This window comes from Streptomyces sp. NPDC028907 (assembly GCF_055564995.1).
On sequence record NZ_JBVHVE010000004.1, the window covers coordinates 460,366 to 573,898 of the forward strand.

100 protein-coding genes, 4 tRNA genes and 2 pseudogenes (1 of these 106 cut by a window edge) are annotated in these 113,533 nt (G+C 69.8%); 60 read left to right on the forward strand and 46 right to left on the reverse strand.

Going from position 1 to position 113,533, the window contains the following annotated elements; genetic code table 11:
• Positions 1-158 precede the first annotated feature (158 nt).
• Positions 159-761, forward strand: a complete 603-nt coding sequence (gene orn, locus ACZ4UU_RS14670) for an oligoribonuclease (protein ID WP_468039841.1) — start codon at positions 159-161, stop codon at positions 759-761.
• 107 nt (positions 762-868) lie between these two features.
• Positions 869-941 (forward strand) — tRNA-His (locus ACZ4UU_RS14675).
• A 51-nt stretch (positions 942-992) separates the two neighbouring features.
• Here the strand turns inward: ACZ4UU_RS14675 and ACZ4UU_RS14680 are convergent.
• On the reverse strand, positions 993-2,048 hold the full coding sequence (locus ACZ4UU_RS14680) for a LacI family DNA-binding transcriptional regulator (RefSeq protein ID WP_468039843.1): 1,056 nt from the start codon (positions 2,046-2,048) through the stop codon (positions 993-995).
• Positions 2,049-2,420: 372 nt separating this feature from the next.
• On the opposite strand from ACZ4UU_RS14680, the gene ACZ4UU_RS14685 reads away from it, so the two are divergent.
• The 4 genes from ACZ4UU_RS14685 to ACZ4UU_RS14700 all read left to right on the forward strand — a co-directional run bounded on the left by ACZ4UU_RS14685 (position 2,421) and on the right by ACZ4UU_RS14700 (position 7,235).
• Entirely contained in the window at positions 2,421-3,746 is a 1,326-nt protein-coding gene (locus tag ACZ4UU_RS14685; RefSeq protein ID WP_468039845.1) for an ABC transporter substrate-binding protein, read from the forward strand.
• On the forward strand, positions 3,743-4,771 hold the full coding sequence (locus ACZ4UU_RS14690) for a carbohydrate ABC transporter permease (RefSeq protein ID WP_468039847.1): 1,029 nt from the start codon (positions 3,743-3,745) through the stop codon (positions 4,769-4,771). The genes ACZ4UU_RS14685 and ACZ4UU_RS14690 overlap by 4 nt, the downstream gene beginning before the upstream one ends.
• A complete protein-coding gene (locus ACZ4UU_RS14695) occupies positions 4,768-5,679 on the forward strand; it encodes a carbohydrate ABC transporter permease (protein ID WP_468039848.1) in 912 nt (303 codons plus the stop codon). The genes ACZ4UU_RS14690 and ACZ4UU_RS14695 overlap by 4 nt, the downstream gene beginning before the upstream one ends.
• A gap of 137 nt (positions 5,680-5,816) precedes the next feature.
• Positions 5,817-7,235, forward strand: a complete 1,419-nt coding sequence (locus ACZ4UU_RS14700; RefSeq protein ID WP_468040211.1) for a GH1 family beta-glucosidase — start codon at positions 5,817-5,819, stop codon at positions 7,233-7,235.
• A gap of 81 nt (positions 7,236-7,316) precedes the next feature.
• Here ACZ4UU_RS14700 and ACZ4UU_RS14705 read toward each other — a convergent pair whose 3' ends face one another.
• From ACZ4UU_RS14705 to ACZ4UU_RS14725, 5 genes are all read right to left on the reverse strand, one after another.
• Positions 7,317-11,522 (reverse strand): trypsin-like peptidase domain-containing protein, encoded by a 4,206-nt coding sequence (locus tag ACZ4UU_RS14705; RefSeq protein WP_468039850.1) that lies wholly within the window; start codon positions 11,520-11,522, stop codon positions 7,317-7,319.
• A complete protein-coding gene (locus ACZ4UU_RS14710; protein WP_468039852.1) occupies positions 11,506-11,817 on the reverse strand; it encodes a trypco2 family protein in 312 nt (103 codons plus the stop codon). The genes ACZ4UU_RS14705 and ACZ4UU_RS14710 overlap by 17 nt, the downstream gene beginning before the upstream one ends.
• Positions 11,818-11,969: 152 nt before the next feature.
• Complete coding sequence (locus ACZ4UU_RS14715) at positions 11,970-13,433, reverse strand: glycoside hydrolase family 18 protein (protein WP_468039854.1); 1,464 nt, start codon at positions 13,431-13,433, stop codon at positions 11,970-11,972.
• Between the two features lie 119 nt (positions 13,434-13,552).
• Positions 13,553-14,956 (reverse strand): sensor histidine kinase, encoded by a 1,404-nt coding sequence (locus ACZ4UU_RS14720; protein ID WP_468039856.1) that lies wholly within the window; start codon positions 14,954-14,956, stop codon positions 13,553-13,555.
• Positions 14,953-15,657 (reverse strand): response regulator transcription factor, encoded by a 705-nt coding sequence (locus tag ACZ4UU_RS14725; protein ID WP_468039858.1) that lies wholly within the window; start codon positions 15,655-15,657, stop codon positions 14,953-14,955. Before ACZ4UU_RS14725 ends, ACZ4UU_RS14720 begins: the two co-directional genes overlap by 4 nt.
• Positions 15,658-15,803: 146 nt before the next feature.
• Here ACZ4UU_RS14725 and ACZ4UU_RS14730 point away from each other — a divergent pair, with 146 nt between their 5' ends.
• A complete protein-coding gene (locus ACZ4UU_RS14730) occupies positions 15,804-16,334 on the forward strand; it encodes a hypothetical protein (protein WP_468039860.1) in 531 nt (176 codons plus the stop codon).
• A 15-nt stretch (positions 16,335-16,349) separates the two neighbouring features.
• Here ACZ4UU_RS14730 and ACZ4UU_RS14735 read toward each other — a convergent pair whose 3' ends face one another.
• Together ACZ4UU_RS14735 and ACZ4UU_RS14740 are read right to left on the reverse strand one after the other, a co-directional pair.
• On the reverse strand, positions 16,350-17,219 hold the full coding sequence (locus ACZ4UU_RS14735) for a spermidine synthase (RefSeq protein ID WP_468039862.1): 870 nt from the start codon (positions 17,217-17,219) through the stop codon (positions 16,350-16,352).
• Positions 17,220-17,265: 46 nt separating this feature from the next.
• Positions 17,266-17,706: a hypothetical protein gene (locus ACZ4UU_RS14740; protein ID WP_468039864.1), complete on the reverse strand. Its 441-nt coding sequence runs from the start codon at positions 17,704-17,706 to the stop codon at positions 17,266-17,268.
• Positions 17,707-18,011: 305 nt separating this feature from the next.
• On the opposite strand from ACZ4UU_RS14740, the gene ACZ4UU_RS14745 reads away from it, so the two are divergent.
• Entirely contained in the window at positions 18,012-19,508 is a 1,497-nt protein-coding gene (locus ACZ4UU_RS14745; RefSeq protein WP_468039866.1) for a hypothetical protein, read from the forward strand.
• Between the two features lie 24 nt (positions 19,509-19,532).
• Here ACZ4UU_RS14745 and ACZ4UU_RS14750 read toward each other — a convergent pair whose 3' ends face one another.
• Positions 19,533-20,129, reverse strand: a complete 597-nt coding sequence (locus ACZ4UU_RS14750) for a histidine phosphatase family protein (protein ID WP_468039868.1) — start codon at positions 20,127-20,129, stop codon at positions 19,533-19,535.
• A gap of 188 nt (positions 20,130-20,317) precedes the next feature.
• On the opposite strand from ACZ4UU_RS14750, the gene ACZ4UU_RS14755 reads away from it, so the two are divergent.
• The 7 genes from ACZ4UU_RS14755 (at position 20,318) to ACZ4UU_RS14785 (ending at position 26,911) form a co-directional block, all read left to right on the forward strand.
• Positions 20,318-21,328, forward strand: a complete 1,011-nt coding sequence (locus ACZ4UU_RS14755; protein ID WP_468039870.1) for a phosphatase PAP2 family protein — start codon at positions 20,318-20,320, stop codon at positions 21,326-21,328.
• The gene (locus tag ACZ4UU_RS14760; RefSeq protein ID WP_468039871.1) at positions 21,279-22,412 is read left to right on the forward strand and encodes a hypothetical protein; all 1,134 of its coding nucleotides are present in this window, start codon (positions 21,279-21,281) and stop codon (positions 22,410-22,412) included. The genes ACZ4UU_RS14755 and ACZ4UU_RS14760 overlap by 50 nt, the downstream gene beginning before the upstream one ends.
• The gene (locus tag ACZ4UU_RS14765; protein ID WP_468039873.1) at positions 22,403-24,007 is read left to right on the forward strand and encodes a hypothetical protein; all 1,605 of its coding nucleotides are present in this window, start codon (positions 22,403-22,405) and stop codon (positions 24,005-24,007) included. Before ACZ4UU_RS14760 ends, ACZ4UU_RS14765 begins: the two co-directional genes overlap by 10 nt.
• Positions 24,004-25,338, forward strand: a complete 1,335-nt coding sequence (locus ACZ4UU_RS14770; RefSeq protein WP_468039874.1) for an AAA domain-containing protein — start codon at positions 24,004-24,006, stop codon at positions 25,336-25,338. The genes ACZ4UU_RS14765 and ACZ4UU_RS14770 overlap by 4 nt, the downstream gene beginning before the upstream one ends.
• A gap of 434 nt (positions 25,339-25,772) precedes the next feature.
• Complete coding sequence (locus ACZ4UU_RS14775) at positions 25,773-26,138, forward strand: hypothetical protein (RefSeq protein ID WP_062720849.1); 366 nt, start codon at positions 25,773-25,775, stop codon at positions 26,136-26,138.
• A gap of 133 nt (positions 26,139-26,271) precedes the next feature.
• The gene (locus ACZ4UU_RS14780; RefSeq protein WP_468039876.1) at positions 26,272-26,847 is read left to right on the forward strand and encodes a bifunctional DNA primase/polymerase; all 576 of its coding nucleotides are present in this window, start codon (positions 26,272-26,274) and stop codon (positions 26,845-26,847) included.
• Positions 26,838-26,911 (forward strand) — tRNA-Lys (locus tag ACZ4UU_RS14785). The genes ACZ4UU_RS14780 and ACZ4UU_RS14785 overlap by 10 nt, the downstream gene beginning before the upstream one ends.
• A 197-nt stretch (positions 26,912-27,108) precedes the next feature.
• Here the strand turns inward: ACZ4UU_RS14785 and ACZ4UU_RS14790 are convergent.
• On the reverse strand, positions 27,109-28,515 hold the full coding sequence (locus tag ACZ4UU_RS14790; protein ID WP_468039877.1) for a M6 family metalloprotease domain-containing protein: 1,407 nt from the start codon (positions 28,513-28,515) through the stop codon (positions 27,109-27,111).
• A 345-nt stretch (positions 28,516-28,860) separates the two neighbouring features.
• On the opposite strand from ACZ4UU_RS14790, the gene ACZ4UU_RS14795 reads away from it, so the two are divergent.
• Entirely contained in the window at positions 28,861-30,759 is a 1,899-nt protein-coding gene (locus tag ACZ4UU_RS14795; protein WP_468039878.1) for a putative bifunctional diguanylate cyclase/phosphodiesterase, read from the forward strand.
• Between the two features lie 20 nt (positions 30,760-30,779).
• Here the strand turns inward: ACZ4UU_RS14795 and ACZ4UU_RS14800 are convergent, their stop codons facing one another.
• The 3 genes from ACZ4UU_RS14800 to ACZ4UU_RS14810 all read right to left on the reverse strand — a co-directional run bounded on the left by ACZ4UU_RS14800 (position 30,780) and on the right by ACZ4UU_RS14810 (position 33,925).
• Complete coding sequence (locus tag ACZ4UU_RS14800; RefSeq protein ID WP_468039879.1) at positions 30,780-31,868, reverse strand: LLM class flavin-dependent oxidoreductase; 1,089 nt, start codon at positions 31,866-31,868, stop codon at positions 30,780-30,782.
• Positions 31,869-32,297: 429 nt separating this feature from the next.
• The gene (locus ACZ4UU_RS14805; RefSeq protein WP_468039881.1) at positions 32,298-33,029 is read right to left on the reverse strand and encodes a maleate cis-trans isomerase family protein; all 732 of its coding nucleotides are present in this window, start codon (positions 33,027-33,029) and stop codon (positions 32,298-32,300) included.
• 86 nt (positions 33,030-33,115) lie between these two features.
• A complete protein-coding gene (locus ACZ4UU_RS14810; RefSeq protein WP_468040213.1) occupies positions 33,116-33,925 on the reverse strand; it encodes a maleate cis-trans isomerase family protein in 810 nt (269 codons plus the stop codon).
• Positions 33,926-34,174: 249 nt separating this feature from the next.
• Between ACZ4UU_RS14810 and ACZ4UU_RS14815 the strand changes: the two genes are divergently transcribed.
• Both ACZ4UU_RS14815 and ACZ4UU_RS14820 read left to right on the forward strand, forming a co-directional pair.
• On the forward strand, positions 34,175-35,158 hold the full coding sequence (locus ACZ4UU_RS14815) for a D-2-hydroxyacid dehydrogenase (RefSeq protein ID WP_468039882.1): 984 nt from the start codon (positions 34,175-34,177) through the stop codon (positions 35,156-35,158).
• Between the two features lie 32 nt (positions 35,159-35,190).
• The gene (locus tag ACZ4UU_RS14820) at positions 35,191-36,591 is read left to right on the forward strand and encodes an amidase (protein ID WP_468040215.1); all 1,401 of its coding nucleotides are present in this window, start codon (positions 35,191-35,193) and stop codon (positions 36,589-36,591) included.
• Here the strand turns inward: ACZ4UU_RS14820 and ACZ4UU_RS14825 are convergent.
• On the reverse strand, positions 36,572-37,066 hold the full coding sequence (locus ACZ4UU_RS14825) for a DUF3830 family protein (protein ID WP_468039884.1): 495 nt from the start codon (positions 37,064-37,066) through the stop codon (positions 36,572-36,574). The two genes, ACZ4UU_RS14820 and ACZ4UU_RS14825, sit on opposite strands and share 20 nt — an antisense overlap.
• 47 nt (positions 37,067-37,113) lie before the next feature.
• Here ACZ4UU_RS14825 and ehuB point away from each other — a divergent pair, with 47 nt between their 5' ends.
• From ehuB to ACZ4UU_RS14855, 6 genes are all read left to right on the forward strand, one after another.
• The gene (gene ehuB, locus ACZ4UU_RS14830; RefSeq protein ID WP_468039885.1) at positions 37,114-38,043 is read left to right on the forward strand and encodes an ectoine/hydroxyectoine ABC transporter substrate-binding protein EhuB; all 930 of its coding nucleotides are present in this window, start codon (positions 37,114-37,116) and stop codon (positions 38,041-38,043) included.
• Positions 38,043-38,765 (forward strand): ectoine/hydroxyectoine ABC transporter permease subunit EhuC, encoded by a 723-nt coding sequence (gene ehuC / locus ACZ4UU_RS14835; protein WP_468039887.1) that lies wholly within the window; start codon positions 38,043-38,045, stop codon positions 38,763-38,765. Before ehuB ends, ehuC begins: the two co-directional genes overlap by 1 nt.
• Positions 38,762-39,412, forward strand: a complete 651-nt coding sequence (gene ehuD / locus ACZ4UU_RS14840) for an ectoine/hydroxyectoine ABC transporter permease subunit EhuD (RefSeq protein ID WP_468039888.1) — start codon at positions 38,762-38,764, stop codon at positions 39,410-39,412. Before ehuC ends, ehuD begins: the two co-directional genes overlap by 4 nt.
• Before the next feature lie 10 nt (positions 39,413-39,422).
• The gene (gene ehuA / locus ACZ4UU_RS14845; protein ID WP_468040217.1) at positions 39,423-40,199 is read left to right on the forward strand and encodes an ectoine/hydroxyectoine ABC transporter ATP-binding protein EhuA; all 777 of its coding nucleotides are present in this window, start codon (positions 39,423-39,425) and stop codon (positions 40,197-40,199) included.
• A 190-nt stretch (positions 40,200-40,389) separates the two neighbouring features.
• A complete protein-coding gene (locus ACZ4UU_RS14850; RefSeq protein WP_468039890.1) occupies positions 40,390-41,148 on the forward strand; it encodes an IclR family transcriptional regulator in 759 nt (252 codons plus the stop codon).
• A gap of 127 nt (positions 41,149-41,275) precedes the next feature.
• Positions 41,276-41,349 (forward strand) — tRNA-Lys (locus tag ACZ4UU_RS14855).
• Between the two features lie 232 nt (positions 41,350-41,581).
• On the opposite strand, the gene ACZ4UU_RS14860 is transcribed toward ACZ4UU_RS14855, so the two are convergent.
• From ACZ4UU_RS14860 to ACZ4UU_RS14880, 5 genes are all read right to left on the reverse strand, one after another.
• Positions 41,582-43,234 carry a long-chain-fatty-acid--CoA ligase gene (locus ACZ4UU_RS14860; protein WP_468039891.1) on the reverse strand — a complete coding sequence of 551 codons (1,653 nt, stop codon included), beginning with the start codon at positions 43,232-43,234 and terminating at the stop codon, positions 41,582-41,584.
• Positions 43,235-43,306: 72 nt separating this feature from the next.
• On the reverse strand, positions 43,307-43,798 hold the full coding sequence (locus tag ACZ4UU_RS14865; protein WP_468039893.1) for a hypothetical protein: 492 nt from the start codon (positions 43,796-43,798) through the stop codon (positions 43,307-43,309).
• A 92-nt stretch (positions 43,799-43,890) separates the two neighbouring features.
• The gene (locus tag ACZ4UU_RS14870) at positions 43,891-44,496 is read right to left on the reverse strand and encodes a lytic polysaccharide monooxygenase auxiliary activity family 9 protein (RefSeq protein ID WP_468039895.1); all 606 of its coding nucleotides are present in this window, start codon (positions 44,494-44,496) and stop codon (positions 43,891-43,893) included.
• 163 nt (positions 44,497-44,659) lie between these two features.
• Positions 44,660-45,769 carry an SPFH domain-containing protein gene (locus tag ACZ4UU_RS14875; RefSeq protein WP_468039896.1) on the reverse strand — a complete coding sequence of 370 codons (1,110 nt, stop codon included), beginning with the start codon at positions 45,767-45,769 and terminating at the stop codon, positions 44,660-44,662.
• Between the two features lie 57 nt (positions 45,770-45,826).
• The gene (locus ACZ4UU_RS14880) at positions 45,827-47,371 is read right to left on the reverse strand and encodes a peptidoglycan-binding protein (protein WP_468039897.1); all 1,545 of its coding nucleotides are present in this window, start codon (positions 47,369-47,371) and stop codon (positions 45,827-45,829) included.
• A 198-nt stretch (positions 47,372-47,569) separates the two neighbouring features.
• Between ACZ4UU_RS14880 and ACZ4UU_RS14885 the strand changes: the two genes are divergently transcribed.
• The 4 genes from ACZ4UU_RS14885 to glxA all read left to right on the forward strand — a co-directional run bounded on the left by ACZ4UU_RS14885 (position 47,570) and on the right by glxA (position 52,706).
• Positions 47,570-47,643 (forward strand) — tRNA-Lys (locus ACZ4UU_RS14885).
• Between the two features lie 67 nt (positions 47,644-47,710).
• Entirely contained in the window at positions 47,711-48,427 is a 717-nt protein-coding gene (locus ACZ4UU_RS14890) for a FadR/GntR family transcriptional regulator (RefSeq protein ID WP_468039899.1), read from the forward strand.
• Positions 48,428-48,753: 326 nt separating this feature from the next.
• Complete coding sequence (locus ACZ4UU_RS14895) at positions 48,754-50,772, forward strand: glycosyltransferase family 2 protein (protein WP_468039900.1); 2,019 nt, start codon at positions 48,754-48,756, stop codon at positions 50,770-50,772.
• Positions 50,769-52,706, forward strand: coding sequence for a radical copper oxidase GlxA (gene glxA / locus ACZ4UU_RS14900; protein ID WP_468039901.1), 1,938 nt, complete (start codon positions 50,769-50,771; stop codon positions 52,704-52,706). The genes ACZ4UU_RS14895 and glxA overlap by 4 nt, the downstream gene beginning before the upstream one ends.
• A 73-nt stretch (positions 52,707-52,779) precedes the next feature.
• On the opposite strand, the gene ACZ4UU_RS14905 is transcribed toward glxA, so the two are convergent.
• Positions 52,780-53,811, reverse strand: a complete 1,032-nt coding sequence (locus ACZ4UU_RS14905) for a glycoside hydrolase family 6 protein (RefSeq protein WP_468039903.1) — start codon at positions 53,809-53,811, stop codon at positions 52,780-52,782.
• 143 nt (positions 53,812-53,954) lie between these two features.
• Between ACZ4UU_RS14905 and ACZ4UU_RS14910 the strand changes: the two genes are divergently transcribed.
• On the forward strand, positions 53,955-54,650 hold the full coding sequence (locus tag ACZ4UU_RS14910) for an ANTAR domain-containing protein (protein ID WP_468039904.1): 696 nt from the start codon (positions 53,955-53,957) through the stop codon (positions 54,648-54,650).
• A 236-nt stretch (positions 54,651-54,886) separates the two neighbouring features.
• Here the strand turns inward: ACZ4UU_RS14910 and ACZ4UU_RS14915 are convergent, their stop codons facing one another.
• The 5 genes from ACZ4UU_RS14915 to ACZ4UU_RS14935 all read right to left on the reverse strand — a co-directional run bounded on the left by ACZ4UU_RS14915 (position 54,887) and on the right by ACZ4UU_RS14935 (position 59,817).
• Positions 54,887-55,552, reverse strand: coding sequence for a class F sortase (locus tag ACZ4UU_RS14915; RefSeq protein WP_468039905.1), 666 nt, complete (start codon positions 55,550-55,552; stop codon positions 54,887-54,889).
• A 2-nt stretch (positions 55,553-55,554) separates the two neighbouring features.
• Entirely contained in the window at positions 55,555-56,097 is a 543-nt protein-coding gene (locus ACZ4UU_RS14920) for a hypothetical protein (RefSeq protein WP_468039906.1), read from the reverse strand.
• A 121-nt stretch (positions 56,098-56,218) separates the two neighbouring features.
• Positions 56,219-56,998 carry an HAD-IIA family hydrolase gene (locus tag ACZ4UU_RS14925; RefSeq protein ID WP_468039907.1) on the reverse strand — a complete coding sequence of 260 codons (780 nt, stop codon included), beginning with the start codon at positions 56,996-56,998 and terminating at the stop codon, positions 56,219-56,221.
• A 554-nt stretch (positions 56,999-57,552) separates the two neighbouring features.
• On the reverse strand, positions 57,553-58,449 hold the full coding sequence (locus ACZ4UU_RS14930) for a hypothetical protein (protein WP_468039909.1): 897 nt from the start codon (positions 58,447-58,449) through the stop codon (positions 57,553-57,555).
• A gap of 132 nt (positions 58,450-58,581) precedes the next feature.
• A complete protein-coding gene (locus tag ACZ4UU_RS14935; protein WP_468039910.1) occupies positions 58,582-59,817 on the reverse strand; it encodes an ROK family transcriptional regulator in 1,236 nt (411 codons plus the stop codon).
• Positions 59,818-59,865: 48 nt separating this feature from the next.
• On the opposite strand from ACZ4UU_RS14935, the gene ACZ4UU_RS14940 reads away from it, so the two are divergent.
• The 3 genes from ACZ4UU_RS14940 to ACZ4UU_RS14950 all read left to right on the forward strand — a co-directional run bounded on the left by ACZ4UU_RS14940 (position 59,866) and on the right by ACZ4UU_RS14950 (position 62,454).
• Entirely contained in the window at positions 59,866-60,939 is a 1,074-nt protein-coding gene (locus ACZ4UU_RS14940) for a Gfo/Idh/MocA family protein (RefSeq protein WP_468039911.1), read from the forward strand.
• Positions 60,936-61,460, forward strand: coding sequence for a heme-degrading domain-containing protein (locus ACZ4UU_RS14945; protein ID WP_468039913.1), 525 nt, complete (start codon positions 60,936-60,938; stop codon positions 61,458-61,460). Before ACZ4UU_RS14940 ends, ACZ4UU_RS14945 begins: the two co-directional genes overlap by 4 nt.
• Before the next feature lie 112 nt (positions 61,461-61,572).
• Positions 61,573-62,454 carry an LLM class F420-dependent oxidoreductase gene (locus tag ACZ4UU_RS14950; RefSeq protein ID WP_468040219.1) on the forward strand — a complete coding sequence of 294 codons (882 nt, stop codon included), beginning with the start codon at positions 61,573-61,575 and terminating at the stop codon, positions 62,452-62,454.
• A 132-nt stretch (positions 62,455-62,586) separates the two neighbouring features.
• Here ACZ4UU_RS14950 and ACZ4UU_RS14955 read toward each other — a convergent pair whose 3' ends face one another.
• The 4 genes from ACZ4UU_RS14955 to ACZ4UU_RS14970 form a co-directional block, all read right to left on the reverse strand.
• Positions 62,587-63,444: a fumarylacetoacetate hydrolase family protein gene (locus ACZ4UU_RS14955; protein ID WP_468039914.1), complete on the reverse strand. Its 858-nt coding sequence runs from the start codon at positions 63,442-63,444 to the stop codon at positions 62,587-62,589.
• A 140-nt stretch (positions 63,445-63,584) separates the two neighbouring features.
• A complete protein-coding gene (locus ACZ4UU_RS14960; protein WP_468039916.1) occupies positions 63,585-64,298 on the reverse strand; it encodes a YidC/Oxa1 family membrane protein insertase in 714 nt (237 codons plus the stop codon).
• A gap of 163 nt (positions 64,299-64,461) precedes the next feature.
• Positions 64,462-64,773, reverse strand: a complete 312-nt coding sequence (locus tag ACZ4UU_RS14965; RefSeq protein WP_468039918.1) for a DUF6412 domain-containing protein — start codon at positions 64,771-64,773, stop codon at positions 64,462-64,464.
• A 63-nt stretch (positions 64,774-64,836) separates the two neighbouring features.
• Positions 64,837-65,649: a class E sortase gene (locus tag ACZ4UU_RS14970; RefSeq protein WP_468039920.1), complete on the reverse strand. Its 813-nt coding sequence runs from the start codon at positions 65,647-65,649 to the stop codon at positions 64,837-64,839.
• A gap of 293 nt (positions 65,650-65,942) precedes the next feature.
• On the opposite strand from ACZ4UU_RS14970, the gene ACZ4UU_RS14975 reads away from it, so the two are divergent.
• The 9 genes from ACZ4UU_RS14975 to ACZ4UU_RS15015 all read left to right on the forward strand — a co-directional run bounded on the left by ACZ4UU_RS14975 (position 65,943) and on the right by ACZ4UU_RS15015 (position 77,829).
• Positions 65,943-67,415, forward strand: a complete 1,473-nt coding sequence (locus tag ACZ4UU_RS14975) for a glycoside hydrolase (protein ID WP_468039921.1) — start codon at positions 65,943-65,945, stop codon at positions 67,413-67,415.
• 50 nt (positions 67,416-67,465) lie between these two features.
• Entirely contained in the window at positions 67,466-67,873 is a 408-nt protein-coding gene (locus tag ACZ4UU_RS14980) for a hypothetical protein (RefSeq protein WP_468039923.1), read from the forward strand.
• A gap of 94 nt (positions 67,874-67,967) precedes the next feature.
• Positions 67,968-68,978 carry an SEC-C domain-containing protein gene (locus ACZ4UU_RS14985; protein WP_468039925.1) on the forward strand — a complete coding sequence of 337 codons (1,011 nt, stop codon included), beginning with the start codon at positions 67,968-67,970 and terminating at the stop codon, positions 68,976-68,978.
• 402 nt (positions 68,979-69,380) lie between these two features.
• Entirely contained in the window at positions 69,381-69,785 is a 405-nt protein-coding gene (locus tag ACZ4UU_RS14990; protein WP_468040221.1) for a very short patch repair endonuclease, read from the forward strand.
• A gap of 102 nt (positions 69,786-69,887) precedes the next feature.
• Positions 69,888-71,420, forward strand: a complete 1,533-nt coding sequence (locus tag ACZ4UU_RS14995; protein ID WP_468039927.1) for an ATP-binding protein — start codon at positions 69,888-69,890, stop codon at positions 71,418-71,420.
• Entirely contained in the window at positions 71,413-72,384 is a 972-nt protein-coding gene (locus ACZ4UU_RS15000; RefSeq protein ID WP_468039928.1) for a PD-(D/E)XK motif protein, read from the forward strand. The genes ACZ4UU_RS14995 and ACZ4UU_RS15000 overlap by 8 nt, the downstream gene beginning before the upstream one ends.
• A 22-nt stretch (positions 72,385-72,406) precedes the next feature.
• A complete protein-coding gene (locus ACZ4UU_RS15005; RefSeq protein WP_468039929.1) occupies positions 72,407-75,355 on the forward strand; it encodes a Z1 domain-containing protein in 2,949 nt (982 codons plus the stop codon).
• Between the two features lie 139 nt (positions 75,356-75,494).
• Positions 75,495-76,487 carry a DNA cytosine methyltransferase gene (locus ACZ4UU_RS15010; protein WP_468039931.1) on the forward strand — a complete coding sequence of 331 codons (993 nt, stop codon included), beginning with the start codon at positions 75,495-75,497 and terminating at the stop codon, positions 76,485-76,487.
• Positions 76,488-76,587: 100 nt separating this feature from the next.
• Positions 76,588-77,829, forward strand: a complete 1,242-nt coding sequence (locus tag ACZ4UU_RS15015; RefSeq protein WP_468039932.1) for a DNA cytosine methyltransferase — start codon at positions 76,588-76,590, stop codon at positions 77,827-77,829.
• Here the strand turns inward: ACZ4UU_RS15015 and ACZ4UU_RS15020 are convergent.
• The 6 genes from ACZ4UU_RS15020 to ACZ4UU_RS15045 form a co-directional block, all read right to left on the reverse strand.
• Positions 77,818-78,720 (reverse strand): DUF6339 family protein, encoded by a 903-nt coding sequence (locus tag ACZ4UU_RS15020; protein WP_468039934.1) that lies wholly within the window; start codon positions 78,718-78,720, stop codon positions 77,818-77,820. The two genes, ACZ4UU_RS15015 and ACZ4UU_RS15020, sit on opposite strands and share 12 nt — an antisense overlap.
• Before the next feature lie 17 nt (positions 78,721-78,737).
• Positions 78,738-79,703 (reverse strand): hypothetical protein, encoded by a 966-nt coding sequence (locus ACZ4UU_RS15025; protein WP_468039935.1) that lies wholly within the window; start codon positions 79,701-79,703, stop codon positions 78,738-78,740.
• Positions 79,700-81,796, reverse strand: a complete 2,097-nt coding sequence (locus ACZ4UU_RS15030) for a helix-turn-helix domain-containing protein (protein ID WP_468039936.1) — start codon at positions 81,794-81,796, stop codon at positions 79,700-79,702. The genes ACZ4UU_RS15025 and ACZ4UU_RS15030 overlap by 4 nt, the downstream gene beginning before the upstream one ends.
• 174 nt (positions 81,797-81,970) lie before the next feature.
• Positions 81,971-82,294, reverse strand: a complete 324-nt coding sequence (locus tag ACZ4UU_RS15035; RefSeq protein WP_468039937.1) for a hypothetical protein — start codon at positions 82,292-82,294, stop codon at positions 81,971-81,973.
• A 13-nt stretch (positions 82,295-82,307) separates the two neighbouring features.
• A complete protein-coding gene (locus ACZ4UU_RS15040; RefSeq protein ID WP_468039939.1) occupies positions 82,308-83,567 on the reverse strand; it encodes an IS256 family transposase in 1,260 nt (419 codons plus the stop codon).
• Positions 83,568-83,801: 234 nt separating this feature from the next.
• Positions 83,802-84,461, reverse strand: coding sequence for an ATP-binding protein (locus ACZ4UU_RS15045; RefSeq protein WP_468040223.1), 660 nt, complete (start codon positions 84,459-84,461; stop codon positions 83,802-83,804).
• Positions 84,462-84,676: 215 nt separating this feature from the next.
• On the opposite strand from ACZ4UU_RS15045, the gene ACZ4UU_RS15050 reads away from it, so the two are divergent.
• The 14 genes and pseudogenes from ACZ4UU_RS15050 to ACZ4UU_RS15115 all read left to right on the forward strand — a co-directional run bounded on the left by ACZ4UU_RS15050 (position 84,677) and on the right by ACZ4UU_RS15115 (position 93,230).
• Entirely contained in the window at positions 84,677-85,525 is an 849-nt protein-coding gene (locus tag ACZ4UU_RS15050; RefSeq protein ID WP_468039941.1) for a helix-turn-helix domain-containing protein, read from the forward strand.
• Positions 85,526-85,557: 32 nt separating this feature from the next.
• On the forward strand, positions 85,558-85,740 hold the full coding sequence (locus tag ACZ4UU_RS15055; protein WP_468040225.1) for a DUF397 domain-containing protein: 183 nt from the start codon (positions 85,558-85,560) through the stop codon (positions 85,738-85,740).
• 80 nt (positions 85,741-85,820) lie between these two features.
• A complete protein-coding gene (locus tag ACZ4UU_RS15060) occupies positions 85,821-86,117 on the forward strand; it encodes a DUF6247 family protein (protein ID WP_468039943.1) in 297 nt (98 codons plus the stop codon).
• A gap of 915 nt (positions 86,118-87,032) precedes the next feature.
• Entirely contained in the window at positions 87,033-87,260 is a 228-nt protein-coding gene (locus ACZ4UU_RS15065; protein WP_468039944.1) for a hypothetical protein, read from the forward strand.
• Entirely contained in the window at positions 87,238-87,750 is a 513-nt protein-coding gene (locus ACZ4UU_RS15070; protein WP_468039946.1) for a DUF6879 family protein, read from the forward strand. Before ACZ4UU_RS15065 ends, ACZ4UU_RS15070 begins: the two co-directional genes overlap by 23 nt.
• 29 nt (positions 87,751-87,779) lie before the next feature.
• On the forward strand, positions 87,780-88,628 hold the full coding sequence (locus ACZ4UU_RS15075; protein ID WP_468039948.1) for a DUF5753 domain-containing protein: 849 nt from the start codon (positions 87,780-87,782) through the stop codon (positions 88,626-88,628).
• Positions 88,629-89,236: 608 nt separating this feature from the next.
• Positions 89,237-89,674: a glycine-rich domain-containing protein gene (locus ACZ4UU_RS15080; protein WP_468039950.1), complete on the forward strand. Its 438-nt coding sequence runs from the start codon at positions 89,237-89,239 to the stop codon at positions 89,672-89,674.
• 82 nt (positions 89,675-89,756) lie between these two features.
• Positions 89,757-90,140 carry a hypothetical protein gene (locus ACZ4UU_RS15085; protein WP_468039952.1) on the forward strand — a complete coding sequence of 128 codons (384 nt, stop codon included), beginning with the start codon at positions 89,757-89,759 and terminating at the stop codon, positions 90,138-90,140.
• Positions 90,141-90,172: 32 nt separating this feature from the next.
• Complete coding sequence (locus ACZ4UU_RS15090; RefSeq protein WP_468039954.1) at positions 90,173-90,775, forward strand: DUF5753 domain-containing protein; 603 nt, start codon at positions 90,173-90,175, stop codon at positions 90,773-90,775.
• Positions 90,776-90,782: 7 nt separating this feature from the next.
• Positions 90,783-91,046 (forward strand): annotated as a pseudogene (locus tag ACZ4UU_RS15095) (Scr1 family TA system antitoxin-like transcriptional regulator); the annotation flags it as partial.
• A gap of 55 nt (positions 91,047-91,101) precedes the next feature.
• The gene (locus tag ACZ4UU_RS15100; RefSeq protein ID WP_468040248.1) at positions 91,102-91,293 is read left to right on the forward strand and encodes a hypothetical protein; all 192 of its coding nucleotides are present in this window, start codon (positions 91,102-91,104) and stop codon (positions 91,291-91,293) included.
• Between the two features lie 256 nt (positions 91,294-91,549).
• Complete coding sequence (locus ACZ4UU_RS15105; RefSeq protein ID WP_468039956.1) at positions 91,550-91,798, forward strand: hypothetical protein; 249 nt, start codon at positions 91,550-91,552, stop codon at positions 91,796-91,798.
• Positions 91,799-92,210: 412 nt separating this feature from the next.
• Positions 92,211-92,891, forward strand: a complete 681-nt coding sequence (locus ACZ4UU_RS15110) for a YqeB family protein (protein WP_468039958.1) — start codon at positions 92,211-92,213, stop codon at positions 92,889-92,891.
• 108 nt (positions 92,892-92,999) lie between these two features.
• Positions 93,000-93,230, forward strand: coding sequence for a hypothetical protein (locus tag ACZ4UU_RS15115; RefSeq protein WP_468040227.1), 231 nt, complete (start codon positions 93,000-93,002; stop codon positions 93,228-93,230).
• A gap of 121 nt (positions 93,231-93,351) precedes the next feature.
• Here the strand turns inward: ACZ4UU_RS15115 and ACZ4UU_RS15120 are convergent, their stop codons facing one another.
• Positions 93,352-95,091, reverse strand: coding sequence for a sigma-70 family RNA polymerase sigma factor (locus ACZ4UU_RS15120; RefSeq protein ID WP_468039959.1), 1,740 nt, complete (start codon positions 95,089-95,091; stop codon positions 93,352-93,354).
• 244 nt (positions 95,092-95,335) lie between these two features.
• Here ACZ4UU_RS15120 and ACZ4UU_RS15125 point away from each other — a divergent pair, with 244 nt between their 5' ends.
• Positions 95,336-95,749, forward strand: coding sequence for an SsgA family sporulation/cell division regulator (locus tag ACZ4UU_RS15125; RefSeq protein ID WP_468039961.1), 414 nt, complete (start codon positions 95,336-95,338; stop codon positions 95,747-95,749).
• Positions 95,750-95,881: 132 nt separating this feature from the next.
• Here the strand turns inward: ACZ4UU_RS15125 and ACZ4UU_RS15130 are convergent, their stop codons facing one another.
• The 4 genes from ACZ4UU_RS15130 to ACZ4UU_RS15145 form a co-directional block, all read right to left on the reverse strand.
• On the reverse strand, positions 95,882-98,080 hold the full coding sequence (locus ACZ4UU_RS15130) for a trypsin-like serine protease (protein ID WP_468039963.1): 2,199 nt from the start codon (positions 98,078-98,080) through the stop codon (positions 95,882-95,884).
• Positions 98,081-98,114: 34 nt separating this feature from the next.
• Positions 98,115-98,612, reverse strand: coding sequence for a hypothetical protein (locus ACZ4UU_RS15135; RefSeq protein WP_468039965.1), 498 nt, complete (start codon positions 98,610-98,612; stop codon positions 98,115-98,117).
• Between the two features lie 334 nt (positions 98,613-98,946).
• Positions 98,947-99,342, reverse strand: coding sequence for a hypothetical protein (locus tag ACZ4UU_RS15140; RefSeq protein WP_468039967.1), 396 nt, complete (start codon positions 99,340-99,342; stop codon positions 98,947-98,949).
• Entirely contained in the window at positions 99,342-102,833 is a 3,492-nt protein-coding gene (locus ACZ4UU_RS15145) for an ALF repeat-containing protein (RefSeq protein ID WP_468039969.1), read from the reverse strand. Before ACZ4UU_RS15145 ends, ACZ4UU_RS15140 begins: the two co-directional genes overlap by 1 nt.
• A gap of 713 nt (positions 102,834-103,546) precedes the next feature.
• Here ACZ4UU_RS15145 and ACZ4UU_RS15150 point away from each other — a divergent pair.
• On the forward strand, positions 103,547-104,404 hold the full coding sequence (locus tag ACZ4UU_RS15150) for an LLM class flavin-dependent oxidoreductase (protein ID WP_468039971.1): 858 nt from the start codon (positions 103,547-103,549) through the stop codon (positions 104,402-104,404).
• A 121-nt stretch (positions 104,405-104,525) separates the two neighbouring features.
• A complete protein-coding gene (locus ACZ4UU_RS15155) occupies positions 104,526-105,023 on the forward strand; it encodes a hypothetical protein (protein ID WP_468039973.1) in 498 nt (165 codons plus the stop codon).
• Between the two features lie 39 nt (positions 105,024-105,062).
• Here ACZ4UU_RS15155 and ACZ4UU_RS15160 read toward each other — a convergent pair.
• Positions 105,063-105,306 (reverse strand): annotated as a pseudogene (locus ACZ4UU_RS15160) (VOC family protein); the annotation flags it as partial.
• Positions 105,307-105,491: 185 nt separating this feature from the next.
• Between ACZ4UU_RS15160 and ACZ4UU_RS15165 the strand changes: the two are divergent.
• A complete protein-coding gene (locus ACZ4UU_RS15165; protein WP_468040229.1) occupies positions 105,492-106,970 on the forward strand; it encodes an alginate lyase family protein in 1,479 nt (492 codons plus the stop codon).
• A gap of 291 nt (positions 106,971-107,261) precedes the next feature.
• Here ACZ4UU_RS15165 and ACZ4UU_RS15170 read toward each other — a convergent pair whose 3' ends face one another.
• A complete protein-coding gene (locus ACZ4UU_RS15170) occupies positions 107,262-108,584 on the reverse strand; it encodes a DUF445 domain-containing protein (protein WP_468039975.1) in 1,323 nt (440 codons plus the stop codon).
• Positions 108,585-108,859: 275 nt separating this feature from the next.
• Between ACZ4UU_RS15170 and ACZ4UU_RS15175 the strand changes: the two genes are divergently transcribed.
• Positions 108,860-110,197, forward strand: coding sequence for an SGNH/GDSL hydrolase family protein (locus tag ACZ4UU_RS15175; protein ID WP_468039977.1), 1,338 nt, complete (start codon positions 108,860-108,862; stop codon positions 110,195-110,197).
• A gap of 36 nt (positions 110,198-110,233) precedes the next feature.
• Here the strand turns inward: ACZ4UU_RS15175 and ACZ4UU_RS15180 are convergent, their stop codons facing one another.
• From ACZ4UU_RS15180 to ACZ4UU_RS15195, 4 genes are all read right to left on the reverse strand, one after another.
• Positions 110,234-111,028: a DUF1707 SHOCT-like domain-containing protein gene (locus ACZ4UU_RS15180; protein ID WP_468039979.1), complete on the reverse strand. Its 795-nt coding sequence runs from the start codon at positions 111,026-111,028 to the stop codon at positions 110,234-110,236.
• A 33-nt stretch (positions 111,029-111,061) separates the two neighbouring features.
• Positions 111,062-112,048 (reverse strand): ABC transporter ATP-binding protein, encoded by a 987-nt coding sequence (locus tag ACZ4UU_RS15185; RefSeq protein ID WP_468039981.1) that lies wholly within the window; start codon positions 112,046-112,048, stop codon positions 111,062-111,064.
• A 9-nt stretch (positions 112,049-112,057) separates the two neighbouring features.
• Positions 112,058-112,822, reverse strand: a complete 765-nt coding sequence (locus ACZ4UU_RS15190) for an ABC transporter permease (RefSeq protein ID WP_468040230.1) — start codon at positions 112,820-112,822, stop codon at positions 112,058-112,060.
• Between the two features lie 106 nt (positions 112,823-112,928).
• Positions 112,929-113,533: the 3' portion of an ABC transporter permease gene (locus ACZ4UU_RS15195; RefSeq protein ID WP_468040232.1), read on the reverse strand. It continues 196 nt past the right edge of the window; the window shows 605 of its 801 coding nt (coding positions 197-801); the start codon falls outside the window, past its right edge; its stop codon occupies positions 112,929-112,931.

Below are 113,533 nucleotides of genomic sequence, written 5' to 3' on the forward strand. Positions count from 1 at the left end.
CCGCGCCGCCCAGCTGGACAAGCGGGTGGCGGTCGTGGGGAGAAGCACCCCCCCCCCCCCCCCCTCCCCCTCCCCTCCCCCCCCCCCCCCCCCCCCCCCCCACCCCCGCCTGGACACCGGGCACCCCGAAAAGCGGACCTCAGCCGTAGGGTGTTCGCATGAACGATCGCATGGTGTGGATCGACTGCGAGATGACCGGCCTCTCGCTGTCCGACGACGCGCTCATCGAGGTTGCCGCCCTCGTCACCGACTCCGAGCTGAACATCCTCGGCGAGGGAGTGGACATCGTCATCCGCCCGCCGGACTCGGCGCTGGAGACGATGCCGGAAGTGGTGCGTCAGATGCACACCGCGTCCGGCCTCCTCGACGAACTCGCCGGCGGCACGACGCTGGCCGACGCCGAGGCGCAGGTCCTGGCGTACGTACGCGAGCACGTGAAGGAACCCGGCAAGGCCCCGCTGTGCGGCAACTCCGTGGGCACCGACCGCGGATTCCTGCTGCGCGACATGCCGACGCTGGAGGACTACCTCCACTACCGGATCGTCGATGTCTCCTCGATCAAGGAGCTCGCCCGGCGCTGGTATCCGCGTGCCTACTTCAACAGCCCGGAGAAGAACGGCAACCACCGCGCCCTCGCCGACATCCGCGAGTCCATCGCCGAACTCCGCTACTACCGCGAGGCCGTCTTCGTGCCGCAGCCCGGCCCGGATTCCGACACCGCGAAGTCGATCGCCGCGAAGCACGTTCTGCCTGCTCAGTAGGGATGTGAGGGGTGCTGCGGGGGGCGCCGCGGAATCTGTGCGCGAGCACCCCTTCGGACCCTGTACACTTTTTCTCGGCCGGTCGGGGAAACCCAAAGCCGGTCATGGTGGGTGTAGCTCAGCTGGTAGAGCACCTGGTTGTGGTCCAGGATGCCGCGGGTTCGAGTCCCGTCACTCACCCTCGGTCTTCAGCCGGTGACTTCGGAAACGAAGTCACCGGCTGAAGCTTTTCTACGAGGACGCCCGCGTCACCAACTCCGTGGCCAGCACCATCTGCGTCCGCTCCAGGCCCCGCGACATCGCCGGCCGGCGGTCCGCGACCTCGGCGAGGAGCAGGTCGATCATCCTTCGGCCCATCTCCTCGATGGGCTGGCGGACGCTGGTGAGGGGCGGGTCCATGTGACGGGCGATGGCGGAGTCGTCGTAGCCGACCAACGCCACGTCGTCGGGGATACGGCGGCCCGCCTCACGCAGGACCTGGCGGGCGCCGGCCGCCGTCACGTCCGAGGCCGCGAACACCGCGTCGAGGTCGGGGCAGCGGGAGAGCAGGGACTGCATCGCCGCGTGGCCGCCCTCCTCCGTGAAGTCGCCCGGCTCGATCAGCAGGTCGTCCACGGGGTGGCCCGCGTCGCGCAGGGCGTCGCGGTAGCCGTCGACGCGGCGCTGGGCGCCGTAGACGTCGAGGCGGCCGGTGATGTGGGCGATCCTCGTGCGGCCGCGGGACATCAGGTGCTCGACGGCCGAGCGGGCGCCGCCGTAGTTGTCCGAGTCGACCGAGGTCAGGCTCTCCGCGGCGGAGCGCGGGCCGCTGATCACCGCCGGGATCTCCAACTGTGACAGCAGGTCGGGCAGCGGGTCGTCGGCGTGGACCGAGACCAGCAGGACGCCGTCGACGCGGTGGGCCGCCAGGTACTGGGCGAGGCGCCGGCGTTCCTTGTCGCTGCCCGCGAAGATCAGCAGCAGTTGCATCTCGGTGTCCGCGAGTTCGGCACCCACACCCTTGAGAATGTCTGAGAAGTACGGTTCCGCGAAGAACCGTGTCTCCGGTTCGGGTACCACCAGCGCGATGGCGTCCGTGCGGTTCGCCGCCAGGGCGCGGGCCGCCGTGTTGGGGACGTAACCGAGTTCCGCGACGGCCGCCTCCACCGCGGCGCGGGTCGCGTCGCTGACCCGGGGCGAGCCGTTGATCACGCGGGAGACGGTGCCCCGGCCCACGCCGGCACGGGCCGCCACCTCTTCGAGGGTGGGCCGACCGCCGCTACGGCCCCGCGTTCCGTGGGTTGCCATGGGCCCCGCCTTTCCCGCCGTTGTCCTTACGCTGGCCTGGAATTTAACAGTCCCGCCAATAAAGTGACCGTCCCCGGGGGCCGCCGCCCCCCACCCGCGCTCCGGCCCGAACGACCTCGTCCTCCGTCGCCGGACGGACTCAGGCGGTCCAGTTAACGGCCCGATAACTGAACACAGAACTCCGCTCCCCCACCCTTGACACCCCCGCCCGGACCGACGAACCTTCAACACATCACCTGTGGGAGCGCTCCCACAGTACCTGACACATACACATCCCGCACGTTCCCCGCCCGAGCCGCAGCGTGAACAATGAACGGGCCCAGCAAGTGCAGTTGGCCGGGGGGTCGGCAGGTCAGGCAACAGGAGGAACCAATGCGCACGAGTACCCGCGGGTCCCGCCGGCTGATGGCCCTCGCGGCCGCTACCGCGCTGACGACAGGGCTGCTCGCCGGCTGCGCCGAGGACTCGGACGACGGCTCTTCGAACGAGGGCGGTGGCAACGGCGGCGGTGGCAAGACCACCCTCACCATCGGCACCTTCGGCACCTTCGGCTACAAGCAGGCCGGCCTCTACGACGAGTACATGAAGCTCAACCCCGACATCACCATCAAGGAGAACGTCACCACCCGTACCGACGTCTACTGGCCGAAGGTCCTCACCCGCCTCCAGGCCGGCTCCGGTGCCGACGACATCCAGGCCATCGAGGTCATGAACATCACCGAGGCCGTGGAGACGCAGGCCGACAAGTTCGTGGACCTCGGCAAGGAGGTCGACAAGTCGCAGTGGCTGGACTGGAAGAACGCCCAGGCCACCACCAAGGACGGCAAGCTGATCGGGCTCGGCACCGATGTCGGTCCGATGGCGATCTGCTACCGCAAGGACCTCTTCGACAAGGCCGGCCTGGAGACGGACCGCACCAAGCTCGCCGAGCAGTGGAAGGGCGACTGGGGCAAGTACGTCGACCTGGGCAAGCAGTACATGAAGAAGGCGCCGAGCGGCACCAAGTTCGTGGACTCGGCGTCCTCGGTCTACAACGCGGCCCTCGGCGGCGCGGACCAGCGCTACTACAAGGACGACGGCACCGTCGACTGGGACAACTCGCAGGGCGTCAAGAACGCCTGGGACGTGGCCATGGACGTGGCGACCAGCGACATGTCGGCGAAGCTGAAGCAGTTCGACAAGCCGTGGGACCAGGGCTACGCGAACGGCACCTTCGCCACGGTGGCCTGCCCGGCCTGGATGATCGGCTACATCCTGGAGAAGTCCGGTGACTCCGGCAAGGGCAAGTGGGACGTGGCGGCGGCGCCGACCGCGGCCAACTGGGGCGGTTCGTTCATCGGTGTGCCGACGGCGAGCAAGCACCAGAAGGAGGCCATCGCGCTGGCGAAGTGGCTGACCGCGCCCGAGCAGCAGGCGAAGGTCTTCGCCAAGCAGGCCAGCTTCCCGTCGACCCCGTCGGCGTACTCGACGCTGAAGCCGGCGGCCGCCACCACGGAGTACTTCTCGAACGCGCCGATCACGCAGATCTTCTCCGACTCGGCGAAGACCATCCCGTCGCAGTACTTCGGGATCAAGGACCAGGCGATCAACACGGCCCTGACCGACATCGGCATCCTCCAGGTCGAGCAGAAGGGCAAGAGCCCTGACGAGGGCTGGGACGCGGCGTCCGAGGAGATCAAGGACGTGCTCGGCCAGTGACCAGCCCCAAGCAGGCTCTCGCGCATCCCGCGTCGAGCGCCGACGCCGCGCCCGGTGACCAGCCGGGCGCGGCCCGCCGCGCTCAGGGTCGCGGTACACCCCCGCCGGGGAAGGACTCCTGGCGCAGCAGGCTGTACCGCTGGGACATGAAGGCGTCGCCGTACGCGTTCATCGCCCCCTTCTTCATCGTCTTCGGGGCGTTCTCGCTCGTCCCGCTGCTGTACACGGCCTGGTACTCGCTGCACAACGTGCAGCTGTCCAACCTGGACGGCCAGACCTGGACCGGCCTGGACAACTACCAGAACCTGCTGACCTCGGACTTCTTCTGGAACGCGCTGGGGAACACGTTCACCATCGGTGTGATCTCCACGGTGCCGCAGCTGCTGATGGCGATCGGCCTGGCGCATCTGCTCAACTACAAGCTGCGCGGCTCGACCGTGTGGCGGGTCGTGATGCTCACCCCGTACGCCACCTCGGTGGCGGCGGCGACGCTGGTGTTCGTGCTGCTGTACTCGTGGGACGGCGGCATGATCAACTGGCTGCTGGAGTTCGTCGGGATCGACCCGGTGAACTGGCGCGAGTCCGACTGGGGTTCGCAGTTCGCGGTCTCGTCGATCGTGATCTGGCGCTGGACCGGCTACAACGCGCTGATCTACCTGGCGGCGATGCAGGCCATCCCGGCCGACCTCTACGAGTCGGCGGCGATCGACGGTGCCAACCGCTGGCAGCAGTTCCTGCATGTGACGATTCCGCAGCTGCGGCCGACGATCCTGTTCACGGTGGTCGTCTCCACGATCGGCGCGACCCAGCTCTTCGGTGAGCCCCTGCTGTTCGGCGGGGTGAGCGGCTCGAAGGGCGGCTCCGGGCACCAGTACCAGACGCTCGGTCTGTACATGTACGACCAGGGCTGGATCATCGGCAACCTCGGCAAGGCCTCCGCCATCGCCTGGTCGATGTTCCTGATCCTGCTGATCGTCGCCGTGATCCAACTGCTGGTCTCCCGACGGCTGAGGAAGTCCCAATGAGCACAAGCGAACTGACGTCTCCTCAGACATCGAAGGCCGCGAAGACGTCGAAGCCGCGGCGCGAACGGCCCCGGGTGATGGGCGCCGGCAAGCAGCTGCACGCCGGTCCGCTGACGTACGTCGTCCTGACCGTGTTCGCGCTGGTGTCGCTGGCCCCGCTGGTGTGGACGGCGATCGCGGCCTCGCGCACCGACCGGCGGCTCGCGGAGACCCCGCCGCCGCTGTGGTTCGGCGGGAACCTGTTCAAGAACATGGAGCGGGCGTGGGAGGAGGGCGGGCTCGGCACCGCGATGTTCAACACCACGTTCGTCGCGGCCACGATCACCATCAGCACCGTGGTGTTCGCCACCCTCGCCGGCTTCGCCTTCGCCAAGCTGCGGTTCCGGTTCTCCGGTCTGCTGCTGATGCTGACGATCGGCACGATGATGATCCCGCCGCAGCTGGCGGTCGTACCGCTGTATCTGTGGATGGCGGACCTCGGCTGGTCGAACCAGCTCCAGACGGTCATCCTGCCGACGCTGTGCACGGCCTTCGGTACGTTCTTCATGCGGCAGTACCTGCTCCAGGCGCTGCCGACCGAGCTGATCGAGGCGGCGCGGGTGGACGGCGCGAGCAGTCTGCGGGTCGTCTGGCACGTGGTGTTCCCGGCGGCGCGGCCGGCGATGGCCGTCCTCGGCCTGCTGACCTTCGTGTTCGCCTGGAACGACTTCCTGTGGCCGATCATCGCCCTGAACCAGGAGAACCCGACCGTCCAGGTCGCCCTCAACTCCCTCGGCACCGGCTATGTCCCCGACCAGGCGGTGATCATGGCGGGTGCCCTGCTCGGCACGTTGCCGCTGCTGATCGCCTTCCTGCTGTTCGGCAAGCAGATCGTCGGCGGCATCATGCAGGGCGCGGTCAAGGGCTGACGCGCGCCCGCCCCGCCTTCCTGCCTACGACTCCCCGGGGGCCGGGTCACCGCCGCCTCGGCCCCCGCACCACCTTCCCCCCTCCTACCCCGTCGGTCTCCACGACCCCTAATGGGAGCGCTTCCATGCCTGAACCCATGTCCTCCGTGTCCTTTCCCCCCGCCTTCCTCTGGGGCGCGGCGACGTCCGCCTACCAGATCGAGGGGGCGGTGCGGGAGGACGGCCGCACCCCGTCGATCTGGGACACCTTCAGCCACACGCCGGGCAAGACGGCGGGCGGCGAGCACGGTGACATCGCTGTCGACCACTACCACCGCTACCGCGACGACGTGGCGTTGATGGCCGAGCTCGGCCTGAGCGCGTACCGTTTCTCGGTCTCCTGGTCGCGCGTCCAGCCGACGGGCCGTGGTCCGGCCGTGCAGCGGGGCCTGGACTTCTACCGCCGGCTGGTGGACGAGCTGCTGGCGAAGGGCATCAAGCCCGCCGTCACCCTCTACCACTGGGATCTGCCGCAGGAGCTGGAGGACGCGGGCGGCTGGCCGGAGCGCGAGACGGCGTACCGGTTCGCCGAGTACGCGCAGATCGTCGGTGAGGCGCTCGGCGACCGCGTGGAGCAGTGGATCACGCTCAACGAGCCGTGGTGCAGCGCGTTCTTGGGCTACGGCTCGGGGGTGCACGCGCCCGGCCGTACGGAACCGGCGGCCTCGCTGCGGGCGGCCCACCACCTCAACCTGGCGCACGGCCTGGGCACCACGGCCCTGCGCTCGGTGATGCCGGCCCGCAACTCGGTGGCGCTCAGCCTCAACTCCTCCGTGGTGCGGCCGTTCTCGCAGGACCCGGCGGACCTGGCGGCGGCCCGGAAGATCGACGACCTGGCCAACGGCGTCTTCCACGGCCCGATCCTGCACGGCGTGTACCCGGAGTCGCTGTACGCGGCGACGGAGCTGGTGACGGACTGGTCGTACGTCCTGGACGGCGACCTGGCGGCGATCAACCAGCCGCTGGACGCCCTGGGGCTGAACTACTACACCCCGGCGCTGGTGTCGGCGGCGGAGACCGAGGTCGGCGGGCCACGAGCGGACGGGCACGGGGCGAGCGAACACTCGCCGTGGCCGTGCGCGGACGACGTGACGTTCCACCAGACCCCGGGTGAGCGCACGGAGATGGGCTGGACGATCGACCCGACCGGCCTGCACGAGCTGATCATGCGTTACTCCCGGGAGGCGCCCGGACTGCCGCTCTACGTCACCGAGAACGGCGCGGCCTACGACGACAAGCCGGACCCCGACGGCCGCGTCCACGACCCGGAGCGCATCTCCTATCTGCACGGCCATCTCGCCGCCGTCCGCCGCGCCATCACCGACGGCGCCGATGTCCGCGGCTACTACCTGTGGTCCCTGATGGACAACTTCGAGTGGGCGTACGGCTACGGGAAGCGGTTCGGGGCGGTGTACGTCGACTACTCGACGCTGGAGCGGACGCCCAAGTCGAGTGCGTACTGGTACGGGAAGGCGGCTCGGACGGGGGTGTTGCCGGCGGTGGAGACGGAGCTCTGACCGCGGGTACCGGATCGGGGGGCGGGGCGCGGCGCGGGGAGGGGGCGTGCCGCGCCCCGGCCGACCCGCTGGACGGAACCCTCAGTCGCCGAGCCCCAGATGGGCGAAGACGACGTCCCGTACTCGCAGTACCGCGGCGGGATCGATCGCGGCGAGCACCGGTACCGCGTGATGCCAGCTCTGCGGGGTGAGGAGTTCCGCGAGGAGGGCCCGTGCGCGCGGGAGGTCGGGGCGGGATGGGGGTGGGAGGAGGAGAGTGGCTAGGCGGCGGGCGAGCAGGGTGATGTCGTACGGGTCGCGGAACGGAACCGGTGTCCGGTCCGCGGGCAGCGCGGCGGTGTACGCGGCGAGCTGGGCGAGGGCGTCCGCGCGCAGCTCCGCGTCCTCTTCGCGCCGGGCCGTGGTCCGGGCCGCTTCGTGGTCGCCGAGCGCGGCATAGGCGAGGGCCGCTCCGCCTCCTGCGCGCGGGCCGCGCGAGGACCGTCGCTCGTCCCCCGACACCACGGCGTCGAGCCGGCCGCGGGCGGCGACCGGGTCCGTCGCGGCGGTCAGCAGGCTGAGCAACACCTCCCCGCTGGACTGCTGGTTCCCGTCGTGGTCCAGGTCCGCGGCTTCCAGCAGTTTCCTGAGCCGCTCACCGCGTTCGCGATCGTGGCGCCCGACGGCGACGAGAAGGTGTGCGACCGGCACGGGGTCACCGAGCACACCGCGCAGTGCTTCGTCCACCAGGCGGCCCGCCAGTGCGGGGGCGTGCGACCACAGGCCCGCGGCGGCCTCCGCACGGATGTCACCACGGCCATGGGCGGTCAGCGATGCGCGCCTGCGCACGAGGTCCTCGAGTTCCTCCGTGACGCGTTCGGCCGCGCCGGACCACCCCAGCGCCTGGAGGGCAGGGGGCAGCGAGGAGGGCAGCGCCCAGCCGCCCGCGGAGAGCGACATGTCGACGGCTCTCTCGGCGAGCGCCCGCGCCCGGCCGGGATCGCTTTCCACGACGGCCAGTGATACGGCGGCCAGGCCCCAGGCGCGTTCATCGGGCTCGTCGAGCACCGCCAGGAGTCGCTCCGCGTCGTCGGTCCTTCCTGCGGTGGCGAGGGCACCAGCCAGGGCGGCGAGGCGCTCCTGAGCGACCCCGCGAATCGGCGCTGCCGTCGACCGGTGTCCGTGCTCCGCCGTGTGGAGGAGCTCCAGCGACCGCTGCGGGTCGTCGGCGGCGCGGTGACAGGCGAGCGCGGTGAGCGCTTCGGCGGCCTCCCACCATGAAGGGCCGTCCTGCGGTGCGGAGTAGTCCTCGGTGAGCAGTACGGCCACCAACTGCTCGGCGGCACCGGCTTTCGCAAGGAGTGCGACGACTCGCTGCATGGAGTCGTCGACATCCCCGTCGCGGAAGCGGTCGTACCGGGACCGTTCGAGGGCCGCCCAGGCCTCGACCGCCGCCCCCTTGCGGGCCCAGCCTTCGGCCATCACCGCCCAGGTGACCGCTTGCGCCCGCAGCGTGCCGGGGTTGTTGACGGCCTGGGCCTGCGCGAGCCGGTGGGCTTCCGTCATCCGCTCCAGGGCCACGAGGGTGCAGACGTCACCACATGTCGCCTCGTCCTCGTCCTCGTCCTGGTCCTGGTCCTGGTCCTGGTCCTGGTCCTGGTCCTGGTGCAGCGTCGCCATGGCCAGCGCGGCCAGTCGCTCGGCCTCGCGGGGGCGCGTGTCCCGCAGGGCCTCGGCCGCGACCGCGTACAGGTTCTCGAAATCGCTCGAGTCACGACGCCCGGCGAGCGCGACCACCGAGTCGTAGATCCTCGTCGCGTCCTCGGGGAAGCCGCACGCCGAGCACGACTCGGCGACGCTCGCCAGAGCGCGAACGCGATCCGGAAGGAACTCGATCAGCCCGGCTGACTCCGCCGCCAGCCGGAGCAGGCCGGCCGCGCCCGCCGGGTCGCGGAGCACAGCGGCGGTCATGACCAGGGCTTTGACATAGGTCTTGGCGCTCGGGTCATCGTGGGGTCGGGGCGTTTCCCGGAACGCCTGCGGCACCTCTTCCTCGCGCCCCGCCAGCGCCAGAGCAGTCGCTCGCATTCCACGCGCCACCATGTCAGGCGTGTCGAGGCGGGCGGGCACCGTCCCGGCCACCATCTCCTCCGCCAGCCGCAACCCCTCCGTCGCCAGCCGCACCGCCCGGCTGTCGTCCGCCTCCGCCAGCACGCGGGCCACTCCGAGGACCGCCCGGGCGCGGTCCTCGGGCCGGAAGACGCTGCGGGCCAGGCCGATGGCCTGCCGAACCCGGCCGAGTCGCGCGTGCACGGCCGGGATGTCCGGATGCAGCGACGCGTTGCGCCGGGCCACCAGATCCCCGGCCGCCGCGAGTGCCGCCGGTGACCCGAGGTCGTCGGGGGCGGCCCGCCGAACCGTCTCCCCGGCCGCCGCGATCTCCGCGAGGCACGCCGCATCGCTCCCCGTCGCCTCCCGCAGCCGATCCCGGCGCTTGGGGTCCGTGGCGAGGCCGGTGGCCCGCCCTGTGTCGAGAAGGAACGCGACCAGGCGGCCGTACGGCTGGAGCAGATACAGCGGGGTGCTCTCCGGCCAGCCCCGACGCTCGTACGTCCGCGCCCACGCGTGCAACCGGTCCTGGTACGCGTCCACGTCAGGCCCGAGTTCGTCCTGGGCGGCGACGAGGAGTGTCTCGTGGGCGAAGAGGTAGCCGCGGCTGGTCGTGTACAGCGTCACGTCGGACTCACCGGAGCCTTCGAAGCCGCCGCCCCGCAGCCGCAGGATGCGTCCGAACACACTCCCGAGCCTCTGCCGCACCAGATAACCGGGCTCACCGGTCAGTTCACGCAGGTCCTCGACCGTGAGCGTGCCGCGCGCCGCGGTGAGCAGGCCGACCACGTCGCGCTCCAACTGGTCTCCGGCCAGCGCCTGTTGGAGGTCGTACCTGGCCTCGTGCTCGGTGTGGCGGGCCGCTTCCGAAGTCGCGAGCTCCACGACCGGGCAGTGCCGCAGCGGGTGTCCCCCACCGACGTCCGACGGAATTCCGGGGCTCGGCCTGCTGGTCACCAGGACGCGTACGTTCGCCGGAGGCCGTTCCGGTAGCAGTGAGGCGATGCTGCTCCCGCTGCCACCGGGCACCCGGGACTGGTCCTCGTCCAGGCCGTCGACGACCAGCAGCAGGGTGCCGCCGTCCTCGGCGACCCGTTCCGCCGCCTGGCGCAGCAGCAGCCGGCGTTCGCCGTCACGCGCTGCGGGAGAGCCCGTCGCCGACGGTTCGCGGCCCGCGATCAACGCGAGTTGGTCGATGACCGACGCCGTGTACGCGTCGCCGTCGGACTGGCCGGCGTACCGCGCCGTGATGAAGAACCACACCGGCACGACCCCGCGTGGCGGATGCAGTGCGAACCATGCCGCCAGCGCCGTCTTGCCCGCCCACGGTCGGCCCTGGATCCAGCGGTACGGCTCGGGCCCGCCGCAGAAGGAGACCAGTTCCGCCAGCTCCGTCTGCCGCTCGTCCAGCATCTCGGGTGCGATGTCGGCGAGTTGGGCGCGGTAGATCTCCTGGACGAGGTCGAGGCCGCTCCGGGGCACGGCGGACGGCAGCCCCATGACGTGCCGGCCCAGCAGGGCTCCCAGAGCGGCCCGCTCATTCGCGTTCAGTTGGTCCGTCCACCGGTCCACCCGGCCCGCCGCGATCCGCCCCGTTCCCTCCCTGCGGTGATGCCGGCTGACGACCCCGACCAGGTACCCGCCGCTGAAGACGGCCGCCCCCGACATCCCCTCCCAGGCATCCCGCTCGGGATCCGGGTCCTCGGCGGGCGGCGCGGTGATCCGCAGGTCCAGGGTGCCCTCGCGCCGGTTGGCCAGCACGGCGCACTTCGCGTCCATGTGCTCGGCGTCCCGGAAGGGCCGGCCGGTGGCGTCCGCGCGGAGCTTGAAGCGGGGAAACCCCATCGCGGTACAGCTGAGCACCGCGTCGTGGTCGCTGACCTCGCCGAGGGAGACGGGCCGGAAACCGATCACGGCGCGCTCCGGCAGAGCGCTCTCCGGCAGAGCCAGTACGGCGACGTCGATGCCGTCGTGCCTCCACGCCACCGTCGCGTCGACCGCCCACTCTCCAGGCCGGCCCGCCTCGAATCGGACCCGCACGCCGACGGCACCCTCGACCACATGCGCGGCCGTGAGAACTCTGCCCGCCGCGACGAGATACCCGGAGCCGCGCCGCCCCCTGCCCTTCGGCTCCGGCAGGCTGACGATGATCTCCGCGACCTGCTCCGCCCGCAGCCCTCGCTCAGATCTCGCCGTCAACCGCGTCACCCGCGATCAACGCCGTCTGTGCGGCACCGCCGCCCGGCGGTACCACCTTGGGAGTGAGCGTGAGCGTGACCCGCTGTGTCTCGGCGTGCCCGTACTTGCCGCTCGCCCCGGCGTCCACGACCCACAGCCGCACCTTGGCGTCCCCGCCGCCCTCCCGTGTGACGGCGACCGACGCCTCGACCTCGACGGGACCCAGTTCGAAGCGCAGCATCCTGCCGTCGCCGTCCGCCAGCGCGCTGGTCAGCTGCTCCCGCAACTCACGGATCATGTCGGCCAGTTCGATCACGCGTCCCCCTTGTACAGCGGTGCTCAAATGCTACAAGGCGCCCCGTCACCAGCCACCGGTCACGCCGCGACGAAGCGCCCCGGCCGGATGGGGGGGAAGACCGGCCGGGGCGCGCGACCCCCGTGTCGTGGTTGCCCGTGGACGGCTCGGGGCTACTCGCCGTACGCCGCGAACGCCTTCGAGAAGGCGAACTTCTCCTGGAGGACCGAGCTGCACGTCGCGTCCGCCGCCGGCTTCTCGCCGCCCGCGCACTGCTGGTCGCGGGTCGCCGACCACATCGACAGCCAACCGAGGCCCTTGGACCGGGCGAACTTCACCAGCTGGGCGGCGTCGTCGACCTTGAAGATCTCGGTGGTGACGTCGTTGACACCGATCATCGGGGTGACGGCGACCGTCTTCCAGGCCGCGCTGTCGGAGAGGCCGAGCACGCTCTTGACCTGGGCCTGGGTGGCGGTGGCCGCCTGTTCGGCGTAGGTGCCCATGTCGCCGCTGTACGCGGGCCCGTAGTCCATCGCCATGATGTTGACGGCGTCGATCCTCACGCCGTTCCGCTCGGCGTCGGCGAGGAGGTCGACGCCGGGCTGGGTCAGACCCTCCGGCATGACGGGGAGGGTGTAGGAGACGTCCAGGTCCGGGTGCTGCCGCTGGAGCTTCGCTATCGCCTGGGCACGGCGGGTGTTGGCCGCCTTGTCCGGCAGGGCGCCGCCCTCGACGTCGAAGTCGACCTTGGTCAGCTTGTACGCGTCCACGACCTTGCCGTACGCCGCCGCCAGCGCGTCCGCCGAGGAGCAGGTCGTCGCCAGCTCGCTGCCGGCGGCGCCGCCGAAGGAGACACGGACGTCGCCGCCCCTGGCGCGCAGGTCGCCGATCTGCGCGGCCACCGCGTCGGTGCCGAGGTCGGTGACGCCGCCCCACTTCGGGGTGCAGCCGCCGCCGTCGGTGATGAAGGCGAGGTTGTAGTTCTTCACGCCGGTGGCCTCGGCGCTCGCCGCCATGTCGAACGCCGGGTAGAGGGAGGTGTCGATGTACGGGGCGAAGCCGGCTGCGGCTCCGGTGCCGGGGGTCTCCGAGGGCTTGGCGGTGGGGGTCGTGGTCGGGGGCTTGCTCTGGGTGGGCGTGGCCGTCGGCTTCGGTGTCGGCGTGGCGGACCCGGTGGACGTGGGGCGCCCGCTCGGCTCGGGTGTCGCGCTGTCGTCCGTTGAGCACTTGGCATCGTCGATCAGACAACTGGCCGGGGCGCCCGTACCGTTGACCACGAAGCCCACCGTCACCGACTCACCGGCCGCGAGCCCGTCCCGGTCCCACTTCGGCGGCGTGACGGTGACGTGCTGCCCGCTCACCTTCGACTCGGCGTTCCACAGGGAGCTCAACTTCGAGCCCGCCGGGAGGTCGAACTCCAGCGTCCAGTCCTTCTTGGTCCCGCCGCTGTTGTTGGTGACGACGTACTGCGCCGTGTACCCCGTCGACCAGTCACTGGTCTTCGTGTACGCCGCCCCGATACCGGCCGCCTGGGCGGTACCCGTGAACAGGATCGCGCCGCCGCCGACCACGGCCGCGGCGACGAGACCGCCGATCGCCTTGTTCCTGCCGCTGACCTTGCGCCGGTGCGTACTCATCACGTGCCTGCCTTCGCTCATCACGGGGGTTCCCGGGGGTGGGGTGCGGCAGCACGCTAGCGATCCGGAATCGGGCAAAAGCCCTGATCCAGACCGGTGTTGCGGACCTTAGGGTGCGCTTAAGGAAGGGATCGGGGACGGTTAAAGGTAGAGACCAATCTGCCGGGGCGGCGTCTTCGGACAGCCCCTCGATGCCCCCTGCGCACGGGCGCCCGGCCGTCCAGCTGGATCCAGATCCGCACCTCGGTCCCGCCCAGCACCGACGACCCGATCCGCACGTCCCCGCCGGTCGACTCCGCGAGCCGCCGCACGATGTCCAGGCCGAGCCCGGTCGAGCCGGCGCTGCCCGAGCCCCGCCCGCGCGCCATCGCCGCCTCGGGGTCGGAGATGCCGGGCCCCGCGTCCGAGACGAGCACGATCACCGCGTCCTCGCCGTTGTGCACGTCGACCGCGAACGCCGTGCCCTCGGACGTGTGCCGGAAGACGTTGCCGAGCAGGGCGTCCAGCGCGGCCGCCAGATCCGCCCGGGCCACGGGTATCCGCACCGGCCGCTCCACGCCGGCCACCCGCACCTTGCGGCCCTCGTCCTCCGCCAGCGCCGACCAGAACGCCATGCGCTCACGCACCACCTCGGCCGCGTCGCACCCGGCCCCCGGACCGGCCGCCACCGTCTGCGGCTTGGCCTCCCGCGCCGTACGGATGATCTTGTCGACCTCACCCTCCAGCTGGGCGACGGCGGCCCGGGTCTGCTCGGCGGCCGGGCCGTCCCCGAGCGAGGCCGCGTTCAGCCGCAGCACCGTCAGCGGGGTGCGCAGGCGATGGGACAGGTCGGCCGCCAACTCCCGCTCGTTCGCAAGCAGTTGCACCACCTGGTCGGCCATCGAGTTGAACGCCACCGCCGCCAGCCGCAGTTCGTTCGGCCCTTCCTCGGGCACCCGGGCGCCCAGCTTGCCCTCCCCCAGCTCGTGCGCTCCCTCGACCAGGCGCTGCGCGGGCCGCACCATCCGTACCCCCAGCCGGTCCGCGACCGCGACCGATCCGACGATCAGCGCGAGGCCGACCCCGGCGAGCACCGCCCAGGCCGTGGCGAGGCCGTTGGTGACCTCCGCGTCGGGGACGTACACCTCGACGACGGCGATCTCGCCGGAGCTCAGCGCGACCGGCTGGAGCAGCGTGGAGCCGCCGGGGACCTCGCTGGTCGAGGCGCGGCCAAGGCGTCGTACGGTCGCGATGTCGTCGGCGGCGGCGCGCTGCCGGCCGAGGTCGACGGCGGCCGCGTCACCGGAGGCCGGTATGTGCACGGCCATGCCCGCGTCCGATCCGGCCGAGGCGACGACCCGCTCCAGCTGGTCCCGGTCGGTGGTGATGGACAGCGCCGGGGCGACGGCGGCGGCCTCCCGCTCGGCGTTGGAGAAAGCGCGGTCGCGGGCCATCTCCCGGATGACGAGTCCGAGCGGGACGGCGAAGGCGACCACGACCATGGTGGTGACCGCCAGACAGACCTTGACCAGTGCCCACCTCATCGCGGCGGCTCCCCCACGGGTGGTTCCAGCTTCACGCCGACACCCCGCAGGGTGTGCAGATAGCGCGGATTTGCGGCGGTCTCGCCCAGTTTGCGGCGCAGCCAGGACAGATGGACGTCGATGGTCTGGTCGTCGCCGTACGACTGCTGCCACACCTCGGCGAGCAGCTCCTTGCGGGGCACGACGACCCCTGGCCGGCCGGCCAGGAAGGCGAGCAGGTCGAACTCGCGGCGGGTCAGGTCCAGGCCGGCTCCGTCCAACTCGGCCTGGCGGCGCAGCGGATCGACGGTCAGGCCGCCGACGCGCAGCACGCTGGACGGCGCGGCCTCGGCGCTGCCCGACCGGGCCCGGCGCAGGACGGCGGCCATCCGGGCCGACAGGTGTTCCACCGAGAACGGCTTGGTCAGATAGTCGTCCGCCCCGGCGTTCAGCAGCCGGACGATCTCCGCCTCGTCGTCCCGCGCCGTGGCGATGATCACCGGTACGTCCGTGATCCCGCGCAGCATCTTCAGGGCCTCAGAGCCGTCCAGATCGGGCAGACCGAGGTCCAGGATCACGACGTCGAAACGGAAATGGGCGACCTCGCGCAGCGCCTCCAGTGCCGTACCGACGCTGCGTACCGTGTGGGTGGCGTCGGTCAGGTGCCGGATGAGCGCCGAGCGTACGAACTGGTCGTCCTCGACCACGAGCACACTTGCCATGCGCCGCACCGTACGCCATGCGCCCGAGCCCGGTCCGGACCTGTGGACAACTCACCACCTGTGGACAACCGCACCCGTGTGGGCGACTTCACGCCCGCGCACAACGGCGCGACACGCTCGGGACGGGTGAGGCAGTATGGCCCGCGATGCGCAGAGGACTCGTACACGTACTGGCTTGGTCGCTCGCCACCGGCGCGGCGGTCACGCTGTCGTGGTGGGGTGTCCACACGGTGATGGCGGGCACCGTGTACGACCGCCCTCGTGCCCTGCCCATCACGGCCGCCGACGCGACGACGCAGGAGTCGAAGCCGCTGGCGTCGTCCACGAACCGGCCGACCCCGTCGAAGGGTCCGTCGAGCCCCGCGAGCCCTTCGCCGAAGCCGACCGCGAAGCCCCGCACCCCCACCCCCTCGACGGCACCGTCGAAGAACCCCAGCCCCTCCCCCGCCACGTCCGGCCAGGTCAAGAGCTACGACACCGACGGCGGCCGGGTGGTCTTCGACATCGGCGCGAGCGACGCGTCCCTCGTCTCGGCCACGCCGGGTGCGGGCTGGTCGATGCAGGTGTGGAAGACGGAGACGTGGATCCGGGTGGAGTTCAGCGTCGGCGCGGACCGGGTGTCGGTGTTCTGCACCTGGCACGACGGCCCGCCGCGGGTGGAGATCGGGGACTACTGAGTCACCGGCACCCCGTCACCGGAACACCGACGGGGGCGGGGCCGGAGAGGCCACCGCCGCGAGGTCGGTCACGGGCACGGCGCCACCGGTGAAGTCGGTGAGCGCCTTGCCGTGCTCCACGCGCGCGGGGTGCGGGTCGGAGGCGGCGCCGCGGGTCAGTTCGGCGACCGGCAGCGGGCGGTCGGAGGCGACGAGGACGGCGTTGCCGAAGCGCTTGCCGCGCAGTACGGCCGGGTCGGCGACCAGGGCGAGCTCCGCGAACCGGTCGGCGGCGGTGGCGATCTGGCCGCGCAGATGCGCGAGCGGCGGGCCGTCGGCGAGGTTGGCGGCGTACACACCGCCCGGCGCGAGTGCCCTGCGGACGTCGTCGAGGAACTCCGTCGAGGTCAGGTGGGCGGGGGTCCGGGTCCCGCTGAAGACGTCGGCGATGACGAGGTCGGCCCACCCGTCGGGCACCTTGGCGAGCCCGTCCCGCGCGTCCGTCGACCGCACCCTGATCCGGGCACCCGGATCCAACGGCAGTTCCCTGCGTACCAGTTGGACAAGGGCGGCGTCCCGCTCGACGACCTGCTGGGTGGACCGGGGCCGGGTGGCGGCGACATAGCGGGCGAGCGTGAAGGCGCCACCGCCGAGGTGCACGGCCCGTACGGGCCTGCCCGGTGGGGCGACGAGGTCGATGACGTGCCCGAGGCGACGCTGGTACTCGAAGGAGAGGTGGGCCGGGTCGTCCAGGTCGACGTGCGACTGAGGGGCCCCGTCGATGAGGAGGGTCCAGGCCCGGGCGCGGTCCGGGTCGGGTATCAGTTCGGCGAGGCCGCCGTCGACGCGCTCGACGACCGGCTCGGCCGCGGCCGACCGGCGCCTGGCGTTCCTGGACTTTCCCATGCGGTCATTGTCGCAAGCGGCTCGCGGCGCCGCCCGGGCAGCGCCGTCACCGGCAGTTGTCGGCCGCCTCCAGCAGCCGCGCGGCCTCGCCCAGTGCCGCCCGCAGCACCGCGGGATCCGTCGCCAGGTCGGCCTCGCCGGGCGGCAGGAGCCAGTCCGAGCCCTCGACGGGCGGCTCGGGGTTGAGGTTCAGGCTCAGTCCGCGGCCGTCGGTCTCCGTGCAGGTGCTGCCGGGCACGTCCCAGGCGGCCGCGGTGCCCGACGGGACCACGAAGCCGAGGGTGTCGCCGCCGCCGTCGTGCAGTACGGGCCCCACCGCGTCCCCGCCCGTCCCGCGTCGCAGGATGTCGACCGCCTCCAGTCCCTGCCGCGCCGGAACCGTGACCACGTCGCAGCCCGCCTCCGGTGGCTCGCCGCACTCCGCGGCCGGCGCGTGCCCCGCCGTCGTCGACGGCGTATGCGGAGCGATGCTCTGGCTGGTCTCCATCCCGACCTCCACCACGGAACCCCTTGTGCAGTCCGAGGAGTTCAACGCGCCGCGAAGTCAACGGCTACGGCGGAAGTCCGCCGCAAAGGATGGCAGTTCATGGCAGATCACGTATGAGATATCCGTTTTGTAGCCAAACACTGCGTGGCGGGTCCGCTACAGCAGGTACGTTCATGCCCGCCGACAGCAAGGGCACCACACGGATATTCGGTACGGACATTCGACACGGGTGTTCGGTACGGACACCGGGCTCAACTCGCCCCCGCTCCGGCATGGTTCGACGGTTCGCATGAGAGGACCCGGCCATGGCGTCGTCAGAGCTGACCTCGTCCCAGCCCACCCGGCCACCGAGGCCGAATCTCGCATTCCGGCAGTTGCGCGGCCAGCGCTCGCCGGCCGAGTTCGCCGCGGTGGTACGACGGGCCGCTCGCGAGATCGGTGAGCGGGTCAGCTGTGACGCGCGTTACGTCGGGCGGGTCGAGGCCGGCGAGATCCGCTGCCCCAACTACGCGTACGAACGGGTGTTCCTGCACATGTTCCCCGGCCGCACGCTCACCGACCTGGGCTTCGCGCCCCGCTCGTCCGTACGCGGACGCCGGGCGCTCAACGCCGAGGACGCGCCCCTCGTGCACACCACGAGCCCGGCGTGCGCCACCAGTGAGACATGGGGTGGCCACGAGCCGTATGACCCGCAGAACCCGTACGCATCGCACGACCCGTGCGGGCCGGAACAGAACCACCAGAACCACGAGAACCACCAGAATCACGAGATCCACGAGGAGAGCGACGTGCTGCGTCGCGCATTCATGACCGGCGGGGGCGCCACAGTGGCCGCCGCCTCGCTGAGCCCGCTGGGGCTCGCCTTCGACGCCGCGGCCGTCGAGCGTCCCGTCCGGCGTGTCGGAGGACACGAGGCGGACGCGCTCGAAGAAGCGGTACGCCGTATCCGGCTGCTCGACGACCGGCACGGCGCCGACGGCCTCTACCGGCGCGCGGCGGCCCCGCTGCGGGCCGCGTACGAGCTGCTCGACGCCGGTACGACCCGGCAGGCGATCGGCGACCGGCTGCACTCCGGCGCGGGCGAACTGGCCATCTCGGTGGGGTGGCTGGCGCACGACTCGGGCCGCTTCGACGACGCCCGCTCGCACTACGCGGAGGCGCTGGCGACGGCCCGGATGGCGGGCGACCCGGCGCTGGAGGCACACGCCTTCTGCAACATGTCGTTCCTGGCCCGGGACGCGGGCCGGCCGCGTGAGGCGGTACGGGCGGCACAGGCCGCGCAGCGCGCCGCGCGCCCCCTCGGCTCCCCCCGCCTGATGTCGCTGCTGTCGCTGCGCGAGGCGGGCGGCTGGGCCGGGCTCGCCGACCGCACCGGCTGCGAACAGGCCCTCGTCCGCGCGCAGGCCCTCTATGGGCGGGGCGACTGTGAAGCCGACCCCGAGTGGATGAGCTTCTACGGGGAGGCCGAGCTGGAGGTGCTGGAGGCGCAGTGCTGGTCGATACTGGGCAACTGGCAGCGGGCGGCGCGGCACGCCGGGCGGGCGGCCCAGCTCCAGGATCCGCACTTCACGCGCAACATCGCGCTGTACACGGCGGAGCTGGCGGACGACCTGGCCCGGGGCGGGTGCCCGGACGAGGCGGCGGCGGCCGGGATGCGGGTGCTGGACCTGCTCGACCAGGTGCAGTCGTCGCGGGTCCAGACGATGCTGGCGGGCACGGCGCGGGTGCTGCTGCCGCACCGGCGGGCGAGTGGTGTGTCGGCTTTTCTGGAGCGGCACGCGAGCGCGCCCCGCATGGCGTGACCGGCAGGGCCCGCGCTCGACGGGCTACAACGCCAGGTGCCCCAGGTCGTTCCAGCTCTCGATCGCCGGTTCCCCGTACGCCCATCCCAGCACCGACAGCGACGTCGGGTTCAGCCGGATCCGTGCCGCGAAGTCGAGCGGCAGGCCCAGCCAGCGCGCGCCTATGGACCGCAGGATGTGCCCGTGCGCGAAGACCAGCACGTCGCGGTCGGCCTCGCGTGCCCATGCCACCGCCTCGTCGGCCCGGGCCGTCACCTCGGACAGGCTCTCGCCCTCCGGTACGCCGTCGCGCCAGATGAGCCAGCCGGGACGCACGGCCTGGATCTCCGTGGGCGTCATGCCCTCGTATGCGCCGTAGTCCCACTCCATGAGCGTGTCCCAGGTACGCGCTCGTTCCCCGAAGCCGGCGAGCTCGCACGTCTCACGCGCGCGTGAGAGCGGGCTGGTGCGGATCTCGACCTCCGCGAGGCCGTCGTACGGCGGCCGGTGCAGGCGCTCGCCCAGCAGCTTCGCGCCCCGGCGGCCCTCCTCCAGGAGCGGCACATCGGTCCTGCCCGTGTGCTTGCCGGACAGCGACCAGGCCGTCTGTCCGTGCCGGGCCAGCAGGATGCGCGGTGCCATGAAGGTGTGCCCTTCCGAGAGAAATGAGAGGCGAGACCCGTCCATCATCCCGCACGCTGTGCGGGGGCAACCCGGGGGGCGATCTCTGCGTCTTGAGGGCCGGGGCGCCCGAAGGGGGCGCGCGCGAACACCGTAAAGTGGTACGACCGGTCAACCGGGCGCCGCGACAAGAAGGGGGAGGCGATCGGATGCCACACGCCGAGACAACTGGCGTGGAGGCGACGCCGCGGACCCGCCTGCGCTGGTGGACCGAGCTGCCGCTGATACTCCTGGTCTACGCCTGCTACTCGGCGGGCCGGCTCCTCGCCCGGGGCGATGTCAGCCATGCCGTCGACCACGGCCTGGCGATCCTGGACATCGAGAAGGCCCTGTACCTCAACGCGGAGCACCCCCTCAACCGCCTCTTCACCCGCGAGCCCTGGCTCGGCGTCCCCGCCGACTTCTGGTACGCGTCGCTGCACTACCTGGTCACCCCCGCGCTCCTGGTCTGGATCTTCCGGTCCCGCACCGTCCGGTACCGCGCGGCCCGCACCTGGCTGATGACGTCGACCTTCATCGGCCTGATCGGCTTCACCCTGCTGCCCACCTGCCCGCCCCGGCTGCTCTCCGCGAGCCACGGCTTCGTGGACACGATGGCCCAGTACAGCTCGTACGGCTGGTGGGGCGGCGCGGCGAGCGCGCCGAAGGGCATGGGCGGCATGACGAACCAGTACGCGGCCATGCCGAGCCTGCACGTCGGCTGGGCGCTGTGGTGCGGGGTGATGCTGTGGCGGTACGGCGGGACGCGCCTGACGAAGGTGGCGGCCGTCGCCTACCCGCTGATCACCACGATCGTCGTGATGGGCACCGCCAACCACTACTTCCTCGACGCGGTCGCGGGCGCCGCCGTGATGGGCGTCGGGCTGCTGCTGACGCCGTACGTCCTGCGGACCGCGGACCGGGTCCGGGCCCGGTTCGGGGCGCAGGCCTCCTCCGTCGCGACGGCCGGGACGGGCTCCGTCGGCACGGTCGCGAAGGGTACGCGCGAGACCGTCACCGTGGCCTCGGACGACACTTCTTCCTCGATTGTCAGTGGCGGATGCCAGACTTCCGCGGGTGAGCGAATTCCACGGCAGCGCGAGTCCCGGCTCGGATCCGGAGCCGAGCCGAGTGCCTCTCCCCAGGACGCGGGGGACGGCGCTCCGGCACCGGCTCGCTGAGCTGCGCGGTCCCGACGTACCGGCCAAGGCGCTCGACGCGCGCGCCCTGGCCGCCCTCGCCGCCAACCCCGGCTGCAAGCGGCGCGCGATCCTGGACGGCGCCGGGGTGAACAAGGCGGCCCTGGCGAGCGCGCTGGGCTCGCCGTCGGCCTTCGGCCAGTCGCAGTTCGCCCTCACGCGCGGCAACGCCTTCGAGGCCAAGGTCAAGGCGGACGGCGGCGCGGAGCTGCTGCGGCTGGTCCACGAGAGACTGGACCGCACCGCCGAACCGCCCGCCCACGCGCGTGTGCCCGAGCTCACCGCGACCGGCCCCGAGGGTCGCACGGCCCGTACGGCGCTGGCCCTGCGCGAGGCCACCGAGGCCCCTGGCGAGTGGACGCTGCTCGACCACCCCATGCTCGCGCTGGACGTCGCCGGCTCGCCCGCCTTCCTGGAGCCGGACGCGGTGGTCGTGCACCCGGACGGCAGCTGGACGGTCGTGGAGATCAAGTCCTTCCCGATGCTGGACGGTTCGGCGGACCCGGCGAAGGTCGGCGCTGCCGCACGGCAGTCGGCGGTGTACGTACTGGCGCTGGAGCAGGTCGCCGCCCGGCTGAACCCCGCCCCGCGGGTGCGCCACCGGATCTTCCTCGTCTGCCCCAAGGACTTCTCCAACCACCCCACCGCCTCCGCCGTCGACGTCCGCAAACAGCGCGCGGTCACCGCCCGTCAGCTGGCCCGTCTCACCCGCATCGAGGACATCGCCGACGGCCTCCCCGACGGCGTCTGCTTCTCCCCCGAGCTGCCCGCCGCCGACCTGACGGCGGCCGTCGAGTCGGTTCCGGCGACGTACGCGCCCGATTGTCTGTCCGCCTGTGAGCTGGCCTTCCACTGCCGCGCCCGGTCGCGCGCGTCCGGCGCGGTGACGTCGCTGGGCCGTTCGGTACGGGCCGAGCTGGGCGACCTGACGACCGTCGAGAGCGTCCTGTCGGCGGCCCGCGGCGAGTCCGGTGACCCGGACGATCCGGCGGTGGCGGCCCTGCGCAGGGCGGCGCGGCTGCGGGCGGAGGCCCTCGGCCTGGAGGCGGTGGCCGCGTGTCGCTGATCTCCACCCTCGCCCGGCTGGAAGCCGTCAGCACGGGCCGCGCCCAGCCCGCCGCGACCGTCCGGCACCGGCGGCTGTCCGAGCGGCCCCTGGTCTTCGTGCCGCTCACCACCGCCGGTGAGGCCGGCGCCCCGCTCGGCGCGCTCGTCGGCACGGACCGGGACGCCCCGCACCTGCTGGTCGTACCGCAGCCGCGCGACCGCGACCTCAGGTTCGCGTTCCTGTCCGAGCTGGCCGACGTCGTCCTGCCGTACATCGACACCTATGCCGAGAACGTGGAGGCGGCCGAGCGCAGCGAGACCGATCCGGAGACCGGCAAACGGGTCAAGGTCGAGGTGGAACTGTGCGCGGACGCTCCGCAGTTGATCGTGCCGAGCCGCGCGGGCGTCGACTTCGTACGGCTCCTCGGCCGTTCCATGCGCTTCAGGCGTACGGCGGAACAGGACCCGGAGGCCCCCTACCCGGCGCCTCCGCGCGTGCCGTTGCTCGGCCGGTGGCTGACCCACTTCGCCGAGCGGGCCCGGGTGCCGGGCTCCTCGCTGCTGCTGGCCATGACGGACGTACTGGCCCGGCACTGGGCGACCGGCCAGTCCACGCTGGAGGACCAGCACCTCGGCGCACTGCTCGCCTGGATCGATCCGCCGGACGGCGAGACGGGCGCCGAGGCGGCCCTGCGCGCGGAACTCGCGCGGGACCGGGACGGCCAGCTGCTGTGCCCGCCCGCCGGTCCCGCCACCGACCCGGCGTTCGACAACAAGCTGCTCGCCCCCGCCATCGAGCGCTACGACCGTGCCCGCACCGCCCTCGCCGCCGCCGAGGACGGGCTGGAGGCGGACGACCGGCTCGGTGACCTGACCGCCGCCGAGCGGGAGATCCGCGCCCTCGTGGCGAGCCGGACCCGGCCCACCTGGGACGCGGTGTGGCGGGGCCTCGACCGCCTGCGGGAGCTGCCGGAGGCCTCGCGGGTCGAGGAGCGGTGGACCCGCGACCGCTGGTCCTTCACCGGGCACCGCGACCGCGTGATCGCCGGCGAGCCCCCGCAGCCGCGCCGCGACGACGCGGTCACCGCCGCCAACAAGCTCGCCGCACGCGAGCGCGAACAGGCGCGGCTGGAGGCGCAGGAGGCACTCGACGACCCGCTGGTGATGGCGGGGCGGCGGCTGTCCGGGGAGGCGTTCGCGGGCGAGGTCACCAATGTCGTGATGGCGTACAGCGAGGGCAAGCGGCCCAGTCCGCGCCCACTGGTCACCGTTCGCACGGATGACCGACCGCATCTGGGCGAGCGGGCGAAGGTGTTCCGGTCGCTGGGCGGGAAGCCTCAGTCGGCGGAGTTCGTCGGATACGAGGGGGAAGCCACGGACGACAGTGCGCTGATCGTGCTGCGGGTGCTGGACAAGATGGGCCGCGGCAAGGAGCCGGAGGAGGGATCGGTGCCCGAGAAGGGCGACGTGCTGTGCTTCACGCTGTTCGAGCACGAGCAGCGGGGCGGCGCGAAGCTGCCCGACCCGGAGCAGACGCCGTGGACGCACGGCGGGCCGCCCGGGGAGCCGGAGTCCGAGGCCGCCGATCCGCTGACCGAGGAGGACGTGCTGTGACCACCGTGTTCGACCCCGGTGCCGCGGCCACCGAGGCCACCGACGCGATCCTCCACGACACGCTGCACGGCACCGCGCGCGGTGTCGTCGTCGACTCCCCGCCCGGCGCCGGCAAGTCCACGCTCGTGGTCCGCGCGGCCCTCGAACTCGCCGACGCCGGGCGCCCGCTGATGGTCGTCGCGCAGACCAACGCCCAGGTCGACGACCTGGTGCTGAGGCTCGCCGAGAAGAACCCCGAGCTGCCGGTGGGCCGGCTGCACAGCAGTGACGCCGACCCGTACGACAAGGCGCTGGACGACCTGCCGAACGTACGCAAGTCCGCGAAGGCGGGCGAACTCGGCGGCCTCTCGGTCGTCATCTCCACGGCGGCCAAATGGGCGCACGTGAAGGTGGACGAGCCCTGGCGGCACGCGATCGTGGACGAGGCGTACCAGATGCGCTCGGACTCGCTGCTCGCGGTGGCCGGCCTGTTCGAGCGGGCACTGTTCGTCGGCGACCCCGGCCAGCTGGACCCCTTCTCCATCGTCGGCAGCGAGCAGTGGGCGGGCCTGTCGTACGACCCGTCGGCCTCCGCCGTCACCACCCTTCTGGCCCACAACCCCGAGCTGCCCCAGCACCGCCTGCCGGTCTCCTGGCGGCTCCCGGCCTCCGCCGCGCCGCTGGTCTCCGACGCCTTCTACCCGTACACCCCGTTCCGCAGCGGCACGGGCCACGACGACCGCCGCCTGTCCTTCGCGGTCCCGTCGGACGGCACGGGCCCCGACCGGGTGATCGACGAGGCGGCGGAGTCGGGCTGGGGCCTGCTGGAGCTGCCCGCCCGGCACACCCCGCGCACGGACCCCGAGGCGGTACGGGCGGTGGCTATGGTCGTCCGGCGCCTGCTGGACCGGGGTGGCGCGGCGACGTCGGAGCGCTCACCCGACGCCGCGCCCCTCACCGCCGACCGGATCGCGGTCGGCACGGCCCACCGGGACCAGGCGGCGTCGGTCCGGGCGGCGCTGACCGAGCTGGGCGTGACGGACGTCACCGTCGACACCGCGAACCGCCTCCAAGGCCGCGAGTACGACGTGACCGTGGTCCTCCACCCCCTCTCCGGCCGCCCCGACGCCACCGCCTTCCACCTGGAGACAGGCCGCCTGTGCGTCCTCGCCTCCCGCCATCGGCACGCCTGCATCGTCGTGTGCCGGGCAGGGGTGAGCGACCTGCTCGACGACTATCCGTCGACGGAGCCGGTGCAGTTGGGAACGCTGGTGAAGTTTCCGGACGGCTGGGAGGCCAACCACGCGGTGCTGGCCCGGCTGGCGGAGCACCGGGTGAGGTGGCAACCGTGAACGCCACCCACACCCACCCAACCGGCTCCACCACAACACCACCCCTCCGCCGGACGGAGTCCGGCACGCCGCCGGAGGCGGCCGATGAACACAGCCCGGACGGCTGGGAGGCCAACCACGCGGTGCCGGCCCGGCCGGCGGAGCACCGGGTGAGGTGGCAACCGTGAACGCCACCCACACCCACCCAACCGGCTCCACCACAACACCACCCCTCCGCCGGAGGCGGCCGATGAACAGAGGCCAACCACGCGGTGCCGGCCCGGCCGGCGGAGCACCGGGTGAGGTGGCGGCCTGACTGAACCCCACGGCACCCCCTCTGACCTGCGCTCGACGCCCCCTTGCGCGGGCGCGGGACAATGGACGGTGGATCGGTCCGCAGATGGCATTGGTGGTCCACGAGATCCGAGATCGCCGACGTAGGAGAAGGAGAAGACATGGCGGAGCCCACGCCGCGTCGGAACGAACCGCGGCTACGCCCCGCGCCCCTGCTCTTCGAGCCCGCGCAGGTGGCGGCCGACCCGGAGCACTTCTTCGACCTGGAGTCGATCGACGACCCGCGGGCGCTGCTGACGCGGGCGACGGAGCTGACGCAGGCGTTCCGGGCGGCGACCGACCGTGCGGTGGAGTTCCAGGCCATCGCGGCGGCCCAGCTGGCGGATCCCCGGCGGTTCGACCGGCTGACGCCCGCCGACATCGCCGCGCGGGCGGAGTGGACCGAGGACTATGCCAAGAAGATGGTGGAGTTCGGCCGGGATCTGATGCGGGGGGTCGAGGGTCCCGGGCACGTCGACCCGGTGTGACCCTGCCTCCCGGCGCCCCGGAACAGTCGATGGCATATGCCAGGCGGGCAAGGTACGCCCTGCCACCCCGCGCTGTCCCGATTTCCCGGAACTCTCGGGAACGGCCCGCTCACCGTCGGTAGATGTAGCTGCCATGAGCAGCGCACCCAACGCCCCCTCCTCGACCGCCTCCCTCACCGCGGACGGCGCCGCCTGGCTCGCCTCCGCAGAACCGTATCCGCGCAGCGCCCGGGCCTTCTGGGACGAGCGGCCGACGGCCCCCATGGTGCTGGCCTGCGGTTCCGTCTTCGACGTCGTGAGCGCACCCGCGGTCTTCGGGCGCCGGATGGTCGACCAGCTGTGGGAGGAAGGGCCCGGATCGGGGCCGGTGGCGATGTTCCGGGGGCGGATGCTCCTGTTCGCCGCGCCCGGCACGGCCCAGCGACTGCCGTCGCTGCTGCGGTGGGAGGAGTTCGGCCGCGCGGGTGACGTCCCGGCGCTGCTGTGTCATGGCACCGGAGACGCGGTGACCGTCCCGGCCCGGTTCGCCGCCGACACCCCCTCCGGCGCCCGCTGGCTGGTCGCCCCGGACACGCGTAATCCCTGGTTGCCGGGGCCGGAGGTGCTGCTCTGGGCGGCTGTGCGGGCGGCCCGGGCGGCGGTGCGGATATCGATTTTTCCCCACCCCGATCAGGATGCTAAGGTCTACGACGTCAGCAGGCGCCGCTAGCTCAGTTGGTTAGAGCAGCTGACTCTTAATCAGCGGGTCCGGGGTTCGAGTCCCTGGCGGCGCACAGACGGTGAAAGCTCCTCGCAACCGCGAGGGGCTTTCGCATTTGGGGAGAGTCCTCCCAGCCTCACAGAGGTGAAAGCCCCCGTCGAAGCGGCTAGCTGTCCGCTTTGCCCCCGGCGCACAAGCGGCCCGCGCGGCGTACCGCTGTCATCCGGCGTACGTCTGTCCGGTCACGCGACCCTTTGCCCGGCGCACGCGCTACCCGATCGCTGTGATCCGCACGGTCCACGCCCCCGAGACCGTCCGCCCTTCCACGTCCACCCGCACGCCCTCCTCCGGCACCGTGAAGCTCTCGCCCAGGCCGACCGGCGCGTCCGCGAGGGGTGGGTACACGGACTCCTCCCAGCAGGCCTCGCTGTGCGGATGGGCGTCGATCACCTCGACCGGCCCGCCCCCGGACTCGGTCTGACTGCGCACCCGGTACACCAGCACCCCGGGCCGGCAGGCCCGCATGTCGTTGCCCACCGGGCCACGCACCTCGAAGGCCAGGGCGCTTTCCGTGCCGGTGGGGACGACGGCCAGCTTGATGCCGTTGCCCAGTCCGAAGCCCGGGACACCGCCGTGCGCCCCGGCCGTGCCGTACTCGCCGAGCGCGCCCTGCGTGCCGAACGCGTCGGGGGCCCCGGGCGACCCGCCCGCCCCGAACGCGCCGGGCGGTCCGGCCGCACCCGTCCGCACCGGAATCCCCGGCGCCGCGGACAGCGGCTCCAGCGTCAGCCGTACGGGCCCGCCGCCCCGCCCCTGCACGCACACCACCTGCCGCGGCTCCAGCCACCCCAGCTTCCACTTGTGCCAGCCGAACAGGTCCGGCGCCATCCCGAACTGGCTGCCCATCAGGTCCCAGTCGCCGACATAGGTGTCCCAGTCACCCTTGCCGTCGACCGGGCGGTGGTACAGGTCGGGCAGGTCGAAGACATGGCCGGTCTCGTGGGCGAGGACCAGCCGGTCGGGCGGATGGTTCTCGAAGACCGTGACGACGCGCCGGATGTCGGTGCCGTCGGCCCGCAGCGGGGCGTCCAGATTGACGACCTTCGTGGCGTCCGAGTCGACACCGGGCGCGTCCGGGTCGGCGACGAAGTAGACGATGTCGTAGCGGGAGAAGTCGACCTCCCGGTCCGCCGCCGCGAGCGCGTCCCGCAGATAGGCGGCCCGGTCGTCGACCCGCCAGTCACGCTGTATGGCGTACGCCGTGGACGGCCTCGGCATCCGGATCCAGTGCCGGAGCGGATGCGGGCGCAGGGTGAACCTGCCGTAGGAGGCGCGTTCGAAGAAACGGGTGGTGGCCGGGAAGTGGTCGGCCGTCAGTTCGGCGGGTGTCGTCTGGGGAGCCGCGTCCGGGAAGGACAGGAACACCATGACCGCGTCGAGCTCCCGGGTCGGACGCGGATAGGCGGCGTTCCAGGTGTCCAGACCCTCGGAGTGGTGGGCCGCGGTCCGCTTCAGGGCGCAGGGCGCCGTGTCGAACGGTTCGGCGACCGAGGGTCCGGCGACCAGGGAGGTCGCGGCGAGCGCCGACATCGTGGTGAACACGGCCGCGGTGCTGCGCAGTCGGTGCCGGTCCCGCAGCAGGCCCGTCCCACGGAGCAGGGGGAGCTGACGCGGCACGGGGACCTCCGGAGCGGTTCGCGGAACACCGCATCCACCCTGTGTCGGATTGTCGTACTACGTCCTGTTCAGCTGCACCGGACGGGTGAGAGGGCCGAGGGATCGACAGAACCGACACCCCCGAATCGCTCACGGAACGTCACAACTGGTCGGGGGTTCGAAGAAGCTGTCCAGGTGCGGGCAGAAACGATCTGTCAGAAGAGCGCGTCACGCGGGAAGACTGGACAGTAGGTGGAAGGCCTCCGGGCCAGCCTCTATGATCGGCACACTTTCCTGACACTTTCCTGCACGGACACGGCCCGGCGGCCGCAGGGGGCACCCCCGTCCAACCGGCCGGCCATTCCGATGAGACCCATCCGAAGATCGAGTGCACTGCGGGAGCGAGCGGTGAGCGGAACGTCCGAAGGGCCGACGCCCGCGGCAGGCCTTATCGGGGCAGCCGTCACAGAGAGTAACCTACAGCCATCCCTTGGTACCGGAGCGCCACCCCGTGTCGCCACCGGGCTGCCATCCCCTTCCTGGCCCTACTCCTCCGCGTTCTCCGCCGCGCCTCTCGCGATGGCCGTGGTCGACCGCGAGGGCCTGGTGACCGACGCCAACGCCTCCTTCGCCGACCTGCTGGGCACGGCCCCAGGTGAGCTGGCCGGGTCCCTCGCCGCGGACCTGGTGGACCTCGCCTCCGACGCCCGCGCCTGGCACGCGTACCGCGAGGTGCTGCGCGGCCGCCAGGCCCAACTGCGCTGCACACGGCGCCTGAAACACCCGGACGGACACTCCCTGTGGGTCCAGGTCACGGTCGCGCCGCTGCCCGGCGAGGAGCCCGGCGGTGTCCTGCTCTCCGTCGAGGACATCAGCGACCACCGTGAACTCCAGGCCCGGCTGCGGCACTTGGAGATGCACGACCCGGTGACCCGGCTGCCCAACCGCACCCTGTTCTTCGAGCGGTTGTCGGCAGCACTGGAGGTGGAGTCGTACGACGAAAACGGCACCACCGGCCGAATCGGCCTGTGTTACCTGGACCTTGACGGCTTCATGGCGATCAACGACACCCTCGGCCATCGCGTCGGCGACAAGCTGCTGGCCGCCGTGGCCGAACGGCTCACGCACTGCGCCGAGGAGGCCGGCCGGACCCGGTCGATCCCGCCGCTGGTGGCCCGGCTCGGCGGGGACGAGTTCGCCCTGCTCGTCGAGGACTCCACGGGTACCGAGCAACTCGCCGACCTCGCGGAGTCGGTGCTCGCCGCCCTGCGGGCCCCCTTCGACCTGGGCGGCCGGCGCCTTTCGGTGTCGGCCTCGATCGGCGTCGTGGAACGCCAGGCCGCCGGAACGACGCCCTCCGCCCTGATGGCCGCCGCCGACACCACGCTGTACTGGGCGAAAGCCGACGGCAAGGACCGCTGGACGCTCTTCGACCCCGAGCGCAACGCCCACCTCATGACCCGCCAGGCCCTCGCCTCCACGCTCCGCCCCGCCATCGAGCGCGGTGAGTTCGCGCTGGAGTACCAGCCGCTGGTCAGCATGGAGGACGGACGGCTGCGCGGGGTCGAGGCGCTTGTCCGCTGGAATCATCCTCAGTTCGGCGTACTGGCGCCGAATCGGTTCATCGGACTGGCCGAGGAAGACGGTTCGATCGTGCCGCTCGGCCGCTGGATCCTGGCGACCGCCTGCCGCCAGGCACAGGCCTGGCAGCTGGCCCACCCCGACGAACCGCCGATCTTCGTCAGCGTGAACGTCGCCGTCCGCCAGGTCTGGGACTCCGACCTGGTGGCGGACGTGGCCCGGATCCTCGACGAGACCGGACTCGCCCCGCATCTGCTCCAGTTGGAGCTGACCGAGTCGGCGGTGATGGGCTCGGCGGGACGGCCGATCCAGGACCTCCAGGCCCTCAGCGACATGGGCGTGCGCATCGCGATCGACGACTTCGGCACCGGCTACTCCAACCTCGCGTATCTGAGCCGACTGCCGGTCTCGGTCCTGAAGCTGGACGGTTCCTTCGTACGGGGCTTCCAGTACGAGAGCGAGAACAACGCCGCCGTCCCGCCGAACCCGGCCGACGAGGTCGTCGTCGAGGCGATGATCGATCTGGCCCATCGGCTGGGGCTGACCGTCACCGCGGAGTGCGTGGAGACGCTGGCGCAGGCCTCGCGGCTCCGGCGGATCGGGTGCGACACCGGGCAGGGGTGGCTGTATTCGCGGCCGGTGTCGCCGGATCGTATCTCCGAGTTGCTGGGCGTGCAGGTCTGACGCCTCGGGGAGCCGTCGGGTCAGGTGGTCGGCAAGTCGTAGGCGTCCGCGATGAGTTCGTACGAACGTAGGCGTACGTCCATGCCGGGGGCGTTGCTCGTGATCATCAGCTCGTCGGCGCCGGTGCGCTTGTGGAGGTCGTCGAGGCCGGTGCGGACCTCGTCCGGGGTGCCGTGGACGACGTTGGCGTTCCAGGAGTCGGCGAACTCGCGCTCCAGCGGGGTGAATTCGTAGGCCTCGGCTTCCTCGACGCTGGGGATCAGGCCGGGGCGGCCGGTGCGCAGGCGGATCATGCTGAGGGCGGCGGCCTTCACCTGGCGGCGGGCCTCCTTCTCGTCCTCGGTGGCCAGGGCCGATACGCCGATGAGGGCGTAGGGGCGGTCCAGGACGGCCGAGGGCTGGAAGGACTCGCGGTACAGGTCCAGGGCCGGGATCGTGTTGCGGGCCGAGAAGTGGTGGGCGAAGGCGAAGGGCAGGCCGAGGGCCGCGGCGAGGCGGGCGCTGAAGCCGGAGGAGCCGAGCAGCCAGATCGGGGGGCGGTGCGGGGACTGGACGCCGCCCGGGGACGTCGACTGGACGGGGCCGGGGACGGCGTGGATACGGCGGTAGGGGTGGCCGTCGGGGAAGTCGTCGTCGAGGAAACGGGTGAGTTCGGCGAGCTGTTCGGGGAAGTCGTCGGCTCCTTCGTCGAGGTGGTCGGTGCGGCGGAGGGCGGCCGCTGTGGCGCCGTCCGTGCCGGGGGCTCGGCCGAGGCCGAGGTCGATACGGCCGGGGGCCATGGCTTCCAGGGTGCCGAACTGTTCCGCGATGACGAGGGGGGCGTGGTTGGGGAGCATCACGCCGCCTGAGCCGAGGCGGATGCGGGTGGTGTGGGCGGCTATGTGGGCGAGGATCACGGCGGGGGACGAGGAGGCCACGCCGGGCATGGAGTGGTGTTCTGCGACCCAGTAGCGGTGGAAGCCGCGGGACTCCGCGAGGCGGGAGAGCTGGACGCTGGTGCGGAGGGCGTCGGTGGCGGTGTGGCCCTGGCTGACTGTCACCAGGTCCAGTACGGAGAGGGGGGCCGGGGCGGTGCCTTGTGGGGTGGCCCTGATCTCTGCTGCCGGCACTTGTGCCTCCTGCGGTTGTCGTGTGGTGTGCGTTCGGCGTTAACAGGAGGGTGGCTCCGGTTTATTCCTTCGCCCCCGCCGCCCCTACCCGTCCCATCCCTCGAAGGGGCTCCGCCCCTTCCACCCCACTGGGGCTGCCGCCCCAGACCCCGCCATCGGCCCGAAGGGCCTCGTCCTCAAACGCCGGACGGGCTGGGAGCGCCCGGGCAGGCGAAGCCCCTGCGGGCGGGTGGGGGATCGGGACGGCGAAGACCTCGCCCTCACACGCCGGACGCCGGGAGGGTGAGGGGGGCGGTTCGGCGGCGTCCCGAAAGGGGCGCGGGGAACTGCGCGACCAGCCCCCCGGGCCGTTGGTCGAACGATCAGCGCAAGCCACCATGGCGCGGCTTTCGAGGCCGGCCTCCTGGCCGATCAAGGTTGGGGAGTTCGTCATACCTGCACGATCGGTTCCCTTGTGAACAGGGAGCCCAGTTGCGGAGCGTTCACGCGGCGGTCGGTGAGGCGGAGGGCCTCCCAGACGGTGACCTGGTTGGCGGTGAGGACGGGCTTGGAGAGGAGGTGTTCCAGGGCGGGGAGGTGGGAGGCGGTGTGGAGGGCCGTGTCGGGGAGGAGGACCGCGTCGGCGTCGGGGTGGTCCGCCTCCCGAGCGAGGGTGAGGAGTTCCTTCTCGCCCCAGGTGCCTACCTCCACCGCCGTGATGATGCCGGAGCCGCGGACCGACACCACCTCCGTGCCGGCCGCGCGGAGGAAGTCCGCGAAGAGCCCGGCCACGTCGTCCGGGTACGTCGCGCCGATCGCCACCCGCCGCACCCCGAGTTCCTGAACCGCGTGCGCGAAGGCGAAGGACGTCGACGACGCCGGCATGCCCGCCGTGACGGCGAGGGTGCGCACCTGCTCGTGGGCGCCCTCCCAGCCGTAGACGAAGCTGCCGCTCGTGCAGGCCCACACGACCGCCTCGGCGCCGGTCAGCCGCAGCGCCTCCACGCCCTCCGCGAGCCGCTCCGCCGAACCCATCCGCAGCAGTGCGTCCACGCGGTGCGCGTCCTCGCCGATGTCGGTGTGCACCAGGTCGAGGCGGATGTCGCTGGCGAGCAGCTGTTCGATGCGCGGGTAGTCGTCCTCGGCGGAGTGGCCCGGGTAGAGAAATCCGAGTGCGGTCATGTCAGCCCTTCTGCTGCTCGCCTGCTCGCTGCTTGCTGCTTGCTGCTTGCTGCTTGCTCTCTTACTGCCTGATTCGCCGGTGTCTCCTACTGCTGTTCCTGTTCAGGTAGATCCGGCACCTCCGGAAGCGCCGCACCGCCACGCGCCGCCGGGTCGATCCGTGCCGCCGGGTCGATCAGCGCCTGGTACGGCCCCACCGCGCGAGTACCCAGCCGACGCAGCGCAGCCCACATCGTCACCTGGTTGGCCGAGAGAACCGGTATGCGCAGTTCCGCCTCCAGCTGGGGGATCACGTCGTAGGTGGGAAGGTTGGTGCAGCTGATGAAGAGGGCGTCGGCGGCACCGCGTACGGCCTGGCGGGCCATGTCGGCCACATCGCGGTACGGCACCTTCCAGATGTGCCGGGTCAGGCCCATGAAGGCACACCCGGTGACCATGGTCCCGGCCTCCGCGACGTACTCCTCCAGCGCCCTCGTCACCGACACGGTGTACGGGGTGACAAGGGCGACCCGTCGTACGCCGAGCTCGGTCAGGGCCTCCAGCAGCGCCCCGGACGTGGTGACCGACGGCACCGCGCCCGCCCTGGTCATCGCCTCGCACATCGCCCGCTCGCCCGCGATGCCGCCGACGAAGCTGCCGGAGGTACAGGCGTAGGCGACCACTTCGGGGGCGATGGCGGTCAGGGTGCGGACGCCGTCGCTCAGCGTCTCGTGCTCGCTGACGATGCGGGCCAGATCGAGGCTGACCTCGACCGGCACGTAGGGCGTTCGGGTCAGATGCAGCGAGACCTCGTCCGGCACCCAGCGCCAGAGCTCCCGGTCCAGCGCGAAGTCGAAGGGGGCGACGACTCCGACCCCACGCTGGGGTCGAGGTCCGCCGAGGAAGGAGATGTCCAGGCTGCTCATGGCAGGCACCGCCCTCACTACGAGATACGGGTGAGCAACGGACCGTACGTTCGCCCGTGTTGACGAAGGTAGGTTCGGGTGCGAGCGTGGTCAAACCTCGCATGTCAGACGGCCATCCCTTCCAGTAGAACGCCGGGAATCCACCCCCGCACGCCCCCCGAATCAATCCGGCGCACAACCCCGACATTCGCCCCCGCGGGCCCCGTCAGACGGCCCCACCACCCCGGAGAGACGCCCCGCATGACCGCACCCACCCCCGGTCCGCCGCCCGCCTCCGACACCCCGCCCACGCTTCTGGTCCTGGACGCCGATCCTCTCCCCCGCCTCGGCCGCCTCACCGGTCGCGCCCGCGTCGAGCACACGAACGAGGCCACACTGGCCGAGCGGCTGCCGTACGCCGATGTGCTCCTGGTCTGGGACTTCACCTCGCACGCCGTACGGCACGCCTGGCCCGGTACGGGTCCGCGGCCGCGCTGGGTGCATACGGCGAGTGCGGGCGTGGACCATCTGATGTGCCCGGAGCTCACCGAGTCCGACACCGTGGTCACCAACGCCCGCGGGATCTTCGACCAGCCGATCGCGGAGTACGTCGCCGCGCTGGTGCTGGCGATGGCGAAGGACCTGCCGAGGACGCTGGAGCTCCAGGGCGCCCGGGAGTGGCGGCACCGTGAGGGTCAGCGGGTCGGCGGCACGCGTGCGTGTGTGGTGGGGTCCGGGCCCATCGGGCGGGCGATCGTCCGCACGCTCAAGGCGCTGGACATCACGACCGCCCTGGTCGGCCGGGCCCCGCGGACCGGCATCCACGGTCCCGAGGACCTCGACCGGCTGATCGCCCGCGCCGACTGGGTGATCGCGGCCGCGCCGCTCACCGAGCAGACGCACGGCATGTTCGACGCCCGCCGCTTCGGGGTGATGCAGCCGTCCGCCCGGTTCGTCAACGTCGGTCGCGGGCAGCTGGTCGTCGAGGACGCGCTGGCCGAGGCCCTGGGCAAGCGGTGGATCGCGGGGGCGGCGCTCGATGTCTTCGAGCATGAGCCGCTGACCCCGGACAGTCCGCTGTGGGACGTCCCGAACCTGATCGTCTCGCCGCACATGAGCGGCGACACGATCGGCTGGCGGGATGAACTCGGCCGTCAGTTCGTGGAGTTGTACGAGAGGTGGGCGGCGGGCAGGCCACTGCTGAACGTGGTCGACAAGCAGCGCGGGTACGTACCCGGACGTTGATGTCCACAGCTGGAGGGCGACGCATGACGGACCTGACCGAACTGACCGAACTGACCGCCGTACAACTCCTCGACGGCTACCGGGAAGGGGAGTTCAGTCCCGTCGACGCCACCCGCGCCGCCCTGGAACGGGCCGAACAGATCCAGCCGGAGGTCAACGCCTTCGTGCGCCTCACAGCCGACGAGGCCCTCGCGCAGGCCGAGGCGTCGGCCGAGCGGTGGCGGCGCGGTGAACCGGCCGGGCTGCTCGACGGGGTTCCGGTCACCGTGAAGGACATCCTGCTGATGCGGGGCGGTCCGACGCTGAAGGGTTCGAAAACCATCCCGGAGCAGGGCCGTTGGGACGAGGACGCGCCCTCCGTGGCCCGGCTGCGCGCGCACGGCGCCGTGTTCCTCGGCAAGACGACGACGCCCGAGTTCGGCTGGAAGGGCGTCACCGACTCGCCGCTGGCCGGCGTCACCCGCAACCCGTACGACCCGACCCGCACCGCGGGCGGCTCCAGCGGCGGCGCGGGAGCGGCGGTGGCGCTCGGCGCGGGGCCGCTGGCGCTCGGCACGGACGGCGGCGGAAGTGTGCGGATCCCCGCTGCCTTCTGCGGGATCTTCGGCCTGAAACCGACGTACGGCCGCATCCCGCTCTACCCGGCGAGCGCCTTCGGCACGCTGGCGCACGTCGGCCCGATGACCCGTGACGCGGCCGACGCGGCGCTGCTCCTGGACGTCATCGGCACACCCGACTCCCGCGACTGGTCGGCGCTTCCGCCGGCGCCGGGCCCCTTCGCGGCCGGCCTGGGCGGCGGGGTGCGTGGTCTGCGGGTCGCCTACTCGCCCTCGTTCGGCGGCCAGGTGGCGGTGCGTCCGGCTGTCGCGGCGGCGGTGCGGCGGGCGGTGGAGCGGCTGGCGGGGCTGGGGGCGTACGTCGAGGAGACCGACCCGGACTTCACGGACCCGGTGGACGCCTTCCACGCCCTGTGGTTCACGGGGGCGGCCCGGGTGACCCAGCATCTCGGGCCGCACCAGCGGGAGTTGCTCGACCCGGGGCTAAGGGAGATCTGCGGGGTCGGCGCCCGGCTCACCGCGCTCGACTATCTGGCCGCGGTCGACGTGCGCATGGAACTCGGGCGCCGGATGGGCCGCTTCCACGACACCTACGACCTCCTGGTCACCCCGACCCTTCCGCTCACTGCCTTCGAGGCGGGCGCCGAGGTCCCGAAGGGTTCGGGGCATCGCCGGTGGACCGGCTGGACACCGTTCACCTACCCCTTCAACCTCACCCAGCAGCCGGCGGCCACCGTCCCCGTCGGCACCGACGGGGACGGCCTGCCGATCGGCCTGCAGCTCGTGGCCGCCCGGCACCGGGACGATCTCGTCCTGCGGGCGGCGCACACGCTCTACGAGGCCGGTGTGGCCGGGCTCACGCCCGCCGGAAGCTGAGGGACTCCCCCAGCGCCCCGGACCGCCACAGGTCGTTGCAGCCCTGGGCCATCTCCTCCAGGCCCTCCACGACCTGGCCCCAGACGATGCCGGGCACCCAGCCCACGTCGCCGTTCATGAGCAGGTTGTTGCGCTCGTAGAACAGGGCCAGGTCGACCACCGTCGTACCCGGGCGGACCTCACGGTCGTAGCCGTAGGACTTCGTGCCCAGTTCCGTGCCCGCGAAGGCGAAATAGCACAGATCGCCCGGGATGGGGGTGACTGTCGGGTTTTCCAGGGGCGGCTCCGTTTCCGCGAAGGGCGGGAAGAGGGCGTAGATCTCGTTGCGGGCGTATTTCGCGTGGTAGACGTCGCCGGTCAGGGGCAGGGCGTCCCAGACGGCCGCGCAGGTGAGCGGGGCGCGGTCGTCCAGGAGTTTGGCGGTGCAGTGGATGCCCCGCTTGACCAGCGACACCTCGATGAACCGTTCAGTCATGCAGTCCACTGTGCATACATCGCGTGGTCTCGGGTAGCCGCGCCGCCATGGCTCCACCACTGGAACATGTCGAAACACATGTCGGACACAGATCGGGCAAACCAACCCGCCGGTCGCTGCTCGCGGGGGTGGCGGCGCTCGGCGCGCTGGGCGCGGCCGGCTGCTCACGCGTGGCGACGGCCTCCACGAAGGAGGGCGGCGAGCTGCTGGAGCGGCTGCGGGCCGCCGGCGTCGTACGGCTCGGGATCGCGGGCGAGATCCCCTTCGGGTACATCGACAAGAACGGTGAACTCACCGGCGAGGCACCCGAGCTGGCCCGGGTCATCTTCAAGCGGCTCGGCGTGGACCGGGTGCAGCCCGTGCCCACCGAGTTCGGGTCGCTGATCCCGGGGTTGCGCTCGCAGCAGTTCGACGTCGTCGCCGCCGGGATGTATGTCAATCCCGAGCGCTGTGAGCAGGTCATCTTCTCCGACCCCGACTATCAGATGCTCGACTCCTTCATCGTGCGCAAGGGCAACCCGAAGGGGCTGCACGACTACAAGGACGTCGTCGAGAAGAAGGCCAAGTTCGCCACCGGGACCGGCTATGCCGAGATCGCGTACGCCGTCGAGGCGGGGTACAAGGAGAGCGACATCCTCATCGTCCCGGACCAGGTCGCGGGGCTGAACGCCGTCGAGGCGGGGCGCGTCGACGTCTTCGCCGGTACGGCGCTGACCACCCGTGAGGTCGTCAAGAAGTCGGCCAAGGCGGAGGCCACCAAGGCCTTCGCGCCCCTCGTCGGTGGCAAACCGCACGTCGACGGCGGCGCGTTCGCCTTCCGGCCGACCGAGACCGCGCTGCGGGACGCCTTCAACGTCGAGCTGCACAAGCTCAAGAAGAGCGGCGAGCTGTTCCGCATCCTCAAGCCGTTCGGCTTCACCGAGGCCGAGATGACCGACCTCACCGCCAAGGAGCTGTGCGGAGGGGGAGCGGGCTGATGACCTCGGGACTCTGGGAACTCGTACTCAACGGGATATGGATCACCGTCCAGCTGCTGGTGCTGAGCGCCCTGGTGGCCACGGCGGTCGCCTTCGGGGTCGGCATGGCCCGCACCCACCGGCTGTGGATCGTCCGCTTCCTCGCGGGCGTCTACACCGAGGTGTTCCGCGGGACCTCCGCCCTGATCATGATCTTCTGGGTGTTCTTCGTGCTGCCGGTCGCGTTCGGCTGGCAGCTGGTGCCCCTGTGGGCCGGCACCCTCGCGCTCGGGCTGACCTACGGGGCGTACGGCGCCGAGATCGTGCGCGGCGCCCTCAACGCGGTCGACCCGGCGCAGCGGGAGGGCGGGATCGCGCTCAGCTTCACGCCGTGGCAGCGGATGCGGCTGATCCTGCTGCCGCAGGCGGTGCCGGAGATGATCCCCTCCTTCACCAACCTGCTGGTGGAGCTGCTCAAGGGCACCGCGCTGGTGTCCGTCATGGGCATGGGCGACCTGGCCTTCAGCGCCAACCTGGTACGCCTCGCGCTCCAGGAGAGCGCGGAGATCTACACGTACATCCTGCTGATCTACTTCGTCATAGCCTTCCTGCTCACACGCGGCATGCGCGGACTGGAACGCCGGCTCAAGGCCGGGGTCGGCAAGGAGGTCGGGCGTACGCCCGATCAGGAGCTGCACCGTCCTGAGACGACCGGTGTGGGCGCGGGAGGTGCTCTCGGATGACCTGGGACTGGGGCGCTGTCGCCGACTTCATGCCGAAGTTCTGGGACGGGCTGCTGCTCACGCTGCAGATCCTGGCCCTCGGCTCGCTGATCTCGTTCGCGCTGGGCCTGGTGTGGGCGCTGCTGATGCGCACGCCGACCCGCTGGGTGCGCTGGCCGGTCGGGGCGGTCACGGAGTTCATCCGTAACACCCCGCTGCTGGTGCAGCTGTTCTTCCTCTTCTACGTGCTGCCCGAGTGGGGCGTCACCGCCTCGGCGCTGACCACCGGCGTCTTCGCGATCGGGCTGCACTACTCGACGTACACGATGCAGGTCTACCGCGCCGGCATCGAGGCGGTGCCCCCCGGCCAGTGGGAGGCCGCGACGGCGCTGAACCTGCCGGTCACGAGGACCTGGCGGGTGGTGATCCTGCCGCAGGCGATCCGCCGCGTGGTGCCGGCCCTCGGCAACTACGTCATCGCGATGCTCAAGGACACCCCGATCCTGATGACGATCACGGTCATGGAGATGCTCGGCGAGGCGCGGCTGTTCGCGCAGCAGAACTTCCAGTTCACCGAGCCCCTGACGGTCATCGGTGTGGCCTTCATCCTCATCGCCTATCCGGCCTCCCTTCTCGTACGAGCCCTGGAGCGACGCCTTGTCCGCTGACACCCCGCTGATGAAAGATCCCGACGCGAGCGCCAACCCTCCGGTGGACGGCACCGAGCTGATCCGGTTCGAGCAGGTCACCAAGCGGTTCGGGACGAACACGGTCCTCGACCATCTCGACTTCTCCGTGAACTCCGGCAAGCACGTCACCCTGATCGGCCCGTCCGGCTCCGGCAAGACGACGATCCTGCGGCTGCTGATGACGCTGCTCAAGCCGGACGAGGGCACGATCACGGTCGCCGGGGAGAAGCTCTTCCCGGCATCGGAGAAGCAGATCCGCGAGGTCCGCAAGAACATCGGGATGGTGTTCCAGCAGTTCAACCTGTTCCCGAACATGTCGGTGCTGCGCAACATCACCGAGGCCCCGGTCACCGTCCTCGGCCTGTCCAAGGACGAGGCGGAGGCCCGCGCCCGTGAGCTGCTCGACATGGTGGGCCTCGCCGACAAGTGCGACGCCCGTCCGACGCAGCTCTCCGGCGGCCAGCAGCAGCGGGTCGCGATCGCGCGGGCGCTGGCCATGCGGCCGCAGGTGCTGCTGCTCGACGAGGTGACCTCGGCGCTCGACCCGGAGCTGGTCGCGGGCGTCCTGGACGTGCTGCGGGACATCGCCCGCACCACCGACATCACGATGCTCTGTGTGACCCACGAGATGAATTTCGCCCGGGACATCTCGGACCAGGTCCTGATGTTCGACTCCGGTCGGGTGATCGAGTCGGGCAGCCCGGAAAAGATGTTCAACGACCCCGAGAACGACCGTACCCGGGAGTTCCTCAGCGCTGTGCTGTGAGTCTGTGCTGTGAGTCTGTGTCGGGCTCGTGACCTCGGCATATGCCAGAGTGCCGGTACCGCGGTCGGGGCCGTCGCAATCTCGTCAACAAGCGCTCACTACAAGCCTCTTGCCCGTTATCGTGAAGGAGATTGGCCGACCCGAACCGAACCCTGACCATGAGAAGCGACGTGCGACCGCAGGGGGAATCGTGGCGCTCCAGCACGAGCCGACGACGCCGCACCACTCGGCCCAGGACGCCCTGCGCGTCCTGGAGACCGTGGCACGGCACAGCACCGGAGTCACCGACACCGAACTCGCCCGGCACACCGGCATCAACCTGGAGCGCTTGACCGGCCTTCTGCTGATGCTGCGCCGCGAGGGCTACGTCGAGCAGGTCGGCGACGGCGCGTATGTGACGGGCGCCGCGCTGACCCGCCTCGGTTCCGCCCAGGGCCGCGAGCAGGCCCTGCGGGAACACCTCCAGGGCACCCTGGACCGGCTGCGTGACTCGGTCGGCGCCGCCGTCTACATCAGCCGGTACGTCGACGGCGAGATCAGGATCGACCAGTTCGCCGCCGGTCCGGCCACCCCCGTGGTCAACGAGTGGGTCGACTTCCGCTACTCCGCCCACGCCACCGCGATCGGCAAGAGCCTGCTCGGCCAGCTCGATCACAACGGCCGGCGCGACCATCTCTCCCGGCACAAGATGGCCCGCCTCACCTCGCGCACGATCACCAGCGACCGGGTCCTGCTCTCCCGCCTGGATTCCCAGCCGCCGACGGTCCCCCACCTCGACCTGCAGGAGTACGCGGTGGGCACGGTGTGCGCGGCCGTCCCGATCACGGCCGGCTCGTCGGTGGGCTGCCTCGCCCTGTCCCTCCCGGTCGAGCACGCCCACCGGCTACGCCGGGCGGCGGACACCCTGAACCGGAACGCGGCGCCGGTGCTGCTGTCGCTGGCGATCTAGGAACGCCGCCCCGCAGGGGTGCTGCCCGGCCGCGCACGGCGGTGGTCAGAAGCACCCCTCGGGACCAGGTAGTATTTTCTTCGTCGCCAGCCGCGAACCCCCTGGGAACGCGGTCGGCGGGAGTCATGCGCCGCTAGCTCAGTTGGTTAGAGCAGCTGACTCTTAATCAGCGGGTCCGGGGTTCGAGTCCCTGGCGGCGCACCGGTGAAGGGCCTCTCGTGGGAGCGGGAGGCCCTTCGGCGTACACGGGCCCAGCAGGAACGGCCGGGGGCCCGGGGGTTGCCCCCGGGAAATGCAGCATCAGCGGGTCCGGGGTTCGAGTCCCTGGCGGCGCACCGGTGAAGGGCCTCTCGTGGGAGCGGGGGCCCTTCGGCGTACACGGGCCCTGCAGGAACGGCCGGGGGTCCGGGGGTTGCCCCCGGGAAATGCAGCATCAGCGGGTCCGGGGTTCGAGTCCCTGGCGGCGCACCGGTGAAGGGCCTCTCGTGGGAGCGGGAGGCCCTTCGGCGTACTCCAGGCTCTGATACGTCCGCTCTCCGGGTGGCCGCCACCACACCTGGTCGGCGCACCGCACGCCTTCCTTCCGCAGCAGCGCCCGGTGGATCTTGTTCGTGGCCGTGACCGGCATCCGCTCGACGACCCGTACGAACCGGGGCGCCATCTTGGTGCCGAGATCGGGCTGGGCGGCCAGGAAGTCCGTGAAGGCCACCGGGTCGAAGGTGCCGGCGATCGTCGCCATCACCTGGTCCCCGGTCACCGGATCCGGCACGGCGTACACGGCGACGGCGTCCGCCCCCTCGTACCGCGCGAGGATGTTCTCGATCATCGCGGCGGCCAGGTTCTCGCTGTCGACCCGGATCCGGTCGTCGGTGCGGCCGGCGAAGTACAGGTAGCCGTCGGAGTCCCGGTAGAAGAGGTCGCCGGTCCAGTACCAGCCGTCCCGCCGCCGCTCGGCCTCCGCCTCGGGATTGCGCCAGTACCCCTCGAAGGGGTTCGGCGCCCGGTTCACCAGCTCCCCTATCGCCTCGTCGCCGTTCAGCAGCCGCCCGGCAGGGTCGAAGACTGCGGTCGGGCACTCCTTCCGCGTCTCCGCGTCCAGCACGACGAGCCCGGGCCCGGCCGGCCCGACGGCTCCCCGGGGCGTCCCGGGCGTCCAAGGGATCGCGGCCCCGCCCTCGGAGGAGCCGTACCCCTCGACCAGCCGCACCCCGAACCGCCGCTCGAAGGCCGCCGCGTCCACCGCCCCGGCCTCGGTGCCGAAGCCGAGCCGCAGCGGGTGATCCCGGTCGTCGGGGCGCGGCTCGGTGGCGAGAAGGTACTGGATCGCCCGGCCCACATAGGTGAAGTACGTCGCCCCGTACGCCCGTACGTCCGCCAGGAACCCGGACGCCGAGAACCGGTGCCGCAGCGCCACGCCCGCGCCGGCCGTGAGGGCGGGGGCCCAGTCGGCGATCACCGCGTTGCCGTGGAACATCGGCATGCAGACGTAGTGCACGTCGTCGGGCCGGACGCGGAACTGCTCGACCAGGGAGCGCCCGGCGGCGGCCAGGCGGCCCTGGGTGCAGATCGCGGCCTTCGGGGCACCGGTCGAGCCGGAGGTGAAGTAGAGCAGGAGACGGTCGTGCGGGGTGGCGCGGGCGGGGTCGGGGCGGGCGTCGGCGTACGGGGCGAGCAGGGCGTTGTACTCCGCCGAGTCGGTCAGCAGCACGCGGACGCCGGGAAGGTCGAGGCCGGTGAGCAGCGGCAGGTGGGTCCGCTCGGTGACGAGGACCCGGCACTCGGTGTGCAGGATGTCGCGGGCGAGTTCGGGTCCCCGCCGGGTGGGGTTGATGCCGGCGACGGCGGCGCCGGAGAGGGCCGCCGCGCTCAACCACAGGGGGTACTCGGGGGTGTTGTCGAGCAGGACGCCGAGGTGCGGCTCGGCGCCGGACGGCAGCAGGTCGGTCAGCAGCGCCGCCCGGACGGCGGCCCCGGCCGCCACCTCGTGCTGGGTGAGCATCCCGCCTTCGAACCACAGCCCCGGCCGGTGGTCACCCCACCGCGCCGCCACGAGCTCGGCCACCGTGCGTCCCGTAGTGGACTCCATGCGGACGCACGGTAGTTGACGTTCCGTCAGATGTGGAGGGAGTGGGGAGTGAAGGGCCGGGAAGTCCCACCCTCAGAAGCCCCCGAACCCCGTCTCCTCCACGACCCCCGTCTCGTACACGCCCGAGGAGAAGTCGCTGTAGCTGACCATGAAGCCGAAGCAGAACACCACGACCACGCCGAGGAAGACGAGCATGCCGAGAGCGCCCGCCGCCTGCTTGATCCGGCCCGGCGCATGGGCCGTGGCGACCACCCGCGCGCCCTCGGCGTAGTAGACGGTGACGAGGTCGCCCTCGACCGTCGTCCCCGGGCCGCCCTCCTCCTCGAACCGGACGAGGCGGCCGTCGCGCGCGGTGAACTCGTACACGTGATGCAGGGTGGTGCGCACCGCCGTGTCACGGCCGCCGCCGCTCACCGTCGTGTACGACCGCAGACAACGCGCCTGCGCGGTCAGCCCGCTGTTCCATGCGCTGCGCATCTGCAGCGAGCGGTGTACCACGCGGTACGCCATGAAGAGGGCCACGGCCATGATCAGGCCGGGAATGACGTAGAAGAACACGTCCATCGTCCAGTCCCCCGAGGTCGGTACGCCGGCCCCGATCGGCCGGCGTGGCAGGAACCTACCCACGCCGGCCGGGACGCTGACTCAAGAGAACCTCAGAACGTGACGTCCGAGCACGCGTAGAACGCGTTGCCCGTGTCGGCGATCGTCCACACCGCGAGGATGACGTGGTGACCGCTCAGCCCGGACGGCAGCCGGCCGCTGTGCGAGAGCGTGGACGGCGGCCGCTGGCCGTTGTACGGGACCGTGAAGAACGGCGTGAGGTTGAGGTCGGACCGGGACAGGTTGTGGTTCTGGTTCCAGCCCGGCTTGGTGACGTAGTACCGGAAGTCCGTGGTGGCGTGCATGGCAGTGAACTGCCAACGGAACGTGTAGTTCTGACCGCCGGTCACCTTGGTCGTGGGCCAGGCGGCACCGGACGGCGTCCTCGGGGCGCTGAGCTGGCTGAACTGGCCGAGGCCGGCGTTGCATATCTGTCCGTCGGCCGGTCCCGAGCCCGGGAAGCCCTTCGGGCCCTCGACGCTCTGCGGCTCCCACTGGATCGAGCCGCAGTTGGTCACGGTGCCGTTCTGACAGAGCTTCTGCCGGCTGATGGGGAGGTCGGTGTAGCCGTGGCCGCTCGCGCCTGCACTGGAGAGCGCCAGGGCTCCGGCTGTAGTGAGCCCGAGCGCGGCGGCGTACCACTTGGTCTTTCTGCGCATGCTGCTGCTCCTGGGAACGTGGGGGAAGTTCGGCGAGCTTGCAGGTCTAGACCAAGTCTCAGATTATTGCTGAGCGTTGAACATGTCCATACCAATCGGAGAACATGTTCGACGGGCTGTCAGAGTGGTGTCGAAGGCGCCGTGTCGGATGTCGGAGGGAGCGTCAGGGGGCCGGCTCCCCCCGTCCCGCGCAGAACGCCACCGTCAGATCCTTGACCAGCGCCTTGCGTTCGTAGTCGTCCAGCTCGACCAGGCCCCGCATGGTCAGCCGGGTCACCGTGTCCTCCACCGAGTCGACGACCGAGGTCACCATCGAGGCCCGGTCCTGCGCGTCCAGCGCGGCGATCCGGCGCCGGTGCATGGCGGCGGCCACCTCCGGCGCGTACTCCACCCGCGACGGCCGTACCGAGAACACCTCGACCCCGACCGCCCCCGCGTCCCGCGTCACCAACCGGGTCAGAGTCTCCGAGGCCGCCTCGACCGAGCCCCGCGTGGCACCCGGCATCTCCACCGGTACCCGGGCCAGCGCCGCCTCGACGCACTCGCGCAGATACGACTCGTGGTCCTCCACCCCGAGCGTCGCCCGCGCGGTGTCCTTGACCCGCCACACCACCAGCACGACCGCCCGCAGCGCGACCCCGTTCCCGTCCGCCGCCGGCATCGGCTCGCTGCGCCAGTGCCGCAGCCGCACGTCGACGCGACGGCGCAGCAGCAACGGGTTGACCCACATCAGGCCGGTGCGCCGGACCGTCCCCCGGTAGCGGCCGAACAGCCCGAGCACCCAGGCCCGCCCGGTCCGCCCCCGGGTCAGCCCGCCCAGCCCGAACAGACCCACGGCCCCGGCCCCCGTGTACGCCGCCCACTGAGCCGGCCCCAACCCGGCCTGCGCCGACGCCGGCAGCCCCAGCGCGTGCACCGCCAGCGGCGGCAGCACCCCGGCCCACCATGAGGTTGCCAGGCACCCCGCCACTCCGCAGACCCCGGCGAGCACGCCCGCCGCGCCCGGCAGCACGCGCGCCGGGCGCTCCACGAGCTCCGGGTCGATCTGCGGTTCGGGGCGCGGCTCGGGCTGGACCGGACGGCGCAGCCGCGGCTGTTCGCCCGTGCCCTGCCGGCGCGCCACGACCGTCGGTCTGAGGGGCACGGACACCGGGCCCGCCTCGTCACGGAACAGCAGATGGACGGGGATCTCGGTGGTCGCCTCGTTCTGGATCAGCCGCGCGGGCCGGAGCGGCCCCTCGGGCTCGGGCGTGTGAGAAGTGGTCGTGGTCATGCGTGCCTCCAGCCTCCGCGCCAGATGCGTCACAACAGTGGTTGCCGGAATGTCGGGTCACGCGAACAGCCGCCGCCAGGTCTCCGGCCCCGGATAGCCGTCCGCCGCGCCGCCCCGCCAGCCCTGGGCCCGCTGGAAGGCCTCCACGCCTCGCCGGTCCGACTCGTCCCAGCGTGATCCCGGCGCTGACTTGTAGTGCTTGCCGAACCCCTTCTTCACGAGTTGTCTGCCGAGCTGCAGGACGTACTGGTTGTCGGCGCCGGGCCGGAACATGGCCCGCCCCGGGTATCCCGGCACCCCGTGCGACGAGGGCTCGGCGGGGGTGGTGGGGGCGGTCGGGTCGGCCGAGGCGGCCGGGGCGGCCGGGGCGGCCGGGGCGGCCGGGGCGGGGGCGCCTGCCGAGCCCGCACTCGGGATGTCCTTGCCCTCGCCGGTCACCAGCAACGCCCAGGTCTGCGGCCCCGGCAGCCCGTCCGCGTCCTGCCCCCGCCAGCCCTGCGCCTGCTGGAAGGCCTGGGTGGCCCTGCGGTCCGCGTCCGTCCAGCGGGGGCCGGCACCGGAGGTGTAGAACCGGCCGGCGCCGCGCTTGACGAGCAGGCTGCCCAGCCGGGTGACGTGCTTGTTGTTGGCCCCGGGACCGAAATGCGCCGGCCCGGGGTACGCGTCCGGCGCCGCGACTCCGGGTTTGGCGGCCCCCGGTTTCCCGACGTCGGACTTCCCGGCACCCGTCTGCTCGGTGACGGCGTCGGACTGCCCAGTGCTCTGCTTCTCCGCGGCGGGCTTCTCAAGGGCAGGCTTCTCGGTGGCGGGCTTCTCGGTAGCGGGCTTCTCGGTAGCGGGCTTCTCAGTCTCCGGTTTCGTGCCCGTGGTGCCCGTCTTCAGCCCCTTGTAGCGGTAGGCGCGATAGCGGTCGGAGTGGCTCCAATAGGCGTACGGGGTGGTCTGCCGACGGGCGTGCGGGGGCGCCGACTCGTAGGCGACGTAGTAGGTGTGCGTGTGGTCCGTCCAGCCGCCGAAAATGACGACGTGCGAGCCTTTCTCGGGATCCGCCGGATTGTGGAACAGCAGAATGTCGCCGGGCTGCAGGTCCTTCTTGGCGATGCGTACCCCGTATTGGCCCAGGCTGCCGGTCCATTCGTTTCCGGGCAGCTTCCAGGCCATCGAGACGAAGCCCGAGCAGTCCTGTCGGTAGCCGTCCGACCAGTACTTGTACATGCTGTACGGCACCTTCGCCGCGACCCATTTCTTGGCCCGCTTGATAATCTCGGCGCGGGTGGTCGGGGGCGTCTTGACCGGGCCGGACGGCTGGGCCGGCTGCCCGCCCGGGCCATGCAGTGGGGCCTTGCCGCCCTGGGGGGTCCTGGGCTCGTCACCTGCGGGAACGGCCGGGCGGTCGGGGGCGTGGGGGGCGGCGACGGCCGGGGCCGTGTGGCCCACGGCGAGGGTGGCGGAAGCGGCTGCGGCGAGGATCAGCGCTCGGTGGGCGGCAGGGTGGCGGCCGGTCCTGGAATGCGGCAGGACGCGTCTCCAGTGAACGCATCCCGGGCAGTCGCAGTCACTCGCCGGATCGAATTCCTCGAATACCGGAGTCCGAGTCTCCATGCGATTCCCTTCACACTCCAGTTGAAAATGTCCGCGGCTGGGCACGTCGTCAGTTTCTCAACTGTCTTCCGGACGCGCATGTTGACGGTCCGAATGGTTTACGGCACCCCGCGCCCCCCTCCCCCCCACCTCCTCCCCCGCCCTCTCCACCGGTCCGGAGCACCCCCGGAGGTCATGTAGAGTTAACGCCGTCAGCAGGCGCCGCTAGCTCAGTTGGTTAGAGCAGCTGACTCTTAATCAGCGGGTCCGGGGTTCGAGTCCCTGGCGGCGCACAGACAGGTAAGGCCCCTCGTGCAAGCGAGGGGCCTTTCTCGTGTTTGGCCGGATACGCTCTGGTTCATGGCAGCGCGTGACCTTCAGGAGCGGATCAAGAGGCTCATCATCGACCGCCGGCTGGCCTCCGGGGCCCCGCTGCCGACGGAGCCCGAGCTGATGGAGCATCTGGGCGCCAGTCGGAACTCCGTGCGCGAGGCGCTCAAGGGGTTGCAGGCGATGGGCATCGTGGAGATCCGGCACGGGTTCGGGACGTATGTCGGGACGATGTCGCTGGCGCCGATGATCGAGGGCCTCGCCTTCCGCACGGTCGCCGGGCACTACCGGGGTGAGGACACCCTGCTCCAGCTGGTGCAGTTGCGGGAGGCCGTGGAGACGGGGCTGGTGTCGCGGCTCGCGGGGCGGGTGCCAGAGGGCGATCTCGTTGAACTGGACGCGCTGGTAGACCGTATGGAAGAGCAGGCGGCGCGCGGCGGCGACGGGATCGCCGACACCGACCGGGCGTTTCACGCCACTCTCTACCGGGGGTTGGACAACGCGCTGCTGGGCGAGGTCATGGAGGCGTTCTGGGACGCCTTCCACCGCGTCCACACCGATCTCGGCGGCGCCCCGCAGGATCCCCTGGTCACCTGCCGACAGCACCGGGAGATCGTGGAGGCGGTGCGGTCGGGCGATCCGATACGGGCGGAGGAGGCCATACGGGAGCACTTCGGCAACATCCGCGCCCGCGTATCCACGACGGGTACACAACACCCCCACAGGTGCCACAATGAGCGCGTATGACCGGTAAACACCTCGTTTCGCATCTTGCGATCATGTGGAACGACGTAGAACCCTGGTGATTGGTTTTTCAAGATGCTGCGCATACGCGGCAGTTGGGGGGCAAGGAGCCGGTTGCCGGTTTTCGCCGGGGCATAGGGGGCCCCGTTCATGACCGCATGCCGAGGGGGGCATGATGCAACCGGAAGGTCGCTGTTCCATGTCTATGGTGGAGAAGATGTGGTGACTGCGGCCCACTACTGATACGCCTGTGAAAGGTCGAGGGGGACCGGAGCAGTCGTAAAGGAACCGACAGACACGCGGGTGACCCGCGTGTGGGGGGATGACTCATGACGTCGACGCCGACGGGCGCCCGGCAGAACTTCGACCCGTCTCAAACCACCCAGCTGAGGGTGCCGTCACAGACCAGGACCGGAGCTTTCCGCCGGATCAAGAAGACGCTGCCGAAGTACGACTACGAGCACTACAGCCGGCTGGCCGGTCCCCTCACTCAGCCCGACCCGAACAAGCCGTACCGGGTCGAGTACCGCTCGCTGATCTCGCAGGAGCCGCACCGCATAAGGGTCGCGCTGATGCTGGCCGCGGCGCCGGTCCTCTCCCTGGTCCTGCTGTTCTGGCTGCTCCAGCCCGAGCACTGGACCGAGCGCGACTACCCGGCCTTCGACTTCCTGCCGGCGCTCGACATGGTCATGCTCGTCTCGATCGGTCTGATCGAGTTCTTCCGCTGCATGAACGTGCTGTCCAACGCGCACGCCACCCTGGTCGCCCGCGACCCGATCCCGGTGGTGCCGGAGACCGGCACGAGAGTCGCCTTCCTCACCTCCTTCGTGCCCGGCAAGGAGCCGCTGGAGATGGTGACGAAGACCCTGGAGGCGGCCGTCAAGCTGCGCCACCGGGGTCTGATGCACGTCTGGCTGCTCGACGAGGGCGACGACCCGGAGGTCAAGGAGGTGTGCGCGCGGCTCGGCGTGCACCACTTCTCCCGCAAGGGCATCGCCAAGTGGAACCAGGCCAAGGGCCCGCACCGCGCCAAGACCAAGCACGGCAACTACAACGCCTGGCTCGACGCCCACGGCGACGACTACGACTTCTTCGCCTCGGTCGACACCGACCACGTGCCGCTGCCCAACTACCTGGAGCGGATGCTCGGCTTCTTCCGCGACCCGGACGTCGGCTTCGTCATCGGCCCGCAGGTGTACGGCAACTACGACAATTTCGTCACCAAGGCCGCCGAGTCGCAGCAGTTCCTCTTCCACGCCCTCATCCAGCGCGCCGGCAACAAGTACGGCGCCCCGATGTTCGTGGGTACGTCGAACGCCGTACGCATCAAGGCGCTCAAGCAGATCGGCGGTCTGTACGACTCGATCACCGAGGACATGGCGACCGGCTTCGAGATCCACCGCCACAAGAACCCGGCGACGGGGAAGAAGTGGCGCTCGGTGTACACGCCGGACGTTCTCGCCGTCGGTGAGGGGCCCAGCGCCTGGACCGACTTCTTCACCCAGCAGATGCGCTGGTCGCGAGGGACGTACGAGACGATCCTCAAGCAGTACTGGAAGGGCTGGTACTCGCTGCCGCCGAGCAAGCTCTTCAACTACACGATGATGATCATCTTCTACCCGATGTCGGCCCTCAACTGGATCCTGGCCGCGCTGAGCTGTGCGCTGTTCCTGGGCCTGGGCGCCTCGGGTGTGAACATCGACCCGACGATCTGGCTGATGCTCTACGGCAACGCCTCCGCGCTCCAGATCGGCCTGTACGTCTGGAACCGCCGCCACAACGTCTCGCCGCACGAGCCCGAGGGCTCCGGCGGTGTGGCCGGCATGGTGATGTCCGCGCTGTCGGCGCCGCTGTACGCGAAGGCGCTGATCGACTCCGCACTGCGCAAGAAGAGCAAGTTCGTGGTCACCCCCAAGGGCGATTCCGCGAGCCCCGACCGCTGGTTCGGGACCTTCCGTTACCACTGGTACTTCATCGCGATCTTCGGCGGCTCGATCACCGCCGGCTTCGTGTACGGCCACTCGCACCCCGCGATGATCATCTGGGCGACCTTCGCCATGCTGATCACGGCGACGCCGATCTTCGCCTGGCGCTACATGCTGCGGCAGGAGAAGAAGAAGCCCGCCACGCCCGTGCCGGCGCAGCCCGCCCCGGCGCAGTCCGTGCCGTACCAGCCGGAGCCGCAGCCACTGCCCGCCCAGCACGCGTCCCATGCCCCGCACGCCGCGCATGGCCAGCACGTACCGCACGCGCCGCAGCACAAGCCGAGTTGGGCCGCGTCGGGCAGTAGTGGTAACGATCAGACGATGCAGATCGCCCTTGGTGGACTTGGGGGACGTAAGGAATGAACGACCGTGCAGGCCGCCGCCGCGCCCGTCGACTCGCGATAGGTACGGCGGTGGTGCTCGCGCTGGCCGGAATGAACGGGCCGTGGCTCTATCGCGTCGGCACCGAGAAATACCACCAGTACCAAATCAACAGACCCGAGTACAAAGCCGAGAACGGCAAGTGGGAGATCATCGATTTCCCGGAGGAGTACCGCCAGAACACGATTCACGCGGCGCTTCTGCACACCGGCAAGGTGCTGCTCATCGCCGGCTCGGGCAACAATCAGGACAACTTCGACGCGAAGAAGTACGACACCCGGATCTGGGACCCGGTCAAGGGCACGATCAAGAAGGTGCCGACGCCGAACGACCTGTTCTGCACGGGCCACACCCAGCTGGCCAACGGCAATCTCCTCATCGCGGGCGGTACGAAGCGGTACGAGAAGCTCAAGGGTGACGTCACCAAGGCCGGTGGCCTGATGATCGTGCACAACGAGAACCCGGACCGGCCGATCACGCTGCCCGCGGGCACCAAGTTCACCGGCAAGGAGAACGGCAAGACGTTCGTCTCCAAGGACCCGGTGCTGGTGCCGCGCGCGAAGAAGGTCTTCGACAAGGCGACCGGCAAGTTCCTGCGCAACGACCCCGGTCTCGGCCGGATCTATGTCGAGGCGCAGAAGAAGGGCCGACAGTACGAGACCGGCACCCAGGACAACTACCGGATTCAGGGCCTGTCCGGCGCCGACGCGCGTAACACGTACGGCATCGCGCAGAAGCTCGCCCTCGACAAGAAGGACTTCCAGGGCATCCGGGACGCCTATGAGTTCGACCCGGTCGCCGAGAAGTACATCAAGGTCGACCCGATGCACGAGGCCCGCTGGTATCCGACGCTGACCACCCTGGGCAACGGCAAGATCCTCAGCGTCTCCGGCCTGGACGACATCGGCCAGCTGGTGCCGGGCAAGAACGAGGTGTACGACCCGAAGACCAAGAAGTGGACGTACCTGTCGAAGGTGCGGCAGTTCCCGACGTACCCGGCGCTGTTCCCGCTGGAGAACGGCAAGATCTTCTACTCGGGTTCGAACGCGGGCTACGGGCCTGACAACGTGGGCCGTGACCCGGGCATCTGGGACGTGGAAACCAACAAGTTCACCAAGCTGCCGGGGCTGAGCGACCCCAAGCTGATGGAGACCTCGGGCACGGTGCTGCTGCCGCCGGCGCAGGACGAGAAGTACATGGTGATCGGCGGCGGTGGCGTCGGTGAGTCCAAGGAGTCCAGCGAGAAGACGCGGATCATCGACCTGAAGGCCGACGACCCGAAGTTCGTGGACGGGCCGTCGCTGGAGAAGGGCACGCGGTATCCGCAGGCCTCGGTGCTGCCGGACGACACCGTGCTGGTGTCGGGTGGCTCCGAGGACTACCGGGGGCGCAGCGACTCCAACATCCTCCAGGCGCACCTGTACCGGCCGGGCACGAACACCCTGGACCGGGTCGCCGACCCGCTGGTGGGCCGTAACTACCACTCCGGGTCGATTCTGCTGCCCGACGGCCGGGTGATGTTCTTCGGTTCGGACTCGCTGTATGCCGACAAGGCCAACACCAAGCCGGGCAAGTTCGAGCAGCGGATCGAGATCTACACGCCGCCGTATCTGTACCGGGACGCGCAGCCGTCGTTGTCGGGTGGGCCGCAGACGATCAAGCGGGGCGGGACGGGGACGTTCACCTCGAAGCACGCGTCGTCGATCGAGAACGTGCGGTTGATCCGGCCGAGTGCGTCGACGCATGTCACTGACGTGGATCAGCGATCGGTCGCGCTGGACTTCAAGAAGTCCGGGGACAAGATCACGGTGGATGTGCCGACGAATCGGAATCTGGTTCCGTCGGGGTGGTACATGCTGTTCGTCACGGACGATCAGGGGACGCCCAGCAAGGCGCAATGGGTAAGAGTGCCGTAGCTGCCGTAACGCTCCCGCACCTCGTTCTTCGGGTGCGGGAGCGTTGTGGTTGTTCGCGCAGTTCCCCGCGCCCCTAGGGCGTTGTGGCTTCCGCCAGCTTCAGGGCGTACTCCGGCCACCATTCGCCCGCCTTCGGGCCGCCCTTGCACTCACCGTCCGATTCACCCGGGCGCTTGACCCAGACGTAGGCGTCGACGAGCGGGTCCGACGTCTTGGTCGTCGGTGTCTCGCCCAGGGCGCGGCCGGGCGGGTTGCACCAGCGCTCGTCCGGGTTGCCCTCGGTGTAGGGGCCGTTGCCGTTGCGGCTGGTGTCGATCACGAAGGGTTTGCCGCCCACCTTCTCGGAGAGCTGCTTGCCGTACGCGATCGAGTCCTTGGTCGTGTAGAAGTTGGAGACGTTGACGGAGAAGCCGTCGGCCTGGTCGATGCCCGCCCACTTCAGGGGCTCGAAGATCTGGTCGGGATGACCCCAGCCGGCGTTGCCCGCGTCCAGGTAGACCTTGGTGTTCTTCAGGGACTTGAGCTTGGTGATGGCGCCCTTGAGCAGGTCGTAGCGCTCCTCGTGGAACTCGCCCGGGGTGCAGCCGTCCACCAGGTGCAGTACCGCGTCCGGCTCCAGGATCACCGTCGTGGAGCGGTCCTCGATGCCCTTGGCCACGCCGTCGATCCAGGCTCGGTAGGCGTCGCCGTCGGCGGCACCGCCCTGGGAGTACTGGCCGCAGTCGCGGTGCGGGATGTTGTAGAGGACCAGCAGGGCCGTACGGCCGGCCTTGTCGGCGGCCTCGGTGAAGCCGCGTGCCTCCTGCTCCGGGTTCTCCGGGCTGATCCACTCGCCCGTCGGGTGTTCCGCTATCTTGCGGATCTTCTCGGCAGCCTCCTTCTTGCCGTCCTTCTCGTACGCCGCCAACTGCTCTGCCGCGTTCCCGTCCGGGTTCACCCAGAACGGGTCGGTCTCCTTGGGCTGTTGGCTGATCCCGGCCCCTGCGTTGTCGTCCGGCTCCTCGCCGTCCCCGGAGGAACAGCCCGCGATCAGCAGTGCCGCCCCCAGCACCATCGCGGAAGTCCGCGCGCGAGCCCCCCTCCAGGCCCCCCTCTTCAGGTACATCCAGCTCCCCCTCGGGTGCTCTGGTCCAAGGTTCAATCCTGACATACGTGTCGTGGGGCACACGAGGTCGCCGAGCCTTGTCGGGGAGCTGTTACAGCCACTATGACGGCGACGGGGGAACCGAGGAACAGGGGAAGGGGAGTGTGCGGCATGCGCCCATCCGGTGTCCGCCGACTCCACCAACGCCTCCGCCAGCCGGATCTCCCGGGTGGGTCGACGGGGACGGGACGGCGTCGCTGGCGGCGAGCGGCGCGCAGCGGGCGATCGCTCGCGATCTGCTGAAGACCCAGCGCGACGGCGGGCCCCGTCTGGACAGCTACGGCTCCGGCCGGCCGGTGCCGCCGGTGTCGATCCGGGCGGCCCGGGCGGCCGCTCGCTGGCCCGGGTTCACCCAGCGGGCGCTGGCCCACGACATCGCGGCCACGTTCGCAGTTCCGCTGCTCCGCCATCAGCAGCCGCTGGGCGCGCTCAACGTCTTCGTCCGCGCCCTGCCCGACGGCTCCCGCCGCGACGAAGGCACGACGCTGTGGCTGGCCCAGCTCATCGCCGACTGCGCGGCCCTCGGTCTGGAGAACCACACGGCGTACGTCCAATGCCGCACCCTCGCCGGTCAGTTGCAGCAGGCCCTGTCCAGCAGGGTGCGCGTCGAGCAGGCCAAGGGCATGCTCGCCGAGCGCTGGAACACGGCCGCCGACCACGCCTTCGTGGCGCTGCGGCAATACGCGCGTCGCCGCCGGGTGCCGCTGGACCAGGTGGCGGGTGAGGTCGTCTACCGGGTCGCGGACGACGCCGAGCTGCGCCGGGAGGCGGAACGGGCGGACGACGAGGGACGCGCGTAGTACCGCGTAGTACCGCCTCGAACTTCCTCTAGGCCCCGGCCGTCATCCGTTCTACAGTCGTTTCCGGACGACCCCAGCCCCGGTCGGACCATCCCCACTCCGGTCATCACAAGGCCTCCCGCGCCGGTCGCCGGGTTACTCCCGCAACCCGTGCGCGCGCGGTCGAGGACCAGCCCGGTCGACGGCTTCGGGGGGAGCGGGCCGTCGACCGGGCCAGGTACGCGCCGGTGACGTCCTCACACACTCGTGCCGGTCAGGTACGCCGACACGATGACGTTCGCCGTGTAGCGCTGGGTCGCCCGGTCGAAGGTGCCGCCGCAGGTGATCAGGCGCAGCTCGGAACGGCCCGAGTGGTGCGGCCCGTAGGCCTGGTGGGCGTCGAAGCGGGCTCGGGGGACGGCCCGGACGTCGTCCACGGTGAACTCGGCGAGTGTGCCGTCGTCGCGGAGTATCCGGATCGTCGCGCCCGGTCTGAGGGTGCTGATCCTGTAGAACACGGCCGGTCGGGTCTGGGTGTCGACGTGGCCCACCAGGAGGGCGGGGCCGGCGGCTCCGGGTTTCACGCCGGCCGCGTACCAGCCGACGTGGGCGGCCTGGTCGTAGGGCGGGGCGGTGATGGCGCCGTGGGCGTCGAGGCCGCGGGCGACGACGGGGGCCTGGATCTTCAGGCCGGGGATGTCGAGGCGTTGCGGGAGCGCGTCGCCGAGCGGCTGGGCGGCGGGGGGCAGGTCCACGCGGGGTGGTCGGCCGACGGCCGCCATGTCGCCGGAGACGGGGGCGGATATGCCCTGCCGGACACCGGTGAGCTCCCGGCCCCACAGCCACAGGCCCAGCAGCAGTACGGCCCAGGCGGCGCCCATCACGAGGCGGCCGCCGTGGGCGGGGCGTTCGTGGTCGGACATGGTCAGTGCGGCCTGCCCTGCTCACGGCACCGGCGTGCGCTGCGCAGCGCCACGGCGGTCGCGGCGACGCCCGCGAGGACCAGCCCGGTCACGGTGTGCGCCGTGCCGGGGCCGGCCGCGCGGGCGTCCACGAGGGCGAGGTGGGCGGTGCCACCGCCGCCGGCCTCGACCGGGGCGACGGGGGACGCGTGAGCTGCGGGCCGCGGGCCCTTCCGGGCGACGGTGACGGCGCCCGCGCGGGAGGTGTCCCCGCAGGCGACCTTCACGTCGTACGTGCCCGCCGTGAGCGTGGAGCGGATACGGCTCTGGCCGACGAGGGTGCCGTCGGCGCCGACGGTGAGGCGGGCGTCGGCGGCGAACGCCGTGGAGACGGCCAGGGCGGTCTTCTCCCGGCATCCGCTGACCAGCAGCGCGATGTCGCCGCCCGGGTGGGGTGAGGACGGGCTGACCGAGACACCACCCCCGTCCGCCGCGTATGCCGCCGGGGTGACGGCGGCCGTGCCCAGGGCGGCGATGGCACAGAGGGTGACGTGCAGTGATCCCATCGTGAACCTCCAGTTATCTGGAGACTCCCCCCGCGGCACGGGCCCCGCATCCTCAGCGGGGCCCGCACTGCTCCGTACGGGTTGTGTCGCGGGTCGACGGGTTAGGCCGGCGGCACACGCCTCAGATCCGGTCGACGAGGTCCGCGATGGAGTCCACGATCTTGGACGGCCGGTACGGGAAGTTCTCGACCTGCTGGGGCAGGGTCAGGCCGGTGAGCACCAGGAACGTCTGCATGCCGGCCTCCATACCGGCCAGGACGTCGGTGTCCATACGGTCGCCGATCATGGCGCTGCTCTCGGAGTGGGCGCCGATGGCGTTCAGGCCGGTCCGCATCATCAGCGGGTTGGGCTTGCCCGCGAAGTACGGCTGCTTGCCGGTGGCCTTGGTGATCAGGGCGGCGACGGCTCCGGTGGCGGGCAGCGGGCCCTCGGTCGACGGGCCCGTCTCGTCGGGGTTGGTGCAGATGAAACGGGCGCCGGCGTTGATGAGCCTGACCGCCTTGGTCATGGCCTCGAAGGAGTAGGTGCGGGTCTCGCCGAGGACGACGTAGTCCGGCTCGTGGTCGGTGAGGATGTAGCCGATGTCGTGCAGCGCGGTCGTCAGGCCGGCCTCTCCTATGACGTACGCGGAGCCGCCGGGGCGCTGGTCGTCGAGGAACTTGGCGGTGGCCAGGGCCGAGGTCCAGATGTTCTCGATCGGCACTTCCAGGCCCATGCGGTTCAGCCGGGCGTGCAGGTCGCGCGGGGTGTAGATCGAGTTGTTGGTGAGGACGAGGAAGGGCTTGCCGGACTCGCGCAGCTTCTTGATGAAGGCGTCGGCGCCGGGGATCGGTACGCCCTCGTGGATGAGCACACCGTCCATGTCGGTGAGCCAGGACTCGATGGGCTTGCGGTCTGCCATGGTGCTGGGACTCTCCTGGCGTACGTACGGATGAGCGGGGGGCGCCGGAACCACGCCGTACCGACGCCCCCAGGGTAATCAGGAGTGGCTGATCCTGACCCCGTCGATCACCCGGAACCGCGGGGAGTCGACGCGGATGCCTCCGCTCACGCGCCTTCGCCGGCGAGCGGCCGGGGCAACTCGGCGACCGCGCCCGGCACATGGGCAGCCCGCGTGGACGCCGCTGAGCATGTGGTACGAGGTGTCGTCGACGACCGCGGCCCCCGGCGCCCGCGGGGCACTGTGTGAGCGGCACCAGGTCCTGCCGGCCCAGTGCGTCGACGAGTCGGGCGTACGCGGCCTCGAATGCCTTGTCGGCCTCCCGTGCCGACATCTCCTCGCCGAACAGGTGCCGCGAGACGGAGATCTTGGACTCGCCCATGGTGGCGCGGACGTGGTCGATGCCGGCCGCGGGGTCGGCGGGCGGCCGAGGCGGGACTCGACGACCTCGGTGAGGTGGTCGTAGGGGTCCTCGAAGGTGTCGAAGGCGAGGAAGGCAGCCGGGCGAGGCGGTCTCAGCGGCGCCTCCGGGCCAGCAGTAGCGCGCCACCGGCGAGGACGAAGGCCGCGGTGGCGGCGAGGGTGGCGCCGGGGGGCGGGAAGAGGCCGGTACGGGCGAGTTCGTCGGCGAGGGAGAGTTCGTTCCCGGCGGCGCCGGTGCGGGGGCTGGTCGAGGGGTGCGGGGCGGCGGAGGCGGCCGCCTCGGTCGAGGTGTCGCGGTCGGCGGGGGCGGCCGGGCCGGTCGAGGTGTCGCGGTCGGCGGGGGCGGCCGGGCCGGTCGCGTCGGCGGCATCGGTCGGGTCGGTCTCGATGGTGAAGCGGTAGTCGTTGGACTGGCCCACCCAGTCGCCGTCGCCGTCGTGGCGCTGTACGACGGCCGCGTTGGCGGTGACCTCGTTCGGCACGGCGTCCGAGGTGACCGCGAGCCGGACCTTGACGGTGACGGTCTTGCGGGGGCCGACGGTGAAGCCGTCGAAACCGTCGAAGGCGCCTACGAGTTCGTCCTCGTCGGTGGTCTCGAAGCGGACGGGGAGAGGGCGCTCCTTGGCCGGGCTACCGGCATCGACCGGGCCTTGCGGGCGTTCCGGGGTGCCCTTCGGGGTCCCGTAGAACTCCAGGCGGGGCTGGGACGGCTTGAGGGCGCGTTTGCCGTCGACGAGGACGACGACGGGGTGGATGCCGGTGCAGGTCCGGCCGGTGGTGTTGGTGAGGTCCAGGTACCAGGTGCCGAATCCGCCGCCGGCCGTGTACGAGTCGGGGCCGCCGTGCAGGCGGGTGGTGAGGGGGAAGTCCCCGTCGTCGGTGACGCAGCTGGGCAGCGCGACGGGAGGTTCCGCGCGCACCGGGGGCGCAGCGGCGAGAAGGGCGGCTGCTGCGAGGCAGAGGGGAGCGGGTGAGTGCAGTAGTCGCATGAACACATGACCATGCCGCGTGCGGGCGCGGATCGGGCGGTGCCATCCCGTACGACATCGAAAGTCCGCTCGATCAGCGCATGCGCGATGCCGATCAGGGGATGCGTTACGTCGGTGAGCGCACGCGCCCCGTCATTCGTCGGCGCGCCCGAACAGCGGCGCCAGCAGCAGCTGGGCGGCTCCCTCGGCGACCCCGCGCTCACCGCCTCCTCCTGCTCCCCCTGCTCCCCCGCCGGAGGCGACCCGTACCGGCACCGCGTCCTCGCCCGCGCGCCGGGCGCGTTCGTCGAGGACGGCAGCGACGCCCCGTACGAAGGTGTCCGGCGCGGCGGCCACCGTGCGGCCGCCCAGCAGGACGAGGTCTACGTCGAGCAGCGCGACCAGGTTGCCGACGGCCGTGCCGAGCACGCGGGCCGCCTCCGCCAGGTCGCCGCGCGCGACGGCGGCCAGGCACAGCGCCTCGACGCATCCGCGGTTGCCGCACTCGCAGGGCGGGCCGTCCAGCTGGACGACCTGGTGCCCGAACTCCCCGGCGCCCGTACGGGCTCCGCGGTGCACCGCTCCGCCGATCACGAGCCCTCCGCCGACGCCCGCGCCGAAGTGCAGATACGCGAAGGAAGTGACGGACGCCGTCTCGCCCCCCACCGCGAGTCCGAGGGCGGCGGCGTTGGTGTCCTTGTCGACGACGACCGGCAGCGAGAGGCGCCGCGCGAGCACGTCCCGCAGCGGGAAGCCGTTCCACTCCGGGAACCCCGTGACCCGGTGCAGCACCCCGCGCCGATGGTCGAGGGGCCCGGGCAGCGCGACTCCGACACCGAGCACGGCGCCCGGCCGAGGGACGTCACCGGGCCCTCCCGCCGCCTCGAACACTCCCGCCACCTCGCAAGCCCCCGCCGCCCCGGCCGTCAGCTCTCCCACCGCACGCACCGCCCGCTCGACGACCGTCTCCGCACCCGCCCCCAGGTCCAGCGGGGCCCGGCGCCGGGCCACCACGGCCCCGGTCAGATCGCAGAGCACGGCCGTCAGCTCGTCCCGGTCCAGATGCACGCCGACCGCGTGCCCGGCCTCCGGTACCAGGCGCAGCACCGTGCGCGGCTTGCCGCCCGTGGACGCCCGGTGCCCCGCCTCAGCCGCGAGTCCGGCCTCCCGCAGCCGGGCGGTGATCTTGCTGACCGCCTGCGGGGTGAGGCCGGTGCGCTCGGCGAGTTCGAGCCGGCTGATGCCCTCGGGACCGGCCGTGCGCAGCAGGTCGAGCACGAGCGCGGTGTTGTGACTGCGCAGGGCGCCCAGCCGCATCGAGTCGCGGCTCCGCCGGGCCGCGGCCCCGGCCCCGTCCACCCCGTCCTTCGTCCTGTTCACGCCGTCCATTGTCCCCGGCGCTTGCACTTTGGCAACAGCGTTGCGAAAGTGGGCTGCATGAGTGCTACTCCCCTCCGCGTCGGCCTGGTCGGCTTCGGCCTGGCCGGTTCCGTCTTCCACGCCCCGCTGATCGCCACCACCGAGGGGCTCGCCCTGGACACGGTGGTCACGTCGAACCCCGAGCGGCAGAAGCAGGCCACGGCCGAGCACCCGGACGTGCGCGTCGTCGCCACGACCGACGAGCTGCTCGCCCGCGCCGCCGACCTCGACCTGGTCGTCATCGCGTCCCCCAACAAGACGCACGTCCCGCTCGCGACGGCCGCCCTGAAGGCCGGCCTCCCGGTCGTCGTCGACAAGCCGATCGCCGGCACGGCGGCCGAGGCACGTGACCTGGCGGCGCTCGCGGAGGAGCGCGGGCTGCTGTTGTCCGTCTTCCAGAACCGCCGTTGGGACAACGACTTCCTGACCCTGCGTCGGCTCATCGCCGAGGGCGAACTGGGCGACGTATGGCGCTTCGAGTCCCGTTTCGAACGCTGGCGTCCGCAGACCAAGGGCGGCTGGCGGGAGTCCGGTGACCCGGCAGAGATCGGAGGTCTGCTCTACGACCTCGGCAGCCATGTCGTCGACCAGGCCCTGGTGCTCTTCGGTCCGGTCACCCAGGTGTACGCGGAGGCGGCCGTCCGCCGGGCCGGCGCGGAGACGGACGACGACACGTTCCTCGCGCTGACCCACGCGAACGGCGTCCGCTCCCATCTGTACGCCTCCGCGACGACCGCCCAGCTCGGCCCGCGTTTCCGGGTGCTGGGCTCGAAGGCGGGCTATGTGAAGTACGGCCTGGATCCGCAGGAGGCGGCACTGCGGGAGGGGCGGCGGCCCGGCGCGGGTACGCAGTGGGGTACGGAACCCGAGTCGATGTGGGGCCGCGTGGGTGCCGGCGAGTCCCCCCTGACGGGCGGCGGCCGCGTCGAACCCACCCTCCCCGGCGACTACCCCGCCTACTATGCGGCCGTGGCCGAGGCGCTGCTGGCCGGCGGCCCCAACCCGGTGTCCGCCCTGGAGGCGGCCGCCGCCCTCGACGTGCTGGAGGCGGCACGTCGTTCGGCCCACGACAAAGTGGCGGTGACCCTGTGACGACGCACAAGACCCACAAGACGCACAACCCCGAGATCACCCCGAAGTTCCACCCGGAGCTCACCCCGCCCCTGGAGGAGCTGGAGGCACAGGAACGCCGCCTGGTCTTCCGCCAGTTCACCTACGACGACGCCTGGACCCTGGGCTCCCTGCTGGTCGAGCTGGCCCGCGAGCGCCAGGCCCCGGTCGCCATCGACATCCACCGCGCCGGCCAGCAGCTCTTCCACGCGGCCCTCCCCGGCTCCACCCCCGACAACGACGCGTGGATCGCCCGCAAGCGCCGGGTCGTGGAGCGCTACGGCACCTCGTCCTACGTCGTCGGCGCCCGCTTCCGCGCCAAGGGGACGACGTTCGAGGACTCCTCCCGCCTGGACCCCGACGTCTACGCGGCGCACGGGGGCTCGTTCCCGATCAATGTGGAGGGCGTCGGGGTCGTCGGGTCGGTCACGGTGAGCGGGTTGCCGCAGCTGGAGGACCACCGGCTCGTCGTGGCGGCCCTTGAGGAGTTCTTGAAGCGCTGACGGGAAGAACCGGCGGCACCCTCCGGTTGGCACGCCCGTAGGGGACACCGACCGGAGGGACAGCGACGTGAGTGACCGCGTAGGGGCCGGCAGCCCGGCGAACGCCAGCCGCGTGACGGACAGCCCGGCGAGTGACGCGTTGAAGAGGTCCGTCGGGCGCCACGGCATCTGGAGCGTCGGTCTGCGCTCGGAGGACCCGGCCCGGCGTGGCGAACTCGCCGAGGCCGCCGCCGAGTTGGAGCAGCTGGGCTACGGCGCCGTCTGGCTGGGCGGCAGCAGCGCCGCCCGCCATGCCGTGCCGCTCCTGGAGGCCACCTCGATGCTCGCCGTCGGCACCAGCATCCAGAGCATCTGGCAGTACGACGCCGCCGAGAGCGCGGCGGGCTTCGCCGAGGTGGAGGCGGCGCACCCGGGCCGGTTCGTCCTCGGCCTCGGCGTCAGCCACGCGAAGTTCGCCGAGCAGTACCGGCGGCCGTACTCGGCGCTGGTCGCCTATCTCGACGAGCTGGACGAGGCCGGCGTCCCCTCGGACCGCCGCCTCCTGGCGGCCCTGGGCCCCAGGACACTGGACCTGGCCCGCGACCGGGCGGCCGGCTCGATCCCGTACCTGGTCACCCCCGAGCACACCGCGCGGGCCCGTGAGATCCTGGGCGAAGTCCCGCTCCTGGCACCGGAGTTGAAGGTGATTCTGGAAACGGATCCGGGCCGGGCCCGCACCCTTGCCCGCGACTACCTGGCCCTCTACCTCACCCTCCCGAACTACACCGACAACTTCCTGCGCCACGGATTCACCGAGGACGATCTGTCGGACGGCGGCAGCGACCGCCTGATCGACGCGGTGTTCGCGTGGGGCGACGAGACCGCGATCCGGAAGCGGATCGACTCCTTCGTCGCGGCGGGGGCGGACCACGTGGCCCTGCAGGTGGTGGACGGCGGTTCGCGCGAGGCACTTCCGCGGGAGGCGTGGCGCCGGATCACTGCGCTGCTGACGTGACCGGCCGCCCCTCCGGAGGCTGATGCCCCCGGAGGGGCGCAGGACCGTGCCGGCGCACGGCTCCGCGCCTCTCGGCGCCGCTCGGCATCCGGCCGCAGGCTCCCGGCTCTCCCGGCTCTCCCGGCGGAGCGCCTACGCGTCCTTGAACTCCTGCCGCTGCCGCCCGAGTCCCTCGATCTCCAGCTCCACGACGTCCCCGGCCCGCAGGAACGGCTTCGGGTCGGGCTGCCCGAGGGCCACCCCCGCCGGCGTACCGGTGTTGATGACGTCACCGGGGTACAGCGTCATGAACTGGCTGACGTACCGCACGACCTCGGCGACCGGGAAGATCTGCTCGGCCGTGGTGCCGTCCTGCTTGAGCTCCCCGTTGACCCACAGCCGCAGCGAGAGGTTCTGCGGGTCAGGCACCTCGTCCGACGTCACCAGCCACGGTCCCAGCGGGTTGAACGTCTCGCAGTTCTTCCCCTTGTCCCAGGTACCGCCCCGTTCTATCTGGAACTCCCGTTCGGACACGTCGTGCGCCACCGCGTACCCGGCGACATGCGCGAGCGCCTCCTCGGCGGACTCCAGATACCGGGCCGTACGTCCGATGACGACCGCGAGCTCGACCTCCCAGTCGGTCTTCGTCGACCGCCGCGGCACGAGCACCGTGTCATGCGGGCCCACGACGGTGTCCGCGGCCTTGAAGAAGACGACCGGCTCGGCGGGCGGCTCCGCGCCGGTCTCCCGGGCGTGGTCGTGGTAGTTCAGCCCGATGCACACGACCTTGCCGATCCGCGCGAGCGGCGGCCCGATCCGCAGCCCGGCCGCGTCCAGCGCGGGCAGCTCCCCGGCCTCCGCGGCGGCCCGGATCCGGCCGAGCGCCGCGTCGTCGGCGAGCAGCGGCCCGTCGATGTCCGGCACCACACCGGAGAGGTCCCGCAGGACCCCCTCGGCGTCGAGCAACGCAGGCGTCTCCACTCCCGCCGTACCGACTCGCAGCAGCTTCATGATCACAATCTCCCTCGATCGCGTGCGCCCGCCGACGGGTGCAGCCATCGGAGGACTGGTCGATCCTCCAAGGTCGACGGCCGGTCCGCAATACCCGGTTCACGTACTGGACCGTAGGCCCGGAGGACATGTGCGCCGGATCAGCGATAGAGGGCGGCCCGCTCCACCGCGCTCCACGTCGTACTGGTCACCACGTACAGTGCGGCCGCCAGTGGCACCACCGCCACGGTGAAGAGCGTGAAGAAGGACATGAACGGCATGACCTTGCTCATGGCGCCCATCCCCGGCACCGGCTGACCGTCGACCACGGGCACGGCCGGATTCGCGGCCATCATCCGCTTCGTCCGGCGGTAGTTGAACGCGGCGACGCAGGCGACGACCACGAAGAGCACGAGGTACACGAGCCCCGCTCCCCCGAGCACTCCACCGTCGCCGAGCGCGTCGGCCCACCGGTCCCCGAGGGGCGCGGCGAACAGCTGGTGGGTGAGCAGTTCGTTCGCCTTTCCACCGATCGTCGTGTTCGAGAACAGGTGGTAGAGGAGGAAGAAGGCCGGCAGCTGGAACAGCCCCGGCAGGCATCCGGCCAGCGGCGACACCTTTTCCTCGGCGTGCAGCTCCAGTACGGCCCGCTGGAGCCTCTCGGGGTTCTTGGCGTGCTTCTTGCGCAGCTCGGCGATCTTCGGCTGCAACTCGGTCCGCGCCTTCTGTCCGCGCGCGGAGGCCCGGGACAGCGGGTGCACGAGCAGTCGTACGAACGCGGTGAACAGGACGATCGCGGCGGCGGCCGCGGACGCGCCGAACAGCGGCTGGAGCAGATCGGCGAGCCGCTGAACAAGGTCGGCGAAAACGGACATGGGTGAGCCCTCCGAGGGTCTCGTCGTGCCGGAACGGAACATGCCGGAAGCGGCATGGCGGAATGGCGGCATGACGACCCGCGCGGGTCAGGCTGACGTGCTGTTGCTGGTTGCCGGTTACCGGTCGCTGGTCGCTGATCCGGTGCGTGCGTGCCTGTCTGCCCTACGCGAAGGTCGCCGGGAGGGCGTGTCCGGGCGCCCTGGGCCGAGGCCGGCCCGAGGCGTCGGGGTCGCGTTGCGGCAGGAATGCCGTACGGCGGGCCCGGTCGCGGATGGCCGTACGCACCCGGGTCGGCGCCACGGCGGGCGCGGCACGCGAGGCGAGGAGCGAGCAGGCGGCGAACGCGGAACTCGCGGCCGCGGTCGCCGCGAGCGCGACGGTCGCGGAGAGGCTGCCCGTGTCGAGCAGCACGACCTCGAGGAAGAGGAGCACCAGCGCGGCGGCGGGACGCAGACCGGCCCGACTGCGGATCATCGGCTGCCCCTCCCGTCCGTACTGCGTTCTGCTCGCCCTGATGTTCGTTACGTTACACGCACCTCAGCGTGGCCTCATGGAGACGAGCTTGCCCCAGACCACCAGCCGGTACTTCGACGTGTACTCGGGCGTGCAGGTGGTGAGGGTGAGGTAGTAGCCGGGGGCGCGGTAGCCGTAGCCCGGCCGGGCGGTGGAGCGCGGGACGGCCCGGATGACGCTCCCGTCATGCGCGGTTGTCCGCGGCAGGATCTTGTCGACGGCGTACGTGTACGTCGCGCTCCGCGTCTCCACCCGCACGGTGTCCTTGGGCGCGAGCCGGTTGAGGTACCGGAAGGGCTCACCGTGGGTGTTGCGGTGCCCGGCGAGAGCGAAGTTGCCGGCCTGGCCGGGCTGTTGGGTGCCGGGGTAGTGGCCGACGTAGCCCTTGTTGAGGACACCGCTCTTGCTGACGCCCTCGGCGACGGGGACGCGGAGGTGGAGGCGGGGGATGGTGAGGATGGCGTAGGCCCGGGACCAGTCGGGCGAGGGTGCGGAGGCGCCGCCGGACCGGCCGGGCGCGCCGGTGGACGAGGCCGCGGGCGCGGACGCGTCCGTAGCCGGAGCAGTATCCGTATCCGTGTCCGTGTCCGTGGCCGAAGATGCGGGCGGCGCCTCGGCGGCGCTGCGGGAGTCGCCGTCCCAGGCCCGCTCCAGCGCCCGGACCTCCCGCTCCGCTCCCTCCCTGGCCTCCCGGTTGGTCCACCAGACCTGGTGCACGACCAGCAGCAGAAGCACCACCCCGACGGTGACGAGCGCCTCCCCGCCACTCCACAGCACCCGCCGCCGCAGCGCACGCCGCCGAAGCCCGCTGTGCCGCACGACGCGAACCCGCACCATCCGTGAGCCTCCTCCACCGGGGCGACGGGGCCGCCCGCACGATAGGCGCTGAGGCTCAAGCTCTCCAGACCCGTGCGCGGCCGGTGCGCGGCCGGTGCGCGTCGGGTTCGCACCCGGCCCCGGCGTCCGGTACCCCGAACACTTCCTCCACAGGTTTGAGAAAGGGCTGTTGGAACCCTCGACAACCTCACCCGCCACACCCGATGCTTCCTGTCGGCATCAGCGGGACCAGCCACGGAGCCGGTTCGACGACGACACCGCCGACACCGGCCGTTGAGCGAAGCGGAGAAGTCATGATCCGACGCAGAACTCTGCTGGCGGCGACAGGCGGCGCCCTCGTCGGGGGCGCTTTGGCGACAGGCACCGCACACGCGGACGCGACCATCGCCGTCAACCCCGGCACGTCGTACGGCACCTGGGAGGGCTGGGGCACCTCCCTGGCCTGGTGGGCCAACGTCTTCGGCAACCGGAACGACTTCGCCGACCTGTTCTTCACCACGAACTCGGTGACCTACAACGGCACCGCCCTCCCCGGCCTGGGCCTCAACATCGCCCGCTACAACCTCGGCGCGTGCAGCTGGAACTCGGTGAACGGCGAGTCGATGGTCGCCTCGCCCAACATCCCCGGCTTCAAGCAGATCGAGGGCTTCTGGCAGGACTGGAACAACGAGGACCCCACGTCCTCGGCCTGGGACTGGACGGCGGACGCCAACCAGCGCGCGATGCTCCAGAAGGCGACGGCGCGCGGCGCGACGACGGAGTTGTTCGCCAACTCCCCCATGTGGTGGATGTGTTCCAACCACAACCCCTCCGGCGCGGCAGGCGGCGGCAACAACCTCCAGACCTGGAACTACCGCCAGCACGCCTCGCACCTGGCGGCGACGGCCCTGTACGCGCGGTCGAACTGGGGCGTGAACTTCGCGACGGTCGACCCCTTCAACGAGCCGGCCTCCACCTGGTGGACCGCCACCGGCACCCAGGAGGGCTGCCACATGGACCCGGCGGTCCAGGCCGCCGTACTCCCCTACATGCGCAGCGAGCTGGACAAGCGCGGCCTGACGGGCGTACGCATCGCCGCGTCGGACGAGACGAACTACGACACGGCGCGATCGACGTGGTCGTCGTTCGGTTCGTCCACCAAGGCCCTGGTCAGTCAGGTCAACGTGCACGGCTACCAGGGCTCGGGCGGCCGCCGCGACCTCCTCTACACGGACGTCGTCACGACCTCCGGCAAGAAGCTCTGGAACTCGGAGACGGGCGACAGCGACGGCACGGGCCTGACTCTGGCGTCGAACCTCTGCTACGACTTCCGCTGGCTGCACCCGACGGCTTGGTGCTACTGGCAGGTCATGGACCCGTCGACGGGCTGGGCGATGATCGCCTACGACGCGAACACCTTGCAGCCGACGACCATCCAGACCAAGTACTACGTGATGGCCCAGTTCAGCCGCCACATCCGCCCCGGGATGCGGATCCTCGACACGGGCGTGAGCTACGCGGCAGCGGCCTACGACGCGGCGGCGCGCCGCCTGGTGATCGTCGCGGTGAACACGTCGACGTCGGCCCAGACCCTGACCTTCGATCTGTCGAGGTTCACAACGGTTTCCGGCGGCTCGGGCGGATTGGTCCCCCGCTGGAACACGGTGACGACGGGCGGCGACCGGTACCGGTCGTACTCGAACACGTTCCTGAGCGGAAAGTCAGTGGCGGTGCCGTTCGCGGCGAAGGCGGTGCAGACGTTGCAGATCGACGGGGTGGTGATCTGATGTTGCGGGCGTGACGCAACCGGAGGCGTTCCCGGAACGTCGTGCGTCACATGACGAAAGCAGCCGTAGCAGCGGCAGGTGGGAGCAGGAGCGAGGACGAGCGTGGGCGCCGCCGCCCCGGCCTGGTGGCGCCCGCGCTGGCGAACCTGGCCATCGGGGTGCCCGCGATCATCCCGCTGTACCTGGGCTACTGGCTGCTCACCGATTACCTGCCCTCGTCCTGCGACGCCTTCGCGACCAGGCCGGACATGTCGAACTGCGACTACCACACGCTCGATCACGCACCGGTGGTGATGTTCCTGCTGGCGGTGACGGGAGCGATCCTGCTGCTCGTGCTGCTGAGGGTGGACGTCCTGGGCCCACGCCGCCGAGCCGATGACCGCCCGGGCAGATGGCTGGCGATGGCGACGCTGGTCCCGGTGCCGTTCCTGGCGCTGCTGTGCCTGGCGAAGGCGTGACCGAGGTCCGCGCCCGCCTCGACCAGGCAATATCTCTACCCTCTTCCCCCCTCTGTTCTCCGCACCGCCATCCCCAGCCAGTACGGTGTCTGCCATGCGCCCCGACACGCCTGCCGAAAACGTCGACCACACCGCCGAAGCGGCACGCCTGGAGCGAACCGCCGGCCTCTACCCCGAGGACGCCGAGGCCCTGCTCCTCCAGGCCGCGGCCCACCTGGAACTGTCCGGCGACCGCCCCGCCGCGACCGCGCTCTACGACCGCCTGCTGTCGTCGTCGACTTCCCTGGACGACCCCCACCTGGTACGGGCCCTGAAGGCCTCGAACCTCTGGGAGTACGGCCACGAGGCCGAGGCGAGAGCGATCATCGAGGGCGTCCGCGCAGCCTCCCCGAGGGACCCGGCCCCGTGGGTGATCGTCGCGGAGGCCCTGGAGTCCCACGACGAGCTGGAGCAGGCGCAGGAGACGTTCACGGAGGGCGCCCGTCTCCTCCTGACCGACGTGGCGGAGCCCCCGTACTCGACGCACCCGTTGCTCTTCGGCCGCCACCGGGTCCGCCGCATGCTGGGCGCCCCCCACGACGAGTGGGACGCCCTGGCCGACACCCTCCACTCCATGCCGATCTCCCTCGACGAACTCCACGACCCCAAGCGCGTCTGGTCCCTGGGCTCGGACAACCCGGCGGAACTGGAGGCGGAGATCTCACGGCTCCGGGCGGAACTGGGCGCGTATCGGGAGGCGCTGTCGCGTCCGTTCCCGGTGGCGGTGCTGCACTGGACGGCGGACGAACTGACGGAGCTGGTCGCGGCGTATCCGTCGCTGGCGGTGGAGTATCCCTCGCACGGGGAGCACCTGGCGACGATAGAGGCGTCCCTGAGGGAGCTCTCCGCCTCCGGCACCCCGAACCTGGGGGTCGTCACGGGGACGGTCCCGTCGTACGAGGCCTTCGCGGCGTCGGAACTGGCCTCACCGGAGGACGCGACGCTGCTGCCGCAGTATGCGACGACGTTGGCGGCGCGGGGGCGGGCTGTTGCCTGGCCGCCGCAGCGGGGGGTTTCGTGTTGGTGCGGGTCGGGACAGGCATATGGGGAGTGCCACGGGGTGTGATGGTCTGACGCCCCACCGGCCGCAAGCCGCTTGACTATCCCGGCGTGCAGGCGAGGCGCCCCCGCGCCCGCCAACGCCGGCCGACCGCTCAGCCGACCTCCACCACCGCATACCTCGGCCACCCGATCTTCCGGGCCGCCCGCTCGCTTCTACCCCGTGCTGGAGCGGGCCGGGTCAAGGGTGGCCCGAAGGGCCATCGCCGAAGGCGACGCGGAACGCAGCGCAAGCGGAGTGAAGCGCCCTTGACGCGGCTCGCGGAGGCACGACACTGCAAAGAAGCGGGCGGCCCCAACGCTGCCGATCACGGATGATCTCCCTATCGTCGATCGCTTCGGTCCCAGGCGCCGGCACAATTGCCCCGTGCCCCATCCCATCCCCTCTTCACCCTCCGTGTCCGCCCGGATGAGCAAGCAAAGCTCCCGCGACACAGCACAGGAGGTCGCGGTCCGTCGCCTCTTGCACGCTGCGGGTCTGCGTTACCGAGTCAACGTGCCCGTGCCCGGCATGTCCCGCCGCACGATCGACATCGTTTTCACCAAAGCCAAGATCGCAGTCTTCCTCGACGGCTGCTTCTGGCACGGCTGCCCCGAGCATGCGACGCAGCCGAAGGCGAACGCCGAGTGGTGGCGGGAGAAGCTCGCGAAGAACGTCGCTCGCGACAGCCAGACCACTCGCCATCTGGAAGCAGCGGGCTGGACGGTTCTGCGTTTCTGGGAGCACGAACACCCTGACGCAGTCGCCCGATCCGTAGCCGCGGCCCGAAGGCTCGCCGGCGCCTCGGAAGCGCGGCCGAACCCCCACGACTGATTCACCTGCCCGAGCCGCTGTAAGGGTCTCCCGCCCATTGTCCGACCTCTGCACTACGGTCACCATTGATCGTATTAATGGCTGTCCCCCCGAGGCGAGGAAATGACGACCGACTGGCTATTCGACGTTCCTACTGCCGGCAGCAAGCGTCTTCCGCCTGACGCGCGCTACATGGAAGCGCTCAGCAGTCAGGGCTACGGCTTCGAAGTTGCCATCACCGACCTCGTGGACAACTCCATCGACGCGGGCGCGAAAGACGTTGTGATCCACTTCCTCCGGGATGGCGACCAACTTGTGAGCCTTCTCGTGGTGGACGACGGCAAGGGGATGACCGACGAAGAGCTGGACGTCGCGATGACCGTCGGAGGTCGCCGTGACTATGCCGAAAACGCCCTCGGCATGTTCGGAACCGGTCTGAAGTCCGCCTCCCTCAGCCATGCCTCCGCGGTGACGGTCATCAGCACGACCAAGCGCACCCGTGCCAGGGGGCGCCGCTGGCTGATGGAGCATGCTGTTTCCGGTTTCGAGTGCGACATCGTGGACCCGGCCTATGCGCAGACACTCGTCGACCGGTATGCCGAACGGCCCATTGTCTGGCAGGGCACGGTGATCCGTTGGGACGGGGTCAAGGACTTCCCGAAGCATGGTGGAGGTGGTCAGACAGACCGCTACCTGCAGCGCACCATCAACAAACTTGGGCTCCACTTGGGCCTGTACCTGCACCGGTTCCTCTCGCGAGACGACTTCAACATCACGATCGCAGTCGAGGATGTGCGTACGGGAACCGTGTACCTGGACTTCGGTGTCGAGCCCTTGGACCCCTTCGGCTACCCGATCAGCGGTCATCCCGAATACCCGCGCCGATTCGTCGCGTGTGTGCCCTCGACTGCGGACGTCTCACTCGCAGCCCACGTTTGGACGCCCAAGTCCAACATCGACGAGTACAGGGCCGTGGGCTCCGTCATCGACCGTCAGGGCTTCTACTTCTACCGGCACAACCGATTGGTCCAGGCCGGTGGTTGGAACAACTTCCGGCAACCGGAGCAGCACCTCTCACTCGCTCGCGTAGCCATCGACCTGCCCAGCGGGACCAACGATGTCTTCCGCCTCACGGTGAAAAAGGCCGGGGTGGAGACGTCACCGGAGTTCACATCTGCCCTGGAGAGAGCCGTCGACTCCGAGGGACGTACGTTCCTCGACTACCTGACCGAGGCAGACAACGTCTACCGCGATGCGCGCAAACGGTCCGGCACCACGCGCAAGCCGGTCATCCTGCCGGGCAAAGGCTTTGATCCAACCATGCGCGAGACCATCGCCGACGAACTCCCCGCGATCCCGTACGAGGAGCCAATCTCGGTGCGTTGGCAGAAGCTCGACAACAGCCTCTTCTTCGACATTGACCGCGTCAATCGGACCATCACCCTCAATCAGCACTATCGAACGGCGATCCTGGGCGGTCGACGCGGTGGCCTCAACGACGCGCCGCTGGTGAAGTCTCTGATGTACATCCTGCTGCACCAAGTCTTCGAGAAGGAGTACAGCGGCAGTCGCGAGAAGGACAACCTGCAGCTGTGGCAGTCCATCCTGGTGTCCGCAGCCCGTGCCGAAATCGACAAGGTGGCCGACGATGACTGACAGCCCGCATGTTCCGTGGACGAATGTCGAGTACTTCCTCGGTACGGGCCAGGCCACCACGTTCCCTCTCTCTCCTCGATCAGTCCATCCACAGGTCTCGTACGTCGTCGGCCATGGCGGACGGGACATCGCTCTCCACGTCGAACTCGACCGCCGCCACCGTCCACCTCGTTCCTGTTTGCCCACGGTTCGCATCGATCAGATCGCGGAGCGAGGCATGAGAATGGCGCGGATCAGCACCACGCAGGTAGCGCTGATGCGCGATTTCCACGACTTGCTAACCGCTGTCGCCGATCGCATCGTGAGGCACGGCCGGACCCTGGACCAAGCCTTCGAGGAGACCGTGCGGGCTTGGAGTGCTTTGCTGAGCCGACCTCGTGGCCTGAGTGCGCAGAAACGTCTCGGCCTCATAGGGGAACTGGCGACGATGCGCTGCATCGCCGGCGAGCATGACTGGGAGACAGCTGTTGAGGCGTGGACCGGGCCAGAAGCCGAGGAGCACGATTTCGGACTCCCCGCCTACGACCTCGAGGTGAAGACGACCGCATCCGAACGGCGCCGCCACACGATCCATGGCATCGGCCAGCTCGACTCGGCCCCAGGACGCCCACTGTGGTTCGTATCGGTGCAGCTCACCCGTGGCGGTGCCAACGGACGAACGCTCGCCGAATGCGTCCGAGCCGTACGTGCCGCAGTGGGGGATCAAGCTCCGGCGTCGCTGAACCGTCTGGATCGGCAACTGGCAATCTCCGGTTGGGTAGAGGACGGCCCCGACGACGAACGCTGGACCCCACGATCCGACCCGATCCTTCTCGATTCCTCCGCGTTGCCACGCTTGGATGTCTCGTCACTCTCCGACTTCGCGTGGGAACGAATATCCGATGTCCAGTACACCATCGACATCACCGGCCTGCATCCGACCCTCGAACCGCCTTCGGTTCTGACCGAGTTTCGCCTGCCGTAAGAAGACTTGAGGACCTCTCTCCATGAGTAACGAAGAAATCACGCGGATCACGCTCCACAAGTCGGCTCTCGGAGGAATGCAGGCCAATCGTCCGAAGAATCTGCAACGTGCACTCGAGTATCAAGCAGAGGACGAAGGGGCCGAGACCGAATCCCTTGCGACCGAGGCGGACTTCCAGCACGCGCTCCGTTCCTCACACTCCACGGACCAGCTGGTGGAGCTGTGGCGCAAACAGCTGACACAGTGGGACTACGCGGAGGGACCGACGTGGTCGCCCACGGAACCACGCACCGAGGAGCGGCGTACCGCAGTCTTCGAGCTGTTGGGTCTGCAGGAGGAAACCCGCGAGCTGCTGAACTCCTTGGTCCCTGTGCCTCGGGCCGGCGGCGCGGTGGTCATCAGTGACGACTTCACGCCTTGGTACACCCCTCAGTCACAACAAGGTCGGAGCTGGTACTGGCCTGCCTATCGACGTCTTCTGGCCGAGGGCAAGGGGTGGCCAGAGACCGCGGTGGCCGCTCTGGACAACGCTTCGGACCGCGTTGTCGAGCGGCTCGCAAACCCGACCGACGAAGCGGCGTACCAATCAAAAGGACTCGTCGCCGGATACGTGCAGTCCGGAAAGACCGCCAACTTCACGGGTGTCATCGCCAAGGCGGTGGATGCCGGCTACCGTTTGGTCATCGTGCTCGGCGGAACGCTCAACCTCCTGCGCGCCCAGACCCAGCGTCGCCTCGACATGGAGCTCGTCGGCCGCGAGAACATCCTGCGCGGTGCCGCAGAGTACGAGTCGGACTACGCGGATGACCCCGCCTGGTCGAAGGGGAAGTTCCTCTCCCACAAAGGCCTTCCGTCCACTCTTGGAGCCTTCGACATCGTTCGCATGACGACCAGAGACAACGACTACAAGAGTCTCCTCCAGGGAATCGTGGCTCTTGAATTCGAGAAGCAGGAGCCCGCGCTCCCGCTCTACTACCCGCAGAACCTGCACCGTTCCTCCGCACGCCTAATGGTCGTGAAGAAGAACAAATCGGTCCTGACCAAGTTGGTCAAGGACCTGAACAAGATCAAGACGCCGCTCTCAGAGATCCCGGTCCTCATCATCGACGACGAGTCGGACGAGGCCTCCGTGAATACGGCCAACCCGAACAAGCCTGACGCCGAGCGCACCGCCATCAACCAGAAGATCTCCGAGCTGCTGCGCATGCTGCCGCGAGCTCAGTACGTCGGCTACACGGCCACGCCTTTCGCCAACGTCTTCGTCGATCCGAGCGACTCCGAGGACATCTTCCCGAAGGACTTCATCGTCTCCCTGCCACGCCCCGACGGGTACATGGGCGTGCAGGACTTCCACGATCTGGATTCCGTGATCCCGTACGAAGAGCGCACATTCGCCAACTCGAACGAGAAGGCGCACGTGCGTGACGTCGTGCTTATGGACGACGAGGACGACACCGCGCTGCAGAAAGCCATGGACATGTTCGTCCTGGCTGCGGCCATGAAGCTCTATCGCGAAGAGAACGGTCTGGGTGATCGGTACTTCCAGCACCACACCATGCTCATCCACGAGTCGGTCCGTACCGCGGCACATCGCGAACTCCTCGGACGTGTGACGAAGTTGTGGTGGGACTCCGGCTACACAGGGGCCAGCGGCCATCAGCGCCTGCGCAAACTCTTTGAGACCGACCTCCTGCCGGTCTCCCAGGTTCGCGCCAACGGCCATGCCGTTCCTGCCTCCTACGACGATCTGACTCGCTACATCGGCGCGGCCGCCACACGCATCGGTGGCGACGACCAACCGATCATCGTCGTGAACGGCGACAAGGACATCGAGACGGGCGAGGCCGACTTCGACAAACGCTCCATCTGGAAGATCCTCATCGGTGGCCAAAAACTCGCCCGCGGCTTCACCGTCGAAGGACTCACAGTCACCTACTACAGGCGCCGCACGAACAACGCATCGACACTCATGCAGATGGGCCGATGGTTCGGCTTCCGCAAGGGATACCAGGACCTGGTGCGCCTGTACCTGGGTCGAGAAGAGACCGTGGGCACCAAGGAGATCGACCTGTACGAGGCCTTCGAGGCGATCTGCCGCGACGAGGAGACCTTCCGCCGCGAACTTCAGCAGTACGCCGAACTAATCGACGGCCGGCCTCAGGTGACTCCTGCGCAGGTACCACCGCTCGTTTCGCAGCACTTGTCATGGCTGAAGCCGACCAGCCCCAACAAGATGTTCAATGCGCAGCTCGTAAACAAGCGCTCGCCCGGTCAGTGGGAAGAGCCCACGGCTTACCCGACCAGTGCTCCTGCGCTGCGCCACAACACGGATTTGTGGCTGCCTGTGCTCGAATCCCTGTCATCGACCCCGACCACCTTCGAATACACGTACTCGGACTCGAGTCATCGGTTCAACGCACTCACAGGCGCGCTCTCGGCCGACTCCTTCCTGAGTCTGGTCCGCCGGCTGACATGGGGGGCCGCAGCTCAATTCGCTCCTCACCTCACCTACTTGACCGAGATTTGTGGTTCGTCACAGCCCGGGGTCGATGACTGGGTCATCCTTGCTCCCCAGCACTCCAACGGGAACAAGAGAGTCTCGATCGGCACATCGAGCCGCTCCTTCTCATGGTTCGCCCGTGAGCGCCGGCGCGGTCCGGTGTTCGGCGCCATCCGAGACCCGAAGCACACAGCCACCGCATTTCGCATCGCCGGCGCTGTTCCGTCGAGCGGCGATGCGGCCACCGAACAGTACGTCGCGGGGCGGCGGGGCGCCGTGGTCCTCTATCCGATCATCGAGCCGCAAAACAGGGCCGATGCCATGAGCTCGGGTCGAATCGCTCCGGGCAAGTTGGTCATGGCCTTCTCCTTCGTTGCCCCGGCGTCCGCCCGAGGCAACGACGGCAGGGTCGTGGTCTTCACCACGATCGACTCCTCCGCCGACGCCATTATCACCAAGGAACAAAGCTAACCCTCTCCTGACCTGAAACAGTCACCCTGCGGGGCGCGCTGCCCCTGGTTGCGCCCCGCAGGACGTCTCGTGTCGTCCATCGCTCTACTCTGAAACGGCGCGATCGGGTCGCGCACAGCGTGCAGGGGGGCATAGACACATGCAGGAGCGCCGATTCACCGCGATCGAACTCTGCGTGGGAGTCGGGGGTCAAGCTCTCGGCCTTGAACGGGCAGGGTTCGATGTAGCGGCAGCAATCGACATCGACGCGGACAGCTGCGAGACGATCTCCCACAATCGGCCTCACTGGTACACGATTCACGGAGACCTGAAGCGCATTGACCCGCTGGATCACGCTCCCCTGGACCATGCCGACGTGCTGAGTTGTGGCCTGCCACGCTCCCCGTACACGATCGCGGGCAAGCAACTCGCCACTGTCGACAAGCGCGACACGTTGGAGGCGGTACTGGACATGGCGTCCTTCGTGCGTCCGCGTGTCCTGCTCATCGAGAACATCCCGACGTTCCTTCGGGCGGACAAGTTCGAGGCCGAGCGGCGAAAGGTCCAAGAAGCGGTCGAGGATCTCGGCTACGCGATGACGTCATCGGTTCTCACCGCCACGGACTTCGGTGTGCCCCAACATCGGCCCCACGGATTCATGGTTGCCATGCACCCCGAGGATTTGGCCTTCTTCGAGTGGCCCAGCCCAGCCCTAGGCCGTTGCCCGACTCTCGGGGAAACCTTGCTCGAGTCCATGGCGTCCCGAGGATGGCCCGAGGCTGCTGATTGGGCGGCTCGTGCCTCTGAGCCGGCTCCGTTGATCATGGGAGGTGCCACGGGACGAGGGGGTGCCGACCTCGGCGCAAGCCGAGCAAAGGCCATCTGGGCTCGGTGGGGTGTTTACGGTGGAAGCATCGGTGACGTGGTGCCCGGACCCGACTTCCGACTGAACCCGGACATCGAACCTCGCTTCGGCCTCCCACGCCTCACCGTCGACCAAGTTGCTCTGCTCCAGGGCTTCACCGCCGATTGGAAGATTTCCGGCAGGAAGACGTCCGCCTACCGCCAAATCAGTCAGACCACTCCGCCTCCGGTCGCGTCCGCTCTCGGCCGTCAGATCGCCACAGCACTCCGTCGGTCCCCTCGTGGCTAGCCACAACACCACATCACAACAGGCGACGAGTCGCTTACTCATGGCAACATACGAGGAGTCCCGTCCGGTGACTGCGTGATCACCATTAGACTCTCCTCTCATGGTCACCATCTCGCCCGACACTGCCGCCGGTACAATGCCGGCCGACTCATCGATCGCAGTGGTCGATCTGTTCTCCGGTGCGGGCGGGTTCTCTGCAGGGTTTCGAGCCTACGAGCCTGATGGCCCCGGCTCCTCACCGTTCCGATCCGTCGCCGCGGTCGAGTTCGACGAAGCAGCAGCCGCTACGTACGCAGCCAACTTCGGCAGTTCGCATGTCGCCAATGTGGACATCACCGAGTGGGACCCGACGCCGTACGCGGGCAAGGTCGACGTCATCATGGGCGGACCGCCGTGTCAGGGGTTCTCTGCGCTCCACCGGAACAATCCCGAGAAGCCCAAGGCTGACGACCCCCGGAATCGCCTTTGGGTTGAGTACGTGCGCGTGGTCAAGGCTATTCAACCCAAGATCTTCGTTCTGGAGAACGTGGACCGTTTCCTCGTGTCCCAGGAGTTCGACAGCCTCAAGGAGGCCACCACCAAGGACGGGGCCCTGTCCAACTACACGCTCCGGTGGAAGGTACTCAACGCCGCCGACTTTGGCGTCCCTCAAGCACGCCGGCGCGCCATTGTCATCGCGACCCGGAACGATCTCGGTGAAGCGCTGGAACATCCCCGTCCCACGCACGCCCGTGAGGGTGGCCCTGCCCAACCCAACCTCGATGATCCGGAGGGCTCGTCCAATGAGCTCCTCCCCTGGATCTCAGTCGGTCTGACGGTGTTTGCGCACACCCCCAAGGACGCCCCGGATTTGGACCTTCCGGATCGCACTGACAAGCCGCTGGGCGTCGTACTTCCAGGTCCCTACAAGACGACCGAACTCCACATCGGCCGCAACCCCACGGCGTTGTCCAGGGCTCGATACCGAGCCATCCCTCCGGGCGGCAATCGACATGACCTGAGAAACAAGTGGGCCGACATTCAGGGCGTCAGCACGTACCTGTCGACGCCTAGTTGGGACAAGCACAGCAGCGGCTCCGGCGACGTGATGGGACGCATGCACTTCGACCGCCCGTCCGTAACCATCCGTACCGAGTTCTACAAGCCGGAGAAGGGGCGTTATCTCCACCCGGTGCACGATCGGCCGATCACTCATTACGAGGCGGCACTGATCCAGGGCTTCCCCGCCGATTTCGAGTGGTACGGCAGCAAGGTTCAGATCGCCCGGCAGATCGGCAACGCAGTGCCGATCGGCCTGGGCCGATCCTTGGCCCAGGCCATTCACGAGCGCCTAGAACGGTGAGTAGGGCTTGTCGAGACTGACACCCTGGTTCGGTGCGGGTGTTGGCATCTCCTTCCCTCGGATCGGAGCTTCGGCGAAGAGCTCCGCGAAGCGGCGGACCAGAACGTCCACCGATTCAGCCGTGGCCTGGCCGTCGTCCGGTCCAAGTGGCAAGTTGTCCATGGGAACGGGGCCGGCGTCCTCGGCCTCGTCTATCCAATAGCGGCGCGCTTCGGCATCCGGGCCGTCGTCAGGAGCAAGAACGTCATAAACGAGCGTGGTCGCGGCGGCGTTGATCGCAGTGCCCAGACCGTTCACCTGCCTGCCTGTGCTCACCACACCCTTCTCCAGCAGCCGCACAACGGCGCGCGCTGTCGGCCGGTGGTCGATGACTTCAAGGCGCAGCATCGTATTCAGGACGTCCTGATTGCCACAGGCGACTCGGGCCGGTCCGTAATCGTCTCCGTCTCTGAACATCTCGGCTGCCCACCACAACCGGGCAAACGTCTGCTTGTAGTGCACACCGACAAAGCGGTCTGCTGTCGCACGATCGCCTTCCATTGTCTTGCCTTTGTGTCGCCACAGAACGTAGTCCGGTGCCACGACCAAAGCGAGGAAGTTCCAGAACCCGGTGTCCGCAGCCTCGCGCCTCGTCATTCTGAGCGTCGCGTGCAGTCTCGGGGCAAGCCAGGCATCAGCCGCGGCGCGATCACCATCGTGCCGCCGCATCGCGGCATCGATCAATTGCCGTACAGGGGCAGCACTCCACCGCGCTCCCGCAGGTTCAATGGCCCTACTCGCACGCAGGAGCGCCACTCTGGGTGGCCGCTCACTTCCCGAGAGAACGCTGTGCGTGAGGTACTTGGACGCAACGATGTCCGGCAGCAGCGCGATCTGCTCCGGAAGGTCCATGGATGAACGGCTCATCGTCAATCGCCCTCCGCGGCGACGCTCATCGCCCGCAGTCCATTACCAAGGTTTCTGGCGGCTTTGGCTCGCCGGGCTGCCGCGTACTGAATACGTGGCTGAAGGTCCTGCCAGCCACCCTCCGTTCGCCGCAGGTGAATCTCCAACAGGGCATCACCCGGCTGCAGTTCCGGCAGGACATCGGGCAGCATCGAACGCAGCACTCCGTCCTTCCAGCCCATGGGCCACTGCGGTGTCCCCTCGTCGTCCCATTCCAAGTCGCTGACAGCGGCATGGAACATAGCCGTCCAGGCCTCTGTTGCGATCTGCGCCGCGAGCATGCCTCGTACACCCTTCTCTGCGGGCGTACCGCTTCCGCTCAGGAACTCGGTGAGTCCCTCGAACCCCGTGTTGAGGTGCACGGTCGGCATGTCACCACCAGTCTCCACGACCCATGGAGCGTCCTGGAATTGCCGCAACCACTCAAGATGGCCGGACCGGAAGTCCACCTCGTGGATGTTCAATTCCTGCTTGCGCGCGGGCACACGCTCGTTGAGTTCTACGGACCACGTCTCTTCCGCCGTGCCGATGATCCGTCCGGCTTCACCACCGACGGTGGCGACCACGACGACCGTGAGAGCGGCACGCATGTGGTGCGCATCCCTCGCGAACACGAGGCTGCCGCTCCAGTTGCCTCCGCCGACGGGGGCAAGACGCGCGACCGTCCTCGTATTGGTGGCGGACTCGGTCAGTACAGCGAGGCAGACGGCATCACTCCAGGGTCCCCCGGCCAGTTCCCTCTCGGGCAGCGTGGCCTTGACATCCAATCGGGCTTCGTCCCACCGAGATCGCTCCGCCTCGTACAGGGCCACGGCTCTCTGATCCCGCGAAATCATGGTCAGGGGAAGAGCCCGACCGTCGAGCTTTGCCGACGTCACCTCGAAGCCGACGTCTCCTGCCAGAACCCGGTAGGGGAACACAACGTTCACGTCGCTGTCCCCTTCGCCTTCTGCAGATCGACGATCAACCGTGCCATCTGCCCTGTCACGGGATGGCTGGACACGTCCGTCACGCCTCCGAAGGACGCGCTTCCGGCGCCGGATTCGAAATGCAGCGTCCCGTCCTCGACCCGGCAGTTCTCGCCGGCGATGAGCTTCGCCCATGCGACGACGGGTTTGGCGCCCGAGCGCACATCAAACTTGGCTACCGGTGTCAGCAACCAGGGATCCGCACGCCGTGGCAGCTTGACCTCGACTTTCACGTTCCAAGCGCCTCGAGCGTCGACCTCCCCTTCCACGTGACGCACGACGGGATGCCGCTCGGGACGGCGAGCCCCCGTCGCGTGTGCATCGATGCGCAGCAACTCCCTCAGTACCGCCGGCCCACTCGTGTTCCTCGCCTCGCGACGGCCCACAAGCGAGCGAACAGCCGTCAGCATTTCCTTACGGAAGTCTTCGACGCGCTGCCGGGCACCCCGTGCGTACGTGGTGAAGAGATCTTCGGTCTTGGTCCAGTCGTTGTGCTCCGGTGGCTCCGCAGCACGCAGGAACCGCTCAGCCAATTCGGCGTCATCGCTGTGTGATCCTGTGGCCCTGCCCGCCAAGAGAACCGCTTGGAACGCATCGGTGCTCAGCGGAAGGTCAGTCACACGCCGCGTCATGACCGTCATGCGGTTACCGCGCATACAGACAAGGCGGTTCGGCTCCCGGTCGTGGTCATCGGCTGCGGTTACGAGCAGCACCGCCCTGTGTTCCGTACCGGTGGCGGCACGGCCCCTACCCTTCTCCGGTGGCACGAGGAGAGGTACGTGCGCAATCGCGACCTGAGTGGTGTCGGTACGCTGCTCGACCGTCTCACCGTTGAGAAAGGCTCGGAGCGCACGAGTACGCGCGGGTTGGTGATCGGCAGGGTCAACCCGCTGTTCGGGGATCACCACCTGCCCATTGCGCAGAGTCGTGACGGATGCTTCCAGAACCGGCTGGCTCTCTCGTCCGGAGGTCATCGCAGCCCAGAAGTTGTCGGCGAGGGCTTTGACCAGTTTCTCGTGCATCTCCTGGAGGCTCTGTGCGTCCCCGGCGGCATCATGTGCACCGACTATCAGGAAGGATGTACCGGGATCACGGCTCTCGCGCTCCAGATGCAGGGATCTGGTCGTCGCCTCATCCGCCCACCACGACCTTGCCGTGCCTTCACGTCCCGGCTCCATGTCTGTCTCACCGAAGCCGGCCAAGCCCGCAAACGCGCGTCCGCTGCTCTCGTGCCAGGGCAGTTCGAGACGACCGTAGAGTCGACGTTCGGTACGTCCTTCGTGAGGGCGGGACAGAGTGCTGTTGACGAGCACCAGACCCAGTCGGCTCGTCGCCCAGAGCGTGATCTTTCCCAGGCCGTAGGAACCACCAGCCGTTCCCGTGCCCTTGTGGCTGTTGAGCTGGTCTCGAAGGACAGCTGCGAACTTGCTGTTGTCGCCGTAGTCGGCGCCTGTCAGTCCTGTGCAGTTGTAATCGTCCACTCGAACGAGTAGCAGGGAGTCGGACTCACGCATCTCGCGCAGTCCCTCGGCGATGACTCGTCCGACCTTGTGCCTGTGGGTGGCAGCGGCCTCGAAGTGCGGCTCGATCTCTTCCCACTGAAGTGCGTCCAGAAATGCCCTGCGGTGTTCGCCCGACAGTTCGTTGAGCGTGTACCGAACGCGCACGGGCTGATTCGGGTCATCCTGCTCATCGAGGCTGTTCTGCGTCGCCTCTCGGGCGAGCACGGCAACGTCTGCGTCGAAGGCGAACGCTGCGGCGTTTCCAAACTCTCTGCCGCCGTCTGCATGCGCCGGCCGATGAAGCCACTTCAGGGACGAAGCCGTGGCAACTTCCGCGGCGCGACGGTGCACTGTCTCCTCGTCCAGGCCGAGGACAGCTGCCACCGCTCTTTTTCTGTCCTCACGGGGCTCGGCGCGGCCCGTGACCCAGGCAGACACCGCCGCTGGGGTGACTTGCAGGGCGTCTGCCAGCGTGGTCTGCGTCATCTGCCGCACGCGCAGTTGCCGATCCAACCAAACGCCGAAGTCCTCCCTCCGGTCGTCTGTTTCCACCGCACCCCCCTTGATCGAGCAATACGAGGAGTCGATCGTACCTAGGAGGATTTGAAAATGTGATGGATCAACAAAATTGATTGCTATGCCACTTGAGTCGAGGCGTTGCCCTCAGGTGGGACGACGGGGGGAGAGACGAGGAGCAATTGTCAAAAGCTGTGGATCAGTAGCTGCTCACGCTGTCTCGTGGTTCAGGTGAATGAGCCCTTCGATGGAGCCCAGGCTGGCCTGCAGGGCGGGGTTCGGGGCCAGGGTGGCGATGAGCAACAGCACCCGGGCTGTTGGGAGTTCCGGAGCGTAGAGGTCGTCTTCGCCGTCGTCGCCGGGGATCGGGTTGGGCTGGATCTCGATCCGTCCGTTGGAGCTGCTGGCGAGGTGATAGACGCCCCGGTAATCGCTGTCGCGCTCGGTGAAGACCAGCCCGAGGCGGTCACTGACGAGCCGGACCAGCTCGCCGACGGTGTGGGTGCTGGTGCCGTAGGTGCGGTGGTCGGTCATGGTGGACCAGACCCTATGCCGCGACGGTGGCGGGGCGCTCGACCAGTTGGCCACGTTCGAAGCGGGCTCCAGCGCGGACGAGGGCGACGAGGTGGGGTGCGTTCACGGCCCGCCACCGCTGCTGGGCGGACTCGACGAGCCTGAAGACCATGGCCAGGGCGGCGGTGCGGGAGCCGGCGCCGCGGGTGACCTTGGTGCGCAGGCGCACGGTGGCGAATGTGGACTCGATGGGGTTGGTCGTCCGCAGGTGGATCCAGTGCTCGGCGGGGAAGTCGTAGAAGGCCAGCAGTTCGCCCTCGTCGTCAGTGATCTTCTTGACGGCTTTGGGGATTTTCGCGCCGTAGAGCTGGGTGAGCGTTTTGATCGCCTTGACTGCGAGGTCGCGGTCCTCGGCGTTGTAGATGTCCTGAAGCGCCTTGCGGGCGCCGGGCTGGGCCGACTTCGGCAGAGCGTTGAGCACGTTGGCCGTTTTGTGAACCCAGCATCTTTGATGCCGGGAGGCAGGGAAGACCTCGGCCAGGGCCTTCCAGAAGCCGAGGGCGCCGTCGCCGACCGCCAGGACCGGGGCGCGCATGCCGCGGCTGGCGTAGTCGCGTAGCAGGTCAGCCCAGGACCCGCCGGACTCGCGGTAGCCGTCCTTGAGCGCGATCAGCTCCTTGCTGCCGTCGGCGCGCACGCCGACGAGGACGAGCACGCAGGCTTTGGCCTCCTCCAGGGCGGACATTGAGGTGGATGCCGTCGGCCCACACACATACACGTAATCGACCTTCGCGAGGTCGCGGTCCATGAACGAGGCGTGGTCGGCCTGCCACTGCTGGGTCAGCCGGATGACCGTGGCCGGGGAAAGCCCGGCCGAGCTGCCGAGAAACTGCTCCAGCGCGGGCACGAAGTCGCCGGAGGACAGGCCGTGAAGATAGAGCAGTGGCAGCACCTCGCTGATCTTCGGGCTCTTGCGGCACCAGGGCGGCAGGATCGCAGAGGAGAACCGCTTGCGCTCACCCGTGGCGTCGTCGACGCGCTTGTCGTTCACCCGCGGCGCCTTCACCTCCACTGTCCCGGCCGCGGTGGTGACCTTCCTGGGCTGGTGATAGCCGTTGCGCACCACGAGCCGTCGGCCGTGCTCGTCTCGCTGGTCGGCCAACTCGGCTATGTATGCATTGACTTCAGCCTCCAGCGCGCCGGCCAACATCCTCCGTGCCCCCTCCCGGACGATCTCGTCGATCAGAGAGGAGCCGTCGTCGGTGGTGCCGTCGCCGTTCACTACGCTGAGCACGGACGTGTTTTCCCGGCCGGTGCTGCGAACACCGGTCTTGCTCGGTGGCCTATCGATCAATCACCCGGGAAGGTACGTCCTTCCCGAGCCGATCCACAGGTCCTGAGCATTGCTCACGAGTGTTGCCAGCAAGGCAGAGCCAATCTTTCGTGCTACGGGCGCTCAGCACCTAGTGCCTCTAGCTAGCTCCGTCGTCCGAACTCACGCAGCAGAGGTCCACTCGTCTCGCGCAATTTACTGCATATACCGACACGGCAGACCTCCGGTTCCCGCGGTCTGCGCCTCGAAGCGTGTTTGCGCACGATCCAAGATCTCTTCCTCGTCGCACCCGTGTGCCCGGAGCCAGTGGAGAAAGTCGGTGATGGCATCGATCACCGCTTCCTCACCAGTCGTCATGCTCAGCCCGCTCAGGCCCGACTCGCGAGGCAACCTTGCCGCCCGGTAGAGGCCGAGCAGCGCCTCTGCGCGCGTGACGTCACCGCGTGCCACGTGACCGTCCGGCGACGTCAACCCCGTCGCGAGTTCACACCAAGTCACCTTGCGACCGGGGTGGAGTTGGACTCCCCATCGATCAGCAACCGCGTCGACGAGGGCCATGCCCCGTCCGGACTCAGAGTCGCGGTCCGCGGCGACGAGAGTGGGGAGGGCCCGTGTGTCGGGGTCATGAACCTCAACACGCAGATTGAGGCCGTTCATGGCGACCGTGAGGGTGGCCGGCGTGCCAGGGCCGACATGAGCGATGACGTTGGACACCAACTCGCTTACGCACAACTGGGCCTGGTCAATCACATCGTGCAATCCCCAGCTCCCCAAGTGCAGCCGCATGATGCGGCGCAGCGCGGCCACTTCCGCCGGCTCGGCGGTGAAGGCCAGATCCCAGGGCTTCCGCTGCATGCACGCTTGCTGGATCACGACGGTCCCTCTCGTCACAGTCGACTCCACGCGATGGCGGAGTGTTACAGATGCTCACGATGAGTTGCGCTGACGCTCAGAGTGACGCATACACATCCCGTCATGCAATGTGCAGGAAGGGATTCCCGCTTCCGAGTGATTGGCAGGCCCGCCCCTTGGCGCGAGACTGAACACCCGCTACCTGGAAGAGGGTTGGAATGGCCGGTTCACCGACGGCACGACGCCGCCGTCTCTCGATCGAGCTGAAGAAGCTCCGCGAGAAGAGCGCGCTCACCTGCGCCCAGGTCGGCGAGGCCCTGGACTGGAGCGGTTCCAAGGTCAACCGTATGGAGACTGGCAGCGGGCGGGTCCAGCCGTCCGACATCGATGCCCTTTGCCGGTTCTACGGAACCAGCGAAGAACTGCGCGAGTTTCTCAAGTCCCTTGCTCGGCAGGCCAAGACACGCGGCTGGTGGCAGGTGCACGGCGCCGGCGTTCCCGAGTGGTTCAACATCTACATCGGCCTGGAGCAGGACGCCTCAACCATCCGCCAGTACCAGTGCGAGTTGATCCCCGGGCTCATGCAGATCGACCCCTATGCGCGGGAGCTCCACACGACAGGCGCGCATCTGTCTTCCGAGGACATCGACAGAGCTGTGCGTGTACGCATGGAGCGCCAAACCATGCTGACGCAGCCTGACGCGCCGGATGCCTGGTTCGTCGTGAACGAAGGCGCTCTTCGTCATGTGATCGGAGATCGGTCAATCATGCGAGAGCAGCTCGAACGTGTTCTGGAAGCCTCCGATTTGTCCGCCGTGACCCTCCAGGTTTTGCCCTTCGACGCAGGCACGTATCCGGTCACAGGCCCGTTCACGATGTTGGGCTTCCCTGCTCAAGAAGACCCGGACATCGTGTACCGCGACGGCATCACCGATGCCGTGTACCTGGAAGGCCACCATCATGTTCGTGAGTACACCAAGGCCTTCGACGGCCTGCGAGCCTCAGCTCTGAGCCCTCAACGCTCCACCCAATTGATCAAGACCGTTTTGAAGGAATACGCAAGGTGAGGATTGAAGCCACCGATGGCCGCCCCGCTCCGGTGTGGTCCAGGTCGTCGTACAGCAACGGTGCCGGAGGGGAGTGCGTCGAGTGTGCGTTGGGCACGGACGACACCCTGGTGCGTGACTCCAAGTGTGAGACGGGCCCGGTCATTACTGTTGGCCGCGGCGCCTGGCACGCATTCCTGGTTGGTGTTCTGGATCACGGACGCTTGGCGCGCTGACGAGGGAGTTCCTACAGCGGCATTCATTCCGCTGTAGGACACTCGTCCATAGGACAGCGGACAGCAAGGAGTAGACGATCGTGAGCGCACAGCACGCGGAGACGCCCGGGTCAGCGGCGCTGCCGTTGAAGACCATCGGTGACATTCGAGCAGCTCTGCGGTCCGGACACGGGTTTCCGGGCGACCGGGAGTCCTTCGAAGCGGATCTCCAGCGTGCGCTGGAGGCCTCGTCTGAGACGGACCTCAATGCTGTCGCCACAGTCATCGTCGACTACCGGGGCAGGATTCGGCTCTACCAGGACCCCGACTTTGACATCGCCGTGCAGGAAGGTATCGACCTCGCGGCACGGCTGAAGCAGGAGGCGCAAGGCCGGTGAGCAGTGTGATCGCAGCCGTCACGGTGCGGGCGGCAGATCGAGCGAAAGCTCTCGGAGCCGAGCAAGCGCTGGAGGCACTCCGGCAGGAACTGGAACAGGTACCCAGGCTTGGGGTCCTTCTCGGGCCGGCCCGCCAGGACGGCACCGAAGTCCGCAAGACGAAGATCGAACCCCGGGGCGGAGTGCCAGGGTTGGCAGTGGCGTACGTGTACACACCGGCACCACCGCCTCCCACCGTGGCCATCGTCGCGGTTACACCTGACGACGGCCTTCCCGCTGAGTAGTTCCTCCCCTCGCCTCCCGATCTCAATTGTCTCGGCGCGCCAGTAAGACCAAACCCGTAAACACCATTACTCGCGATCGTGACAACCTCGCTCGAGTTCCCCGCCATACTCTCCGCGTCCTCGCGGGTGCTGGAGTCGCATCGACATCGACGTTCCTACCAATTCAGCTCTGCTCAGGAGGGACATTCCCCGCGCCCGAAAACGCAAGATCCTGGCCCGCTTCGCCTTCAATGACGAAGACGCCGCCCTCGGCGTATATGTGACCCAGGACCCGGCCGAAGCCCTCGGCGCCTGCCTGGCCCGGGACGCAGCCTGGCACCATGCCGTACTTGTTGACGAGTTAGCCAGACGGGTCCGTTCTGCCAGGTGAGCACCTAATACCAGGCAGCCGCAGAAGCCCTCTGCGTGCTGGGCCCCCAAGGACCGAGCTCGAAGGAAGGGACCCGTCGCACAGACCAGTTGGCCACGGCCGACAGTGCCGCGGCAAGGCAGCCAACAGGCCCCACCGCGCCGACCCTGACCGTCTCAGCGCAGTCTCCCTCTGGCAAGTTCTGGCAAGCTCCTGTCCCCCAAGCCCGCCCGACGGCAAGCTCAGGCACACGGATCATCACCCACGACGGAGGTGGGCCCCATGGCCCTGCGCAAGCTCGGCAAAGACCCCGAGAGCCCGAGCGGTGGCTCCCCGACGGTGTACCTGGACGAGGAGAAGGACACGTATCTCGTGCAGGGCTGGAAGGTTCTGGACGTCGAGCGACTGGGTCAGATGGACATCCCCGGCCATGAATCCGTAGTAGAGATTCCGCGCCGCATGGTCCAGTTCTTCTTGGAGGTACAGCGTGACGACCGTTCCGACGTTTGAGGAGTTGTTCCGCGACTGCCGTGAGTCAGCGGCGCATCTGGAGATGCGCGACTCCTATATGAAGTCGGACCCGGCCTACATCGACTGGGCAGCCGGCCTCACCATCGACCCCGCGCAGAGGTGGGCCGACTGGCTCGGCCTGGTCTCCGAGGCGAGGGGGCGGGGCGTGAAAGTCCGCCGTGCCCGCATCGTGTCCGAGCCTGTGAGCAGGTACATCCGGTTCGAGCATGAAGTGACGGAGGGGCTGAACATAGCTGCCGGGGAAGAGGTGCGATGGTTGCCACGGCGCCAGGCCACCGCTATCGCCCTGCCGGGGAACGACTTCTGGCTGTTCGACTCGGCCTTGTTGCTGGTGAATCACTTCGACGGCGAGGGCGAGTGGCTGGAACCGTCCATCAGCACAGACCCGCGGGAGATCAAGCTGTGCGGCAGCGCTTTTGAGGCGGTCTGGGAGGTGGGCATCCCGCACGGCGACTACCAACTCGCTTGATCGGCAAGGGTAGGGTCAGCGCTAAGACCATGTCGTCCCCCTCCTCCAGCGTTCAAGCAGCCCGCAGGGCTCTCGGCCAGCGTCTGCGCGAGATCCGGCTCGATGCCGGGTTGAGCGCGCGGGCGTTGGCCGCGCTTGCTGGGTGGCACGAATCCAAGTGCTCTCGGTACGAGAGCGGAGCTCGCAGCCCTTCTGAATCGGATCTGCGGGCGTGGGCACAGCACTGCGGTGTGCCACTCCTTGCCGACGACCTCGTGACGACAGCCCGCGGCATCGATGGCATGTACGTCGAGTGGCGACGAATGGAGCGCTCCGGACTGCGCCACGCCCAGGAGTCGGTGGTGCCACTGTGGGAACGCACCCGCCGCTTCCGCATCTACTCGTCCTGGCTCATCCCTGGCCCCATCCAGACGGGGCCGTACATTGAGGCCCTGCTGAGGTCTATCCGTGATCGTCGGCAGTTGATCGACGACGTGGAAGAAGCCGTACGCGTCCGCGTCGCCAAGCAGCACGTGGTCAACGAAGGCAACCACAGCTTCGCCATCGTGCTGGAGGAAGCCGCCCTGCGGTACCGCATCGGTGGCCCCGCGGTCATGGCGGGACAACTAGGCCACCTGCTCACTGCTGCATCGCTGCCGTCGGTCTCCCTCGGGATCATCCCGCTGAGCGCCGACCGGTCTCGTATCTGGCCCGTGGAGGGCTTCTTCCTGTACGACGCCGAGGTGGCCAACGTCGAGTTGGTCTCCGCGCATCTCACTGTCACGCAGACTCACGAGATCAATCTCTATGCGCAGACCTTCGTGGAGCTCTCCGCGTTGGCCGTCTACGGATCCGAGGCCCGGGAGCTGATCACCTCGGCGATCGACTCACTCGGGTGATTCCCGGCAAGTTCTGGCACGTTCGTTGAGGCCGCATAGGTGCGATTTCTAGCGTGATTCACACGATGGGCCTGGTGATTTCCGGCGCATGAGCAGCGCACATCCGAATTCACCACGCCCACATCGGAATCGCGGATCGGAGGTGGCTTTGTGTGCCCAGCCCTCGATGTGGGTGAACTCGTCCACGACACAACACGGGACCGTGTTGGCGAGGTCCAGGACTACCGGGCAGGACGGGTCGTGCTGCGCCCCTCGGGCGGAGGCCCCTCGTGGGAGGCCACACCGGGAGAACTGCAGCCTGCCAACGCCAACGATCGCCTCCGGGCACGCGTGAACGAGATGAACGCGAGGCGGCTCTGATGGCGGTACATCCCGTGCGGAACGGGTCTGCCTGCGGCGCTGCATAAACAGATTCGCCGCGTCACGCGGCGGGGCGTCAGCCACCCCTCTCCCTAAGCACGACCGGCATTCGGCACTCAGGGAGAGGTCTACCCGAAGGTCCTCCAACTGTGAGGTGAACCCTTGCTCTCCACAACCCCGTCACTCCCCGAGCCATACGCGGGCACGACCACGTCCAGGAACGAAGCCAGGGCGAAGGGAGCCAAGCGATGACAACCTCCGTCGTCACGGCAACGCGTACCGGCCGCTCGCTCGTCACCGGCACCGAATTCGACACCCTCGCCGCGTTCTGCGCCGAGGAGTACGGCCTTGAGCGCTGCGTCGCCGACCGGGTCCTCGACCAGGCTCTCGCCCTCGTCTACGTCATGGGCACGACCCGCTCGGGAAGCGCCATGGCTCCGTCCCAGTTGGTCGACCCCGGCTGGCACACCCTGATCCTGCACACCGACTGGTACGCCAATTGGTGCCAGGAGCAGTTCGGCTACTTCCTGCACCACCAGCCGAATAGCAAGACCCGCACTCGGGGCCTGATGACCGATGTCGTGCAACGGATCCGTGCGGCCGGGTTCGGCGTCGACGAACGACTGTGGGGCACAGCTGCCGATTGCAACCCGCCCGCTTGCTGCGGCGACGGCCCCTGCTGCTGAGCATCTTCACCGCCCCCACCAGGGCGGGCCGTCCTCCTCCGAGCCGGCCCGCCCGTCTCTGGCCAGAAACGGACACCAAGCTGTGCCACTGACCGAACTGACCGCCACCGGCCGCATGACCCTCTTTCCTCTCGAAGGCCTTTCTGTCGCCTATACGACGCAGTCCAGCGACGGACGCTGCCTGGGCGACATCGGGCTTGTCGCTGTCGTGGACGAACACAGCGACGGCGAGGAACTGTGGCGCCTCGCCCGCAACCTCGGCGGACGTAACAGCGGTCAGGATCAGGCTCGTTGGATCCTCACTCAGGCGGGGCGCGCTCGCATGGTGAAAGGCTCGGCATACGGCGACTTGGCAGACGTCACATGGACGGCGTATGTGCGTCGGCGCCTCGAACTCGACGCGTTGTACGCCAACCACGAGGTTCTGATGACCGGCCGATTGTGTTTTCGCACCCACGGGCAGTGACGAACGAAGAGAGGCCAGCTTAAGGGGAAGGCATGACCCGTCTGATTCCATGGCAACAGCAGCTGTCTACCGGAACCAAAGACATCCAGAGTGAGATCATCGACTGGTATCGCCGGAGTACGCGCGGCAAGGCGTACGTCCCCACCATGATCTGGGGCACGCTCCAGACTGAGGCGTACGCGACGGTAGTCCTCCGCAAGGTCGTTGACTTCCTGGGCGTCCCGAACGACGTGTCCGCGGGAGTGGCCATGCGGATGGAACGCCAGGAGGTCTTGTACGACGGGGAGCACCAGTACGAGGTGATCCTCGGCGAGCAGGCCTTGTACACAAATGTCGGCGGACATGAGGTCATGCACGAGCAGATGAAACGCCTACTACGCGACATCGACCTGCCGTCTCTCTCCCTAAGCGTGCTCCCAACAACCGCCGAGGTGGATGTGATTCCGATGCCCGCCTTCGACATGAACGACAGCGGCCAAGTCAGCTACGAACTCGTATCCGGCAGCGTGGACATCACAGCCCCAGACGAACTGGCCCTCCACAGCAAGGCGTTCGACGCCCTCAACGCCGCCGCATGCCAAGGTGGCGCCGCCAAGGAGCTGATCGGTAGGGCTCTGGGCTTCTGGGGCAGGTGAGTTTCAAATGAGGTTGGTCCCGAGACCCGGTGCCGATGACGTACAGCGTGAGCTCGCCACCCTGGAAAGCGATGCCACACGCCTGCGGTACTTCCTTCCCGCGATTCCCACCGGACTGATCCAGACGCCCGAGTCCATGCGGCAGGTGATGACACAGACATCGCCCGTCGTCGGCAAGGACGTTGAGTCAGTGATCGCGCGCAAGCTGGAACGTCAGGCCGTACTCGACGACCTCGACAAACGGTTCGAGTTTCTGCTCACCGAGTCGGCGATCCGGTGGCAGCTGTGCGAGGCAGCCGTCATGGCCCGGCAGGTCAAGCACCTCGTTGTCCCTCTCACATCGCACGAACATCGACATCAAGGTGCTTCCGCTGACGGGCCGGGTCGCCGAGGCTCCGTTCAACACCTTCACGCTGTACGACACCAGTCTTGCCACATTGGAGGTGTTCACCGGGCGAGTGGTGCTGCGCGAGGCGATGGACATTGCCCAGTACGACCGAGTCTTCGGCTCTTGCTGAGCGCGCGTGTGCCGGGGACATGGCGAGGCGCTTGCTCGCCGAGTAAGCGGAGCCCTTCGGCGCCGCCGCAGCTGATGGGCTCTCATGACCGCCCCGTCCAGCTGACGGGGGCTCACGGCACCCGAACCTGGTTGGCCTCACGGCCGTGGCCCGTATGGCAGCTTCGATGAGCGCTGTCGGGCATATCGGATTAGCCTCCGAAATGAGCGCAATAAGGATCTTTAGGTGTGCGCTCTACTCGACCCAAGGAGGAGACATGCGCAAGCTTCAGAAGGCCGCTGTTGCGGCCACGATGGTCGGGACCCTCAGCCTCATAGCCACCGGCACAGCGAGCGCCCAGCCCGCGTACGACGATCACGGTCACGGGCACTGCCACTCTCACGACCTGGACGTCAGCATTCTCGGCCAGGTCGGCCTGCTCAACGGCCTTGCGGGCAACTTGGCCAATGGTGAAGGCCACCCGGGCGGGCAGTACCAACACGTTGGCGGCGGTTGCCACCACTGAGCAACATGGATCCGTCACGTAGTTGACCGAATGGGATACCCGGCGTCTGGGCCACGAGCCCGGCGCCGGGTCCTGTTTGTGCGCCCCCTCGCGTGCCCAAGTGGAGATGCAGGTCGCGAAGGTGTCGACAGCGACGACCAAAGTCGCGGCGTCATGGACCATCGGCCGATGACAGGGCGTACGGACGCTTGTCAGGCTGGGTGCTACGCCATACCGGCGACCGGCAAACAACGACCCGTGCGAGAACGGCAGAGCGGCAGAGCGGGAGAGCGGCAGCGACATGAGGACGGGGGACATGCGGGATACGGGAGGCGCAAGGAGTGCTGGGGACGCAAGGAGTGCTGGGGATGCGAGGAGTGCTGGGGGCGCAAGGAACACTGGGGGTCTCCCCTGGGAGAAGGGCGATGCGGCGGTGGACGGCGAAGGCGGCACCTCGCTCGCCGAGTCCGCCTGGTTTCTGACGCTCTTTTGCACGGCTTGCGGGGCCGGTATCGGCTGGCTCGTCACCCTCCTCGCCGAATGGCTTGTGAAGCTGCGCTGGGCACCCTTGCAAGGGCCGGCCAAGCTCGTGACGTCCGTGCCGGAGCCCTGGTTGACCATCGGGGGCATCACGGTAGGTGCCGTTCTGGGGCTGGTGGTCGGGTTCGTCGCCGTGCACGAGTCGCTGTCGGTGAGGGTTTCGGCCGACCGTGTGGTCCTCAGCGTCCGGGACTCCTCGCAGGAGTTCGGGCGGGACGAGGTCGCACTGGCGGTACGGGACGGCAAGCAGCTCGTGCTGCTCGGGCCGGACGGTATGGAGATCGCGCGGGAGGGCTGCAATCTGTCCTGGGCGCGGCTGGCCGACGCCTTCGCCGGGCACGGCTATCGGTGGGCGGATGAGGATCCGTATCGGGACGAGTTCCGGCGCTGGGTTCCCGGGATGCCCGGGCTGCCCGACGGGGCGGACGCGTTGCTGCGAGCCCGCGAGGTGGCCCGGAAGAAGGAGGGGGGCTCCGAGGACGCCCGGGAACTGCGCGGGGAACTGCTGAGGCTCGGCGTCGTCGTACGTGACGAGAAGAAGCGGCAGTATTGGCGCGGGCCGCTGCGGCCCTGAAGTGCTGCGGCTCTGAAGTACGGGTTCGGGGAGGTTCCGGGGAGCGGGGCTCGGGCGCCGTATCGGCTGAGAGGATTGCGTCGACCGTAGTGGAAGAAGGGGATGAGCATGATCGTGCTCGCGCTGGTCGGTGTTCTCGTGCTCACCGTCGGGGGATGCGTCTGTGTCGTGTGGGCGTCCCGGGGCGGGCCCCGCTGGGTACGCGCGGTGGCCGCGGTGACCTTGGGTATGGGCAAGTTGGTGCGGGGGTCGGGGCGTTCTCGTCAGAGCTCGGGCACGGATCTCTCCGTCTTGGGTGGCTCGGACTCGGGGGCGGGGTCGGGTTCCGACTCCAACTGAACCCTTACGGCCGCCGGTCTCCCGGGCGCAATGCGGACGCGGGCCACGCCGGCGGTTAGCACTCGGCGCGGCCCGCGTGCCGTCGTGACCCTCGTGGGTCAGTCGGTCGTCTTCGTCGCGGTCAGGGCCCGCAGTTGTTTCCGGGGGTCCCGGGCGTGGGCTGGGGGGTGGGCTCGGGGTCCGTGTTCACCGGCGGGGTCTGCGGTGCGTCCGGCCCCTGCGGGACCTCTGGTGTCTCATCAACCGGCGCTGGCTCTACGGGAGTTGGCGCCGACGGCTCTGGCGTTGGCGAGGGCGTTGGCGAGGGCGAGGGCGACGGTGTCTGTGGCGCCTCCACCTCAGGTACTTCCGGGTCACCCGGCGGCACCGGAGCCTCCGGCGGCACCGACCCCTCCGACGACACCGGGCCCTCCGACGGTGCCGGGCCCTCCGACGGTGCCGGAGCCTCCGGCACCGGGTACTCCGCCCCTGACCCCGAATCACCCGGATACTCCGGCTCACCCGGACCGCCCGACCCCGCCCCGGGAGTCTCGGCCCCCGGCTCAACAGGGCTCGGCGCAGGCTCATCGACGGTCGGCGCCCCACCCGCGGTCGGCGCCCCACCCGCAGTCGGCGCCCCACCCGCGGTCGGCGCCCCACCCGCAGCCGACATCCCCTCCGCAGCCGGCGGCTCATCACCCGACAGCTCACCCTCAGGCCGGTTGACCAGCACCTCGGCCCCGTCGTCCGTCCGGCTCTGCTCGGCCTGCGTCACCTTGGGTACCCCGGCCGAGCTGTCCCGGTCCGGCTCCCCCGGCATCCGCTCCCCCGCCCCGGGCCCCTGCGACGGCTGAGCCACCGGCGCATCCGCCAGGGGCAACCGGGGCGGAGTGGATGCCGGTGTGGAGCCGCCCGCGCCCAGGGCGAGGACCATCGCGAGGGCCATACCGGTGACCGTCGCGCCGGCCGCGACGGCGGCCGGCACCTTCGCGGTGCCCGCCCCACCGCCGGTCACCGCCTGGCGGGCGGCGTGCAGTGCGGCGCCGACCTGGCCGCTCAGGGCGGCCGTCGCGCCCGCCGACCCGGTGGCCAGCGGCAGCACGAACTTGCCCGCGGCGCCCAGGCCGAAGACCAGCAGGGCCGGGCCGACCAGCGCGGGCAGCCGGTCGTTGGCGCGCATGAGTACCGCGAGCCGGCCGCGGCATTCGGCGCAGGCGTCCACATGGGCGAGCAGGCGTTCCGACTGGCGCGGGGTCGCGTTGCCGCGGACGTACGCCGGCATGCGCACCCAGTGGACCTCGCACGCGGGGTCGTCGGGGGCGCCCGTCTGGGAGCGGAGGAAGGCCTGCCGCATGCCTTCTCGGGCGCGGTGCAGGAGTACGGCCGTCGCCCCCTCCTTCGCGCCGATGCGCCGCCCGACCGTCTCCAGCGGCTGCCCCTCCGCCTCCGCGAGCCACAGGGCCTGCACCCAGCGTTCGGGCAGTTGGCCCAGCACGCGCACCAACAGGTCGACCGAGGAGACCTGTTCGGCCGGGTCCGTCATGCCCTCGGCGTGGGCGGCGGTCCCGTCCCGCTCGGCGACCTGAGGGTCGTGGTGCGGGGTCTCGCGCGCCTCGCCGCCGGCCGTCGCCGCCAGGTGCCGGACCGTCGTCATCAGGTACGCAGGTACGTTCTCGATCTCGTGCCCCGCCGACAGCCGCCGCCAGACGCGGAAGTGCGCCTCGGCGACCAGGTCCTCGGCCGCCCAGGAGTTGTTGCGGGTGAGCGAGCGCGCGAACGCGACCAGGCGCGGCTGGTGTTCCTCGTAGATACGGGCGTACGAGGCGGTGGCGGACACGGGAGGTGTCGCCTGGGCGGGCACCTTGGCGGAACCGTCGGACATGGCTGGAACGCTCCGGTTGCCTGCTGGGCTGAAGGGCGCGGACGGGTTTGTCAGCGTAGATGACTAAAATCTCAAGTAAATGGTTCGCGTGAGGTAGATCACAGGCACGTGCGGTTGTTCCGCGTAATCAACAGGGCTGCCGCGTGGTCGAGAAGGCGCACAGAGACCGGCAGCAGGCCGACCGCGGGCGGCAGTACGTCGTCCGCCGACCGGCCGTAGACCCCGACCGTGGAGAAGAACGTCCATGCACCCCACCCTCGAACAGTCCGTTCGTGCCCGCCTCGTCACCCCCGGCTCCGCCCAGCTTCCGATCCGCCCCACGCTGCGCTACCTCGCCGCCGAACCCTTCGCCGTGCACATCGACTTCCCGGCGCATGTCTCGGCCGACGAGGACGGGGTCTCCTGGACGTTCGCCCGCTCGCTGCTGGAGGAGGGCCTGGACACGGCGGCCGGGATCGGGGACGTACGCATACGGCCGTGGGGGCGGTCCCGTACGGTCGTCGAGTTTTACGCGCCGCACGGCATGGCCGTGATCCGGCTCGGGACGGCTTCTCTCCGACGGTTTCTGCAACGGTCGTACGCCGTCGTCGAGCCGGGGAGAGAGGATCTGGGGCCGGAACTCGACCACGGCCTCATGTCCCTGCTGGACGGGGTGTGAGGATCAGTCGGCCGAGCGTCCGTGCTCGACCGCATGTGAGGGCCCGCAGCAAAGAGCTCCCGAAGGCCGGTGAGGCCTTCGGGAGCTCTTCGTCATCAATGGGTCCGAGTCCGCTGCCGGTTACCCGTCAGATCAGCGGGCTTGGGCGCCGAAGCGGGTGCCCACGTTGGGGAAGCCGCCCGTGCCGGGCTTGTATGTGGTCACCGCGGCGACGGTCCCGCCGTTGACGGTGTTGGACATCGGCAGGGCGTACAGGGCGCCGAGTCCGGGGCCGTAGGGCATGCCGACGTAGAGCTTGGTGCCGGTGTAGTGCATGTTGCGGCCCAGGTACTGGTTGGCGCCCGGAGTGCCGGGAATGCCGTCGCCGTCGCCGGCCTCGATCCAGCGGTCGTTGGCGCCGGCCGCCGCGACGAGGGAGAAGGTGTGGACGGCACCGGCGTTGTCGGTGGTGCCGAGGGCCTCGCCCGGGGTGCCGACCGCGAGACGCATGGTCGCGGTGGTGCCGAACGCGCGGGGCGCGGTGTTGACGGCGGTCAGGGTCTCGCCCATCCGGTCGCCGGCCTCGGACGTGCCGGAGACATCGTCGTCGGCGGTGCCTTGCTTGAGCTCCCGCAGCTCGTCCCAGGCGCCCGCGGCGGTGACCCGGCCGACGACGACACGGCCGGCGTCGGCGCGGTTCTCGGTGCCCACGACCACTGCCTCGCCGGGCGAACCGATCGCCAGGATCGAGTCGGTGGCCGCGGCGGCCCCCGAGGGCCGGAACTCGGTCAGGCTGAGCGCCGCGCCGAAGTCGTCGTTCGCCTCGGCGCCGCCGGAGACGTTCTCGAGGTCCTGGTCCAGGCCGAACAGCGGCTTGGGGTGACCGTCGGCGTGCAGCGTGTGGCTGAAGACCGCAAGGTTGCCCGCGGCGTTGTCACCGCCGATGTTCTCGTTCGGCGCGCCGATGGCGATGTGGTTGGCGTCGGCCGCGACCGAGGCACCGAAGCCGTCGTTCGCCTCGGCGGCACCGGGCACGTCGGTCTTGTCCTGATGGACCGCGATGTTGGTCGTGCCACGCAGGTAGAAGGCCGCGCCGGCCTTCGCGATGGTGCCGAGCGCCTCGCCGGGCACGCCGATCACGATGTACGGCTCGCCGGCGACGGTGGTGCCGGCGGCGAGCGCGTCACCCATCCGGTCGCCCGTCTCGCTGGCCGCCGCCTTGATCGCGCCGGCACCCGCGCCCTGCTCGAAGTGGGTGCTCGTCACCGGGCCGGTGCCCAGGCCGCCGGCCGCGCCGTAGAGCACATCGACGAAGCCCGCGTCGACGACGGAGCCGACGTCCTCCAGCGTGGTGCCGACGACGAGGTCGGTGTAGCCGTCCTCGTTGTAGTCGACGGTGTCGATCGCGTCGCCGAACCAGTCGCCCTGCTCGGCGTCGCCGGCGACCCAGGCGAGGTCCTGGTTGATCTCCGCGGTGCCCTTGCCGCCGCCGTAGGAGATCCGTACCAGACCGGCGTTGGTCTTGCTGGCGACGGTACCCGCGGGGTCGGCGATCGCGATGTCCTCGACGCCGTCGCCGTTGAAGTCGGTGATGCGGGTGGCGCCGACCTTGGAGTTCACCCAGGAGGCGAGGTCGTCGACGCGCGCGATGACGCCCGCGGTGCTGGTCTGCGTGGCGTCCGTGCCGTAGCAACCACCCTGGGAGGAGCGGGAGCTGAGCCCCGCGAGCTTGCCGGCGCTGATCGCCGGGCCGCCCGTGTCGCCCATGCACACGGCGGCACCGTCCTTGCCGGTCACATTCGCCGACGTGGCGGCGACGGAGTCGACGGTGTAGGTGCCGGTGTGCAGCTTCAGCGGCGCCCACTCGGTCTTCGTACGGCCGTATCCGGCGAACGTCAGCTCCGCACCGGCCGCGGGCGCGGCGCTCGCGAGGGCGATGGGCGTCACGTTGGTCACGGGCCGGTTCAGCCGGGCGAGCACCACATCGCGGTCGGTACGCGGCACGAGCTCGACGACCCGGCGCTCGGCACCCTGGGTGCCGGCCAGGTCAGCGCGGCCGATCACGGCGGTGGTCTTCTTCTGCGGGGCGCCGGACGGGACCGCGAGCGAGGTGGCCGGGTCGTCGGCGAAGCAACTGGCCGCGGTCAGCAGCCACTCGGTGTCCACGAGAACGGCGGAGCAGCCGCGGTCGTGTTCGCCGATGATGACCTGGGCGGTGTAGGCGTAGGTGGTGTCCGAGTCGGCGACCGGAGTGCCGGTGACAGCGGACGCGGGCACCGCGCACAGCGCGAGCGACCCGGCGGCCAGGACCGTGCCCAGCGCGGCCGGGCGGAGACGTCTGGAGGAATGCATCTGGGTGGTTACCTCAATCACAGGGCGGCGCAGGCTACTTGGTGGTTCTGATCTCGACCAGGACGTGCTCCCGGCCGTCGACGGACTCGCCCACGCCCTCCCAGGTCTCCGCGGGGATGTCGTACTCGACGCGGTCGTCCTCGGCGGTCATTTCGAGGTGGGTGTTGACGGAGTCGTCGGTCCGCACCCCGTGCACGGAGTTGAGCTCCAGGGTCAGGAAGCCCTCATCGCCGGTGACCTTGAAGCACACGTCCTCCCGGTCGCGGGCGAGGAACCTCAGGAGGTTCGCCTCGCTCGCGCAGTCGGCGAGCACGATGTGGCCGTCGCCGCGCTTGAGGAGGATGCCCTGTTGGGCCAGGATCTCGTCGGCCTTCGGGTAGTTGTAGTCCTCGACGGCGTATCCGGGCGCCGCGTCGGCGACGGGCCCGGTGGTGGCGTTGGAGGGCTCGCCCCCGGCCATCACGGCCCATGCCAGGGCACCGGCGGCGGTCGCGGTTCCCAGAACACGCGCCAATGTACTGCGTGGTCTCATCACAGTCCTAGAAGTCGAAAGTCGGCAGGAGCCGACCGGAGGAATTCTCCACCGCCCCTGCGGTTCAAGTTCCTTATGGAAGCGGGGCTTGGCGGGCGCGTCCAATTCAGAAATCGGGCAGAAGCCGGGCATCCCCCGGCTTACTGTCGTGATGTGCGTCACCCGTGGAAATGGTTGTAGTGATCTCGATAAAGAATCAGCATCCGCTCCGTCGGAAATTCGCTCGGCGGACGGCGTCATACCTCGGGAGCGGGAAAGGCGGCGGCCGGGCCGCGGAACAGGTGTTCCGCGGCCCTCGCCGCCGTCGGGCGTAGTGCCGGCGCGCAGGATCTGTCTAAGGTGCGGCCGCTCTGGTGAGCTCCAGGGACGGCGGCCCGTCCGGGTCGGGACGGAACTCCAACGCCTCCCGGCCGCTCGGGTAGAGCTGGATGCCGGAGGTCTTGCCGAGTCCACCGTCATCGACCGTCAGGTAGACGAAGTCGCTGGACGCCTGGCTGTCGCGGAACTCCCAGCGGCCACTGAAGTCGGCGGGGCCGGAGGACCCGTCCGTCGCCAGACCGGTGGCGGAGAACGTCCCGTCGGACTTGAGCCGGAGCTCGCCGCCGGCCTTGTCGTCGCGGTACACGCCGGGCAGTTCGTCGCGGGCGGTGGAGCCCGTACACGCCGAGATGAGTGCCGCAGAAGCGGCCAGGACGGCGACGAGCCACCGCCCACTCGTCCTCTCGCTCATCACGGCCCCAGCGTAACGTTGAACTCGATCACCTGGGTCTTGGGCGACATCGGCCCGGAGTCCCCGACGACCTTGTCGACGAGCGAACCGACGGTGTCGCTCCACCAGTCCGTGTACCCGATGACCGGAGGGTGCGTCGCGGACTCAATGTCCGACTCGTTGAACGCGGTGTACCGCCACACCACGGAGCCGTCCGCGTTCTCCCGGATGGGCGTCATCCGGACGTAGTGCGAGCCCAGGAACGTGTACGCCAGGTTTCCGGTGAGACCGGCGGTGGAGAGCGTCCCGTAGTCCTGGATGTACTTCCCGGCACCGTCGAAGCCACCGAGCTGGTAGTCGTACATGTAGGTGTGGCCCAGCTCGTAGTTCCCGCCCTGCGTGCGGGAGGCGAAGAAGGCGATGACCTCCTTCGTGAACTTGTGGTCACGGTAGAGGCCGGTGAACTCGTCGGCCGGACCGAAGCACTGCGACCGGGGGCCCTTCCCGGTCAGCCAACTCCAGCCCAGTTCCCACGGGTTGGTGCTGTTGCCGGACTCGATCGGGTCGCCGAACGGCGTCAGACAGCTCTCGGCGCCTTCCGGAAGGCCGTTCTCCTCGGGATCGATGGGAACGGTCGCGTTGTCCATCGCGTTCTGGATCGCCTCGCGTATCGCCGCCTGGATGACGAGGACCTTGGCCTCGGTCGCGGCTTGAGAGGCAGCGGTGGCGTCCTTGCCCGCGGCGAGCGACGCCTTCCGGGCAGCCGTGGCCGAAGCCGCGGCATCTGCGGCGTAGTTCGCGGCGACGCCGGCGGACTGCACCGCCCGCGTGGCCGCATGGCGCGCCACACTGCTCGCCTTGCGCGCCGCAGCAGCGGCCTGACGTGCGGTTTCGGCGGAGCGCGCGGCGTCGGCCGCGGACCCTTCGGCAGCTTCGGCGTTCTTGCGCGCTTCCTCGGCGGAGAGCTTGGCGTCGGCCGCGTAACCCTTGGCCAGATCGGACCACTCGATCGCCTTGTCGGCGGCGTCGCGTGCGAGGGCCGCCGCCTCGGAGGCCCGTGCCGCGTCCTCCTGGGCTTCCTGGGCGACCTTGGCCGCACCCGCGATCGCCGCACGGATCGCGCTGATGTGAGTGGCGTGATCGTGGTCGATCCGCGCGAACTCGTGCTGCGTGGTGCCGATGAACTGGCGCAGCATGTGCGTGTCGCCCTCGAGCGCGATCTTGGCGGCCGCCTTGACGTAGGGGCCGCCGTTCGCCAGGAGGGTGGTGGCCTTTACCCGGTCGTCCTCGCGGACGGCCGCGGCACGCTCGACGTGCAGGAAGGCGTGCAGGGCTTCGGCGGTGCCGTTCTCCAGCGCGGCCTCGGCCGCACGTCGCACCGCGGGACCGGTGTTGCCGTCGGCCAGGAGCGTGGTCACCTCGACCCGGTTGTCCTCCTTGGCCGCCTCGATCGCCCCGCTCTCCAGGAAGGTCCTGACCTTCGCGGCGTCCTCGGTCTTCAGCGCCTCCACGGCCGCCACGGCCACGTCCTTCGTCGAAATCGCCGCCATTGCCGCGACGTTCTCGACGTTGTCCTGCTGCAGAGCGATGGCGCGGTCGGCGTCGATCCAGTGGACGACGTCCTCGTCCGAGCCGGCCAGCGCGAACTCCGCGGCCTCCCGGGTCCAGGTACCCGCCCGCTCGATGAGCTGGACCGCTGCCTTGCGCCCGGCCGCCACGGCCTCAGCGGTCCTGCCGTCCCGCAGCGCCGCCTCCGCGGAGGCGATGAGCGCGAGCAGTTCTTCGGACAGGCGTGCTTCCTGTGTCCGCTCCCTGTTGAACCGTTCGAGCTGATCCGTCTCCGCGCTCGCCTCGAGCCGCGCCCGCTCGATCGCCTCCTCGGTCTCCTCGGCCAGCCTGGCGGTCTCGGCGTCACGAGCCGTCTGCTCGACCGCACGTGCCTTGTCGACGGCGTCCGCGGCCTTGTTCGCCGCCTCGACGGCCGCATTGGCGGCTGTCGTCGACCGGTTGGCGTAGTCGACCGCCTGACCGGCGAAGTTCGCCGCTTCCACAGCGGCCGCGGCCGCCTTCTCGGCGTGATCGGCGGCGCTGTTGGCCGCGTCGCGCGAGGCGCGGGCGGCGGCGGCCGCCTGTCCGGCCAGCGTCCGCGACCTGCCGGCGGCCTGCGTCGCCCTGGCCGCGGCGGCCTCCGCCACGGCGGCTTCCCGCTGCGCGGCGGCGGCCTCGGACTGTGCGGCGCCGGAGGCCACGGCGGCGTCGGCCGACGCCCGAGCGGCGGCGGCGGCGTTGAGCGCCGAGCTGGCGGCGGCCGCGCCCGCGGAATCAGCGGCGTCGGCGGCCATGGCAGCGAGGTCGGCCTTCAGGGCCACGGTGCGCACGACCTTGACCATCGCCGTGGCGGCCTGCGCCGCCGCCCGGGCCGCGTCCGCCATCGCCGCGTCCTTGGACGCGCCGATCGCGGCACGGTACGCACGGGCCGCGGCGCGTCCTGCCGCTGCGGCGGCCGCAGCGGCGGCCTGCGCGGCCGCCACCGAACGCTGCGCGGCGGCCTGCGCCGTCCGCGAGGCCGACACCGCGGTCGCCGCGGCAGCGGCCGCGCCCCTGGCCGCCTGCGCCGCCTTGTTCGCCGCCCTGGCCGAGCGCTGGACGTCCTGTTCGGCGGCCTCGGCCTCGGCCTTGGCCTCCAGCGCCGCCTCTTTCGCCTTCTCGGCGGCCTTGACCGCCTGTTGGGACAGCTCGACGGCCTCGTCGGTCTTCCGGCCGGCGCGGCGCCCCTCCGCCTCCACGGCCTTGACCAGTTGCTGGATCGTCGCCGTCTCTTCGTCACGGGCCCGGGCGATGTACTGGCCCGTCTCCAGGAACCACCGGATCGCCCTCGGCGACCCGTCGTCCAGTGCCCGCTCCGCGTACTCCCGCACCTGCGGTGACGCCGTCACGAGGATGGACGTCACCTGCACACGCTCGTCCTCCTCGTGAGCGGTGAACTGCCCGCCGCTGAGGAAGGCGCGCAACGCGAAGTCCGAATCGGCCTGCAGCGCAGCGGACGCCTCACGCTTCACGGCACGACCACCGTGGGCCATGACCGTGGTCACGGCCACCTCGAGGTCCTCGCGCACCGCGGTCTGGAAACCGCCCTTGAGGAAGGTCTCGATCGCCGCTGTCCCGCCGGACAACGCCACGCCGATGCCCTCGCGGGTCGCCCTGCCCGCCATGACCAGGGACTGCGTGAGCGTGAACCTGTTGTCCTCGGCCCGGGCCGCGGGCAGCCTCTCGTCGAGGAACGCCCTCACGTCCGCCGCACTGCCCACCAGGGCCGCGGCCGCTGCCGTGCGGACGGCACGGCCGCCCGTTCGGTACGCCCAGACCACCTTGCCGCGATCCGTGTCCGGCAGACCGGATCCCTCGGGCACCGAGTCGGTGACGGCCTCGCTCGCCGCGTACGCGGGGCGGGTGAGGACCGTGCAGTTCGGCAGCGCACAACCGGCTGCCACCCCGGCGAAAGCGGCGAGCATCTGACGTCTGCTGAATTGTCGTGAACGCTGTGCCATCACGACTCCCTTCTACTGCGCTGATCCCGGCCAGGATGTGCTCCCGGCCTTCGACGGACTGTCGTAGTCAGTGGTCCGCACCCGGTACACCGAGTCGGACTCCAGGCTCAGGAAGCACTCCGCGGCCGAGGGCTGGTCCGCACGGCCCGTGTCAGGACACTGGCGGCGGGCGCGGTGCCCAGAATGCGCGCCAATGTGCTGCGTGGCTTCATCACAGTCCTAGAAATCGACAGTCGACAGGAGCCGACAGGAGTCGACGGGAGAAATCTCCACCACCCCTGCGGTTCAAGTTCCTTATGGAAGCGGGGGTTGGCGGGCGCGTCCAATTCAGAAATCGGGCAGAAGTCGGGCATCCCCCGGGTTACTGCCGTGATGTGCGTCACCCGCGGAAATAGTTGTAGTGATCTGGATAAAGAATCGGTTCCGGTACGGCCTGACGCGCCGACTCAGGCGACTCGCACGGCCAATTCTCCGTCGGTTCAGGAGTACGGCTCTCAAGAGCGCGGGCCGTGTCCCGCCGCACAAATGGTTTGGCGCGCTGAACCGGCCCGACCTACAGTGAGTTCACTTCGAAGAGACGTTCCCCGGAAAGAAGCCGCAGAGCGGGAGCGTCCCACCTCGTGAAGGTGCAGGAGGGGCGGCAGTCCTTGTCGACCCCTCATTCGAAAGGCCCCTTCATGAACGTCCGTACAGACGTGGGCATCGGCCTGCCCATCGGCGACCCGGCCGCCCTTCTCACCTGGGCCCGGCGCGCCGACGCCGGTCCCTTCAGCACGCTCGGACTGCTCGACCGGCTGGTCTACGACAACCCGGAGCCGCTGGTCGCCCTGGCCGTCCTCGCGGGCGCGACCTCGCGGATCCGCGTCCAGACCGAGGTGCTGCTCGCCCCGCTGCGGGACACCGCCCTGCTGGCCAAGCAGGCGGCCACGCTGGACCGGATGACCGGGGGGCGGTTCGTCCTCGGCCTGGGTATCGGCGGGCGGGACGACGACCACCTGGCCACGGGCACCGACCCGCGCACCCGGGGTCGGCGCCTGGACGAGCAGATGGCCGCGATGAGCCGGCTGTGGCACGGCGAGCCGTACGGCGACGGCGTCGGTCCCATCGGCCCGGTGCCCGCCCGTATCGGCGGCCCGGAGATCCTCTTCGGCGGCTTCAGGCCCGCCGCGCTCGAACGCGTCGCTCGCTGGGGCGACGGCTTCCTCTGCGCGGCGGCGCCTTCCTGGGCGGGCGGCCTGTTCGACACCGTCCGCGGGTTCTGGAAGGAGTACGGCCGCGACGGGCGGCCCCGTCTCGTGGCCCAGGTGAACGTCGCGCTCGGTCCGGCGCACGTGGTCGACGACGCGCGTGCCCGGATGCACGCGTACTACGCCTTCACCGGCATGGCCGACCGGATGGTCGCCGGCCTCCTCACCACCCCCGCCGAGATCCGCGCCGCGCTGGCCGCCTTCGCCGACCTGGGCGCCGACGAGGTCGTGCTCTACTGCTACGGCGTCGACCTGGAACAGGTGGACCGGCTGGCCGAGCTGCTGTGAAGCCCTGAACCCGCTTCTGTGACACCGCTGTTGCCGGAACTGTGGCCTCCGCCACAGCCGGGTGCCTCGGGCCCTGTTGGACTCGGCGCACCCGGCGTCGTCCGCCCTGCCTGGAGGCCACGTGTTCCTGCTGATGCTGCTGTTCGCCGTGGTCATGGTGATCGTCGCCATGGGTCTGTGCGGATACGGCGGCCGCACGCTGGCCGACCACGGTCTGCGGCGCGCGAACGCTCCCGCCGCCCTGCGCGGCCTCGCCGCCTTCGCGGGCGCGGGGGCGTGTGCGCTGTACGCGTGGGGTCTGCTCGCCGTGTGCGGCGCGGTCATGACGGCTGAGGACGGCGGCACCGACTCGGCTCCGGCCCGGTCCTGCCGCACGGCGGGCTGGCTGGAGCGGAGCCGACAGGGCATCGAGATCGTCGACCACAAGGTGACGTACATCCCGCTCGGGTTCGTGTGCGAGACCAGCGACGGCGGCAGCTACGACAACGGTGACGTGCCGGGGTACGTCAACCCGGGCGTCCTCGGCCTCGCCCTCGCCGGCGCCGGGGGCGCGATCGGCTCGGCGTACGTGTCGGAGCTGCGGGCCCGTGCCGAGTTCCGCGGGCAGCGGGCCGGTTAGCGCGTAGCGCTCCGCCGGGCGTCCCGGAGGGGTCCAGGTGCGGTGGGTCGGTACTTGGGCCACCCGGCCGCCCGGCTCGCGTGCGAAGAAGCGCCGTACGCCCCGCTCCTCGTCCCGGATCTCCCGTACGATCTCCGCGCCCGACGCCACCACCTGCGCGTACACGGCGTCGTCGTCCTCGACCTCCACGCTCAGGTCGGGGACGACGGGGGCGGTGCGTTTCCTCGGTGAAGAAGCTGATGCGGGCGGTGGGGTTGGCGGGGGACGCCATGGTCCACCCCCAGAAAACACAGTCATCACCGACGTGACCTGGTGGTTGGGGCGATCCTGCGGACGGTCATCGGGTGCGGCTCCTCGTCGGCGCCGGACTTTTTGTTATCGCCCCCGGTCTTCCCCCGTCTCCTCACCGTCCCCAGCCGCAGGCACGCGAGGAATGACGACGTGACACGACAGATCAGCCGCCGGAGCATGCTCAAGGCCGCGGGCGCGGCAGCCGGAGCCGTCGGGATCGGTACGGCAGTGCTGCCGAGCCCTGCCGTGGCGGCCGGCGCCTACGCCCACCCCGGCCTTCTGCACACCGGCGCCGACCTCGACCGGATGGCCGCCAAGGTGAAGGCGGGCGCCGCTCCCTACACCGCCGGGTTCGCCAAGCTGACCGCCAACCGGCACGCGCAGAGCGGCTGGGCGGCCAACCCGCAGGAGATCGTGTACCGGGGCGCCGGGTCGCCGCAGAACTACCGCACCCTCTACAACGACGTCCACGCCGCCTACCAGAACGCCCTGCGGCACCACGTCAGCGGTGACAGCGCGCATGCCGACACCGCCGTCGCGATCCTCAACGCCTGGTCGGCGAAGCTGACGAGCGTTCAGGGCAGCGCCGACCGGTTCCTGGCCGCCGGGCTCTACGGCTACCAGATCGCCAACGCCGCCGAACTCGTCCGGGACCACCCCGACTTCGAGCTCGACCGGTTCAAGGAGATGCTGAGCACCTGCTTCGCCTCGCTCAGCGACGACTTCCTGGTCCGGCACAACGGCGCCGTCGTCTCCAACTACTGGACCAACTGGGACCTCGCCGCCATGGCCTGCGTCCTGGCCTCCGGCATCTTCTGCGACGACCGGGCCCAGGTCGCCCGGGCCGTCGAGTACTTCAAGCACGGCGAGGGGCTCGGGTCGATCCGGAACGCCATCCCCGTCGTGCACGACGACGGACTCGCCGAGTGGCTGGAGGCGGGCCGCGACCAGGGGCACGCGCTGCTCGGCGTCGGTCTGATGGGCACCTTCTGCGAGATGGCCTGGAACCAGGGCATCGACCTGTACGGCTACGACGACAGCCGGTTCCTCAAGGGCGCCCAGTACGTGGCCAAGTGGGCCCTGGGCGGGGATGTGCCGTTCACCGCGAACACCCGTAAGAAGGGCGCGATCAACGGCTGGTCGGGGTCGGAGACCGTCACCGATGCCGCTCCCGTCGACCCGGCGATGACCCGCCCGATCTGGGCGATGATCGCCAACCACTACACCAGGCGGCGGGGCCTGTCGGCGACGTACCTCACGCGGATCGCCGCGAAGTCGGCGCCGGAGGGCGGCGGCGGGGACTACGGGCCCAACAGCGGCGGCTACGACCAACTGGGCTTCGGCACGCTGGCGTTCACGCGGGACAGGGTCACGGGGACGGGTACGGGGTCGGGCGGTTCGCCGAGTCCGGCGGCTTCCGCCTCGGCCGCCGCGTCGGGCGGTGCGGGGTCGGACGTCCGGCCGCAGGGCGGGGGCGCGGCATCGCCCTCGGCGTCCGCCTCCGCCGCCGCGGACGGTGACCTGGCCGCGACCGGCTCGAACGACGTCATCGGCTGGACCGCCGCCACGGGTGTCACCGCCCTCGCCGGCGGCCTGCTGCTGATGCGGCGCCGGGGCCGGGTCCAGCGCGAGGCCCAGTCGTCCCAGTCCCGGTAAGGGGCGCGCGAAGGGACATGATCTCCGGTCCCGGTTCCCACCACGAGGGGCGCCGGGGCCGGTCCTTCACCCTCCGGCGAGCGGCGTTCCCCGCGGACCGCGAGGAAGGCCGCGACCAGGCCCGCCAGGCACATCAGGGTCGCGCCGATCTGGAAGGCGAGGACGGTGTCGCCTACCTTGCTCGTCTGGGCGGTCAGGGCCGTCGCCGCCAGATGCACCGCGAGCGTGATCATGCTGTGCTGTCCGGGGCCCCAGACCCCCGTGCTTCTTGCCGCCGCATTTGCTGGGGGCCTACGCCCCCAGCGCCCGCGACACCGTGTAGATGAGCAGTCCGGCGAGCGAGCCGACCACCGTGCCGTTGATCCGGATGAACTGGAGGTCGCGGCCGATGTGCGCCTCGATCTTCCGTGTCGTGTGCTCGGCGTCCCAGCCGGCCACGGTGTCGGTGATCAGGGAGGTGATCTCCTTGCGGTAGGTGGTGACGACGTACACCGCGGCGCCCTCCACCCAGCTGTCGACCTTGGCCTGGAGCCGTGGCTCGACCGCCATCCGCGCGCCCAGCGACAGCAGCGAGGCACGCACGCGCAGCCGCAGCTCGCTGCGCTCGTCCTCGGCGGCGGAGACGATCATCGAGCGTACGGCGGTCCACGCGGACGCGATCAGGTCCTGGACCTCGCCGCGCCCCAGCACCTCGCCCTTGAGCCGCTCGACCCGCGCGCGGGTGTCGGTGTCGGACTGGAGGTCGGAGGCGAAGTCGGTGAGGAAGCGGTCGAGGGCGCCGCGGGCCGGGTGGGACGGCATGTCGCGCATCTCGGTGACGAAGCGGAGCAGCTCCTTGTAGACCCGCTCGCCGACCCTGCGGTCGACGAACTTCGGGGTCCAGCCGGGGGCGCCGCCCTGGACCGCGCCCATGATCTCGTCGTCGTGCAGGATCAGCCAGTTCTGCGCGCGGGCGACGACCAGGTCGACGATCCGCTTGTGGCCGCCGTCGGCGACGATCTTCTCCAGCATCTTCCCGATGCCGGGCGCGATCTCCTGGGCGTCGGCGCGCCTGGTGATCGCCTCGCCCACGACCGCCTGGACGTCCGAGTCCCGCATGACCGTCAGGGCGCCCCGGAGCGCCGCCGACAGCTCGGCGGTCACGCGGTCGGCGTGTTCGGGGTCGGCCAGCCAGGCGCCGAGGCGGCTGCCGATGCCGACGGCGCGCAGGCGTTGTCGTACGACGTCCTGGGAGAGGAAGTTCTCGCCGACGAACTCACCCAGGGAGACGCCCAGCTGGTCCTTCTTGTTGGGGATGATCGCGGTGTGCGGGATGGGCAGGCCGAGGGGGTGGCGGAAGAGGGCCGTGACCGCGAACCAGTCGGCGAGCGCGCCGACCATGCCGGCCTCGGCGGCCGCCGCGACATAGTGCGCCCAGTCGCCGGCGCCCTGGTTCGAGGCCACCTTGGCGAGGACGTAGACCAGCGCCACGAAGAGCAGCAGCCCGGTCGCGGTGATCTTCATCCGCCGTACGCCGCGCTGCTTCTCCTCGTCGGCGGCGGTGAACGTGGACATCGCACGAACCGCCGAGGCGGGGACGCGCCGGTTATCGGCGGCGTCCGACCGGGCATGCATGTCTACGCCAGGTGTTCCCGTTTCATCCTGATTCGTACGTTCCATTCCGCTCCACCCGTCCAGGATCCCCGCACACATTGTCCCTTCCTGACCGACTCCTGGAACGAATCAAGAGTTCCCGGCGTCTGTCCGATGGGGGAGGTCGATGGCGAAGTCCGGGTGAACTCCGGCGGCCCAATGGGGGGTCTGTGCAACTCCTCTCTGCCTTATGACGCATCATGAGGTGATCACATCGGAGCCTCGGGCTCCCATCCGCCCGAGGAGATACGCACCGCATGACCAAGCATTACGGTTATGCCCTGCTTTCCGGGGTAATCGCCCTGATCGTCGCGGTTTCAACCGCCATATACATCGGAGTCGCCTCCGACGAGGGCAGCGCCACCAACAGGAGCGCTCCCGTCCGTGAAGGCGCACCGCGCGACCCCGCCGAACCCGCCTCCACCGGCATCTGGGTCGGCGCCTGGTCCGCCTCGCCGGTCGGCGCCGAGCCCGGCACCGAGGTCGAGGGCCTGGCGGGCCGTTCGGTGCGCAACGTCGTCCACACGAGTGTCGGCGGCACGAGCGTGCGGATCACGCTGTCGAACCTCTACGGACAGTCCGCGCTGACCCTCACGCACGCGTCGATCGCGGTCGCCGCGGGCACCGGAACGGCGGCGGCCATCGCGGACACCATGCGGCGGCTGACCTTCGGCGGGAACGTCAGTGTCGTCATCCCGCCCGGGCGGCAGGTGCTGAGCGACGCCGTGCGCCTCGCGATCCCCGCCGACACCGACATCCTCGTCACCACCTTCTCGCCCACCCCGTCCGGCCCGGTGACCTTCCACCCGCACGCACGCCAGACCAGTTACGTGGCGGAGGGCGACCTCACCGAGGACACGACCGGCGTGGCGTACACCGGGAAGGTCGGCTCCTGGCGCTACCTCACCGCGCTGGACGTCCTCAGCAACGAGTCCGACGGCACCGTGGTGGTCTTCGGCGACTCCCTGACCGACGGCATCACGTCCACCGAGAACGCCAACCGCCGCTGGACGGACGTCCTCTCGCGCCGACTGCGCGCGGCGGTCGCGGCCGGCCAGGACGTGCCCCGCTACAGCGTCGTCAACCAGGGAATCAGCGGCAACCAGATCCTTGCCAGCGGCGCCGGGCGCCCGGCCGACAACCAGGCGGGCGTCAGCCGCTTCCACCGGGACGTCCTCTCCCGGACCAACGTCAAGGTCGTCGTCATCGACCTCGGCGTCAACGACATCCTGCGCAACCCGAAGCTCGCCGACCCGAACCGCATCCTGAACGGCCTGCGCACCCTGGTCCGCCAGGCCCACGCCCGCGGCCTGAAGGTCATCGGCGCCACCCTGATGCCGTTCCAGGGCCACCGCGGCTACACCGACGCCCGCGAGAACGTACGCCAGCGGATCAACGCCCGGATCCGCACCGGCAAGGTCTTCGACGCGGTCGTGGACTTCGACCAGGCCCTGCGGGACCCGTACAACCCCCGCAAGTTCCGCCCCTACTACGACTCCGGCGACCACCTCCACCCGAGCGACAAGGGCTACGAGAAGATGGCGGAGACCTTCGACCTCAAGGATCTGAAGGGCGCGGCCCCGGCGGAGCTGTAGCGACTCCGGCGGAGCTGTGAGGGCGCTGCCTCCGCCTCAGTCCTCGCCCCGCTCGCGGGCCCTCCGCTTGCCGTGCCGCCACATGTCCCGGTGCTCCTCCAGCATCTCCCGGTGCGTCTCGTACTGCTCGTCCCGGAGGGGGCCCCGCAGCCCCCGGCGCTGTTCGCGCCGCTCCAGCCGCTCCCGGCGGCGTTCCTCGCGGAGCGCCTGCCGCTGGGCCCGCGTCGGCTTGCGCTGGACCTCGACGCCGCCCCAGAAGGCGAGCCCGGTCACGATCACCCGCGGCGCTCCCGGATCCCCCGGCACGCTCTCGTCGCGTTCGTCGAAGCCGCCCATGATCCCGACCCCGCGCACCACGACCTCGACGCCGGGCGGCACGATCACTTCCATCCCGCCCATGATCGCGACGCAGTTGATCACGATCTCCCGGTCGGCGAAGTCCGCGTCCCGCAGATCGATCTCCCCGCCGCCCATGAAGGCCACGCCGGTGAAACGCCTCGGCGCCGTCCACCGCCCCTTGCGCTGAAACCCCGCCATCACGGCGACGCCCCACGTCGACGACCCCTCACCGCCGACGATCCGGTCGGCCCAACTCGCCTCCCCCTCGGGCCGCTTGACCATGTCGACCCTGGGCACGGCCACCGCGCCGACGGGCAGGTCCCGGGTGATCGGCGCCAGCTCGCCGTATGTACGGGCCTTGTACGTGGCGTCCAGGCGTTCCTCGAACTCCTCCATGTCGAGACGCCCCTCCGCGAGGGCGTCCCGCAGGACCTCGGCGACTCGTTCACGATCTGCGTCGGAGGCACGAAGCTCCGGGGCGTCGTCGGTCATGTACAGCAGCCTACGAGCAACCCCGCCCCGGGGCTACGAGATCGCCTTCCCGGCGCTCCCCGCCTTCTCCGCGTACATCTTCGCGATCACGGTCTCGATGTCCGGCTCCCGCACCGACAGGTCCACCAGCGGATACTCCGCCGCGACCCGCGCCACCAGCACCGCCGCCGACTCGGTCGCCGGGAACGCCAGCCACTGCCGCGGTCCCTCCACCTTCACCACGCGCGCGGGCGGCGCCTCGATCGGCGGCAGCTCACGCTCCAGGTCGACGACCAGGACGCGCTCGCTCTCCCCCACCTCGTGCAGGCCTGCCAGCGGGCCGTCGTACATCAGCCGTCCGTGGTCGATGACCATCACCCGTGAGCAGAGCTGCTCGATGTCCTGGAGGTCGTGCGTGGTCAGCAGGACCGTCGTGCCGCGCTCGGCGTTCAACTCCCGCAGGAACTCCCGGACCCTGGCCTTCGAGATGACGTCCAGACCGATCGTCGGCTCGTCCAGGTACAGCACCTCCGGATCGTGCAGCAGCGCAGCCGCGATGTCGCCGCGCATCCGCTGCCCGAGGGAGAGCTGGCGCACCGGGACGTCCAACAGGGCGGACAGGTCGAGGAGTTCGACCAGACGGTCCAGGTTCTCGCGGTAACGGGCGTCCGGGATGCGGTACATGCGGTGCATCAGCTTGTACGAGTCGAGCAGCGGGAGGTCCCACCACAGGGTGGTGCGCTGGCCGAAGACGACCCCGATGCGGTGCGCGAGCCGGGTGCGCTCTCGGGACGGGTCGATGCCCGCCACGCGCAGGCGGCCGCCGCTCGGGGTCAGGATGCCGGTCAGCATCTTGATCGTCGTCGACTTTCCGGCGCCGTTGGGACCGATGTAGCCCACCATCTCGCCGCGCGGCACGGTGAAGGAGATCGAGTCGACGGCCCGCACCTGCCGCCGCTCCCGCTTCAGGAAACCGGTCTTCTTGCGTACGTCGAAGACCTTCTCGACACCGTCGAGTTCGATGAACGCCTCGTCCGACATGACCTGCCCCTAACTTCCCGTACTCCGATACGACCGCAGCCCGGCCCGCCACGCCCAACCGGCCAGCGCACAGCACACCGCCGCCACCAGCGGCGACGCGAAGGCCGCCCACTGGGGCAGGTCGAGCGGATACGGCCGCTCCAGCACATGGGCGGCCGGCACCCAGTTGACGAAGGCGAGCGGCAGCAGGAAGGTCACCCCGCGCACGAAGTCCTTGCCGAACACGGTCGGCGGGTACTGCAACAGCGTGGTGCCGCCGTACGTGAACGCGTTCTGCACCTCGGCGGCGTCCTGCGCCAGGAACTGGAACGCCGCGCCCGCCACGAACAGCGCGCAGAAGATCACCCCGCCGCTGACCAGCATCATCGGCACCAGCAGCACCTTCGCCGCGGTCCAGTCGACGTCGACCGTCAGCAGCGCCCAGCCCAGCACGAGCGCTCCCTGGGTGATCCGGCCCAGCCGGCGCAGCGCGAAGCGGTCCGCCGCGACCTGGGCGAGCACCGGGGCGGGCCGCACGAGCAGGATGTCGAAGGAGCCGTCGCGCATCCGGCCGCCCAGGACGTCCATCGAGCCGAAGGTCAGGTCGGCCAGCCCGAACGCGGTCGCCGACAGCCCGTACAGGAAGGCGACCTCGGGCAGCGACCAGCCGCCCAGCGCGTCGACCTGGGAGAACATCAGCAGGATCGCCACGAAGTCCAGGCCGGTCACCACCAGGTTGCCGAGGACCGTGATGGCGAAGGACGTGCGGTAGGTCATGGAGGACCTGATCCACATCCCGGCGATCAGCCGGTAGGCCCGCAGCGCCTCACCCGCCCTGGACCCCCCGAAGCTCTCGCCGACCGCACCCGCGGAGGTCTCGGCCGTCCTGCTCGCGGACGTCTCAACCACCCTGCACCACCACCCGCCGCGTCGCCGCCGACTGCACGAGCCGTCCGGCCGCCAGCAGCACCACCGCCCACGCCGCCTGGAAGGCGTACGCCCGCCAGGGGTCGGTCTCCCCCATCAGCACGTCCGCCGGCATCTGGAGCTGCGCCGCCCACGGCAGCACCCGCACGATCTCGCCGAGGGCGCCCGGGAAGGCGTTCAGGGGCAGCACCATGCCGGAGAAGAAGATCCCGGTGATCATCAACGCCTGGTTGACGCCCATGCCGTCCATGAGCCAGAACACGCTCAGGGCCGCCAGATAGCGGATCGCGAAGCTGACGAGCGTCGCGAGCAGCAGGGTCACCACGAACGCCAGCCACGGGGTGATCTCCGTCGGCAGCGCCATCGGGAAGAAGACGGCGCCGAACACGAACGGGAGCACACCGCGTCCCAGCATCTGGAACAGCGCCCGCCCCACGTCGCCCGCCAGCCACCACAGCTGGAGGTCGGCCGGCCGGTACAGGTCGACGGCGATCTCACCCGTGCGGATACGCTCCATCAGGTCCTTCTCGGCGCCGCCGCCCTGGATGGCCAGGGTCGCGTAGAGGCACTGTCCGAGCC

Bases quoted from the DNA above. Each gene is read 5' to 3' on its own strand.
- ACZ4UU_RS14975 (WP_468039921.1), top strand. From the start codon at position 65,943: ATGATCCGACGCAGAACTCTGCTGGCGGCGACAGGCGGCGCCCTCGTC.
- ACZ4UU_RS15125 (WP_468039961.1), top strand. From the start codon at position 95,336: ATGCACCCCACCCTCGAACAGTCCGTTCGTGCCCGCCTCGTCACCCCC.
- ehuA (WP_468040217.1), top strand. From the start codon at position 39,423: ATGAAAGATCCCGACGCGAGCGCCAACCCTCCGGTGGACGGCACCGAG.
- ACZ4UU_RS14890 (WP_468039899.1), top strand. From the start codon at position 47,711: ATGGCAGCGCGTGACCTTCAGGAGCGGATCAAGAGGCTCATCATCGAC.
- ACZ4UU_RS14825 (WP_468039884.1), bottom strand. From the start codon at position 37,066: ATGACTGAACGGTTCATCGAGGTGTCGCTGGTCAAGCGGGGCATCCAC.
- ACZ4UU_RS14780 (WP_468039876.1), top strand. From the start codon at position 26,272: ATGAGCAGCGCACCCAACGCCCCCTCCTCGACCGCCTCCCTCACCGCG.
- ACZ4UU_RS14895 (WP_468039900.1), top strand. From the start codon at position 48,754: ATGACGTCGACGCCGACGGGCGCCCGGCAGAACTTCGACCCGTCTCAA.
- ACZ4UU_RS14700 (WP_468040211.1), top strand. From the start codon at position 5,817: ATGTCCTCCGTGTCCTTTCCCCCCGCCTTCCTCTGGGGCGCGGCGACG.
- ACZ4UU_RS14725 (WP_468039858.1), bottom strand. From the start codon at position 15,657: ATGGCAAGTGTGCTCGTGGTCGAGGACGACCAGTTCGTACGCTCGGCG.
- ACZ4UU_RS14680 (WP_468039843.1), bottom strand. From the start codon at position 2,048: ATGGCAACCCACGGAACGCGGGGCCGTAGCGGCGGTCGGCCCACCCTC.
- ACZ4UU_RS14980 (WP_468039923.1), top strand. From the start codon at position 67,466: ATGACGAAAGCAGCCGTAGCAGCGGCAGGTGGGAGCAGGAGCGAGGAC.
- ACZ4UU_RS14715 (WP_468039854.1), bottom strand. From the start codon at position 13,433: ATGAGTACGCACCGGCGCAAGGTCAGCGGCAGGAACAAGGCGATCGGC.
- ACZ4UU_RS15035 (WP_468039937.1), bottom strand. From the start codon at position 82,294: ATGACCGACCACCGCACCTACGGCACCAGCACCCACACCGTCGGCGAG.
- ACZ4UU_RS15045 (WP_468040223.1), bottom strand. From the start codon at position 84,461: ATGCAGCGGAAGCCCTGGGATCTGGCCTTCACCGCCGAGCCGGCGGAA.
- ACZ4UU_RS15145 (WP_468039969.1), bottom strand. From the start codon at position 102,833: ATGCTCGCCGCTTTCGCCGGGGTGGCAGCCGGTTGTGCGCTGCCGAAC.
- ACZ4UU_RS15115 (WP_468040227.1), top strand. From the start codon at position 93,000: ATGATCGTGCTCGCGCTGGTCGGTGTTCTCGTGCTCACCGTCGGGGGA.
- ACZ4UU_RS14935 (WP_468039910.1), bottom strand. From the start codon at position 59,817: ATGGACGGCGTGAACAGGACGAAGGACGGGGTGGACGGGGCCGGGGCC.
- ACZ4UU_RS14940 (WP_468039911.1), top strand. From the start codon at position 59,866: ATGAGTGCTACTCCCCTCCGCGTCGGCCTGGTCGGCTTCGGCCTGGCC.
- ACZ4UU_RS15050 (WP_468039941.1), top strand. From the start codon at position 84,677: ATGGCCGGTTCACCGACGGCACGACGCCGCCGTCTCTCGATCGAGCTG.
- ACZ4UU_RS15150 (WP_468039971.1), top strand. From the start codon at position 103,547: ATGAACGTCCGTACAGACGTGGGCATCGGCCTGCCCATCGGCGACCCG.
- ACZ4UU_RS14755 (WP_468039870.1), top strand. From the start codon at position 20,318: ATGCCACACGCCGAGACAACTGGCGTGGAGGCGACGCCGCGGACCCGC.
- ACZ4UU_RS14925 (WP_468039907.1), bottom strand. From the start codon at position 56,998: ATGGCAGACCGCAAGCCCATCGAGTCCTGGCTCACCGACATGGACGGT.
- ACZ4UU_RS14815 (WP_468039882.1), top strand. From the start codon at position 34,175: ATGACCGCACCCACCCCCGGTCCGCCGCCCGCCTCCGACACCCCGCCC.
- ehuC (WP_468039887.1), top strand. From the start codon at position 38,043: ATGACCTCGGGACTCTGGGAACTCGTACTCAACGGGATATGGATCACC.
- ACZ4UU_RS14805 (WP_468039881.1), bottom strand. From the start codon at position 33,029: ATGACCGCACTCGGATTTCTCTACCCGGGCCACTCCGCCGAGGACGAC.
- ACZ4UU_RS14870 (WP_468039895.1), bottom strand. From the start codon at position 44,496: ATGCGCAGAAAGACCAAGTGGTACGCCGCCGCGCTCGGGCTCACTACA.
- ACZ4UU_RS15075 (WP_468039948.1), top strand. From the start codon at position 87,780: ATGTCGTCCCCCTCCTCCAGCGTTCAAGCAGCCCGCAGGGCTCTCGGC.
- ACZ4UU_RS15175 (WP_468039977.1), top strand. From the start codon at position 108,860: ATGACCAAGCATTACGGTTATGCCCTGCTTTCCGGGGTAATCGCCCTG.
- ACZ4UU_RS14730 (WP_468039860.1), top strand. From the start codon at position 15,804: ATGCGCAGAGGACTCGTACACGTACTGGCTTGGTCGCTCGCCACCGGC.
- ACZ4UU_RS15000 (WP_468039928.1), top strand. From the start codon at position 71,413: ATGACTGACAGCCCGCATGTTCCGTGGACGAATGTCGAGTACTTCCTC.
- ACZ4UU_RS15090 (WP_468039954.1), top strand. From the start codon at position 90,173: ATGACCCGTCTGATTCCATGGCAACAGCAGCTGTCTACCGGAACCAAA.
- ACZ4UU_RS14740 (WP_468039864.1), bottom strand. From the start codon at position 17,706: ATGGAGACCAGCCAGAGCATCGCTCCGCATACGCCGTCGACGACGGCG.
- ACZ4UU_RS15120 (WP_468039959.1), bottom strand. From the start codon at position 95,091: ATGTCCGACGGTTCCGCCAAGGTGCCCGCCCAGGCGACACCTCCCGTG.
- ACZ4UU_RS14930 (WP_468039909.1), bottom strand. From the start codon at position 58,449: ATGCGACTACTGCACTCACCCGCTCCCCTCTGCCTCGCAGCAGCCGCC.
- orn (WP_468039841.1), top strand. From the start codon at position 159: ATGAACGATCGCATGGTGTGGATCGACTGCGAGATGACCGGCCTCTCG.
- ACZ4UU_RS15185 (WP_468039981.1), bottom strand. From the start codon at position 112,048: ATGTCGGACGAGGCGTTCATCGAACTCGACGGTGTCGAGAAGGTCTTC.
- glxA (WP_468039901.1), top strand. From the start codon at position 50,769: ATGAACGACCGTGCAGGCCGCCGCCGCGCCCGTCGACTCGCGATAGGT.
- ACZ4UU_RS15190 (WP_468040230.1), bottom strand. From the start codon at position 112,822: ATGTGGATCAGGTCCTCCATGACCTACCGCACGTCCTTCGCCATCACG.
- ACZ4UU_RS15105 (WP_468039956.1), top strand. From the start codon at position 91,550: ATGCGCAAGCTTCAGAAGGCCGCTGTTGCGGCCACGATGGTCGGGACC.
- ACZ4UU_RS15170 (WP_468039975.1), bottom strand. From the start codon at position 108,584: ATGCATGCCCGGTCGGACGCCGCCGATAACCGGCGCGTCCCCGCCTCG.
- ehuD (WP_468039888.1), top strand. From the start codon at position 38,762: ATGACCTGGGACTGGGGCGCTGTCGCCGACTTCATGCCGAAGTTCTGG.
- ACZ4UU_RS15080 (WP_468039950.1), top strand. From the start codon at position 89,237: ATGACAACCTCCGTCGTCACGGCAACGCGTACCGGCCGCTCGCTCGTC.
- ACZ4UU_RS15165 (WP_468040229.1), top strand. From the start codon at position 105,492: ATGCTCAAGGCCGCGGGCGCGGCAGCCGGAGCCGTCGGGATCGGTACG.
- ACZ4UU_RS14865 (WP_468039893.1), bottom strand. From the start codon at position 43,798: ATGGACGTGTTCTTCTACGTCATTCCCGGCCTGATCATGGCCGTGGCC.
- ACZ4UU_RS14775 (WP_062720849.1), top strand. From the start codon at position 25,773: ATGGCGGAGCCCACGCCGCGTCGGAACGAACCGCGGCTACGCCCCGCG.
- ACZ4UU_RS14685 (WP_468039845.1), top strand. From the start codon at position 2,421: ATGCGCACGAGTACCCGCGGGTCCCGCCGGCTGATGGCCCTCGCGGCC.
- ACZ4UU_RS14860 (WP_468039891.1), bottom strand. From the start codon at position 43,234: ATGGAGTCCACTACGGGACGCACGGTGGCCGAGCTCGTGGCGGCGCGG.
- ACZ4UU_RS15020 (WP_468039934.1), bottom strand. From the start codon at position 78,720: ATGGACCTTCCGGAGCAGATCGCGCTGCTGCCGGACATCGTTGCGTCC.
- ACZ4UU_RS14745 (WP_468039866.1), top strand. From the start codon at position 18,012: ATGGCGTCGTCAGAGCTGACCTCGTCCCAGCCCACCCGGCCACCGAGG.
- ACZ4UU_RS14990 (WP_468040221.1), top strand. From the start codon at position 69,381: ATGAGCAAGCAAAGCTCCCGCGACACAGCACAGGAGGTCGCGGTCCGT.
- ACZ4UU_RS14970 (WP_468039920.1), bottom strand. From the start codon at position 65,649: ATGGTGCGGGTTCGCGTCGTGCGGCACAGCGGGCTTCGGCGGCGTGCG.
- ACZ4UU_RS15130 (WP_468039963.1), bottom strand. From the start codon at position 98,080: ATGCATTCCTCCAGACGTCTCCGCCCGGCCGCGCTGGGCACGGTCCTG.
- ACZ4UU_RS15015 (WP_468039932.1), top strand. From the start codon at position 76,588: ATGGTCACCATCTCGCCCGACACTGCCGCCGGTACAATGCCGGCCGAC.
- ACZ4UU_RS15135 (WP_468039965.1), bottom strand. From the start codon at position 98,612: ATGAGACCACGCAGTACATTGGCGCGTGTTCTGGGAACCGCGACCGCC.
- ACZ4UU_RS14750 (WP_468039868.1), bottom strand. From the start codon at position 20,129: ATGGCACCGCGCATCCTGCTGGCCCGGCACGGACAGACGGCCTGGTCG.
- ACZ4UU_RS14965 (WP_468039918.1), bottom strand. From the start codon at position 64,773: ATGATCCGCAGTCGGGCCGGTCTGCGTCCCGCCGCCGCGCTGGTGCTC.
- ACZ4UU_RS15140 (WP_468039967.1), bottom strand. From the start codon at position 99,342: ATGAGCGAGAGGACGAGTGGGCGGTGGCTCGTCGCCGTCCTGGCCGCT.
- ACZ4UU_RS14720 (WP_468039856.1), bottom strand. From the start codon at position 14,956: ATGAGGTGGGCACTGGTCAAGGTCTGTCTGGCGGTCACCACCATGGTC.
- ACZ4UU_RS14955 (WP_468039914.1), bottom strand. From the start codon at position 63,444: ATGAAGCTGCTGCGAGTCGGTACGGCGGGAGTGGAGACGCCTGCGTTG.
- ACZ4UU_RS14880 (WP_468039897.1), bottom strand. From the start codon at position 47,371: ATGGAGACTCGGACTCCGGTATTCGAGGAATTCGATCCGGCGAGTGAC.
- ACZ4UU_RS14905 (WP_468039903.1), bottom strand. From the start codon at position 53,811: ATGTACCTGAAGAGGGGGGCCTGGAGGGGGGCTCGCGCGCGGACTTCC.
- ACZ4UU_RS14695 (WP_468039848.1), top strand. From the start codon at position 4,768: ATGAGCACAAGCGAACTGACGTCTCCTCAGACATCGAAGGCCGCGAAG.
- ACZ4UU_RS14915 (WP_468039905.1), bottom strand. From the start codon at position 55,552: ATGTCCGACCACGAACGCCCCGCCCACGGCGGCCGCCTCGTGATGGGC.
- ACZ4UU_RS14735 (WP_468039862.1), bottom strand. From the start codon at position 17,219: ATGGGAAAGTCCAGGAACGCCAGGCGCCGGTCGGCCGCGGCCGAGCCG.
- ACZ4UU_RS14920 (WP_468039906.1), bottom strand. From the start codon at position 56,097: ATGGGATCACTGCACGTCACCCTCTGTGCCATCGCCGCCCTGGGCACG.
- ehuB (WP_468039885.1), top strand. From the start codon at position 37,114: ATGGCTCCACCACTGGAACATGTCGAAACACATGTCGGACACAGATCG.
- ACZ4UU_RS14985 (WP_468039925.1), top strand. From the start codon at position 67,968: ATGCGCCCCGACACGCCTGCCGAAAACGTCGACCACACCGCCGAAGCG.
- ACZ4UU_RS14875 (WP_468039896.1), bottom strand. From the start codon at position 45,769: ATGACCACGACCACTTCTCACACGCCCGAGCCCGAGGGGCCGCTCCGG.
- ACZ4UU_RS14995 (WP_468039927.1), top strand. From the start codon at position 69,888: ATGACGACCGACTGGCTATTCGACGTTCCTACTGCCGGCAGCAAGCGT.
- ACZ4UU_RS15065 (WP_468039944.1), top strand. From the start codon at position 87,033: ATGGCCCTGCGCAAGCTCGGCAAAGACCCCGAGAGCCCGAGCGGTGGC.
- ACZ4UU_RS14795 (WP_468039878.1), top strand. From the start codon at position 28,861: ATGAGACCCATCCGAAGATCGAGTGCACTGCGGGAGCGAGCGGTGAGC.
- ACZ4UU_RS15010 (WP_468039931.1), top strand. From the start codon at position 75,495: ATGCAGGAGCGCCGATTCACCGCGATCGAACTCTGCGTGGGAGTCGGG.
- ACZ4UU_RS15005 (WP_468039929.1), top strand. From the start codon at position 72,407: ATGAGTAACGAAGAAATCACGCGGATCACGCTCCACAAGTCGGCTCTC.
- ACZ4UU_RS15180 (WP_468039979.1), bottom strand. From the start codon at position 111,028: ATGACCGACGACGCCCCGGAGCTTCGTGCCTCCGACGCAGATCGTGAA.
- ACZ4UU_RS14960 (WP_468039916.1), bottom strand. From the start codon at position 64,298: ATGTCCGTTTTCGCCGACCTTGTTCAGCGGCTCGCCGATCTGCTCCAG.